Origin of the sequence: Kosakonia sp. S57, assembly GCF_016516575.1 — a bacterium.
Lineage (GTDB): Bacteria > Pseudomonadota > Gammaproteobacteria > Enterobacterales > Enterobacteriaceae > Kosakonia > Kosakonia cowanii.
Genome location: NZ_JACVUL010000015.1, coordinates 1 through 115,343, shown reverse-complemented (window position 1 = coordinate 115,343; position 115,343 = coordinate 1). Strand labels below are relative to the sequence as shown.

Genomic DNA, 115,343 nt, shown 5'->3' with positions numbered 1-115,343 from the left:
AGCCGGAAGAGGCCGCGCGCCAGCTCGCGCCCGCCGTCAGCTATGTGCATGTCAAAGCCGTTGAGCGCGCAGGCGATAAACACCGCGCAACACCACCGAATGCCGAAAACCCACGCTGGCTGGCGCTGCTCGATGCACTGCCTGGCGATGTACCGCGCGGCATCGAGTTTCCGCTTGAAGGCGACGATTTGACCACCGTCACCCGCCACTATGTCTCTCTGCTGCGTAAGGAGTTCAGCCATGCATAACGCGCTGGATGTCATCACCCTTGGCGAAGCGATGGCGATGTTTGTCGCCACCGAAACCGGCGATCTCGCCGAGGCCGGGCACTTTATTAAACGTGCGGCCGGTGCCGAGTTAAATGTCGCTACCGGTCTTGCGCGTCTGGGATTGAAAGTGAGTTGGGTCAGCCGCGTTGGCGATGACAGCTTTGGCCGCTTTATCCTCAACACGCTGCGCAAAGAGGGGATTGATACCTCCGGCGTGACGCTGGATACCCGCTACCCGACCGGCTTTCAGCTGAAATCGAAATGTGATGATGGAACCGATCCCATTGTGGAGTATTTCCGCAAGGGCTCCGCTGCCAGCCACCTTTCGCCAGAGGATTTTAACGCCGCGCTGTTCAGCGATGCGCGCCATCTACACATGAGCGGCGTGGCGGCGGCGATCTCCACCACCTCTTACGCCCTGCTGGAGCATGCGGCGAAGGCGATGAAATCGCAGGGCAAAACCCTGTCGTTTGATCCCAACCTGCGCCCGGTGCTGTGGAAAAGTGAAGCAGAGATGGTCGAGAAGCTCAACGCGCTCGCCTTCCAGGCAGACTGGGTGCTGCCGGGGCTGAAAGAGGGCGTGATTCTTACTGGTCAGCAGACGCCGGAAGGGATTGCTGATTTCTATCTGCAACGCGGCGTGAAGGCGGTAATTATCAAAACCGGCCCTGACGGCGCGTGGTTTAAAACCGCCGATGGCGAACAGGGGGCGGTTGCGCCGGTTATTGTCGAGAACGTCGTCGATACCGTTGGCGCAGGCGATGGTTTTGCCGTCGGGGTGATCAGCGCCCTGCTGGAAGGAAAAACGCTGCACGATGCGGTGCGCCGGGGCAATGCCATCGGTGCGCGGGCGATTCAGGTGCCTGGCGACAGCGAAGGATTGCCAACCCGCGCGGAGCTGGGCGCGCTGTAGCGCCCGTTTCGCCGATACTCAAACCGCCTGTACCCTACATGACAGGTGGAAAATAACCTCAACCATAGAGGCAACCTTATGAGCAACGCCACCAACTCAGCCAAACGCTGGCTCTATATCATGCCGATTGTGTTTATCACCTACAGTCTGGCCTACCTCGATCGCGCGAACTTCAGCTTCGCCTCCGCGGCCGGGATTAACGACGATCTCGGCATCACCAAAGGCGTCTCTTCGCTGCTGGGCGCGCTCTTCTTCCTCGGCTACTTCTTCTTCCAGATCCCCGGCGCGGTCTACGCCGAACGGCGCAGCGTGCGCAAGCTGATCTTTATCTGCCTGATTTTGTGGGGTGCCTGCGCATCGCTGACCGGCGTGGTGAGCAATATCCCAATGCTGGCCGCCATCCGCTTTATCCTCGGCGTGGTGGAAGCGGCGGTAATGCCAGCGATGCTGATTTACATCAGTAACTGGTTTACCAAATCGGAGCGTTCGCGGGCGAACACCTTTTTAATCCTCGGTAACCCGGTCACGGTGCTGTGGATGTCGGTGGTCTCCGGCTACCTGATCCAGTCTTTCGGCTGGCGTGAGATGTTTATCATCGAAGGCGTGCCGGCGGTGATCTGGGCCTTCTGCTGGTGGGTGCTGGTAAAAGATAAACCGAGCCAGGCGAAGTGGCTGAGCGAAGATGAGAAACGCGCGCTGCAAACGCAGCTTGATAAAGAGCAGCAGGGCATTAAAGCGGTTCGTAACTACAGCGAAGCCTTCCGCTCGCGCAATGTAGTGCTGCTCTGCCTGCAATATTTCGCCTGGAGCATCGGCGTGTATGGCTTTGTGCTGTGGCTGCCGTCAATTATTCGCAGCGGCGGCGACAACCTTGGCATGGTGGAAGTGGGCTGGCTCTCTTCCGTACCTTACCTGGCGGCGACCATTGCCATGATCCTCGCCTCCTGGGCCTCCGATAAGCTGCAAAACCGCAAACTCTTTGTCTGGCCGCTGCTGCTGATTGGCGCGTTCGCCTTTATCGGCTCGTGGGCCGTGGGCGCGAACCACTTCTGGATCTCCTACACCCTGCTGGTGATTGCCGGGGCGGCGATGTACGCGCCGTATGGCCCCTTCTTCGCGATTATCCCGGAGATGCTGCCGCGTAATGTGGCGGGTGGCGCAATGGCGTTAATCAACAGCATGGGCGCGCTCGGCTCGTTCTGCGGCTCGTGGTTTGTCGGCTATCTTAACGGCGCGACCGGCAGCCCGTCCGCTTCGTACATATTTATGGGGGTGGCGCTTTTCGCCTCTGTATGGCTTACTTTAATTGTTAAGCCTGCTAACAATAAGCAGATTCCGGCAGGCGCACCGTCACAAGGGAGAACCGCATGAAGCCATCTATCATCCTGTACAAAGCCTTGCCCGATGATCTGCTCGCACGACTGGAGACGCACTTTACCGTGACCCAGGTTGCTAACCTGAAACCTGAAACGGTGCAGCAACACGCCGAGGCGTTTGCCAACGCGCAGGGGCTGTTAGGCTCCAGCCAGACGGTGGACAGCGCGCTGCTGGAGAAGATGCCGCAGTTGCGTGCCACCTCGACCATCTCGGTGGGCTATGACAATTTTGATGTGGATGCGCTGAACGCGCGCAAGATTGCCCTGATGCACACGCCAACCGTGCTGACCGAAACCGTGGCTGACACCATTATGGCGCTGGTGCTGAGCAGCGCCCGCCGGGTGGTGGATGTGGCTGAGCGGGTCAAAGCGGGCGAATGGACCAAAAGCATTGGGCCGGACTGGTTCGGCATTGATGTACACCATAAAACGATGGGCATTGTCGGTATGGGGCGCATTGGCCTGGCACTGGCGCAGCGCGCACACTGTGGCTTCGGCATGCCGATCCTTTACCACGCCCGCCGCCAACACGCCGAAGCGGAAGAGCGCTTTCAGGCGCGCCATTGCGATCTGGAAACGCTGTTGCAGGAGTCCGATTTTGTCTGTGTCGTACTGCCACTCACTGAAGAGACGCAGCATCTGATCGGCAAAGCGCAGTTCGCGATGATGAAAAAATCCGCCATCTTTATTAATGCCGGGCGCGGCCCGGTAGTGGATGAGTCGGCGCTGATCGAGGCGCTGCAAAACGGCGAAATCCACGCCGCCGGTCTGGATGTGTTTGAGCAGGAGCCGCTGCCTGCGGATTCACCGCTGCTGTCGCTGCCCAACGTCGTGGCACTGCCGCATATCGGTTCTGCAACCCATGAGACGCGCTACAACATGGCGGCCTGCGCGGTCGATAACCTGATTGATGCGCTCAATGGCAAGGTGGAGCAGAACTGCGTTAACCCGCAGGTCGTCCGCTAAGGTCAATTCAGCAATAAAAAAGAGGCGATCGTATCGCCTCTTTTTTTATGCCTGCATCCGCTGAATGCCAGGTTGCGACAGGAGATATCAGGGTAACTCAACGTGGTGCTGCCCTTCAGGATCGACAATGTATTCAACGGCAGTTTTTTTGGGCTGAAGACTGTATTTTACGACGACCGATGCGCCATTTTTTATCAGCTTCGCTTGCGATACAGGTATAACGCCCGCGGCTTTCAATACCATTTTCTTCCCGCCGATATTGCTCTCCAGGGTGAAGAGGTAGAAGTAGTCAAAGTTACGCATGACATTTAACTGTTTCCAGTCAATGATGGATGCAGCAGTCACTTCACCTTGCCATTTGTCTTTGGTATTCCATTCTCTAATTAGCGTGTTCTCTTCTTTATTCACTTTTATTCCTTTAAGTGAAGAAACGACTATTAACACAACAAGTATCCATGGAATGAAATGTAAATATTTGGTTATTTCCATTTAAAAGTACCTTTAAATAAACATATGAAGTGCGCTTAATGCGACATTTTGAAGTGAATCTTCGATCTTTGTTAAAGATCTTGTATAGTTCATTGGTGCTGTAACTACGCTGGTCAATGCAGTTGAAAAAGACATCGTAGCCCAGGACACACTTGCTGCATTCACAGAAGCGCTTGCGCCATATGCGGAAAAAGAAACAATTTTGAATGTTGCATGGTCTACGACGAAATCAGTAACTTTGTCTGACCATTTCGTTTTGTTGGAGTCAATCTGCTCTATATGAGGAGCGTCGAGGGTTATTTTAGTCGTACTTTTAATTTTTATATCAGCGCCTGAGATTACATCAACTTTCCCACTGACGTTTTGTTCGTAAAAACCACCGGTTATAGTGAAAACGACATCGCCCTTAACGGTATCCGTCCTTCCGCCAGCTTTAATTGTCGTATCCTGCCCGCTATCATAATTTTCAGTGAGCCTTCCGGTAACGTGATGAACCTCTGTTCCGTCAACAGTAGTATTTCGTTCTCCCTTGATGGTAACCGTGTCGCCACCGCTGGTTATATCCAGTGTACGTCCATTTGTAATGGTTTCCGTCTGGCCGTTATTGAAAGTAGTAGTCTCTGCTTTTTCGACAGTCGTGGTGCGGACATCCTTATAATGGAACGTGGCAGCGCCGGTAATTGCGTCTTTCTGTTCGCCTTTTATCGTAGTCGTTCGTGAACCATCAATCCCAACCGTTTTATTATTCTCCACGGTGATATGCATATCTTTTTCAGCATGAAGGTCGACTTTTTCCGCACCCGCTTTATCTTCAAACAACAGATGGTTAGCGTTATCACGGTTCCCGTCTTTTGAGCGGCTCATAAAGCCCATTACCGTTGCAGCAGCAGGAAGCTCCCAAGGAGGCATGCTGGATTCGTTGTAGACGCGTCCGGTGATAATCGGCCTGTCCGGATCACCGTTGATAAAATCCACCACGACTTCATCGCCAACCCTGGGGATCTGTACGCCCCCAAATCCCTGCCCGGCCCAGGCGCTGGAAACTCGTATCCAGCATGAGCTGGCGTCATCCCCTTTTGACTCTCTGTCCCAGTGAAATTTCACTTTCACCCGACCATAACGGTCTGTCCATATACTCTCTCCGTCTGGCCCTACGACCCTGGCTGTCTGTGGTCCGTAGGTTCTTGGCCATGGGGTTTTCTGCTCTGGTCTGTAAGGTGTGGAGGCTGGAATAACAATAAAATCTGTTCGATGCACGCTTTCGCTGCTGTCGGAGGTGGAGTAGGGGTTTTCCTCAAACTGATAAACAGCCCGGATGATTGTGTAGCTGCTGTTCCCGTCAGGGAAAGGGGCATTTTCAAGCTGGAATATATGTCCGGGTGTGATAGCGCTGGCGGTTGATGTACCGGATGTCTGCTGATGCTCAACCTGCCACCGCTCCTGATGAATTTTGGCGTATTTATCACCATGGTTGTGGTCCACAAAACGGCCAGGCCAGTCATAGACGCTTACGGTTCCCGGCTGGGGAGCAACATTGTTTTGACGGGCCTGAAACAGCCAGGCGTTCGGTTTGCGGAAGTCATAGTCATCCAGACTGTATAATCCTGGGGTAATGCTGTCCTGCACGGACCACTGGCTAATACCTTCCTCACCTGTGACACCCCCTGATGTAGTTTGGTGATAGGGAATAACCTCGTAGCCAGGGAAGGGCTGTAATTCAGAACCTGCATCAGTCAGCACCAGTGTGTGGCTGTCGGTATCATGGCGGAAATAGAAAGCTATCCCTTCTTGTTCCATCAGACGCCTGATGAAATCAAGAGAGCTTTCCTGATACTGAACACAGTACTCCCAGGTGCGGTACTCTTCTGTCAGTTTGTCATCAGTCTTGACGTTGTGCTCACTGAGGATCTTTTTGACAATTTCAGGCACTGTTTGCCCCTGAAAAATCCGCATGTCCCGATTACGCTTCAGGGGCCAGAGGTCAGATTCAACTGTCAGTGTATAAGCCGTGTAGCGAGTGCCGTCATGTTCAATCGGGGTGGCGGCGGCAGAGGTTACTTTGCCGTTGAGATAACGAGGGGCTAACGCATTCTGCGTCGGAATGGTAATTGTGACGGGCTGGCTCAGGAGTTTACTGCGGTTAATTTGCGAATCTTCACTGAGCAATGTCAGTGTCCAGACAAAAGGCTCTGATATGGCTTCCTCTCCTCCCAGCCGCCAGAAGTGAAGCGTCTCACCTTCTTTAACAGTAACGGTTATCCGGTTAGTCATATCGCATTGCCTCTCGTCGTTCGCTCTGTTTTTACAAGAGTAGCCTAATGCTCCCTGTGGCAGGTACATCAGAACAAACGGGGAGCGGAACGCCCCGTATCCGGTCGTTCCTTTCAGGCCCTGATTTTGTAGATGAAGCGCCAGCCATTAGCAACCGCGCTTCACCGTAGCCTTATTACTTATTTCATTCCTGAGACGGTTGCCGTCCAGGCCTGGGTAAAGGCCTGATGTTGCGCCGCCAGCGGCCCAATCAGCGCGTTATACTGGCTGGCCTGCTCGGAGGTCGGGAACTGAATGCCGTTCGCCGTAAAGCTCACCTGCGTGCCCTGCTGCGCGATAAAGTCGCCCACCTGCACCAGCTGCTGGGTGAAGACCTGCGCCGCCGGGATCAGCGGTTGCAGCGCGTTAGCCGGGTTGGTCACCACTTTGGTGTAAACCTGGTCATAGACCGGTTTCAGATCGTCTGCCTGCTTGAGCGCGGCATGGGAGGCATCGGCCTGCATTTTTGCGTTTTGCAACTGCTGGCTCAGCACGCCGAGCGAACCGTTGGCCTGGCGAAGCGGCTCGCGCTGCGTCATATAATCCTGCGGCACGCGGATGGCGTTAACGCTATCAACGACCGGGCGCAGACCGGAATCCATCGCCTGGTTCACCTGCTGGGAATAGCCATAGATAACCGCATAATCAGAGACAAACGGGCCGAACTGTTTTTTCTGATCCGCCGTCAGCGCTGGCAGACGTTCGCTGCTGCGCATTGCCGTATTCTGCAGGAAATCGATAAACGCTTTACGTTGATCGCCTTCTTTATCAAAACACCCACTCAGGCTTACCACCATTAATAGCGCCGCAAGAGACGCAAACCAGCGAGAGCAGGACTGTCCTGTCGCCATTTTATTACTCCTTTCACCCATAAAACCGCTTCTCGGCACACGCGTGCCCAACGGCCTACAAGGATAGTCCAGGTCAGCCTCGCAAGATACCCCTTCATTACACACAAAAGCGTGCGGATCCGTTTTGGCACGATATTTTCCGTGATCGCGGTCAGATTATTCTTAATCCAAATTTTTGCTGACGATTTACAAATTTATACCGAGCAAAATCGCTCTCTTATTAATCAATCAATTAAACAAAACTTAAGCGGCAGAAGGTGCATTTTGAGCACATCTACCCCGCTTACAACGTAAATAATCACTGGCGAAATCATACGCCAGGTTTTTTTCCGACTACTCTTATCAGGCTGTATCACGATATCCGCTGTGTGATTTTATGAGGAGTGCTCAATGGAGTACAAAGACCCGATGTTTGAACTGATGAGCAGTCTCGAACAGATCGTATTTAAGAAAGATGTTGCGCAGACGGGAACCCTGAGCAAGAAGCCGAATTCCTTTAGTGACTTTGAACAATTGCGACGTGGAACCGGTCTGAAGATTGATGACTTCGCTCGTGCGATGGGAGTCTCTGTCTCAATGGTGCATGAGTGGGAATCACAACGTATAACACCCACCGCCACCGAGATGAAACTGATGCGCCTGATTCATTCGAATCCGATGCTCAGCAAGCAGCTTATTGACTAAGCTGCAACGGTCAGAGCCCCCGCCACGCCGGGGGTTTATGTTTTTCCCGCCTTAACGAGACTTCAACCGCAACGTCCTCGCCACTCTAGTCAGACGCGCTGTTCGACAGTAGAGCGCAAACACCACAACCCCTTCGCCATTAAGCAACCGCCGACACCCGACTAATGCCGCCAATGCAATCAGCAACGGTATCGCCGCGCCGCCGCCCGTCAGCAGATTAATCACCAACTGCGCCACGGTGACCAGCAGCAAGCCGCTAAAGAGATACGCGAAACCGGCAAGCCCGGCGCTAAAGCCGCGCGCCAGCATAAACATGCTGCTAATGGTGGTCGCCAGCACCACCAGCGCAGGGGCAAAAAAGGCGAGTGCGTGCAGCGGCGGCGTCAGCCCCGGCAAGAGGCGCAGCAGAGAAAGCAGATTGAGCGCAAACGCCACCAGCAGCAGCAGCATCACAAATGCCACCGGGAAGCCGTTCTGGCGCGGCTGCTCGACGGCGGTTTTGTCAAAATGGCGCTCCAGCTCGGGCGTGGAGCGCGACAGGACGCGTTCATCTTTGCGCGCGATCAGCGGCTCGATTTCACGCCCGTGCTGCCATAAATCGTAGAACACCGATCCTGTCAGCCAGCTCAACAACGACATCAGATCACCGCCAGCGACTGAATGGTCCCGACGATATAGCGCCCGGTGCGCGGCACGTTGCCCGGTGCGGCAATAACGCCACTCACCGCGCTGCCTGCCAGTGCCGCTGCGCTGGTCACCACCTGGCCCAACTGGCGGGTCAGCTCAACCTGAACCGGCTCGACGGGGAAGCGTTTCGGATAGAGCCCGGCGCGGATGGCGGCCTTGATGCCTTTATTGCTGATACCGGGGTTCTGCGCGCGGATAATCAGCTCCGTCAGACGGGCGCGATCCTGGCGCGGATACTCTTTCAGCCACTGCGTCGCTTTCAGCGAGGAGACCGACTTCATCGCTTTCCAGGTTGCCAGCGCCTCTTTCAGCGCGCCACCGGCGCTCGCCAGTGAGACAAGATCCAGCGAGGTTGAAGTGGCGACATACCACTCCTGGGAATCAAGCCAGGCGACGTTTTCACCGCCGTTCTCTACCAGATCGTACACGCGGTAGATGCCGTTAAGGCACTGCAAACCGGTCGCCGCCGTGCCCGCATAGCCAATCGCCACCAGCACGGTGCTGCCGCCCGCGGTGAGCGGTGTGGCGACGGTACCGGCGGCCATCACGCCCGCGGTGATAAGCATCGCCCCGCAGGAGAGCACCGTCGAGGCGATCTCAGTGCCCATCGACGTTGCAGAGACCGCTTCCGTCAGCGCTTTACCGTTGCTGGAGTTGGTCGGCTGGGCGGCGGCTTTGGTGACGATAACGTGAGTGACGATGCCGCTCTGCCCGTTGGGATGGCGTTTACTCGGACGCACCAGGTAACGCTCGGGGCCATCGGCATAGATGATGCCTGCGTCGGCAAATTCACGGGTACAATCCATTGCGGCGCCGAGGGCTTTAAAATCAAAATCACTCGCTCCTGCACCGGTCATACGGGCAAATTCATACCCCGGCAGATTTCTTTCGGGGTTCATTCCTGGCAGATTCATCATCGTTTCCTTGTGGCGGAGGCATAGCAGAAGCTGTCGAGCCCGGGCTAAACAGCGTGAGCATATCTATCGCTTTCACTTATGTTACTTCTTATTAACAGCAGGCCACCGTATCGCGTTTATTTTCATCACTCAAGTTTAGAGCAGGATTGACTACGAGAATTGGTTGCCCGCTCACGCTTGCTGCCAGCACCATCCGCTGGCCTGCCACGTCAGGCTGTGCGTCAGCCCAAGCCCGGCAAGAAACGCCTCATCATGCGACACCACCAGCATCGCGCCGGGAAAATCCGCCAGCGCCGCTTCAATCGCGCGGGTGGAGGCGAGATCGAGATGGTTGGTCGGCTCGTCGAGCAGTAACAGCTGCGTGGCATCGCGCTGCCAGAGCACGCAGGCAAGCGCCGCCTTCAACCGCTCGCCGCCGCTCAGGGCCGCCAGCGGCAACATCACCTTCTCCGCGCCCAGCTGTAACTGCGCCAGACGGCTGCGCAGCACCCCCTCCTCCAGCAGTGAGTTGCCTCGCTGAAGGTGCTCAAGCACCGATAACGAGAGATCAAACCGCGAGAGATGCTGATCAAGCCAGGCGCAGCTGACCGAGCGGTGGCATTCGCCTGCCAGCGGCGCTAACTCACCGAGGATCGCCTTTAGCAGCGTCGACTTACCGCAGCCATTTGGCCCACGAATGGCGACGCGCAGCGGGCCGTCGATGCGCAGGCTCAGGGGAGAAAGCGCGATGTGCGGCAGCACCACCTCGTCGAGCACCAGCACCTGTTTGCCCGGCGGCACCTGGCTGCCGGGTAGCGTAAACAGCACCGGCATCTCCTCCTCTACTCGCTCACGCGCCTCGGTGACCGCAGCATTAAGTACCTCATTTTGTTGTTGATGCTGCTTGCGCCAGCTCGCCGGGCGCTCTTTGGCGAGGTTTTTATATTTCACCCGCTCAAAGGAGGCGATGTTGAGGGTATCGACGGTGCGCAGCGTTTTCGCCGAACGCCGCAGGCTGGCGTCGTGCTCCTTCTGCATTCGGCTGCGCGCTCGCCGACGCTCAACGGCGGCATGATCCAGCATCGCGCGGGCGGCCTGCTGCTGCGCGTCGCGCTGCTGCTCATAATCAGCGTAATTGCCGCCGTAGCTGCGAAGCCCGGCGGGCGTCAGTTCAACAATGCGCGACATCTCGCCGAGCAATTGCCGGTCGTGAGTGGCGATCAGCGCCCCGCCTTTATGCTGCCGGAGCTGGTCGCTAAACCATGCCCGCCCTTCGCCATCAAGGTGATTAGTCGGTTCATCCAGTAACAGGTAATCCGCGCCGGTCATAAACGCGCCGCAGAGCAGCGCCCGAACGCGCTCGCCGCCGCTTAAAGCCGCCGCGGGATTGTCCGGCGCGAACGGTGGCAGGTTGGCCTGCGAAAAGGCGGCCTCAAGCCGCTCAGGCAGATCCCACTGACCGTCGAGTAACTCCAGATCCGCGGGCTGATAGCGCCCCTGCAACACGCGCTCCAGCGCGGCAAAGATTTCGCCATAACCGAGCAGTTGCGCCAGGGTGGTGTGCGCAGAGAGGGTGTGTTGCTGCGCGACATACGCCCAGCCCACTGCGGATTCGATATGCCCGAATGCGGGCTGGCTTTGCCCAGCAAGCAGGCGTAAAAGCTGGGTTTTGCCGACGCCGTTACGCCCGACCAGCCCGCACAGCGAGGCGTCGAGGGTTAAATTCAGCGGGCCGAAAAGGGTCTCGCCCGTCGCAAACTGACAGGTGACCTGATGCAAAATAAAGGCGGGTGACTGCGCACAATGAGCCATAAGCACTCCTGAATGAGATCGTTAACGGCCTTGCCAACGCGCGAGCGTTTAACAAGGTAGTGGATTCATCAGTCGTGTTTGTTCATTTTCCGGGTGCGCTCCAGTGAGACGAGAAGTTCGTCGCCGCACAGGATAGCCAGAGAGCCAGGCCAGTTTCAAGGTCAAATTTTCATCTTTACGTCGCAGCGCGCAAAATTGAGGGCTAATTGTTTGCGCAATATTGCCGATGAATAAGGTGACTTAACTGAAAGTAGCAGGCCATGCGTGCAATCCAGGATCGCCATTTCAGAAAGGAGACGATAAAACCGCGCGTTACCCAAAACGCATAACGGTGGCATATCGTTCAGTAGTGCTCAGGGAGGAGGTCCGGAAGTAAAGCATTGTTCTGGTTTCAGGCCCTGAATCCTAAAATGAGAATGAATGATGTCCAGATATATTCTGATTGTCGATGACAGCCGCCTGTCACGCATGATTTCCCGCCAGTATGTTCTTAACTTGCACAGCGACTGGAGCATTGATGAAGCCGGTACGGGCGAAGAGGCGATTGCCCACGCCGCGGCGAACACTCCCTATTTGATTCTGCTTGATGTGAACATGCCCGGCATTGGCGGCATTGAAGCGGCGTCACGCCTGCGTCAGACCCACCCGCAGACCCACATTGTGCTGCTCACCGCAAACGTGCAGAACTCCGTGCAGGCTGCCGCCGAAGAGATGGGCCTTGGCTTTCTGCCAAAACCGCTGAAAGAGCCGCAGCTGCACGCCATGCTGAAGAGCCTGGAGAGCCAGCCATGACCGAGTTGCCCGATATCAGCGAGATTGAAGCGGACAGCCTGATGGAGATCTTCAACATCGGCGTCGGCCACGCAGCGGCGGCGATGAGCAATATCGTCAACGAAGAGGTGCGCATGTCGGTGCCGACCATCCGCTTTACGCCGCGCTCGAAAGCGGCCGACGAGATGGGGGCTGGCGTATCGCTGTTCGGCATTAGCCAGCATTACGAAGGGGCCTATGCTACCGAAGCGATTCTGATGTTTCCGGAAGCCGCCAGTTTCGAAATCGTGCGCATGATGGTCGGCGATCTGATCCCGGCGCATGAACTGGGCGAGATGGAGCGCGAAGCGATGAGCGAGATCGGCAATATCGTGCTCAACGCCTGCGTCGGCACGCTGGCAAATATGTTCCAGAAAGAGCTACAAGGGTCGCTGCCGGTGGTGCGGGTTGGCAGCAGCGAAGAGATCCTCAACCCGGAAAAAGATGAGAACGATCCGCTGGTGATGATGCTGCGCATTGATTTTGCGCTCGAGCGTCAGCAGATCCAAGGCTATCTCGCGTTTATCCTCGATATGTCCGCTCTGTGCGACTTACGCGAGCAGGTTCGGCTTTATATCAGCCGTTTAGAATCCGGTAGTGTTCCCAGCGGAATGCATTAATCATGAAAGATAAGTTGTTATTGGATGCGTTTTCAGCCCTCAGCCTCGGTGTCATCCTCGTGGATGCGCAGTACCGTATCGCGCTGTGGAATGCGTGGTTAGAGACGCATACCGGGCGGGCGGCCAGCGACACCGTTGGCGAAGACTTTTTTTCCGTCTTCCCGGACCTGACCTATCACCGCGTTGGCGATGCGATCCGTCAGGCCATTGGTCACAATTTATCTTCCCTGCTTTCACAATCGCTACACCGCTCCCCTTTTCCGCTCTATGCGGAACCGGCGCGGCCAACCGCCCGTCTGAGCCAGGCGGTGACCATTGTTCCACTCGGCGATGCCGAGCGTTACTGCCTGATTCAGATTGTCGATGTCACTGCGGCAGTACGCCGTGAGTCGCTGCTGCGCGATCAGGCCCATGAATTGTTGTCGCAATCCCTGTCGGATGGCCTGACGGGCGTCGGCAACCGCCGCTATTTCGATCTCTGCATTGAGCGCGAGTGGCGCGCCAGCAAGCGTAATAACAAACCGCTGTCGCTGCTGTTGATCGATGTGGACTACTTCAAGTCCTACAACGACAGCTATGGCCACCAGCACGGCGACGAGTGCCTGCAGCAGATTGCGTCGGCGATGCGCAGCACGCTCTGCAACCCGAATGAGATCTTGTTTCGCTACGGCGGCGAGGAGTTTTGCGCTCTGTTGCCGGAAACGCGCTCGGCAGCGGCGGTGGAGCTGGCAGAGAAGCTGCGCACCAGCGTGCAGCGCCTTGAGCTTCCCCACGCCAGTTCACCGGATGGCTGCGTCAGCGTCAGTATCGGCGTCGCCAGCCTGTGTCAGCAGAACCATACCGAATATGGGCAGCTGATCCAGAGCGCCGATAACGCCCTTTACGAGGCGAAACGCGCCGGGCGCAACACCGTCCGCGTCAGTAATGCCTTTCGCCGATTCACCCACGCGCCACGCCGCTGAGTTGGGTGCTGTTGCCGGATGGCAGTTCCGAACCGTCTGCTTTGCCGGATGGCGGCTACGCCTTATCCGGCCTACGATTTAGCGCGGCTAATGGCCCCATGCGGCACCACGCTCCCCGGCAACATCGGGGCATAAAAAAACCCGCCGTAGCGGGTTTTTTATCGACTGAACGATTACTGCAGCAGCGAGATATCTGCCACCTGCAGGAAGAGTTCACGCAGTTTCGCCAGCAGCGTCAGGCGGTTGATGCGCACCTCTTTATCGTCGGCGTTCACCATCACGTTCTCAAAGAACTCATCCACCGGCTCGCGCAGCTGCGCCAGCTCGATCAACGCTTCCTGATAGCGCCCTTCGGCAAAGAACGGCTGCAGGGTATCGCGCAGAACCACCACGTTGCCTGCCAGCTTAATCTCTGCGGCCTCTTTCAGCACCGCCGCCTGCACGTTCTCATTCAGCGTTTCGTCAGATTTCGCCAGGATGTTGGAGACGCGCTTGTTGGCTGCCGCCAGCGCCGCCGCTTCCTCCAGCGTACGGAAGTGGGAAACCGCCTTCATACGCGCGTCGAAATCGGCCGGTTTGGTCGGACGGCGCGCCAGCACCGCCTGAATGGTATCTACGCTGTAGCCTTCGTCCTGATACCAGGCGCGGAAGCGGCCCAGCATAAAGTCGATCACATCGTCGACCACTTTGGCGTTCGTCAGCTTATCGCCGTAGAGACGCACCGCCTCTTCGGTCAGGGTTTGCAGATCCAGCGCCAGGTTCTTCTCAACGATAATACGCAGCACGCCCAGCGCGGCACGACGCAGCGCGAACGGGTCTTTATCGCCTTTCGGATGCTGGCCGATACCGAAGATCCCCGCGAGGGTATCCATCTTATCGGCAATCGCCACGGCGCAAGCCACCGGGTTAGACGGCAGCTCGTCACCGGCAAAGCGCGGCTGATACTGCTCGTTCAGCGCGACGGCAACGTCTTCCGCTTCGCCGTCGTGACGCGCATAGTGCATGCCCATCACGCCCTGGGTGTCGGTAAACTCAAACACCATGTTGGTCATCAGGTCGCACTTGGAGAGCAAACCCGCGCGCGTGGCGTGGTTCACATCTGCGCCAATCTGACCGGCAATCCAGCCCGCCAGCGCCTGAATACGATCGGTCTTGTCGCGCAGCGTGCCGAGCTGCTGCTGGAACAGCACGGTTTGCAGACGCGGCAGGTGATCTTCCAGGCGTTTTTTACGGTCGGTATTGAAGAAGAACTCGGCATCCGCCAGACGCGGGCGCACCACTTTTTCATTACCGGAGATAATCTGTTGCGGATCTTTCGACTCGATATTGGCGACGAAGATGAAATTTGGCAGCAGTTTGCCGTCGTTGCCATACACCGGGAAGTACTTCTGGTCACCCTTCATGGTGTAGACCAGGGCTTCTGCCGGAACGGCGAGGAATTTCTCTTCGAACTTCGCGGTCAACACCACCGGCCACTCAACCAGAGAGGTGACCTCTTCCAGCAGGCTGTCGCTCAGATCGGCAGTACCGCCAATCTTACGCGCCGCATCTTCAGCGTCCGCTTTGATTTTGGCTTTACGCTCGGCGTAATCCGCCATCACTTTGCCGCGCTCCAGCAGGATCTGCGGGTACTGATCGGCGTTGTCGATGGTGAACTCCGGCTCGCCCATAAAGCGGTGGCCGCGAATGACGCGATCGGACTGAATGCCAAGGATCGTTGCCGGAACCAGCTGATCGCCCAGCAGCAGGGTAACGGTGTGAACCGGACGCACAAAGTGCACGTCCGACGCGCCCCAGCGCATCAGTTTCGGGATTGGCAGTTTGCTAAGCGAGGTGGCGATCATGTTCGGCAGCAGCGTTTCGATGCTTTCGCCTTTCACATGGGCGCGATAGAGCAGCCATTCGCCTTTGTCGGTGGTCAGACGCTCGGCCTGATCGACGGTGATACCGCAGCCGCGCGCCCAGCCTTCAGCCGCTTTGCTCGGTTTGCCTTCCGCGTCGAACGCCTGGGCGATGGCCGGGCCGCGTTTTTCAACTTCGCGATCCGGCTGCGCAGCGGCAAGATTCGCCACTTTCAGCGCCAGACGGCGCGGCGCGGCGAACCACTTAACCTCGCCGTGGGCAACGCCTGCCGCATCCAGTTCAGCGGTAAAGTTGGCAGCGAAGGACTCAGCCAGGCTGCGCAGGGCTTTTGGTGGCAGCTCTTCGGTGCCGATTTCCACCAGGAATGTTTTCTCTGACATGGCCGCCTCTTATTTATTTCTGTTGCACATCGGGAAGCCAAGGGCTTCACGGGAAGCGTAATAGGCTTCAGCGACTGCTTTGGTCAGCGTACGGATGCGCAGAATGTAGCGCTGGCGTTCGGTGACGGAGATGGCTTTACGCGCATCAAGCAGGTTGAAGCTGTGGGCGGCTTTCAGAATGCGTTCGTAAGCCGGCAGCGGCAGCGGGTTTTCCAGCGCCAGCAGCTGCTGAGCCTCTTTCTCATACTGCTCGAAGCAGGTGAAGAGGAAGTCGACATCGGCGTATTCGAAGTTGTAAGTGGACTGCTCCACTTCGTTTTGATGGAACACGTCGCCGTAAGTGGTTTTACCCAGCGGGCCGTCGCTCCAGACCAGATCGTAGACGCTGTCTACGCCCTGAATGTACATCGCCAGACGTTCCAGACCGTAGGTGATCTCGCCGGTGATCGGCTTGCACTCAAGGCCGCCAACCTGCTGGAAGTAGGTGAACTGCGTCACTTCCATGCCGTTAAGCCACACTTCCCAACCAAGTCCCCAGGCGCCCAGCGTCGGGTTCTCCCAGTTATCTTCCACGAAACGAATATCGTGAATGGTCGGGTCCATACCCAGCTCTTTCAGTGACCCGAGGTACAGTTCCTGAATATTGTCCGGAGAGGGTTTAATCACCACCTGGAACTGGTAGTAGTGCTGTAAGCGGTTCGGGTTTTCGCCGTAGCGACCATCGGTCGGGCGACGGGAAGGCTGAACGTAGGCGGTTGCCATCGGCTCCGGGCCCAGCGCGCGCAGGCTGGTCATCGGGTGCGAAGTACCGGCACCCACTTCCATGTCCAGAGGTTGAACGATGGTGCAGCCCTGACGAGCCCAATAATCCTGTAAGGTCAGGATCAGACCCTGAAAGGTCCTGGTATCAAACTTTTGCATATTATTTCGTGCTGGATACGTGTGGATTTAAAGGAAGCGACCAGTATACCCGCTGACTGCAAGATATACAGTACGAAACGGGGTTGTTTACGGAAAATTGGGAAATAGCGGCGGCATTGGCGCGTATTATGGGGCTTAACGCATCGAAAGATGCAAAAACTGCCCTTCAGCGTCAAAAGTGCAGACAAACGCTTCATGACGCGGCGTAACGCCACGCATCTCGTAACTGCCCTGATACTGTTCAAAGCCGGTAACGTTCACTTTTTCCGCCCCGGTGTTGTAGCGGTGCGCAGCGTTTTCCCGGCAGAGTTGCTCCATATCGAGGGAGCGTGTCGGGCCAGGCCGTGCCGTTTGCGCCTTCTGCTCCGGCATTTTCTCGGGCGCGCTGCAACTTGTCAGCAGCAACATCAGCAACGGCAGAGTAAACTTCATCATTTTCTTACGCATTTCCTTGCGGGCTGATAGGGTAAACGGCCAAAAACGCCATTGTGCAGCACTGCGCTTAGTGCACAACCACGCGTGGGAAAACTCAGAATTATCCAAAGAGATACGCAGGTAAATTACCAGTCTTAGGATATTTGTCGACAATAAGAAATTGAGGAAGTGATGCCGTCAAAAATTCACTGGATAGATAATTTACGCGGGATAGCCTGTTTAATGGTGGTCATGATCCACACCACCACCTGGTACATTACTAATCCAGCCGCCGTTACCAGCTTCGACTGGAATGTTGCCAATCTGCTCAACTCTGCCTCGCGCGTCAGCGTTCCCCTCTTTTTTATGATTTCAGGCTATCTCTTTTATGGCGAACGCAGCGCCCAGCCGCGCCACTTTTTGCGTATCGGCCTCTGCCTGCTGTTTTATAGCCTCATCGCCCTGCTCTATATCGTGCTGTTTACTTCGATCAACAGCGACCTGTCGCTGAAGAACATCCTGCAAAAGCCGATTTTTTACCATCTGTGGTTCTTCTTCGCCGTCATCGTTATCTACCTGCTCTCGCCCCTGATTCAGGTCAAAGCCCTGAGCGGCAAGATGCTGCTGGCGCTAATTGCGGTGATTGGCGTTGTCGCTAACCCCAATCTGGTGACGCTAAAAAGCGACGGCGTTGAGTGGCTGCCGATCAATCTCTATATCAACGGCGACACCTTTTACTACGTGCTCTACGCCATCCTCGGGCGCGCCATCGGCATGATGGAGACGCAAAAACGGGCGCTGAACTGGCTGAGCGCCGCAGTAGTGGTGCTGGCGGTAGTGGCGATTTCACGCGGTACGCTGCATGAGCTGAGATGGCGCGGCAACTTCGCCGATACCTGGTATCTCTACTGCGGCCCGATGGTCTTTCTCTGCGCCATCGCGCTGTTTACGCTGGTAAAAAACACGCTTAACAGCCGCACTCTGCCTGGGCTGGCGCTGATTTCGCGCCACTCACTCGGTATTTACGGTTTTCACGCGCTGATTATTCATGCGCTGCGCACGCGCGGCGTTGAGGTGCAAAACTGGCCGCTGCTCGACATTGTGTGGGTCTTCAGCGCGGCGCTGGCGGCAAGCCTGGCGCTCTCGATGCTGGTGCAGCGCATCGACCGGCGGCGGTTTGTCAGCTAGCAATACGCGCCCGCGCCCGGTGCAGCTGGCGCGGGGAGGAGAAACCGGCGGCCAGCGCCGCCTGCTCCGCCCCCTGGCCCTGTAACAGCGCCTGCTCGGCAATCACCAGCCGCAGCTGCTCCAGATAGTCCCGCACGCTGATCCCCAGGTGCTGCTGAAAAAGACGGGTGAGATGCCGGGCGCTGACGTGAGCCTGCGCGGCAATCTCCGCCAGTTGCCAGGCTTTTTGCGGCTCGGCGGTCAGCGCATCCTGCGCCCGGTGCACCGCCGGATGGAGATGGTTACGATAGCGCAGCCACGGTGAAAGCTGCGGATCGTCGCCGGAGCGGCGAAACCAGACCACCATTTCACGCGCCACCGCCAGCGCACGCGCCGGCCCGCATAAACGGTTGATAATGTGCAGGGCAAGATCGATGCCTGAGGTGATGCCCGCACTGGTCCAGATGCCGCGATCCTCAATAAAAATCCGGTTCTCTTTGACCAGCGCTGCCGGTTCCAGCGCCTGCAAGCGGGCAATCACATTGTGATGCGTCGTGCACTGCACCCCGTTAAGCAGCCCGGCTTTCGCCGCCAGCATTGCGCCGGAGCAGACGCACATCAGCGTAATCGCCCGGCGGTGGAGCAGCGGTTGCAGGCGCATCAGCCAGTTGCGCACCTGCGTTGCCTGCGGCGTGTCGAATAACTGCGACGAATTGCTGACGCCGGGCAGCACCAGCAGGCTCCCCTCCGGTAACGTCTCCGGCAGCGGCGCGATGTTGCCCATCGTTAAGCCAAGGGAGGTTGCCACCTCCGCTTGCGGGCCGATGTAGTGCAGGCGAAAGGCCTCCTGCGCCTGGGCAAAGGTCTCCGCCGGACCGGCCATATCGAGCGCCAGCACGCCGGGCAGCATCACAAACCAGACATCACACATTTATTGTTCCAGCGTCTCCTGGACGGTTTTAATGGCGGCAAAGCGCCCGACGAGCACGGTTTCCGTACGGTGGCGCAGCGTGTGGCTATCCAGCGTCACGCCATTGTGCGTCATCGGGAAGGTGAGCGTCGCTTCGCTGACGAAGGTCACGCGATAGCCCAGATCCGATGCCACCCTGGCGGTCGTTTCACAGCACTGCTCCGTACGAATACCACAAATGATCAGATGATTGATATCGCGCTGACGCAGCCAGCGATCGAGGCCGGTATCGGTAAAGGCATTGTGGACATGCTTATGGAAGGTGACATCCGCCTGGTGCTGCAAAAAGGGCATCGGTTTCACGAAGCCGCTCTCCAGCGAGAAGGGGCCGCTGTCGGCGACGTGAAAAATATCCACCAGCGGAATGCCGCGCGCCTGGCAACCGGCAATCAGCGTCAACATTGCCTGCTGGAAAGCGGGAAAGTCGTTATCCTGCCAGAAGTCACGGTGGAAAAAGGATTGCTGGGTGTCGATGTTAATCAGGGCGGTACGGGTCATTTCAGGACTCCTTGCTCAGTGGGGTTAACGCTATTCTGGCAAGGCTTTACGCTGCTGCTAAGACCAAAAAAGGACAACATCAGGGTGATTACGGCCCACCGTTGCCAGCGGGCCGGAAAGGTTATGACATCAGCGGCAACAGCTGCTGATAGATGCGGCGGAAGGTGTCGCGCTTCGCGGCATAGTGCGCGTGACGCTGCGCGTCCGGCTGATGTTGCTGCTCCACCGGCAGTTGCGGCAATAGCGTTGCCAGCGGTACGCCGGGATTAACGGCGATTTGTGCCAGCCGCGCCGCGCCGAGCGCCGGGCCAACATCCCCGCCGGTGCGGTAATCGAGCTGCAAACCGCTGATATCCGCCAGCATCTGCCGCCACCAGTCGCTGCGCGCGCCGCCGCCGATAAGGGTAATGCTTTGCGGCGTCACACCGCAGGCGTGCACCACATCCATCCCGTCTGCCAGCGCATACCCCACCCCTTCCAGCACCGCACGCGCCAGCTCCGCCGGGCCGTGTTGATGGGTCAGACCAAAGAAGACGCCTTTTGCCTGCGGGTTGTTGTGCGGCGTGCGTTCGCCGGAGAGATAGGGCAGAAACCAGATATCGCCCGCGTTCTCATCCGCCTGCTGCGCGGCGCTAATCAGTGCCTGCACCGATTCCATGCCGGTCAGTTTCGCCGCCCAGTCCAGACAGGAGGCCGCGCTCAGCATCACCGACATCAGATGCCAGCGCCCCGGCAGCGCGTGGCAGAAGCTGTGCACCGCGCTTTCCGGCTTGCTGAGGAACCCTTCGCTGACGGCAAAGTAGACGCCGGATGTGCCGAGCGAGAGCATCGCCTGCCCCGCATCCGCCATGCCGACACCGACCGCGCCAGCGGCGTTGTCGCCGCCGCCTGCAACAATCGGCACTACCGGCATCGCCCAGCGCCGGGCAACTTCCGGCAGCAGTTCGCCGGTGATCTCACTGCCTTCAAACAGCGTTGGCATATGGCTGCGTGACAGCGAGCAGGCGGCGAGCATCTCGTCACTCCAGTCGCGCTTCGCCACATCGAGCCACATGGTGCCTGCGGCATCGGACATATCGCTGGCAAAGACGCCAGACATCTTCAGCCGCAGATAATCTTTCGGCAGCAGCACCTTCGCCACCTTTGCGAAGATTTCCGGCTCATGCCTCTGCACCCACAGCAGCTTCGGCGCGGTAAAGCCCGGCATCATCAGGTTACCGGTGATCGCACGGGCGTTAGCCACCCGCGCCTCCAGCAGCCCGCACTCCTCACCACAGCGACCATCGTTCCAGAGGATCGCCGGGCGCAGAACGCGGTTTTCGCTATCGAGCAGCGTCGCGCCGTGCATCTGCCCGGCAAGGCCGATGGCCTTTACCTGCTGCAACGAATGCGCCGCACCGAGCGCCTGGATGGCGTGATCCGTCGCCTGCCACCAGCTTTCGGGATCCTGCTCCGACCATAGCGGGTGTGGGCGAGAGACGCTGAGTTTCTCCGTATGGGAGGCCAGCACCTCGCCCTGCTCACCGAGCAGAATCGCCTTCACGCCCGAGGTACCGAGATCGATCCCGATATACATAGTGACTACTCCTTGTTGAGTGTGCCGCGCAGAGGCCGGTTACTTATCGAAGAGATACGCGTTGACCAGGTTCTCCAGTTGCTCCTGATGACCGCTCTGGTGACGCGGCGCCAGGTTCTGCTCTTCAGCGTACTTCGCCAGCTCCGCAAGACTAAGCTGCCCCTGCAAAATTTGCTGGCCCAGCTCACCATTCCAGCCCGCGTAACGTTTAGCGACGCGTTTATCCAGCTCGCCCTCTTCGACCATGCGGGCGGCGATTTTCAGCGCCAGCGCCATGGTGTCCATCGCCCCGATATGGCCGTAGAAGAGATCGTACTTATCGGTGCTCTGGCGACGGACTTTGGCGTCAAAGTTGAGGCCGCCGGTGGTGAAGCCGCCCGCTTTGATAATTTCATACATCACCAGCGCGTTCTCTTCGACGCTGTTCGGGAACTGGTCGGTATCCCAGCCGAGCTGCGGATCGCCGCGGTTGGCGTCGACGGAGCCAAACAGCCCCAGCGCAATGGCGGTGGCGATTTCATGATGGAAGGAGTGGCCCGCGAGGGTGGCGTGGTTGGCTTCGATATTGAGTTTGATCTCTTTTTCCAGCCCGAACTGTTTCAGGAAGCCATAGACCGTCGCGGCGTCATAATCATACTGGTGCTTGGTCGGCTCCTGCGGTTTTGGCTCAATCAGCAGCGTGCCGCGGAAACCGATTTTGTGCTTATGCTCGACCACCATGTTCATAAAGCGGCCAATCTGCTCGCGCTCCTGGCGCAGGTCGGTGTTGAGCAGGGTTTCGTACCCTTCGCGTCCGCCCCACAGCACGTAGTTTTCGCCGCCGAGTTTATGGGTGGCGTTCATCGCGCTTACCACCTGGGTTGCCGCCCAGCTGAAGACTTCCGGATCCGGGTTAGTGGCCGCGCCCGCGCCGTAACGTGGGTTGGTAAAGCAGTTTGCCGTGCCCCACAGCAGCTTGACGCCGCTCTGCTGCTGTTTTTCCCCCAGCACATCAACCATTTCGGCGAAGTTGCTCAGGTACTCTTTCAGCGAGGCGCCTTCCGGGGAGACATCGACATCATGGAAGCAGTAGTAGGGCACATTGAGCTTATGGAAGAATTCGAAGGCGACATCGGCTTTGCGTTTTGCCAGCGCTATCGCCTCGCCCGGCTGCTGCCACGGGCGATCGAAGGAGCCGACGCCAAACATATCCGCGCCGTTCCAGCAGAAGGTGTGCCAGTAGCAGGCGGCGAAACGCAGGTGATCTTCCATGCGTTTCCCGAGCACCAGCTCATCCGGGTTGTAGTGACGAAACGCGAGCGGATTCGTACTCTTTGAACCTTCAAAACGAACCCGATCCAGCTGGTCAAAATAAGCGTGCATAATGAGCTCCATTGGCGAGTGAACATATCTGAGTTAATACTGGATTCTCTCTGCGCCTTGCTCAATTACGTTATTTCACACTGCCATTGAGAGAATACGCAAACGTGCGCTGGCTCGCAAAATAACCGCAAAAGTTGCTGCGAGGTGCTTTCCTGTTTTTTATGCAACGCCAGTTTTATTTTTTTTAAAATAAGATCGGGGTCATAAATCAGCAAATAAACCAAAAAACGTAACCCGCCTATTAAAATCTGTAATTGCCACTATTCCATTCTGCGTTAAGAATTTGCTCGTTCTAAGCAGTGCACGTTTCTTTTATCTCGCACACCACCCTACGAAAGGTATTCCTATTATGAAGATAAAGAATCTCTGCCTTACACTCTGCGCTACCCTGCTGCTTGCCAGCACGTTCAGCCATGCCAAAACGATAAAAATCGGCATGGCGATTGACGATCTGCGTCTTGAACGCTGGCAAAAAGATCGCGACATTTTTGTGAAGAAAGCCGAATCCCTCGGCGCCGATGTTTTCGTCCAGTCGGCGAACGGTAATGAAGAGACCCAGATGTCGCAAATTGAAAATATGATCAACCGCGGCGTCGACGTGCTGGTTATTATTCCCTACAACGGTCAGGTATTAAGTAACGTTGTGAAAGAAGCTAAACAGGAAGGAATTAAAGTTCTGGCCTATGACCGCATGATTAATAATGCGGATATCGATTTCTATATCTCCTTCGACAATGAAAAAGTCGGGGAATTACAGGCGCAAAGCCTGGTCAACAAGGTGCCGCAGGGTAATTATTTCTTAATGGGCGGCTCACCGGTGGATAATAACGCCAAGCTGTTCCGCGCCGGGCAGATGAAGGTGTTAAAGCCCTATATCGACAGCGGGAAAATTAAAATTGTCGGCGACCAGTGGGTCGATGGCTGGCTGCCGGAAAACGCGCTGAAAATAATGGAGAACGCGCTGACCGCCAACAACAATAAAATCGATGCCGTGGTTGCCTCGAATGACGCAACCGCTGGCGGCGCTATTCAGGCATTGAGCGCGCAGGGGCTGGCGGGCAAAGTTGCCATCTCCGGCCAGGATGCGGATCTCGCCGGGGTCAAACGCCTGATGAACGGCAGCCAGACAATGACCGTCTATAAACCTATCACCCAGCTTGCCAACACCGCGGCGGAGATCGCCGTCGAGCTTGGCAATGGTAAGCAGCCGAAGGCCGATGCCTCCCTCAATAATGGCCTGAAAGATGTGCCTGCCCGTCTGCTGACGCCGATTGAAGTCACCAAGGAGAATATTGACGCCACGGTGATCAAAGACGGCTTCCACCAGAAGAATCAGCTCTGAAAACGACGGCGCGCCTGAGTTCTGAATCAGGCGCGCCGCCGCCCTCACCTCAGGCGCTGTCTGATAAGCGATCGACGTGGAGCAGCCATGCCTTACTTACTCGAAATGAAGAACATCACCAAAGCCTTCGGCGTCGTGAAGGCGATTGATAACGTCAGCCTGCAACTTAACGCGGGTGAAGTGCTCTCCCTGTGCGGCGAAAACGGCTCGGGTAAATCGACCCTGATGAAAGTGCTGTGCGGCATCTACCCGACCGGCAGCTATGAAGGCGAAATCTACTTTGCAGGGGAGCTTCTGCAAGCGAGCCATATCCGCGATACCGAGCGCAAAGGGATCGCCATCATTCACCAGGAGCTGGCGCTGGTGAAGCATCTCACGGTGCTGGAGAACATCTTCCTTGGCGCGGAGATCACCCGCCACGGCGTGATGGATTACGACCAGATGACGCTGCGCTGCGAGAAGCTGCTCAAACAGGTGAGCCTCGCCATCTCGCCCGATACCCGCGTCGGTGACTTAGGGCTGGGCCAGCAGCAGTTGGTGGAGATCGCCAAGGCGCTGAACAAACAGGTGCGGTTGCTGATTTTAGATGAGCCGACCGCCTCGCTGACCGAGCAGGAGACGGCGGTGCTGCTCGATATCATCCGCGACCTGCGCAACCACGATATCGCCTGCGTTTACATCTCCCATAAGCTCAATGAAGTGAAAGCCATCTCCGACGTTATCTGCGTTATCCGCGACGGGAAGCACATCGGCACCCGCGATGCGGCGGGGATGAGTGAAGATGACATCATCACCATGATGGTGGGCCGCGAGCTGACCGCGCTCTACCCCAATGAACCCCACACCCACGGCGAGGAGATCCTGCGCGTCGAGCACCTTACCGCCTGGCATCCGGTTAACCGCCATATCAAACGCGTCAACGACGTCTCCTTTAGCCTCAAGCGCGGTGAGATCCTCGGCATTGCCGGGCTGGTCGGGGCCGGGCGCACCGAAGCCGTGCAGTGCCTGTTTGGCGTCTGGCCAGGGCGCTGGGAGGGAAAAATTTTTCTGGATGGCAAAGAGGTTGAGATCCGCAACTGCCAGCAGGCGATTGGTCACGGCATCGCCATGGTGCCGGAGGATCGCAAGCGCGACGGCATTGTGCCGGTGATGGCGGTGGGTAAAAACATCACGCTGGCGGCGCTAAACCAGTTTACCGGCAGCCTGAGCAGCCTCGATGACGCCGCCGAGCAGGCGTGCATTTTGCAGTCCATCCAGCGGCTGAAGGTGAAAACCTCGTCGCCGGAGCTGGCGATTGGCCGGCTGAGCGGCGGCAATCAGCAGAAAGCGATTCTCGCCCGCTGCCTGCTGCTCAACCCGCGCATTTTGATCCTTGATGAGCCGACGCGCGGCATCGATATCGGCGCGAAGTATGAAATCTACAAACTGATTAACCAACTGGTGCAGCAGGGGATCGCGGTGATTGTGATCTCCTCCGAGCTGCCCGAAGTGCTGGGCCTGAGCGACCGCGTGCTGGTGATGCACGAAGGGAAGCTGAAAGCCGATCTTATCAACCGTCATTTGACCCAGGAGCAGGTTATGGAAGCGGCGCTGAGGAGCGAACATCATGTCGAAAAGCAACCCGTCTGAAAGTCAGTTATCCACCGCGTCGCCGGGCCCCTTCTCCGGGCTGAAATCACTCAACCTGCAGGTGTTTGTGATGCTTGCGGCCATCGTTGTGATCATGCTTTTTTTCACCGGCATGACCGACGGTGCCTACCTGAGCGCGCGTAATATCTCTAACCTGCTGCGCCAGACCGCCATCACCGGCATCCTCGCGGTGGGGATGGTGTTTGTCATTATCTCGGCAGAGATTGACCTCTCGGTAGGCTCGATGATGGGCCTGCTGGGCGGTGCGGCAGCCATTTTCGACGTCTGGCTCGGCTGGCCGCTGCCGCTCACCGTGGTGGTGACGCTGCTGCTTGGCCTGCTGCTCGGCGCATGGAACGGTTGGTGGGTGGCCTATCGTAAAGTGCCGTCGTTTATCGTCACCCTCGCCGGGATGCTGGCGTTTCGCGGCGTGTTAATCGGCATTACTAATGGCACTACCGTTTCCCCTACCAGCGCGGCGATGTCGCAAATCGGCCAGAGCTATCTGCCGGACGGTGTTGGCTTCGGCGTGGGCGCGCTGGGGCTGGTGGCATTTGTGCTCTGGCAGTGGCGCGGGCGCATGCGCCGCCAGTCGCTGGGCTTAGCCACCTCCTCTTCCGGCCATGCGGTGGGGCGCCAGGCGCTGATCGCAGTGATTGTGCTCGGTGCCATCTGGCTGCTGAATGATTACCGCGGCGTGCCAACGCCGGTGCTGCTGCTGGTCTTTCTGCTGCTGGCAGGTCTGTTTATGGCAACGCGCACCGCTTTTGGCCGCCGCATTTACGCCATTGGCGGCAACCTTGAAGCGGCGCGGCTCTCCGGCATTAACGTTGAGCGCACCAAACTGGCGGTCTTCGCAATCAATGGCCTGATGGTGGCGATTGCCGGGCTTATCCTCAGCTCGCGTCTCGGCGCCGGTTCGCCGTCGGCCGGGAACATTGCCGAGCTGGATGCGATTGCCGCCTGCGTGATTGGCGGCACCAGCCTCGCGGGCGGCATCGGCAGCGTGGCGGGCGCGGTAATGGGGGCGTTTATTATGGCCTCGCTGGATAACGGCATGAGCATGATGGATGTCCCCACCTTCTGGCAGTACATCGTCAAGGGAGCCATTTTACTGCTGGCGGTGTGGATGGACTCCGCCACCAAACGTCGTGCCTGAGCCAGGCGAACCGAGGCGCGATCACACTGCCGGATTATTTTTGTCCGGCAGTGTGTTGAATATGGTAATCAGAACTGATGAATAGTCAGGAAGCGAACCACTATGTTTGAAAAGCGCCATCGCATCACGCTGTTATTTAACGCGAATAAAGCCTATGACCGCCAGGTGGTCGAAGGCGTTGGGGAGTATCTTCAGGCGTCGCAATCGGAGTGGGATATCTTTATCGAGGAGGATTTCCGCGCCCGTATTGAGAACATTAAGGAGTGGCTCGGCGACGGCGTGATCGCCGACTACGATGACCGCGAGATTGAGCGGCTGCTGGCGGATGTCGATGTACCGATTGTTGGCGTCGGCGGCTCTTACCACACGCCGGAGCACTACCCGCCGGTGCACTATATCGCCACCGACAACCACGCGCTGGTCGAGAGCGCCTTTTTGCATCTCAAAGAGAAAGGGGTGCACCGCTTCGCCTTTTACGGCCTGCCCGCCTCAAGCGGCAAGCGCTGGGCCGCCGAGCGGGAGTATGCTTTTTGCCAGCTGGTAGCGCAGGAGAAGTATCGCGGCGTGGTTTACCAGGGGCTGACCACCGCGCCGGAAAACTGGCAGCATGCGCAAAATCGCCTTGCCGACTGGCTGCAAACGCTGCCGCCGCAAACGGGGATTATCGCCGTTACCGACGCGCGGGCGCGCCATGTTTTGCAGGTCTGCGACCATCTGCATATTCCGGTGCCGGAGAAGCTGTGCGTGATAGGCATCGATAACGAAGAGCTGACCCGCTACCTCTCCCGCGTCGCGCTCTCTTCGGTAGCGCAGGGCACGCGCCAGATGGGTTACCAGGCCGCGAAGCTGCTGCACCGGCTGCTCGATAACGAAGCAATGCCGTTGCAGCGCCTGCTGGTGCCGCCGATGCGGGTGGTTGCCCGCCGTTCCACGGATTACCGTTCGCTGAACGATCCGGCGGTGATTCAGGCGATGCACTATATCCGCAACCACGCCTGCAAAGGCATTAAGGTCGATCAGGTGCTGGATGCGGTCGGTATTTCGCGCTCCAATCTGGAGAAGCGCTTCAAGGAGGAGGTGGGCGAAACCATTCACGCGGTGATCCACGCCGAGAAGCTGGAGAAGGCGCGCAGCCTGCTGATCTCCACCTCGCTCTCTATCAATGAGATTTCGCAGATGTGCGGCTACCCGTCATTGCAGTACTTCTACTCGGTCTTCCGCAAGGCCTACGACAGCACGCCGAAGGATTATCGCGACCGCTACAGCGAAATTCTGATTTAGGCGCAAAGAAAAACGCCTTCCGGATGGAAGGCGTTTCAGCAAGCGGGGTTACATGTGGGCGGCAATTAACTGCTGATTGTCCTGATACATGGCAAACAGATAGTTGTTGTAGCTCGCGCCGCGGGTGGAGTAGCCCTTCAGCTTGTGGATCATCGCCGTTGCCGTCACTTCCTGATCCGCTTTACGCAGCTGCGCACGGGATTTACGGAATGAAGCATACGCCGCGTGCGTGTTCAGGTTGGTGACGTAAGCGTCGACCGACTCCTGCACCGAGCCGAACTGCGAGTAACCTTTCACTCTGCCCGAGCCGCTTTTACAGGCGCCTTTCGCGCACTTCATGCCGAACAGGTTGTTGTTACTGCGCGCCAGCTTAGAGGTGCCCCAGCCACTCTCTGCTGCGGCCATGGTGGCGACCATGCTGTCCGGAATAATGTCAACGCGCTCCAGCAGCGTGTTCCACGGAATACGGCGCGTATTCCCGGACCAGCTTACCTTGTAGCGTTTGGCAATATCCTTCATCCGCGTGCGCTCAGAGGGCGACCACTGGCTGTCATACTGTTTTCTGAGCAGCCAGTTACGCTCCGCGGTGATCGCAGCGTTTTTGCTGGTGATGTAAGGCATTACGGTCCGGAGAAACGCTCTCTTTCGTGGTGTCCCGGAAGGGTATTTTCGCAAATCAGGAAGTGAACGGCTTTTTACACTATTGCGAGAATACTCTTTCTTACTGCTTGCCTGTTTTTTTACGCTTGCCTTAGTGACGTGGGCTTTGTGACTCGCTGTTTCTGTGTGCGTTTTTGCCAGCACTCCACCTGAAAACATCAAGGTGAAAAACATGAGTATCGTCGCCCCACTTCGTCGCATGGGTATCGATATCATTAGGTCTCCTGGTCGGATATAAGCATTCCAACGCCTTCTTTTATGCATGATTTTGCGGGCTGAATCGCAAATCATACCAAAATTAACCTTATCGGGCACGTACAGAAATAATCCAATTCTGAAACTATGTCACCGGTAAACTGCATATAAAGCGCACAAGTTCTTAAAAATGCGGCGATTATCGCAATTTCGAAAACCGCACGTTTTACGCATTTTCTCAACCCTTGTTCTCCTCCCTGGCGAACCGGCGATGGGGAGGAGTTACCCGTGCCAGCAGACGGGCACACTAAGGAAAATCGCTATCACGGGGCTTATTGATGAAACACGCTGCCTTACTTCTGCTGTTACTGCCCGGCGTCGCCTGCGCCGACTGGACGGCTGCCGGTTTTCCCGCGTTAACCGACGACGGCACCGGCGTCTGGCGCAGCCAGGCAACGCTGAAAAAGGGTGAGATGCCCGTTACCGTGCAGCAAGACGACGCGTGCTGGCAGCCTGCCGGTGCCATCAAGCTCAATCAGATGCTGTCGCTGGTGCCGTGCAGCGCCAGCGCGCCGCAGTGGCGCATCTTCCGCGACGGCGACTATCAGCTCCAGCTTGATACCCGCTCCGGCACGCCGACGCTGTTAATCAGCGTGAAAGCCCCGGCAGAGAAGCAAGCGGTGGTGGCGCGCCAGTGCCCGGTGCGCAGCGATAAACCGTTGACCATTCCGGTTGGCGACACCTTCCCGGAAGGCAGCGAAGTGCGGGATTTCTACAGCCAGCAAACCGCGACGGTGCGCGAGGGCAAAATCACGCTGCTCCCGGCGAAAGAGAGCAACGGCCTGCTGCTGCTTGAGCCAGCGCAGACGCGCGGCGCGGCACCGTTTCAGTGGCATAACGCCACGGTCTACTTCGTGCTGACCGACCGCTATGTCAACGGCGATCCCGCCAATGACAACAGCTACGGGCGGCACAAAGATGGCATGCAGGAGATTGGCACCTTTCACGGCGGCGACCTGAAGGGGCTGACCAGCAAGCTCGACTATTTGCAGCAGCTCGGCGTAAATGCCCTGTGGATCAGCTCGCCGCTGGAGCAGATCCACGGCTGGGTTGGTGGCGGCACCAAAGGGGATTTCCCCCACTACGCCTACCACGGTTACTACACGCTCGACTGGACGCGCCTCGACGCCAATATGGGCGATGAAAACGATCTGCGCACGCTGGTTGATGAAGCGCACCGCCGCGGCATCCGCGTGCTGTTTGATGTGGTGATGAACCACGCCGGTTATGCAACGCTTGCGGATATGCAGACCTACCAGTTCGGCGCGCTCTACCTGAAAGAGGAGGAGCGCAAAAAAATCCTCGGCGAGCACTGGACCGACTGGAAACCTGACGCCGGGCAAACCTGGCACAGCTTCAATGATTACATTAACTTCAGCGATAAAACCGCCTGGCAAAACTGGTGGGGCAAAAAGTGGATCCGCACCGATATTGGCGATTACGACAACCCCGGTTTCGACGATTTGACGATGTCGCTGGCCTTCCTGCCGGATCTGAAAACCGAATCGAAAGAGGCTTCCGGGCTGCCGCTCTTTTATCGCCATAAACCGGACACCGCCGCGCGCGAGATGGCTGGTTACACGCCACGCGACTATTTGACCCACTGGCTGAGCCAGTGGGTGCGCGACTACGGCATTGATGGTTTTCGCGTTGATACCGCCAAACACGTGGAGCTGGAGGCCTGGCAGCAGTTGAAAACCCAGGCAACGGCGGCGCTGGCAGAGTGGAAACAGGCCAACCCACAGAAGAAAATCGACGATGCGCCCTTCTGGATGACCGGCGAGTCCTGGGGGCACGGCGTGATGCAGAGCGCTTACTACCAGCACGGTTTTGACGCGATGATCAACTTCGACTACCAGCAGCAGGCCTCAGATGCCGCCAGCTGCCTGGCGAATATGGACAGCGTCTGGCAAGAGATGGCGGAGAAGCTGCAAAGCTTTAATGTGCTGAGCTACCTCTCCTCACACGATACCCGCCTGTTCCGCGAAGGCGGTACGCAGTCAGCAGAGCTGTTGCTGCTCGCCCCCGGTGCGGTGCAGATCTTCTATGGCGACGAATCCGGGCGCCCCTTTGGCCCGACGGGTTCAGATCCGCTACAGGGGACGCGATCGCAGATGAACTGGCAGGATCTTGACGGTAAAGCCGCCGCCAGCCTGCGCCACTGGCAGACGCTCGGGCAGTTCCGCGCGCGCCATCCGGCGCTGGGTAGCGGCAAGCAAACATCGCTTACGTTGCCGCAGGGTTACGGCTTTGTGCGCACCCAGGGCGAGGATAAAGTGATGGTCGTCTGGGCCGGGCGGGCGCAGCAGAATTAATACCAGAATATTGTGCTGATAAAGCACACTTGTTAAGAGCAAACGTCGATAAACTGCGGCGAAGGGAGATTTGCACCTCGCGGGTGAGAGCGTTATGGTTAGCCACTTTCACCCGCAGCCCGACAGAGCAGTAGCGATGACATTTTCACTTTTCGGCGACAAATTTACCCGACATTCAGGCATTACGCGTCTGATGGAGGATCTTAACGACGGTTTACGCACCCCAGGCGCTATCATGCTGGGCGGTGGCAACCCGGCAAAAATCCCGGCGATGACCGACTACTTCCAGCAGCTGCTTTCACAGATGCTGGAGAGCGGCAGCGCCACGGATGCCCTGTGTAATTACGATGGTCCGCAGGGTAAAACCGAGCTTCTGACGGCGCTGGCCGCGATGCTGCGTGAAGAGTTAGGTTGGGATATTGAACCGCAGAACATTGCACTGACAAACGGCAGCCAGAGCGCATTTTTCTACTTGTTTAACCTCTTTGCCGGCCGCCGCGCCGACGGCAGCACGCGCAAAGTACTCTTCCCGCTGGCGCCCGAGTATATCGGCTACGCCGACGCCGGGCTGGAAGAGGATCTCTTCGTCTCCACGCGACCCAATATTGAGCTGCTGCCGGAAGGGCAGTTTAAGTACCACGTCGATTTCGAGCACCTGCATATCGGTGAAGAGACGGGGATGATCTGCGTTTCGCGCCCGACCAACCCGACCGGCAACGTCATCACCGATGAGGAGTTAATGAAGCTGGACGTGCTGGCCAATCAGCACAATATCCCGCTGGTGATTGATAACGCCTACGGCGTCCCCTTCCCCGGCATTATCTTCAGCGAAGCGCGCCCGCTGTGGAACCCGAATATCATTCTCTGCATGAGCCTGTCGAAGCTGGGCCTGCCGGGCAGCCGCTGCGGCATCATTATCGCCAATGACAAAGTGATCTCTGCCATTCGCAATATGAACGGCATTATCAGCCTCTCACCGGGCGGCATTGGTCCGGCGATGATGTGCGAGATGATTAAGCGCAAAGATCTGCTGCGCCTCTCAAATGAGGTGATTAAGCCGTTTTACTACCAGCGCGTGCAGGAGACCATCGCCACGCTGCGCCGTTATCTGCCGCCGGAGCGCTGCCTGATCCACAAACCGGAAGGGGCGATTTTCCTCTGGCTGTGGTTTAAAGATCTGCCGATCAGCACTGAGCTTTTGTACCAGCGCCTGAAAAAACGCGGCGTGTTGATGGTGCCGGGCGATTACTTCTTCCCCGGCCTCGATAAGCCGTGGCCGCACACCCATCAATGCATGCGCATGAACTATGTGCCGGAGCCAGAGCTTATCGAAGCGGGCGTTAAAATCCTCGCCGAAGAGGTGGAGCGCGCCTGGCAGGAGCACAGCGCCTGACAGCGGTTTACGCGGGCAGGCTTTTTAGCCGCGCTTCGCGTAACCGCGCCGGATCGACACAACTCAGCGCACTCGTCGGGCAGGCCTCAACGCAGGCAGGCCCGCCATCGCGGTGCTGACAGAAATCGCACTTCAGCGCCTGTAACGGCGCTGAAGTTACCTCCATCGCGCCAAACGGGCAGGCGATCATGCAGCTTTTGCAGCCGATACAGCGCGACTGCTCCACCAGCACTGCACCTTGCGCTCGGTAAATGGCACCGACCGGGCAGGCTCTGGCACAGGGCGCCTCTTCACAGTGATGGCAGGTAACTGCCGTGGAGAAGTCGCCGGTTTTGACCACGCGAATGCGTGAAGAGAAACGGGCGGGGTTAAGGCCCGAGCAATCCTGATCCTGCTGGTGTGATACCGCGCAGGCCACTTCGCAGGTGCGGCAGCCGATGCATTTTGCCGCATCGGCGATGATAAATCGGTTCACGCGTCCTCCCGCCTGAGGCTGAAAAGAGCGAGAGTGCCAGAAAAAACCGCCTGCGCGCTTTGATCGCACCCGGTAGATCGGCACATTTCTCCCCAAGCGAAGTGCCTTACCCCTTTTCGTTAATAAAGAGCGCCTTGTCGCGCAGAATATGGTCGTTGCCACGGCGGCGGGTAAATCCAATGCGATCGAAGTACTCGAGGATCTGAATCGCCAACTTGCGCCCGACATTGAGCTGGTCGCGAAAATCCGCCGCGCTGGTGGAGCCGCGCCCCTGATCGAGATCGCGGATCATGCTGGCGAAGGTGACAATGCGATCGTTGCGGTAGTAGCGATCTTTGACGATGGCGGTGATCAGCCCCTGCTGCGCCGCCTGGCGCAATACGCCGCGCATCACCTGCTCATCAACCCCCGTTTCGCGCGCTAAATCACGCACCCACCAGGGCTCATCACCGAAGAGCGGCGCGGCTTTCTGCCACAGCTGCGCCTGCTCATCGTTAAAACCGGCTTTATGCTCCGGCAGATGCAGCCAGCCGTGATGGCTCTGGATATCGCCGCTCTCGCGCATACGCTCAATCAGCGTTAAGACCAGCGCTTCATCCTCCATCGGCAGCGCCATGCGGCGCAAACGCTCGCGGCCGGGGCCGGGTTCGTCATGATGTTGCTGATGGTAGGTTGCCAGCGTCTCCAGCAGCTTGCGCTGCCAGCGGGCGGCTATCGGCGCATCGAGCAGGTTATTACCGGCACGGATAAAACAGGGATTTTCCAGCAGCAGATTCAGGCCGCTGGTGCTGAGCTGACGCGCCCAGCCAAAGGCGATGAGATCCACCGCGCCGCGCGACAGGTGCGCGCTGAGCGCCTGCGCATCATCTCCAGCACGCGCAAGGTCGGCGATCCACGCCAGGTAATCTGCTTTGCGTTTGCCCCGCCGCGGCGAGTTCAGCGTCACCACGCGAGCGCCCGCAAGCGTAGTGCGCGCGGAGATATCGCGCAGCACCAGCCGGTCGTTATCTGCCAGCCACAGCGGCGTATCCAGCACCAGCTCGGCTAAGCCATCCTCCAGCAGCGAAACGCGACCGGTAACATGGCTGGCGGCGTGATGGATATGCAGCGGCTGCCACTGGTTGAGCGGCGTATGGCTATGGAGGGCAACGATCGCCCGCTCCGTTGGCGCAGGCGGCTGTTGCGACAGCAGCCAGTCGCCGCGACTGAGCGCCTCTTTTTCCGCATCACCGGCAATGTTCAGCGCAATGCGCTGCCCGGCGTGGGCATGTTCAACAGGTTGATTCTGCGCATGCAGACCGCGCACGCGCATCGGCTTATTAACGCCGGTGAGCCACAGCGTATCGCCTACACGGACATCGCCGGAGAGCGCCGTGCCGGTGACCACCAGCCCTGCCCCCTTCACCGTAAAGGCGCGATCCAGCGCCAGCCGGAAGCGCTGATGCGCCGGGTGCGCCCGCTCCGGCAGCTGCAACAGGTGCGCGCGCAGCGCATCAATGCCGCGCATCTCGGCGGCAGCGGTGACAAACAGCGTCGCCTGCGGGTAGCCAAACTCCCGTAAGGTCTGCTCCACCTCTTCGCGCACCTCGGCGATGCGCGTGTCATCGACGCGATCGGCTTTAGTGAGCGCGACGGTGAGCGCCGGGTTGCCGGTCAGTTGCAAAATCGCCAGATGTTCACGGGTCTGCGCCATCACGCCATCGTCGCAGGCCACCACCAGCAGGGCGTGATCGATGCCGCCGACGCCCGCCAGCATATTACTGAGGAATTTTTCATGCCCCGGCACATCAATAAAGCCCGGCACGCGGCCATCCGGCTGCGGCCAGTAGGCGTAGCCCAGATCGATGGTCATGCCGCGCCGCTTCTCTTCCGGCAAGCGGTCGGCATTGACGCCGGTAATGGCTTCGATCAGGGTGGTTTTGCCGTGGTCGACATGCCCGGCAGTGGCAATAATCATTTCAGCAATATCTCCAGCAAGCGGGATTCATCATCAAGACAGCGGCAATCGAGCCACAGACGGCCCTCATAGATACGGCCAATCACCGGCTGCGGCAGCGTGCGCCACTCGCTTGCCAGCGCTTCCAGACGACGGCCGCTGCCGTCATGCGGGGTAAAGGTTAGCGCCGCGCCCGGCAGCCGCTCGACGGGCAGCGATCCGCTGCCAATTTGCGACAGACAGGGCTCGACGCGCAGCGCAAACTCGCTGTAGCGGGCGGTAAGCGCGTCGCATAAGCGCTGGGCCTGGTCACGGATCTCCGCCTGTGGGCGGGTGAGATAGCGCAGCGTCGGCAGATTTTGCGTCAGTTTTTCCGGGTGCAGATAGAGCCGCAACGTCGCTTCCAGCGCCGCGAGGGTCATTTTATCCGCCCGCAGCGCGCGTTTTAGCGGGTGGTGCTGAAGCTGCTCAATCAATGCCTTTTTACCGACGATAATCCCTGCCTGCGGCCCGCCGAGCAGCTTATCGCCAGAGAAGCTCACCAGGCTGACGCCCGCGGCAATCAGCGCCTGCGGCATCGGCTCTTTCGGTAAACCGTAGAGGCTTAAATCGACCAGCGAGCCGCTGCCAAGATCGACAATCACTGGCAGCCCGGCTTCCTGCGCCAGTTCAACCAGCTCGGCTTCCTCTACTGCTTTGGTAAAGCCTGCAATGTGGTAGTTACTGGTGTGGACTTTCATCAGCGACGCGGTATTGGCATTGATTGCCTGGCGGTAATCTTTGGCGTGGGTGCGGTTGGTGGTGCCCACTTCATGCAGAATGCAGCCCGCCTGGCGCATCACATCGGGAATACGAAACGCGCCGCCGATCTCCACCAACTCGCCGCGCGATACCACCACTTCACCGCCGGCTGACGTTGCCGCCAGCATCAGCAGCACCGCTGCGGCATTGTTGTTAACGATGCAGGCATCTTCCGCGCCCGTTAACTGGCAGAGCAGCGCCGCAATGGCGCGATCGCGATGACCGCGCCCGGCACCGTCAAGATCGTACTCCAGCGTTACCGCCGAGCCCATCGCCGTTGTCACCGCATCAATGGCGGCCTGCGACTGCACCGCCCGCCCGAGGTTAGTGTGCAGCACCGTGCCGCTAAGGTTAAATACCGACCGTAGCGCGTGGCTGCTCTCCTGCTCCAGGCGCTGTAAGGCAGCCTGCGCCCAGTTTTCACACCATGCAGGCAAGCGCTGGGCGTCGCGGATCGCTGCGCGCGCCTCATCCTGCAACTGACGCAGGGTTTGCGTAACGCGGCTATGGCCATACGTGGTTAACAGCGACGCGAACGCCTCATCACGTAACAGGCGATCGGTCGAGGGAATCTGGCTGTAAAGAGTTGTCATGAAAAGGCCCGGCTGTGGAGTTACCCCTCCCGTCAGGGGTGTTGACGTGAGAGGGATTGTACAGCGATTTTCTCAGGCGGGCATAACACGGATCACGCCTTGGGCGGTTCCGTGCGGGCAAAGCTTTCACGCTGGAAGAGATTTTCCACCAGCTTCACCAGCAGCGGGCGATCGACGTTCCAGCCCGGCGAGACGCGGCGGAAGTTGAGGTAGCTGATGGCACAGGCAATGGCGATGGTGGCCAGGTTGAGCGTGTCGACATCGAGTTCGCCCTCTTGCAGGCACTTTTCCAGCGCATCCAGCCCGCGTGAGACTTTTTCCCGCTGGCGCAGCAGTTCCGCCTGCGACTGCTGCTCTACCGGGCGGGCTAATTCACGCACCGAGACCAGCGCAGCGTCCATAATGCCGTCGGCCAGCGCTTCCAGCTGGCGGATTTTCAGCGCCGCCTTAGGATCGTCCGGCAGCATCGGCGGTTCGGCACCCAGCAGGTCAATGTATTGCGCAATGATCGGCGAGTCGTACCACACCTCTCCCTCATCGGTGACCAGCGCCGGCACTTTGCCGAGCGGATTGTAGTGACCGACGCCGCTGTCGGCGTTGTAGGGCTGCTCGTTGATAAATTCGAAGGTGATGCCTTTTTCCAGCAGTATGACGGAGATTTTGCGTACAAACGGGCTGGTATAGCTGCCGATCAGTTTCATTGCCGTGTCCTTTTGAAATTTGCCGCAGGGATAAAAAAGAGTGTACGTCACGTGCCGGGGTTGTACAGCGAACCTCCTTACATTGCCTTAGTTAACAAAATAGTCCTTTTCACCCAGGCTGGAACGGCAAGGGGCTAAAACCAGGAATCTCATCCAGAAAAAAAGAGCCTCTCTTAAAGCGTAGAAAGCGCGCGTTGCGTTCATCACGCTGTCAATTTCTTACCCCAGCATAAATACCCGGCTGATGGGTGAAAGGGAGTTACATCGTTGGTCTTTCGAAAAGGCGCACTTTGCGGTCAATCACGTTCGGAATTTTCCGAGGAAAATATCTTGTGATTTACGTCACAAATAACTAACAAACTTCCGACAAATAAATGTGATTTGAATCACATTTATTCGCCAATGCCGGGTAAATTCTGCGCACTGTTCTTTTTTTACACTCATTTTTTGTGACGTAAGTCACTATGAATGGTGGATAACCCCCAACACCAGCGTGATCAAGATCACATAAAAGTGTGTCATCTGGACAGGCTAACGATTCGGTGCCAGATTCCGCATCACAGACAATTCAGGTCCGGCTACCTCTGCCGCCACATTAACAATAAACCTCGGGCTTCCGGCCTGTGCGCTAGCAAACATAAGAAGGGGTGTTTTATGTCATCCGATATCAAGATCAAGGTGCAAAGCTTTGGTCGTTTCCTGAGCAATATGGTGATGCCGAATATCGGCGCCTTTATCGCGTGGGGGATTATCACCGCCCTGTTTATTCCGACAGGATGGTTACCTAACGAGACGCTGGCGAAACTCGTCGGCCCGATGATTACCTATCTGCTGCCACTGCTGATCGGCTTTACCGGTGGTCGCCTGGTAGGCGGCGATCGCGGCGGCGTGGTTGGTGCTATCACCACCATGGGCGTGATCGTAGGCGCGGATATGCCGATGTTCCTCGGCGCGATGATTGCAGGCCCGCTGGGCGGCTTCTGCATCAAGAAATTTGACGCGGCCGTCGACGGTAAGATCAAGTCCGGTTTCGAAATGCTGGTGAACAACTTCTCCGCTGGCATCATCGGGATGATCCTCGCCATTCTGGCGTTCATGGCGATTGGTCCGGCGGTGGAAGTGCTCTCGAAAGCGCTCGCCGCAGGCGTGAACTTTATGGTGGTTCACGACATGCTGCCGCTGGCCTCTATCTTCGTTGAGCCGGCGAAAATCCTCTTCCTTAACAACGCCATCAACCACGGCATCTTCTCGCCGCTGGGTATTCAGCAGTCCCATGAGATCGGCAAGTCAATCTTCTTCCTGATTGAAGCAAACCCGGGTCCGGGTATGGGTATCCTGCTGGCCTATATGTTCTTCGGTCGCGGCAGCGCGAAGCAGTCTGCGGGCGGCGCGGCGATTATCCACTTCCTCGGCGGGATCCATGAGATTTACTTCCCGTACGTGCTGATGAACCCGCGTCTGCTGATTGCGGTGATCCTCGGCGGTATGACCGGCGTCTTTACCCTGAGCGTGCTGAACGGCGGCCTGGTCTCTCCGGCTTCTCCGGGCTCTATCCTCGCGGTACTGGCGATGACGCCAAAAGGCGCTTACTTCGCTAACCTCGCGGCGATTTTCGCAGCCATGATTGTCTCCTTCGTTATCGCGGCAATCCTGCTGAAAACCAGCAAAGTGAAAGAGGACGAGGACGATATCGAAGCGGCAACCCGCCGTATGCACGATATGAAAGCCGAATCCAAAGGCGCTGCGGCTGCGCAGGGCACAAAAGATGTCACTAACGATCTGAGCCACGTGCGCAAAATCATCGTCGCATGTGATGCCGGGATGGGCTCCAGCGCCATGGGCGCAGGTGTGCTGCGTAAGAAAGTGCAGGATGCGGGTCTGACCAACATCTCTGTTACCAACAGCGCGATTAACAGCCTGCCGTCCGATGTTGATCTGGTGATTACGCACCGCGACCTGACCGAGCGCGCCATGCGCCAGGCACCGCAAGCGCAGCATATCTCACTGACCAACTTCCTCGACAGCGGCCTTTACACCGGCCTGACCGAGCGTCTGGTGGCTGCCCAACGCCACACGACTAACGAAGCGAAGGTTAACAGCAGCCTGCAGGACAGCTTTGATACTTCCAACACCCATCTGTTTAAGCTGGGCGCGGAGAATATCTTCCTCGGCTGTAGCGCCACGCAGAAAGAAGAGGCGATTCGCTTTGCCGGTGAGCAGCTGGTCAAAGGCGGCTATGTACAGCCAGAATATATTGACGCGATGCTGGAACGTGAAAAACTGACGCCAACCTATCTGGGCCAGTCTATTGCGGTTCCGCACGGCACGGTGGAAGCGAAAGATCGCGTCCTGAAAACCGGCGTGGTCTTCTGCCAGTATCCGCAGGGCGTGCGCTTCGGTGAAGAAGAGGATGAGATTGCGCATCTGGTGATCGGCATTGCCGCGCGCAATAACGAACATATTCAGGTCATTACTAGCCTGACTAACGCGCTGGATGATGAGACGATTGTCGAACGTCTCTCGCATACCACAAGCGTTGAGGAAGTGCTGGCATTGCTCAACCAGTAATCCGCTCCACGTTCTCTCCTCTTCGGAGGAGAGGGCTTGGGTGAGGAGAACCCGCTGACATTCCTCACCCCAGCCCTCTCGGGTAAAAACATTGATAAAGGGTCATTCTATGAAAGCATTACATTTTGGCGCAGGTAATATCGGACGTGGCTTTATCGGCAAGCTGTTGGCCGACGCGGGGATTGAACTGACGTTCGCCGATGTTAATCAGGTGGTTCTGGACGCCCTCAACGCCCGTCATAGCTATCAGGTTCACGTAGTCGGTGAACAAGAGCAGGTGGATACCGTCTCTGGCGTCAATGCGGTGAGCAGCATCGGTGATGAGGTTGTCGATCTGATTGCGCAGGTCGATTTAGTTACTACCGCCGTTGGCCCGGTAGTGCTGGAGCGTATCGCCCCGGCGGTTGCCAAAGGGCTGGTAAAACGTAAGGCGCAGGGCATCGATACGCCGCTGAACATTATCGCCTGTGAAAATATGGTGCGCGGCACCAGTCAGTTGAAAGGGCACGTTTTCGCCCAGCTTGCGGAGGAGGATAAAGCCTGGGTTGAGGCGCATGTCGGCTTCGTCGACTCTGCCGTCGACCGCATTGTCCCGCCTTCCGCCTCTGCCAATAACGATCCGCTGGAAGTGACGGTTGAGACCTTCAGCGAGTGGATTGTCGATAAAACCCAGTTTAAGGGCGCGCTGCCGACTATTCCGGGAATGGAGCTGACCGACAATTTGATGGCCTTTGTTGAGCGTAAGCTCTTCACGCTGAATACCGGGCATGCTATAACCGCCTACCTTGGAAAACAGACCGGCCATCAAACCATTCGCGACGCGATCCTTGATGAGAAAATTCGTGCCGTAGTGAAAGGCGCGATGGAAGAGAGCGGCGCGGTGCTGATCAAGCGTTATGGCTTCGATGCTGACAAACACGCAGCCTATATTCAGAAAATCCTGGGTCGTTTTGAGAACCCCTATCTGAAAGACGATGTTGAACGCGTAGGGCGTCAACCGCTGCGTAAACTGAGCGCGGGTGACCGTCTGATTAAACCGCTGCTCGGCACGCTGGAGTACAACCTGCCGCACGCCAACCTGGTGCAAGGGATCGCCGCCGCGATGCACTATCGCAGCGAAGAGGATCCGCAGGCGCAGGAGCTGGCTCAGCTTATTGCTGAGAAAGGCCCGCAGGCGGCACTGGCACAGGTTTCCGGTCTCGACGCCGACAGCCCGGTGGTACAGGAAGCCGTCAACGCTTATCAATCCCAGGCATGATGCCGATATTGGCGCGGGAGATCCCGCGCCAGCTAACGAAGTTGTCAGATATGCAGGCAATAATGGAACACACCCAGGCTTTCGAAAACCGTGTACTCGAGCGTCTGAATGCGGGAAAAACCGTGCGCAGTTTTTTGATTGCCGCCGTTGAGTTGCTAAACGAAGCGATCAATATCCTCGTGCTGCAGGTGTTTCGCAAAGATGACTACGCGGTGAAATATGCCGTCGAGCCGCTGCTGGACGGCGATGGTCCGCTGGGCAATTTGTCTGTGCGTTTAAAGCTGATTTACGGCCTCGGGGTTATCTCGCGGGCCGAGTATGAAGATGCCGAGCTGCTGATGGCGCTGCGCGAAGAGCTGAACCATGATGGCACCGAGTACGCCTTCACCGATGATGAGATCCTCGGGCCGTTTGGCGAGCTGCACTGCGTCGCCGCCCTGCCGCCTCAGCCTGTGTTCGATACCAGCGATGCAGATTTTTTCGCCATGCAAAAACAGCGTTATCAGCAGGTGGTGCGCTCCACCATGGTGCTTTCGCTGACCGAGCTGATCTCACGGATCAGCTTAAAAAAAGCATTCCAGAAGTAATCCCCTCCTGTAGTGTTGTATCCTTGCACTTTGTTCCTGAAGAAAATGCCTATCATGAAAGAAGTCGAAAAAAACGAAATTAAACGTCTGAGCGACCGTCTCGACGCGATCCGCCACCAGCAGGCGGAGCTCTCTCTGGTTGATGCGGCTGAGAAGTACGCCGAACTGGAAAAAGAGAAGACCACGCTGGAAACCGAAATCGCCCGTCTGCGCGACCAGTACAGCCAGAAGCTGAGTAAAGAGGCGCAGAAGCTGACGCAAATGCGCTACAGCCGCCCGATTACCAAGAAAGAGCAGGCTGACCTCGGCAAGCTGAAAAAAAGCGTGCGCGGGATTGTCGTGGTTCACCCGATGACAGCGCTGGGCCGTGAAATGGGCCTCGACGCGATGACCGGTTTCGCCAACACCGAGTTCTGATAGCTTCTCTCCGCCCCGCCTCCCTTGAGCGCGCGGGCGGCCTTAATTGGCCCTACCAATTCCACCCGCTTTTTCTCCGCGCTTCACAGTTCCACTAAATGCCTTCACAGCCTGATTGCCACACCGCAACATTTGGATAACCATTCGTTATCACAAACCCTACACAACCCCATTGGCAGGACCACTTTTACAAAACCTGTGAGACAGAGCTAAGCAGAGACTTATCGCTCGCGGTTTTGCCGTGGTTCTCAGGAGACCTGCATGACGCTCTGGCAACAGAACTATGACCCGGCTGGCAATCTCTGGCTTTCCAGCCTCATCGCATCGCTTCCGATCCTGTTCTTCTTTTTCGCGCTGATAAAACTGAAGCTGAAAGGCTACGTTGCCGCAAGCTGGACCGTCGCCATCGCCCTTGCCGTTGCGCTGCTGTTCTACAAAATGCCGGTAGATCGCGCGCTGGCATCGGTGGTGTACGGCTTTTTCTATGGCCTGTGGCCCATTGCGTGGATCATTATCGCCGCCGTCTTTGTCTATAAGATCTCCGTCAAAACCGGCCAGTTCGACATTATTCGCTCGTCGATTCTCTCCATTACGCCAGACCAGCGTTTGCAGATGCTGATTGTCGGCTTCTCGTTTGGCGCGTTTCTCGAAGGGGCCGCCGGGTTTGGCGCGCCGGTGGCGATCACCGCCGCCCTGCTGGTGGGGCTGGGCTTTAACCCGCTCTATGCCGCCGGGCTGTGCCTGATTGTGAATACCGCGCCGGTGGCCTTCGGTGCGATGGGGATTCCGATTCTGGTTGCCGGCCAGGTGACCGGACTGGACAGCTTCGAAATCGGCCAGATGGTGGGCCGCCAGCTCCCCTTCCTGACCATTATTGTGCTCTTCTGGATCATGGCGATTATGGATGGCTGGCGCGGGGTGAAAGAGACCTGGCCTGCGGTAGTGGTTGCCGGGGGGTCGTTTGCCATTGCGCAGTATCTCAGTTCTAACTTTATCGGCCCGGAGTTGCCGGACATCATCTCCTCGCTGGTGTCGCTGGTCTGCCTGACGCTGTTCCTCAAACGCTGGAAGCCGGTGCGCATTTTCCGCTTTGGTGATATGGGCGCGTCGCAGGTCGATCTCGATCTCTCCCGCACGAAATACAGCGCCGGGCAGATCCTGCGCGCCTGGTCGCCGTTCCTGCTCCTGACCGCAACCGTGACGCTGTGGAGTGTTCCGCCCTTTAAAGCGCTCTTTGCGCCGGGTGGCGCGCTCTACGACTGGGTGTTTAATATCTCCGTGCCGCACCTTGATAAGCTGGTGGCGCGCATGCCGCCGGTGGTGAACGCCGCCACGCCGTATGCGGCGGTCTATAAGTTTGACTGGTTCTCTGCCACCGGCACCGCCATTCTCTTTGCGGCAATCCTCTCGATTGTGTGGCTGAAGATGAAACCGAAGGATGCCATCACCACCTTTGCCGGTACGCTGAAAGAGCTGGCGCTGCCCATCTACTCTATCGGTATGGTGCTGGCCTTCGCCTTTATCTCTAACTACTCCGGCCTGTCGTCGACGCTGGCATTAGCGCTGGCGCACACCGGCAGTGCGTTTACCTTTTTCTCGCCGTTCCTCGGTTGGCTGGGGGTCTTTTTGACCGGCTCCGACACCTCATCAAACGCGCTGTTTGCCGCGCTGCAAGCCACCGCCGCGCAGCAGATTGGCGTCTCGGATGTGCTGATGGTGGCGGCTAACACCACCGGCGGCGTCACCGGGAAGATGATCTCGCCGCAGTCCATCGCTATCGCCTGTGCGGCGGTGGGTCTGGTGGGTAAAGAGTCCGATCTCTTCCGCTTTACCGTTAAACACAGCCTGATATTCACCTGTATGGTCGGCGTGATCACCACCCTGCAGGCTTATGTGCTGACCTGGATGATCCCATGAACCTATTACCCAGACGCCTGGCTGACGAGGTCGCTGACCGCGTACGGGCGTTAATTGCAGAACAACAGCTGGAAGCGGGCATGAAGTTGCCCGCCGAGCGCCAGCTTGCCGTGCAGCTTGGCGTGTCGCGCAACTCCTTACGCGAAGCGCTGGCAATGCTGGTCAGCGAAGGCGTGCTGTTAAGCCGCCGCGGGGGTGGAACCTTTGTGCGCTGGCAGCATGAGGCTTGGTCGGAGCAGAATATCGTCCAGCCGCTGAAAACGCTGCTCAATGATGACCCCGATTACAGCTTTGATATTCTCGAAGCCCGCCACGCCATCGAGGCAAGCACCGCCTGGCATGCAGCGATGCGCGCGACCGATGCCGATAAAGAGAAAATCGTGCTCTGCTTTGAGGCCTCGCAATCCGATGACCCGGATCTCGCCTCGCAGGCGGATGTGCGTTTCCATCTGGCCATCGCCGAAGCCTCACACAATGTGGTGCTGCTGCAAACCATGCGCGGTTTCTTCGACCTGCTGCAATCCTCGGTCAAGCAGAGCCGCCAGCGCATGTACCTTGTTCCGCCGGTTTTCGCCCGGCTTACGGAGCAACACCGCACGGTGATGAATGCCATTCTTGCGGGCGATGCGGAGGGTGCGCGTCAGGCGATGATGGCGCACCTCGCTTTCGTCCACACCACGATTCGCCAGTTTGACGAAGACCGGGCCCGCCAGGCGCGCATTACCCGCCTGCCCGACGAGCAACTGATTCATTTAAGGGAGAAAAAAGCATGATTATTTCCGCAGCCAGCGACTATCGCGCCGCGGCAAAACGCGTTCTGCCGCCGTTCCTGTTTCACTATATCGACGGTGGCGCTTACGCCGAATACACCCTGCGCCGCAACGTCGAGGATTTATCACAGGTCGCGCTCCGCCAGCGAGTGCTGAAGAATATGTCCGACCTGAGCCTTGAGACCACGCTGTTCAAGGAACAGCTTTCAATGCCGGTCGCACTGGCACCCGTCGGGCTATGCGGGATGTATGCCCGTCGCGGCGAAGTGCAGGCCGCAGGCGCAGCAGATGCCAAAGGCATCCCCTTTACCCTGTCGACCGTCTCCGTCTGCCCGATTGAAGAGGTGGCACCAACCATTAAGCGCCCGATGTGGTTCCAGCTTTACGTGCTGCGCGATCGCGGCTTTATGCGTAATGCGCTGGAGCGGGCAAAGGCAGCGGGCTGTTCCACGCTGGTCTTTACCGTCGATATGCCAACGCCCGGCGCGCGTTATCGCGATGCGCACTCCGGGATGAGCGGGCCAAACGCCGCACTGCGCCGCTACTGGCAGTCAGTGATGCATCCGCAGTGGGCATGGGATGTGGGCGTCAATGGTCGTCCTCACGACCTGGGCAATATCTCTGCGTACCTCGGGAAGCCAACCGGGCTGGAGGATTATATTGGCTGGCTGGCAAACAACTTCGATCCCTCTATCTCGTGGAAGGACCTGGAGTGGATCCGCGAATTCTGGGATGGCCCAATGGTGATCAAAGGGATCCTCGATCCGGAAGATGCCCGCGACGCGGTGCGTTTTGGCGCGGATGGGATTGTCGTCTCTAACCACGGCGGTCGCCAGCTGGATGGCGTGCTCTCTTCGGCGCGCGCGCTGCCAGCGATTGCCGACGCGGTGAAGGGCGATATTGCCATTCTTGCGGATAGCGGGATTCGTAACGGCCTTGATGTGGTGCGGATGATTGCGCTCGGCGCAGACACCGTGCTGCTTGGCCGCGCCTATCTCTATGCGCTGGCGACACATGGCCGACAGGGGGTGGCTAACCTGCTGGATCTGATTGAAAAAGAGATGCGCGTGGCGATGACGCTGACCGGCGCGAAATCGATTCGCGAAATTAGCAAGGACTCGTTAGTGCAGGCGCAGAGCGAGATCCCCGCCGCGCTGGCACCGCTGTCGCACGGCGATGCGGCGTAGTAAAAAATGCTCTCCCCGCCCTGGGGAGAGTGCTATCCTGCCCCCGCTATTAAGGGGGCTGCATGCTGAACATTGTCTTATTTGAACCTGAGATCCCGCCCAATACCGGGAACATTATCCGCCTGTGCGCTAACACCGGCTTTCGTCTGCATATCATCGAGCCGATGGGCTTTACCTGGGACGATAAGCGCCTGCGCCGTGCAGGGCTGGATTACCATGAATTCACCGCCGTGCAGCGCCACGCTGATTACGACGCCTTTATGGCCGCCGCTCAGCCTCAGCGCCTGTTTGCGCTGACCACCAAAGGGACGCCCGCGCACAGCGCCGTGTCGTTTGCCGATGGGGATTATTTAATGTTCGGCCCGGAAACCCGCGGCCTGCCCGCTACCATTCTTGATGCGCTGCCGCCGGAGCAGAAGATCCGTATTCCGATGATGCCGGACAGCCGCAGCATGAACCTTTCCAATGCGGTATCGGTAGTGGTGTATGAAGCCTGGCGCCAGCTCGGATATCCCGGCGCGGTGTTGCGCAGCTGATGTGAGGTTTGGGATTGAATTGCCGGATGGCGGCTACGCCTTATCCGGCCTACGGGTAGCGGGTAGCGGGTAGCGCGCATCAACCTACCGCACTTCTGGCGTTATTGGCGAAGGCAGGCTGGAGACGGACAGCGCGGAAAAACCGGAGCGTACACGTAGTACGTGAGGATTTTGAGCACTGCCCGGGTTCAGGCTGGCGAGTAAAATAGCCAGAAATTAGATACCGTCGCCGTACTCAAACCCGTGATTGGCTCCATTAAAATGCTGATCCATATCCATCGCCGGCTTGTCGCTCTCTGGCTTGCCGACAATGCGCGCCGGAACGCCTGCGGCGGTGGTGTGCGGCGGTACGGGCTGCAACACCACGGAGCCGGCACCGATTTTCGCGCCGCGCCCCACTTCGATATTGCCGAGGATCTTCGCCCCTGCGCCAATCATCACCCCTTCACGGATCTTCGGATGGCGATCGCCGCTGGTTTTGCCGGTCCCGCCGAGGGTAACCGACTGCAGAATCGACACGTCATCTTCGATAACCGCCGTTTCACCCACCACAATGCCGGTGGCGTGGTCGAGCATGATGCCGCGACCGATGGTCGCTGCCGGGTGAATATCAACCTGGAAGCTCACTGAGACCTGGTTTTGCAGGAAAATCGCCAGCGCCTGGCGGCCCTGCGTCCACAGCCAGTGACCAATACGGTGCGCCTGCAGGGCGTGGAACCCTTTCAGGTAGAGCAGCGGCGTTGAGTATTTATCCACCGCCGGGTCGCGGGTGCGCACGGCCTGAATATCACAGGCGGCAGAAGCGATCATCTCCGGGTCTGCGGCGTAGGCCTCTTCCACCACTTCGCGGATGGCGATGGCGGGCATAATCGGCGACGCCAGCTTGTTCGCCAGCATATAGCTCAGGGCACTGCCGAGGTTTTCATGCTTGAGTAGGGTTGCGTGATAAAAACTGGCCAGCATCGGTTCACAGTCCGCCAGCGCGCGGGCTTCGGCTTTGATATTTTTCCAGACCAGATCCAGTTCTTCACACGGCATTGCTTACTCCAGACGAAATAAAAGCAAGGCCGGACTCAGCCAGCCTTGACGTGATAGTGATGAGAATCCCTGCGATTAGCCGCTTATTGCTCATCCTTGCGGGCGCGGCCCAACAGCGTTAATGCTGCCTCGCGCGCATTTTTTCCGCAATACAATACCTGATAAATTTCCTCGGTTATTGGCATTTCGACGCCGAACCGGTGCGCCAGCGCGCGCACTTCTTTGGTATTGCGATAGCCCTCAACCACCTGGCCTATCTTCTCCTGCGCGCCTTCGACATCCATGCCCTGACCGAGCATCATGCCAAAACGGCGGTTACGCGACTGATTGTCGGTACAGGTCAGCACCAGATCGCCCAGCCCCGCCATGCCCATAAAGGTAGCAGGATCGGCACCCAGCGCCGCGCCAAGCCGCGACATCTCCGTCAGACCGCGTGTGATGAGCGCCGTGCGCGCATTCGCGCCAAAGCCGATGCCATCAGACATGCCTGCGCCAATCGCAATCACGTTCTTCACCGCGCCGCCAAGCTGCACGCCAATGAAGTCCGGGTTGCTGTAGACGCGAAGGCTCTTGCCGCAGTGCAGCAGTTGCTGAAGATCGTCGGCAAACTGCGGGTCGGTGGAGGCTAAAGAGATTGCCGTCGGCATTCCCGCCGCCAGCTCTTTAGCGAAGGTCGGGCCGGAGATCACCGCCAGCGGAATAGAGGAGCCTAAGACTTCACGCGCCACGTCCTGTAACAGACGCCCGGTTTCCGCCTCCAGCCCTTTTGTCGCCCAGACAATGCGCGCATCGCTGCGCATCAGCGGTTTGATCTGTGCCAGCACCTCGCCAAAGACGTGGCTTGGCACAACCACCAGAATGTCACGGCTGGCGGCCAGCGCGCGGGCAAGGTCGCTCTCAAGCTCAAGGGTGTCGGGGAAAGGTACATCGGGCAGGAACGCCACGTTGCAACGGTCGCGTTGCAGCGTCGCGATATGTTTCGGGTCATGGCCCCACAGCACAACCTGGTGGCCATTTCTTGCCAGCGTGATGGCAAGAGCGGTGCCGTAAGAGCCGGCACCGATCACAGTCATTGCAGCATTAAGTGCGTTCATCAGGCATCCTGATGTTGTTCGGCACCTTCGCCAGTCTGCTGTTGCAGGTAGTTCATGAACAGCGCATCAAAGTTGACTGGTGCAAGGTTCAGCTGTGGGAATGTACCGCGGGAAACCAGGCTGGTGATGCATTCACGGGCATACGGGAACAGGATGTTCGGGCAGTATGCGCCCAGGCAGTGCGCCATCTGGGTGCCTTCGATACCGTCGATAGAGAAGATGCCGCCCTGCTGTACTTCGCACAGGAAGCCGGTCTCTTCGCCCAGTGAGGCGGTTACGGTTACGCGCAGAACCACTTCATACACGCCGTCCGCCAGCTGCGTTGACGCGGTGTCGAGGTCCAGTTTGACTTCCGGCTGCCACTCTTTCTGAAAGATGTGCGGCGCATTCGGCGCTTCGAAAGAGATATCTTTCGTGTAGATACGCTGAATCTGGAAAGTCATTTCGGTGTTGTTTAGCTCAGACATGAATAAGTAACCCTTAAGTGTTGTAGTGCTTAGAAAGCATTAACCTAACAGCGGATCCAATCCGCCACGCGCATCCAGCGCAAATAAATCGTCGCAGCCGCCGATATGCTGTGCATCAATAAAGATCTGCGGAACCGTGGTACGGCCACTACGTTGAATCATCTCTTCACGTTTTACCATGTCGCCGTCAATCGGCAGCTCGGCAAAATCAACGCCTTTGCTGTTCAGCAGCGCTTTTGCGCGGTGGCAAAACGGGCAGGTTGCTTTAGTGTAGATCTCAATATTGGCCATATCTCTTCTCCTGGTTTTACCCGTGAGCCGAAGCTCACCGGATAAATTATTTACCGCGTACTAACGGCAGATTTTCGCCGACCCAGCCGGATACACCGTCTTTAAGCACAAAGACTTTCTCGAAACCGGCTTTTACCAGCTCGTTTGCCGGGGTCTGCGCCTGCAGGCCGGTACCGTCTACAACAATAATCGGCGTGCTTTTACGTTTTTCAAGCTCACCTACATTATTGGCTTTGATCTCGCCTGGCAGCAAATTCACCGCGCCAGCGATATGACCTTTACGGAAATCATCGCGCTGACGTAAGTCCACAACCACCGCATCTTCTTTGTTGATGAGGCGCGTGGCTTCGCCACGGGAAATCACTTTCACTTTCGACGCGACGCCTTTGAAGGTCGTGTATAACACCGCGGCGAACAACGCAAGCCAGCCGATACAGAGTATCGGGTTGCGTCCAATAAATTGCATAATTTCTTGCATCTGGGGTAACAGCTCCCGACTAAGTGATTAAAAACCAGCAAGGAGTATACCTGCGCAGTTAGGCAAATACAGCCAGCGAGCGCGATGGATTGCATTTTCTGCGGCGTGTTACGAAAAAAATAAACAAAGCGATGTAAAACACCCCCTCAGGTGACCCCTTTCTTTGATCTTCTGCGGCTATTTGATCGATTCAGCTGTAGTAAAATTACGCAAATTTTTATCTTCAGAGCATGAGGTTGTCGCAATGTCGGTTTCAAAAAAACCTATGGTACTGGTGATTCTCGATGGCTACGGCTATCGCGAAGATCAGCAAGATAACGCCATTTTCAACGCTAAAACCCCGGTGATGGATAGCCTATGGGCTAATCGTCCGCACACCCTGATCGACGCCTCCGGGCTGGAAGTGGGTCTGCCGGATCGCCAGATGGGCAACTCCGAGGTCGGGCACGTCAACCTCGGTGCCGGGCGAATCGTCTACCAGGACTTAACCCGCCTGGACGTTGAAATTAAAGAGCGCACCTTCTTTACTAACCCGGTGCTGCGCGGCGCGGTGGATAAGGCAGTCAGCGCCGGCAAAGCGGTGCACATTATGGGCCTGCTCTCCGCAGGCGGCGTGCACAGCCATGAAGATCACATTATGGCGATGGTCGAACTGGCCGCTGAACGTGGCGCAGAAAAAATCTACCTGCACGCCTTCCTCGATGGCCGCGATACGCCGCCGCGCAGCGCGGAATCCTCGCTGAAAAAATTTGAAGAGAAATTCGCCGCCCTTGGTAAAGGCCGCGTGGCGTCCATTATTGGTCGTTACTTCGCCATGGATCGCGACAACCGCTGGGATCGCGTCGAACAGGCTTACGACCTGATGACACAGGCCAAAGGCGCGTTCACCTTCGACAGCGCCGTTGCCGGGCTGCAAGCCGCTTACGCCCGCGACGAAAACGACGAGTTTGTGAAGGCGACGGTTATTCGCGCCGCTGGCCAGCCCGATGCGGCGATGGAAGATGGCGACGCGCTGATTTTCATGAACTTCCGCGCCGACCGCGCCCGTGAAATCACTCGTGCCTTTGTTAACACCGATTTTGACGGCTTCCCGCGTAAGAAAGTCGTGAAGCTCGATTTCGTGATGCTGACCGAATACGCCGCCGACATCAAAACCGCCGTGGCCTACCCGCCGACCTCGCTTGCTAACACCCTCGGCGAGTGGATGGCGAAGAAAAACCGCACCCAGCTGCGCATCTCCGAAACGGAGAAGTATGCCCATGTCACCTTCTTCTTTAACGGTGGCGTTGAAGAGCCGTTCCCGGGCGAAGACCGCATCCTGATCAACTCACCCAAAGTTGCTACTTACGATCTGCAACCGGAGATGAGCTCCGCCGAACTGACGGAAAAACTGGTCGCCGCCATTACCAGCGGCAAATATGACACCATCATCTGTAACTACCCGAATGGCGATATGGTTGGCCATACCGGTGTGTTTGATGCGGCGGTCGCCGCCGTGGAAGCGCTGGATAACTGCATTGCGCAGGTCACCCGCGCCGTTGAATCGGTGGGCGGGCAGTTGCTGATCACCGCCGACCACGGCAACGCCGAGCAGATGCGCGATCCCTCAACCGGCCAGGCGCATACGGCACACACCAATCTGCCGGTTCCGCTGATTTATGTGGGTGAGAAAACGGTGAAAGCGCTCTCCGGTGGCAAACTTTCCGACATCGCGCCGACCATGCTGTCGCTGATGGGTGAGGAAATCCCGCAAGAGATGACTGGTAAGCCGCTGTTCATCGTGGAATAATCGCTCCCCATGAGGGGAAAGGCGATTTTTTCAATTACATGGGTCGGGCTCCGACCTCTGCTCTGCGCCAGCGCACTCAGCGCTGGCGCTTTGCTGTGCGCCGTTCCCGCCCACGCGGATGACCGCGATCAGCTCAAATCCATCCAGGCCGATATCGCCGCCAAAGAGCGCGCGGTTCGCCAACAGCAGCAGCAGCGCGCAGGCCTGCTCGCACAGCTGAAAGCGCAGGAGGAGGCCATCTCCGCTGCCGCCCGCCAGCTGCACGAAACCGAAAACACGCTGGCAGAACTCAATAAACAGATTGATGAGATGAACGCCTCCATCGCCAAACTGGAGCGTCAGCGCGCGTCGCAGGAGCGCAATCTTGCCGCGCAGCTGGATGCCGCGTTTCGCCAGGGCGAGCACAGCGGTATCCAGCTTCTGCTGAGTGGTGAAGAGAGCCAGCGCGGTCAGCGTTTGCAGGCTTATTTCGGTTATCTCAACCAGGCGCGCCAGGAGACCATCGCGCAGCTCAAGCAGACACGTGAAGAGGTCACCTCGCAGAAAGCCGAGCTGGAAGAGAAGCAGAGCCAGCAGCAGACCCTGCTCTATGAGCAGAAAGCGCAGCAGGCGAAGCTGGAGCAGGCACGAAACGAGCGTAAAAAGACCCTTGCCGGGCTTGAATCCTCAATTCAGGAAGGCCAGCAACAGCTTAGCGAGATGCGCGCTAACGAATCACGTCTGCGCGATCGCCTTGCCCGCGCGGAGGCGGCAGCAAAAGCCCGCGCCGAGCGCGAAGCCCGTGAAGCGCAGGCGGTGCGTGAGCGGCAGAGCGAGGCCAGCCGCAAAGGCACCACCTATAAGCCAACCGAGAGCGAACGCTCACTGATGTCCCGCACCGGCGGCTTAGGCTCGCCAGCAGGCCGCGCGATATGGCCCGTTCGCGGCCCGTTGCTCCACCGTTATGGCGAACAGTTGCAGGGTGAGCTACGGTGGAAAGGGATTGTTATCGGTGCGTCTGAAGGCAGCGAAGTTAAAGCCATCGCCGACGGACGCGTGATCCTCGCCGACTGGCTGCAGGGCTATGGCCTGGTGGTCGTCGTTGAGCACGGCAAAGGTGATATGAGCCTTTATGGTTATAACCAAAGCGCCCTCGTTAGCGTTGGCGCGCAGGTGCGCGCAGGCCAGCCGATAGCTCTCGTTGGGAGCAGTGGTGGTCAGGGCCGGCCTTCACTCTATTTTGAAATTCGCCGTCAGGGCCAGGCGGTCAATCCACAGCCGTGGTTGGGAAGATAGGTTTGCTTCAACTTCGCCGCATCGTGATTACTCTTGCCAGCGTGCTGGCGCTCTCCTCGCCGGTGTTTGCCGGCAAACTGGCCATCGTTATCGACGATTTTGGCTACCGTCCCCAGACAGAAAACCAGGTGCTGGCCATGCCGCAGGCGGTCTCCGTCGCGGTGCTGCCCAATGCCACCCACGCCCGCGACATGGCGACCAAAGCGCATAATAGTGGCCACGAAGTGCTGATCCATCTGCCGATGGCACCGCTCAGCAAACAGCCGCTGGAAAAAGATACCCTGCGCCCGGAGATGGGCAGCGCAGAGATTGAGCGCATTATCAGTGACGCCGTGAATAAGGTGCCCTATGCCGTCGGGTTGAATAACCATATGGGCAGCGCCATGACCTCCAGCCTGTTTGGCATGCAGAAAGTAATGCAGGCGCTGGAGCGCTATAACCTCTACTTCCTCGACAGCATGACCATCGGCAATAGCCAGTCGATGCGCGCAGCTTCCGGCACCGGGGTGAAGGTGATTAAGCGCAAAGTGTTCCTCGATGATACGCAGAATGAGGGTGATATTCGCCGTCAGTTCGACCGTGCCGTCGCGCTGGCGCGCCGTAACGGCTCGGCTATCGCCATTGGACACCCGCATCCGGCGACCGTACGCGTGTTGCAGCAGGCGCTGGCAAACTTACCCTCTGACATAACTTTGGTGCGACCGAGCGATCTGCTTCATGAGCCGCAGGTCGACAACTCAACGCCTGCCAAACCTGACGCACAGCCGCAGTCGCCACGTAATCCGTTCCGCGTGGCGAAGGTGTGTAAAGCGAAGCAGAAGCCAGAGCCGGTGAATGCCAGCCGCTTCTTTAGCGTGGTGGGAGAGAGCATCAGCGAAAGTACGCTGGTACAGTACTTCCAGCACCAGTGGCAGGGCTGGGGCCGGAAGTAAGCAGCGCTCTAGTAGATTTTCACCGCTTTACGGGCAAGACGATGGTGTGACGTCGTCTTGTCCCGCCATTTGTACAGACGAAGTGACCACAGCAGCGCCTGATAAGCGAGCTTAGGGCTGCGCACATTAGTGACCAGACGTTTAAACATTCCTGATGCATATATTTCGGCAATCATGCGCTTGCGAATTATTTCATCCGGCTCTTTTCGCACGGCATGGCATACGCGGAGTGCTTCATAAGTAATTTGTTGGTGGAATTCGGGATATATCGTAATGCGGTCAGCGTAATCGCGATTCAATTTCTCCAGCAGGCGCGTAATTTTCATGTAATGACGCTGATAGGCGAGGTTCTTTAATCCCTGGCGCTTCAGACGGCTGACCGAACAGCCATGGAGAAAATATTTATATAACGATTGTTCGGTATAACGCACGCGTTTGGCGTTATACATAAATTCGGTGCTCCAGATAATATCCTGGTGATGCAGCCCGGGAATAAATTCAATACGATTTTGCTTAATGACATCGTGGCGATAAACACCCATCCAGACCACGTGCGTCCAGCGGCGGCTTGCCAGCGCCACTCTTAACCAGTCAGGCCCGCTGAGTACGCCGGTAGAACGAATACGATCCAGCGGAATGGATTGCCAGGTGCTGCCGTTCTGCCGATCGCACCAGTCCGAGTTACACTGCGCGACATCCAGATCGTCTTCCAGCGCCATTTTCATCAGCGTTTCATACATTTGAGGATAGACAATATCATCGGCATCGACGAAAGCGATGTATTCACCTGTGGCATACGTTAAGCCACGATTACGTGCCACCGAGGCACCGGCGTTACACTGATGAATAAGCTGGATATGCGAATACTTCTTTGCGTAACGCTCTGCTATTTCAGCAGAATTATCAGTCGAACCATCATTAACAATGATGATTTCAAGCGCCGTCCAGGTTTGCGCTAACAGGGATTCCATGCAAGGTACAAAGTCATCGCCCGCATTGTAGAGGGGGATAATAACGCTAAGCTTACCAGGGCTATTCATCATTAATTACCTGATTCATTGTCATTACAGTGACTATTTTTAAATTGTTTTAATTAAGAAAAAATTAAGGTCGGTCAGATTGAGTAGGTAAATTCTCAGACACAGCGGTTGCGATTAAGTTTCATCGACGATGTGATCTAAGAATATTCAGAGTAGCCGGGGGAGTTAAAGGGCGTAATAAGAGTATTGCGGAATTGCGAAGAATTTATGACACTGACAAAAGTTTACATTTAATAAATGTGTTTTGAGATTTATCGCAGAAAAAAGGGCCATTATCTGGCCCTTACTCTTTTAATCCCAGCTCAGCACGACTTTGCCGGATTGACCCGAACGCATCGCGTCAAACCCCTGCTGGAATTCATCGATCCCGAAGCGGTGGGTAATGATGGGTGAGAGGTCGAGACCGGACTGGATCAGCGCGGCCATTTTGTACCAGGTTTCGAACATCTCACGGCCATAAATCCCTTTGATAAACAGCCCTTTGAAGATGACTTTGTTCCAGTCGATCGACATCTCCGAAGGCGGAATACCGAGCATGGCAATGCGTCCGCCGTGGTTCATGGTATCGAGCATGGTACGGAACGCCGCAGGCGCGCCGGACATCTCCAGACCCACGTCGAACCCTTCCGTCATCCCCAGCTCCGCCATCACCTCAGTGAGATTCTCTTTAGCGACGTTTACCGCGCGCGTGACGCCCATTTTGCGTGCCAGCTCAAGACGGTATTCGTTCACATCGGTGATCACCACATGGCGCGCGCCAACGTGTTTGGCGACCGCGGCCGCCATAATGCCGATGGGGCCTGCGCCAGAGACCAGCACATCTTCCCCCACCAGATCGAAGGAGAGCGCCGTATGGACTGCGTTACCGAACGGGTCGAAAATCGATGCCAGCTCGTCAGGGATATTGTCCGGGATTTTGAAGGCGTTGAAGGCCGGGATCACCAGATATTCCGCAAAACAGCCCGGGCGATTGACGCCTACGCCGACGGTATTACGGCATAAATGGGTGCGGCCCGCGCGGCAGTTACGGCAGTGTCCGCAGGTGATATGCCCTTCGCCCGAGACGCGATCGCCGATCTTAAAGCCTTTCACTTCCTGACCGATGCCAACCACTTCACCCACGTATTCATGACCGACCACCATCGGTACCGGAATGGTTTTTTGCGACCACTCATCCCAGTTGTAGATATGCACGTCGGTGCCGCAAATCGCGGTTTTGCGGATCTTAATCAGCAGATCGTTGTGCCCAACTTCCGGTTCCGGCACATCGGTCATCCAGATGCCCTCTTCCGCTTTCAGTTTGGATAACGCTTTCATTTCACGTCCTCAGATCACACCCAGTTGTTTACCAATGCGGGTAAAGGCTGCTACCGCGCGTTCAATTTGTTCTGGCGTATGGGCCGCCGACATCTGTGTACGAATACGCGCCTGGCCTTTCGGCACCACCGGGAAGAAGAAGCCCGTGACGTAAATGCCCTCTTTTTGCAGCTCGCGGGCAAAGTTTTGCGCCACCACGGCATCGCCCAGCATCACCGGAATAATGGCGTGATCGGCACCCGCCAGGGTAAAGCCCGCAGCGCTCATCTGTTCGCGGAACAGTCGGGCGTTGGCCCACAGACGGTCGCGCAACTCGCCGCCGGACTCCAGCATCTCCAGCACTTTGATCGAGGCGCTGACAATCGCTGGCGCCAGCGAGTTGGAGAAGAGATAAGGGCGCGAACGCTGACGCAGCCACTCCACCACCTCTTTACGCGCAGCGGTATAACCGCCCGATGCGCCGCCGAGCGCTTTACCAAGCGTCCCGGTAATGATGTCGACCCGGCCCATCACCTCGCAATATTCGTGCGTTCCGCGGCCGTTGGCACCGACAAAACCGACGGCGTGGGAGTCATCAACCATCACCAGCGCATCATATTTATCTGCCAGGTCGCAGACGCCCTGCAGGTTGGCGATCACGCCATCCATTGAGAAGACGCCGTCGGTGGCGATCAGCACGTGGCGGGCACCCGCTTCGCGCGCTTCTTGCAGACGCACTTCCAGTTCCTGCATGTCGTTGTTCGCGTAGCGGTAACGCTTCGCTTTACACAGACGCACGCCGTCAATGATCGACGCGTGATTGAGGGCATCAGAAATAATGGCATCTTCCGCGCCGAGCAGCGTCTCAAACAGCCCGCCGTTTGCATCGAAGCAGGAGGAGTAAAGGATGGAGTCTTCCATGCCGAGGAAATCGGCCAGCTTCTTCTCCAGCGCTTTGTGGCTATCCTGCGTACCGCAGATAAAGCGCACCGAGGCCATGCCGAAACCATGGCTATCCATACCGGCTTTCGCAGCGGCGATCAGCTCCGGGTGGTTGGCAAGGCCAAGGTAGTTGTTGGCGCAGAAGTTGATGACGTGGCTACCATTCGCCACGGTGATATCAGCCTGCTGCGCTGACGTGATAATGCGTTCCTCTTTGAACAACCCTTCCGCACGTGCGGTTTGCAGATCGTTCGTTAACTGTTGATAAAAATCCCCACGCATCGCAATTCTCCAGACTGGGCAAATTTCGGCACATATTACCCAAAGCTATACGTTGATACGAGATGACGCTTCACTGCTTATCCGTTTTGCAGCATAAATCACGCATAGCCCTCCCCTTTCCCGGGGAATGGCTGAAGGGGCAGCAATGTGATGGTATGATAAAGTTATTCGTGTCTGAGATTGTCTCAACGCTTCATTTTGCAAAGGTACAGTTATGATCATCGTCACTGGCGGCGCGGGTTTTATCGGCAGCAATATCGTTAAAGCCCTGAATGACAAAGGCATCACCGATATCCTGGTGGTGGACAACCTGAAAGACGGCACTAAGTTTGTCAATCTGGTCGACTTGCATATCGCCGACTATATGGATAAAGAGGATTTTCTGATCCAGATTATGTCTGGCGAAGAGTTCGGCGAGATTGAAGCGGTGTTCCATGAAGGTGCGTGCTCCTCTACCACCGAGTGGGATGGCAAGTACATGATGGAGAACAACTATCAGTACTCCAAAGAGCTGCTGCACTACTGCCTGGAGCGCGAAATCCCCTTCCTGTACGCCTCATCAGCAGCCACTTACGGTGGCCGCACCTCGGACTTTATTGAATCGCGCGAATATGAAAAGCCGCTTAACGTTTACGGCTACTCAAAAATGTTGTTCGACGAGTATGTGCGCAGCATTCTGCCGGAAGCGAACTCGCCGATTGTCGGCTTCCGCTATTTCAACGTCTATGGCCCGCGCGAAGGGCACAAAGGCAGCATGGCGAGCGTTGCTTTCCATCTCAATACCCAGCTGAACAATGGCGAGAGCCCGAAACTGTTTGAAGGCAGCGACAACTTCAAGCGCGATTTCGTCTACGTTGGCGATGTGGCGGCGGTCAATCTGTGGTTCTGGGAAAACGGTGTCTCCGGCATCTTTAACCTCGGCACCGGACGCGCGGAGTCCTTCCAGGCCGTGGCGGATGCCACGCTTGCCTTCCATCAAAAAGGCAGCATTGAGTACATCCCGTTCCCGGACAAGCTGAAAGGCCGCTATCAGGCGTTTACGCAGGCCGATCTCACCAACCTGCGCGCGGCGGGCTACGACAAGCCGTTTAAAACCGTGGCTGAAGGCGTGAGCGAATATATGGCCTGGCTGAACCGCGACGCGTAAGTATGAAAATTCTGGTCATTGGACCCTCCTGGGTAGGCGACATGATGATGTCGCAGAGTCTCTACCGCACGCTGAAGGCGCGCTTTCCCCAGGCGATAATCGATGTGATGGCACCCGCGTGGTGCCGTCCGCTTTTATCGCGCATGCCGGAAGTTAACGAGGCGATCCCGATGCCGCTCGGCCACGGCGCGCTGGAGATTGGCGCGCGCCGTAAGCTGGGGCACAGCCTGCGTGAACGGCGTTACGATCGCGCCTACGTGCTGCCGAACTCCTTTAAATCTGCGCTGGTACCCTTCTTTGCCGGCATTCCACACCGTACCGGCTGGCGCGGCGAAATGCGCTATGGCGTGCTTAACGATGCACGAGTGCTGGATAAGCAAGCCTGGCCGCTGATGGTCGAGCGCTATGTTGCGCTGGCCTATGACAAAGGCGTAATGCACTCGGCGAAAGATCTGCCGCAGCCGCTGTTATGGCCGCAGTTGCAGGTCAATGAGAGTGAGAAGCTGCAGGTTTGTGCCACCTTCGACCTCGCGGCTGAACGCCCGATGATCGGTTTTTGCCCCGGCGCCGAGTTTGGCCCGGCAAAACGCTGGCCGCACTATCACTACGCTGAGCTGGCGAAGCAGCTTATTGATGAAGGTTATCAGGTGCTGCTGTTCGGTTCGGCAAAAGATCACGACGCGGGTAATCAGATTCTGACCGCGCTGAGCATTGAGCAACAGGCGTGGTGCCGCAATCTGGCGGGAGAGACGCAGCTGGAGCAAGCCGTGGTGCTGATTGCCACCTGTAAAGCGGTGGTGAGCAATGATTCAGGTTTGATGCACGTTGCCGCCGCGCTCGATCGCCCGCTGGTGGCGCTTTATGGCCCCAGCAGCCCCGATTTCACGCCGCCGCTCTCCCACAAAGCGCGTGTGATCCGCTTAATCACCGGCTACCACAAGGTACGCAAAGGCGATGCCGCAGAGGGGTATCACCAGAGCCTGATCGATATTACGCCGCAGCGCGTGCTGGATGAGTTGAATGGTTTGTTGCTGGCAGCAGAAGGATAAGCGATGCGGGTCTTGATTGTGAAAACCTCGTCAATGGGCGATGTGCTGCACACGCTGCCTGCGCTGACCGATGCCGCGCAGGCCATTCCGGGCATCCGTTTTGATTGGGTAGTGGAAGAGGGATTTGCCCAGATTCCTTCATGGCACCCAGCGGTCGACCGGGTTATCCCGGTGGCGATCCGCCGCTGGCGCAAAGCGTGGTTTTCCGCGCCTGTTACGGCAGAGCGCCAGGCTTTTCGCAACGCGGTGAAGGAGAGGCAGTACGACGCCATAATCGACGCGCAAGGTCTGGTAAAGAGCGCCGCGCTGGTCACCCGGCTGGCGCATGGTGTGAAACATGGGATGGACTGGCACTCCGCACGCGAACCGCTGGCGAGCCTGTTCTATAGACGCCGTCACGCCATTGCGAAACAGCAACATGCCGTTGAGCGGACGCGCGAACTCTTTGCGAAGAGTCTGGGCTATGCCAAACCGCAGGCGCAGGGTGACTACGCCATTGCGCAGCATTTCACCTCCAGCGCTGCGCCAGCTTCCTCCTACGCCGTCTTTTTACATGCCACCACGCGAGATGATAAACACTGGCCGGAGAGTCACTGGCGCACATTGATTGGCCTGCTTAACGGCAGCGGTTTGCAGATAAAGCTCCCCTGGGGAGCCGCTCATGAAGAGGCGCGTGCGAAGCGGTTAGCGGAAGGGTTTGATTACGTTGATGTGCTGCCGAAGATGAGTCTTGAGAAGGTCGCACAGACACTGGCTGGCGCAAAGTTCGTGGTGTCGGTGGATACGGGCCTCAGTCATTTGACGGCGGCGCTGGATCGACCAAATGTCACGTTATATGGCCCAACCGATCCTGGGCTTATTGGCGGGTATGGAAAAAACCAGCATATATGCCGCGCGAGTGATGGCGACTTAGCCCATCTCAGCGCAGATACCGTTTTTAATGAGATAGCCTGTTTAGCATAAAGGAAAGTGAATGCCAGTCTCTATGAATGCGCAAACCTGGAAGGGGCGAAGTGAAAAAGCCGCCTTTATTATGGAATATGGTACGTTTATTTTTAGCGCCGTTACGCTTCTGGTAGCGATGGTAAATAATAATTTGAGTATGAAGTTACTAAATATTTGCGGCATTCTCGCGATATTAACTCTTATTCTCAAAGGAAGATCGTCAAATATAAGCTGGAAAGGTTTCGCGTTGCCAGCGTCTATTCTGTTTATTGGTATTATCGATCTTATCTGGTACAAGCTTTTCAAAGTTAATAACTCGCCCTTCCAGGCGACGTATCATAACTACATCAATACCGTGCGGGTTTTTATTTTCGGCTTCTTCATGGTATTGCTGGCCGCAACGACAAAAATTAAGTACAAAAGCAGCGCGCTGCTTTATCTTCTCTATTCCGTTTCGTTTATTATTCTGGGCTACGCTCTTTTCCAGAAACATTCTCTTGGCATGGATAGAATCGATTTTGGCATTGGTTCATCAACGGGCGCCGCTTACTCCATTATGCTAGTTGGTTTGATCAGCGCGGTATCTATTCTGTATACACCTAAAAGCCATCCGCTTTTATTTGTGCTGAATACAGTAATGGTTTTTGCTGCTCTGGTGATGACGCAGACCCGCTCATCCATTTTGATTTTTCCGGTCATCTGCTGCATAACGATCGTCACTTATTACCTTAAGAATCCGAAAAAACTCTTTCTGGGAATTTGTGGTTTCTTAACATTTATGATTGTTCTTGGCCTTGTTTTCAGCCAGTCAATTGCCACACGATACGATGCAGCCGTTAATGACATAAACTTATATCAGCAGGGTAACGGTGACACCTCTCTCGGTGCGCGGTTTGCGATGTACGAATCCGGCATGACGCTCTTTAAAGAAGCTCCGTTAAAATGGCGCTCAGCAGAAGAGCGTTCACAGGAGGTTGAAAGTTTAATCGCAAAAAATAAAACATTAAGTTCTGCGATGATATATATCAACGTCCACCTGCATAACGAAATTATAGAAAATGCCTCGCTCAAAGGTATTGTCGGCGTAATATCTGTTCTCTGTTTTTATGCCGCGCTGATGTTTTCTGCCTACTACTATCGTGCGCTGGGGCTATTTGCTTTCAGCCTTGCAATAATTGGGACTGGGTTAAGCGATGTGCTTATCTGGGCGAGAAGCGTGCCGATTATCATTATCTGCGGCCTGACGCTGCTTCTACTTTTCAATAAGATCCGCAACTCGCAATAGCATGATGAATTAATGGCCACTACGTGTGGCCATTTTACTGCGTTGCGTTCATCCTGCCCGCCATCAGGCTTTCCAGCCCGTTAACTAACGTGCGCGCATCGATATCAGAGACGAAATGCGTGGGCGAGATAATTTGCTGCGCATACTCATTATTTGGCGCCCAAATCAGCGGCGAGGGATACTCAACGGTACGGGCCTGAGGGTAGAGCGCCAGCATCGGTCGGTTAAAGGCTGAAGCGATATGCACCAGCGCGGTATCGACGGAGACAACGTATTTGCTGAGCTTCGTTAAGGCTACGGTGTAGATAAAATCAGGGTAAGGCAGCGTTTCGATATTGTTTACAGGGATGGACGATAAGTCATCCGGATGTCCAGTATAGATAATTCTCAGACCAGGATGGTGCTGTGCAAACCAACTGTGGATAAGCATCATCTGTTCAGATGAAAGACGGCAAATCTTCTTGGCACCCAGTGGATTGATAACCACAACGTCAGACGATCCTACGAACGCGCTTACCGCCTCTTCGACATCGGCCGGAATAGCGATATCGTAACGATAATCATCGTCGGCATCGCAGCCGAAAAGCTGTCGCACAATGACGTTCGTGCGCGAAGACATATGCTCGTGTAACTGCTCATCATGGGGGTTATAACGCGAATAGTAGCGCTTGTACCATTTATCAAATCCCAGCACGAACGAATCCCGCAAGCCCGAGAGCAGCAGCGCGTGACCAAAGCAGGGAAACGTTTCAAAGGGATCGAGAACAACATCGAACTGCCGCTCTCGTAACTGGCGGCGTAGTTTAAGTGTTTCCGTCAGGCTGTTTGATTTTTTTATGAACAGCTGCTCGATATGCGGGTGCGCTTTAAGAAAAGCGTGCCCTGTGCCACAGGAGAGTATCGATAACGTGATACCTTTTTTGGCCAGTATTCTGTAAAGCGCGCTGAGAACAATCAGGTCGCCAATCTTACTGTTGTCATGAATTAACAGGCAGCTCTTGATGCTATTGCCATCAATATCAGCTCCTCTTCTGTTTTTAAGGAACAAGGAGAGAAAATTGATTTTTACTTTATTGATTAAATGCTTTTTCTTCTTGTGGAAAGTTCCAAGGCGCATTTTTCTTACCAAAAGATGTCAGTCATTAGTTAGCAAAGGTGTTTGCTTTGCGTTCGAAATCAATTTTTTCATGCAACTCTTGACTGTTTTTATAATGATTTGTTTCAAGTTCATCGGGTTGAATGAAAGGAATGATGTCGTAACTAATTGCGGTATCATCTGAAAGATTATAGATATTAATATCAGGAATATTAGCCCGCATAAAAATAAAGAAAGGTAAAATCTTGGGTAAATCTTTACTTAATTCAGATGGCATTGGGTTACTGCTTTCGTCATAAAATCGGCGGCAGGTGTTCGTCAGATCAAGGCCTGAGCAAATAATTGCGCTGTATTGCAACGAATAGGCAATTTGAATCGCAGTGTAAGCCACCGTATGGCATGAACAATATCCCAAAGCGATATCTTTACTGAAGCCAACGAGGCGCCCTTTCTTCGACCATGGGATATTAATGAGCAAATTTTTATGCAGGCGGCTTTTCATCAGGAATTTTACCTTTTTAACCGCACCACCTTTTTCTCGTTTGTAGAAGGCGCGCAGTATCAGGCAATTTTCGCGCAGATAACGCTTATCCTCTTCTGCTGCCGCCTCGTACACATCCGCATTAACAATGGTAAAACGGCTGCTGCGGCTAAACTGATAAAAATCATCACGACGCTGCAGCAAAAAGCGGGCGTCCGTTAAAACATAAATTAACGGTGTAATATCATTCTCGATTAAATAGGCGGCAGATCCGTTGACCGCAATAATATCCCGATTGCGAAGAATCGACAGAGGCGTCTTCTTTGACGTAGGCCCAGAGAGAAAGATAACAATGTCATCTGAAGACTTGTGTCTTTTCAATCGTTCAACACATGCATGTGTAATATATTTAATATTTTTCATAATAAACCTGTTGGGATTAATACATATTACCGTTTCAGACTAACAATATGCTTATCTTTAGTAATGCAGGCTAACCATATAATTTTCAGCGAACTGGCTTACCTTTTATCCGACGAATAAAATTACGTATCTTTTTCTTATAAATAAACTGGTAGTAGCCAAGATCTTTCACGTTATTAACAATACCGTAATGTCGCTCCAGGTCGATGCGATCTTTGGCTTTTCGTATGCGGGAGGGTGATTTACCTGACAAATCGATAATCCTGACCTCACCGTTTTGAATAATAAAATTGCCTTTATGCGGATCGCCTGAAACCATACCATTTTGATGCAGCTCATCTATCGATAGTTTTATTTTTTGTTTTAGCTCATCATCAATAGAAGTAAAGTCTGCTAACTCAATGCCATCAATATATTCAATCAACATGATATAGGAGTGGGCAAAGCGAAAAGTCTTCTTAGCCGCCAGCAGATAAAAATCATTTATTGCACCAGCGCCATTTTTCCTGATGCGTTCTGTCTGATGAAACAAGGCTTCATAGTAATCGCCCTTGAAAATAGACTTCAGAAAACGCTCAGCTTTTTTCTGCTTAGGTGCGAAGACTTTTAAAATATACTTTCCATATTCCGTATTGATTAGTACGACTTTTGTATCATCAATACTGCGAAAAACTTTTATCACATCGAGATTATAATCCATGAAATATTTAAAAATTTTCAGGTATTTTTCACCACCACTTTTGGTGAAAACAACATAATCCCCAACTTGATATTTGTCACTCATAAATTAGACCAGCTATTATTTTATTTTGAATGTAAAGAATATTTTCTCAGAAGATATAAAAAACCTGCTTTGATACCTGCCATATATTTATGCTGCACCAAAAGATGCTTGTATCGCTTCTTAAACTCAATAAATGTCCTTGCGTCACGCGGCGGTTGATCATTCCAGGGTGAAGCAGCTAACGCAGTTTGGTAATAAATAGTAGATGGATACGTCGCCCATTTATGCCAGGGTTTTGTGGCACCGGTATAATGTATTAATACGGTTTCATCTGAAATAATATTCTTGAAGTTTTGGTGAGTACGATCTTTTAACTCACTTTTAATGGTATAGATTGTATTAAATTTCCCGGGCAGAAAATGGACTTTATCTTTTAATAATACATTAAGCACATCCTGATCCGGGTACTTAAATTGTATGCCGCGGTTATTTTTATCAAGCAGGATCGAGAATGCCTGATTAGTGAGATCGTTTTTCACCCACTCTTTAAGATTGGCAAACACCACGCCAGAGTTAAAATAATTGTTGCGGATTTCGGGATCTTTTAATCTTTCGATAGCTTTACTTTGCATCGAATCAACATCCCTGACCACTGCGGCAGCAACGTTTTCAAGATTACACGCAGCCAGTTCATCAAGCTTACCTTTACAAAAGACGTCGGCGTCGAGATAGAGCAATTTATCGAAGCTATCGCTAAAGTACTCGAAGGCAAATAACCTGAAATACATAGCACGCGACCATATTTTAGTGCTCGGAAGATCGCTCAGGCATTCAGCATTAATCAAGTATAAGCTGATCTTGATTGCATACTTCTCAGCCAGAAGGGCAATTCTCTTCAGGAAACAGTCATCATACTCATCGGAAATGATGTGATAACTAATGTTGATGCTGTTATTAATTACAATCGACGTTATTGATACGCCAACCCAATCAAGATAGTTGCGATCAATTCCATAGGCGATGTTTAGAGCGTTGGTTGTTTTCTCTTTGCTATGATCAAAAACTTCGAATTCAGAAATTTTAATACCTGGAAATGAGTCCACTGCATCACCTATGTATTTTTTAGTTTGCGATTTTCTTTTGAAAATAGAACAAATAACTAATCAACCCTTTAACGAACTTCTTCTGATGCAGCATGTGTTTGGCACAATATCGATACTGATTTGCATTAGTTGGTTTCAGTAAGCGATCGTTTTTCCACGGCGACTCTCTTTTAGCCCGCAGAAAACCTTGTGAAACAGGATAATCTGACCAATCATGCCATGGTTTTGTTGGCCCAATATAATGGATAAATACCGTACTTTCATTTACCGGATTTACTACACCCGTCTTTAATTCATAATTAATGCTGTACTGTGTATTGAACTTTTTATCAATAAACTTCGCTTTATCCACCAGCAGCATATTTAATACATCTTGATCGAGATGCGTAATTTTGCCAGCCACAACCGGATCGCGTAACATTTCAATCGCATTGCGCGAGATATCATTCGCCGTCCAGCACGGAATATTAATCAGCAAAAAGCCGGCATTAAAATAACCGTTAACTAACCCAGGCGAGTCCAGGCTTATCGCTCGCTTTTGCCACCAGGTGATATCACCTTCCGCGACCACTGCGGCGATCTCATCCTCGCTAAACTCAAGATCAATCAGCTCCTGAACGCTACCCTGGCAGGCGATATCCGCATCGAGATAGAGGACGCGGTCGGCTTTTTCCGTAAAGTAATCGGCAATAATGAAGCGGAAATAAGTCGCATAGGTCCAGTTTTTGGTGCTGGGAAGCGATTTTAATTTATCGCAGTTGACCAGATAAACCGTAATTCGTGACTGGTACTGCTCAGCGAGTGAAGAGAACTTTTTGTTATCTTCTTCGGTTATATAATCGGTAAAGACATGGAAGGATAAACGCTTATCTTTGTTATTTAAAAGAATTGATGCTATCGAAATCCCACATCCATAGAGAAAGTTTTTATCAATGCCGTAGGCGATATTGAACGTACTGATGTCAGCATCAGACAGATAGTTGTAATCCTTTATCGAAAGAATCACTTCTTTCTCATCAAAATAAGTTTGGCTCATTTAATGCTCGTTGTCAGTGCAGCGAGGACAGAGCGAATCGCCTCTCGCATATTTCGATTATATGTTTCAGTGTAAAACGCGTTGATTGACTGCTTAATCGTATCCGGCTCGAACGCCGTACGACGATCAACGACCTGCTGTAGCAATGTCACAAATTCAGCCATATCGCCCGGCGGATAGAGGTAACCATTCACGCCCTGGCGAATAATATCCTCCGGACCGGCCATACAGTTTGCGCTGATACAGGGAATGCCCCATGACATTGCTTCCAGCAACACCATGCCGAAGCCTTCAAAGGATGAGGTCAGCAGCAATGCAGATACTTTTTTGATCTTGTCCCGGACCACCACCCAGGGCTGGGCCTGCCAGCCATGCCAGGTGATGTTGCTGTCGATATTGAGTTTGCGCGCGTAGGCTTTGCACTTATCAAAATCGGAGCCATCGCCAATCGCATGCAGATGCCAGTCGCCTTTGACCTGCGCGAGGCCATCAAGCAGATCTTTAACCCGCTTCTGCCCCTCAAACTTCATCCGGCCAACGTATAAGAACGTTGTTGTCTCGTCCGCCTTCGGGGCGGGAATCGTTTCAGTCTGCGGTTCAACCGGGTTATAGATGACGTGAATCATCTCTGGCGCAATGTGCCGCGCCTCCATCTGCGTTTTGATGCCGCTGCTTATCGCGAGGTGATAATCAGCCCAGGCTACAGCGTCGCCGTGCTTTTTGTGATCCAGCGAGAAATGCGGCCAGGACAAAACGGTAAAACGATGTTTGCTTTTACGCCGCGCTCTGTTTGCCAGAAAGCAGGAGGGCGTATCAATGCAGATAACGAGGTCGGGCTTATGCTCATCTACCCAGCGCTTGAAATTGCGGATATGTATCGCGCGCCTGAGAAAGCTGAGTTTGATGTTCGAGAAGGAGTAAGCGGCGTTAATCCCCGCCAGCCATCCTTTATCCATTTTGTCGTTACGGCAAAAAAAGAACATTTCGCACTGCGCAAAGGCATCTTGCTGAAAAGAGTGAATGACGGCTTTGATGACCGTTTCCATACCACCAAAACCCGATACCGCTTCACCAACAAATGCAATTTTCATTGAGTGACCACTTCTCATTTTAGAGAGACTTACGTTCTGTTCTTTCGCGGATCTTCTCAGCCCGGGCCTGCGCTTTCGCTAATAAGCCCGCTTCTTGCTGAACAATCTTTCGCGGCGATGCGGCAAAGTAGACGGTAAGAAAACGCCAGATATCCCGCTGGGTAAGACCAATATTGAGTGAAGAGAAGTAGAGCCCAATCAGATCTTTATCGCGCCAGCGCGTTGGCACATGCGCGCGCATCTGTGCACGATGAAGATCGATCACCGAGATTTTCAGGCGCTGTTCATCGCCGTCAAAAGGCAGGTGAAGCAGAAAATGGCAGATATAGCAGTCGCGATGGTTTACGCCAGCCTGATGCATCTTGCGCACCATGGTCGCAACACGATGAATTATCATCCGTTTAACGCGCGGTTGCGGCGGCGTTGTCAGCCAGTCGGCGCAATAATCTTCCAGGCTAATGGTTGGCGTCAGATCTTCAGTGATAATAAAGGACGTTTTATTGATAGGGTTGGCACCCTTTTCGCCAAACCCAACGCCGTGCATGGTATCAACACCCGCATCATGCAGGCGATGAATGGCTTTCCACTCGCGATCGGCACCCAGCACCGGCAAGCGCAGCGAAAGCAGATTTTTCACCACCTCTTTAAACGCGGTGCCCTGATGCCATTTCAGGAAATAGCTTTTACCGGCAAGTTCAAAACGCAGGGTGCGGCGCGTTTCGAGCTGGCGAAACACCTCTCCCTGTAGCTTTTCAACCTCGGCAAACGCATCTTTACCCCGCCAGAGTGTCGCCAGCGGCTCTTTCAATTCAACCATTCACTTCACCCGTAATGATGTCCGCCGCTCTCTCCGGCAGGCTATAAAGATCTTCTGTGTCTGCAAAGTGGCGCGCTCGCGCAGCCCACGCTTCGCGCAAGGCAGGCTCTTGCAGCGCACGCTGTAGCGCCTCGTTCAACGCGGCCTGAGACCATGGTTCTTCAATCACCACGCCGCACTGCGCGCGGACAATGTAGTGCGCATATCCACAAACGCCACTGACAATCACCGGCAGGCCAGCTGTTATCGCTTCGAGCAGCACAATCCCCGCGGCTTCCTGGTAGGCAGGATGCATCAGCAGATCGGCACCCGCCATCAGTTCAGCCACATCGCTGCGCCCGGAAAAGAAGTGCACATTCTCTTTAATGCCAGCCTTCGCCGCCTGGGCGGCAAATCGCCCGGGTTTGTCCTGGCCGACCACAAACAGTGTCGTCTTCTTTCTTAATGCTTCTGGCAGGGCGGCAACAGCGGCAAGCGTTCGATCAACGCCTTTCCTGCTGAAATCGGATCCAACCTGTAACAGCCAGAACTGATCCTCCGCGATACCACTCTTTTCACGGTAGATCTGGCGGGCATTGGCGATCTGCTGGCTGTATTTACGATCCGGATAGATCCCCGGAGGCAGAATGTGAAACCTGTCGCTTTCGGTATGGTAGTGCCGTTGAAAATCGCCAATCTGCTTATCCGTTAGCATCAGCAGCTGCGTCGCTTTCCCTTGTTCAAAGGTCGCTTTCTCAAAGGCGGCATAATGGCGATAGCGAGACGTCAGGCGGTAAAAGAAGCCCTTCTCCTGCGCCACTTTTTCGGCGTAGCAAACATCGGCCGCATAGTAGACATCAAGACCCGGCATTTTATTAAAGCCGACCACGCGATCGGCGGGATGCTGCGCCAGATGCGCCACTACCCAGGCGTGATATTCAGCGTTGCGACCGTGGTTGGTGCGCGAGGTGACCGGGACACGGAGCAGCTCAAACCCGGCTGGCACATCGCCTTCCCAGGACTGGACATAAACCCTGACATGATGCCCGCGCCCGGCAACGGTTTGCGCAATACGCATAAAGTCGCGCTGCAGGCCGCCGAACGGAAAGTATTTGTATAAACAGAAAGCGACAATCATCAGGAAGCGCCTTCTAAAGAGGGCAGCATTTTCTCCGTTGCCGCGATGACATCTTCTGCCGGAATGACGGAGAGATATTTCTTGTTTCTGTCCAACTGGCTGCGCGCTGGCATCGGCTGATAATTACCGGCCCAGAACTGAATAATGTTGTCGCTCCACGGGCGCCAGAAAACGTGGTCGGTCGCGCCAAAGAGACAGATAATCGGTGTCTTCACCGCGGCGGCGATATGGCCTGGCGCGGAATCCACGCCAATAAATAGCGCGGCGTGCGCAATTAAGGCACCGAGTTCAGGAAAACGCGTTTTACCCGCCAGCGAAGTGACGGGCCTGCGCGCGCATCCGTGGGCAATCTCCTCAACGCAGGCGAGATCGTCCGCGCCAGGGCCGGAGGTCAGCACAACGTCATAGCCCCGGGCTTGCAGGGCATCAATCACCTGCGAGAATTTTTCATTGTCCCAGCATTTAAACAGCTGTCGGGCAGTCGGCTGCACAACAACATAGTGCTCGCCAACGCCCGCCTCATTAAGCGCGCTGCGCATACGTTCCCAGTGTTCGGGCGCGTAGCTCATGGTGGTATCACGGCAGAAGTCGGTGATACCCAGCGGAACAAGGGTCGATAAGTTACGTTCTACCGCGTGCTCACCGGCAAACGGTGCAAGATGGGTAAAACTCTTTTTCCAGAAAGCGGACTGGCGATGGGCGTAATCCTGCGAAATTTTCACTTTTGCCGGCAGAGAGCGTACCAGCGGCGCCACGATATGCTGATCCGTCAGGTTGACGATGAGATCGTAATTATTTTTGCGTAATTGACTCACCAGAGAGAAGAAGTTCTGTATCTTCTCCTTTAAAGGCGCCCCTTTATTGCTCATGCCATAAAGAGCATGAATTTCAGGGTTTTCGGATAAGATTGGCATTGTGTCTTTGTAGAGCAGCATATCAATGCGCGCATCAGGATAGTTGCGTTTTAACGTGCTCACGACCGGCGTGGTCAGCAGCATGTCTCCATGAAAACGCATTTTAATAACCAGAATTCGGTGAAATCGCTTTTCCACAATCGGCTCTTCTTGATGTGATATCCGTGAAAAAATTACAGGCACGCTACCGCCCCAGGCTCGACAGCTACCTGAACACTGATATTGCGCACTTATAGATCTTTTATTGTACCACTTCTTTACCACCAATCCGATCTGAAGCACTTTTCAACAAAGCCATTAAAAAGATCATAAAAATCATGTCCATAGATAAAATTTATTGCTTCATGGCCATAATGGGTTCGCGCTGAAACATTCAATAAACTAGATAAAAATGAAAAAAAATTGATAAGACTGATACAAATAACGTGATAAGAGGTGAATTTGACCGATTTCAGCAAAAGTAATAGCAATGGCGGTACTAAATACATAAAATCCCCAGCACATTCCTAAGCCTGCAACGTACTATGCTCCAATTGCTCTACACCACACTTCTGTACATCATTCAGCCGCTGATTTGGGTGCGGTTGTGGGTGCGTGGTGCAAAAGCTCCGGCTTACCGCAAACGCTGGGGCGAGCGCTATGGCTTCTACAATAAGCCGTTAAAAGCAGGCGGCATCATGCTGCACTCCGTCTCGGTCGGCGAAACACTGGCGGCGATTCCGCTGGTGCGGGCCTTACGTCACCGTTATCCCGATTTACCTATTACCGTTACAACCATGACGCCAACTGGCTCCGAGCGCGTGATGTCAGCATTCGGCGGCGACGTTCAGCATGTCTATCTGCCTTACGATCTGCCCGGCGCGCTAAACCGTTTCCTTGATAAGGTCGACCCCAAGCTGGTGTTGATTATGGAAACCGAGCTGTGGCCCAACCTGATTAGCGCGCTGCATAAACGAAACATTCCGCTGGTGATTGCCAACGCCCGCCTCTCGGCGCGCTCCGCCGCTGGCTATGCGAAGCTGGGCAAATTTATTCAGAAGCTGCTGCGCAAAATTACGCTGATTGCCGCGCAAAACAGCGAAGATGGCGACCGTTTTATCGCACTTGGCGCCAAACGCAATCAGCTTACCGTAACCGGTAGCCTGAAGTTTGATATCTCTGTCACACCGCAGCTTGCCTCCCGCGCTGTCGCCCTGCGTCGTCAATGGGCGCCGCATCGTCCGGTGTGGATTGCTACCAGCACCCACGAAGGCGAAGAGAGCATCATGCTGCTCGCGCATCAGGCCTTGCTAAAACAGTTTCCTGATTTACTCTTGATTCTGGTTCCGCGTCATCCTGAACGCTTCCCTGATGCCGTGAATATGGTGCGGGAAGTGGGTTTAAGTTTCATCACGCGCTCTTCCGGCGAGATCCCTTCAGCCAGCACGCAGGTGGTGGTTGGCGATACGATGGGCGAGCTGATGCTGCTTTACGGCATTGCCGATTTGGCCTTTGTCGGCGGGTCGCTGGTAGAGCGAGGCGGTCATAATCCTCTTGAAGCCGCCGCGCATGCGATCCCGGTGTTGATGGGGCCGCATACGTTCAACTTCAAAGATATCTGCGCGCGGTTGACGCAGGCTGATGGGTTGATCACCGTAAACGATGTCGATGCGCTCATCAAAGAGATCACCTCTTTGTTGACCGATGAAGATTACCGGAATTTTTACGGTCGCCACGCAGTGGAAGTGCTCTACCAGAACCAGGGCGCTCTGCAGCTTCTGTTGCAACTGCTGGAACCCTATCTGCCACCTAAAGCGCAATAAGGTTGATTATGCAAAAGCGGGCGATCTACCCTGGTACGTTTGATCCCATCACTAACGGGCATATCGATATTGTGACCCGTGCCGCCGCGATGTTTGATGAACTGATACTGGCGATTGCCGCCAGCCCAAGCAAAAAGCCGATGTTCAGCCTTGATGAGCGCGTTGCGCTGGCGAAGCAGGCAACGGCGCATCTGCAAAATGTCACGGTAGTGGGCTTTAGCGATCTGATGGCTAACTTCGCGCGTGACCAGCAGGCCACGATTTTGATCCGCGGTCTGCGCGCGGTAGCGGATTTTGAGTATGAGATGCAGCTGGCGCATATGAACCGGCATCTGATGCCGAATCTGGAAAGCGTCTATTTAATGCCGTCGAAAGAGTGGTCGTTTATCTCCTCTTCGCTGGTCAAAGAGGTGGCGCGCCATCAGGGCGACGTCGCGCATTTCCTGCCGCAGCCGGTTCACCAGGCGCTGCTTGATAAGCTGAAGTAAGCTTCGATGCCGGATAGCTTATCCGGCTTTACTCCACACCTATTTCTGGCACTGACGACAGTAGAACGTCGAGCGCTGCGCATGTTTTGCCGCCACGATTGGCGTGCCGCAGATACGACAAGGCTGCCCTTCCCGCCCGTAAACCTGCAACTCCTGCGCGAAGTAACCCGGTTTGCCATCGCTTTGCAGGAAGTCTTTCAGCGTCGTCCCGCCCTGCTCAATGGAGCGTAACAGCACCGCTTTGATCACGCGTACCAGCAGTTCGTAATCCTGCTGCGAGAGGGATGACGCGAGCCGATCGGGATGGATCCCGGCGGCAAACAGCGATTCGCTGGCATAAATATTCCCGACGCCCACCACCAGCTTGTTATCCATCAGCCAGGGTTTGATCGCCGTTTTCTTCTTCGCGCACTTCTCCCGCAGATAGTCGGCATTAAACGCATCGCTCAGCGGCTCCGGGCCGAGATGCGCCAGCACGTTATGCCCTTCCAGCTCTTTGGTCCACAGCCAGGCGCCGAAACGACGCGGATCGGTGTAACGCAGCACTTTGCCGTTGCTCATCACCAGATCGACATGGTCATGTTTTTGGGCGGGGAGTTCGTGGGGAAGAATACGCAGACTGCCGGACATGCCGAGGTGAATGATGATCCAGCCATCCGGCAGCTCGAGCAGCAGGTATTTAGCGCGTCGCTGCACGCTGAGCACCGGTTTGTCGCTCAGGCTATGGATCTCTTCGGAAACAGGCCAGCGTAAGCGGCCGTTACGTACCACCGCATGCAGGATGGTTTCACCGACCAGGTGCGGTTCAATGCCTCTGCGGCTGGTTTCAACTTCAGGTAATTCAGGCATCTCGTCTCCGGCTTTTTGCGGGCTATCAGAAATGCAAAAACCCCGACAGTGCGGGGTTTTTGTTCAAGAAAACTAAAATTATTTAATTTTAGCTTCTTTGTACAGCACGTGCTGACGGACAACTGGATCGAACTTTTTCAGTTCCAGTTTTTCCGGCTTAGTACGTTTGTTCTTCGTGGTGGTGTAGAAGTGACCAGTACCAGCGGAAGAAACCAGCTTGATTTTCTCACGAATACCTTTAGCCATGATTTATATCCTTTAAGTACTTAGTACTTTTCGCCACGGGCACGCAGTTCAGACAGAACTGTATCGATGCCTTTCTTATCAATTACACGCATACCTTTAGCAGATACACGCAGGGTGACAAAACGCTTTTCGCTCTCAACCCAAAAACGGTGAGAGTGCAGGTTCGGCAGGAAACGGCGTTTAGTCGCGTTCAGTGCGTGGGAACGGTTATTACCGGTCACCGGACGCTTGCCAGTAACTTGGCAGACTCGGGACATGTCTATTCTCCAAAAATCAAATTAGCTCGAGCTTCGTATGGGGTATTGGCGCCTCGTCAGGCTTTACAGCCCGGTCATCGCAGTTCTATGTGAACTCTCGATTGCCAGGCCCAAATGCCAAACCCGAGATTCTCAAAGGTGGCGTAGTATACGCTGACTCGGCGGTGTGCTCAAGTCCCGAACAGACAAAGATCCCGATGGATCGCGCAAAGTGGTCTAAATCCAACCGCGTTCCGCAAAAGAAACGCACTCGCCGCGACCAATGACCAGATGATCAATAACGCGAATGTCCATGAGTTGGCAGCATTTTATCACTCGTTCGGTGATGGCCTTATCTGCTCTGCTGGGCTCAGCATTACCCGAGGGGTGATTATGCGCGAGGATCACGCCGACCGCATTGAATTTTATCGCTTCGCGTAAAATTTCTCGCGGATGCACCTCAACGTGGTTAATCGTGCCGGAAAAAAGCCGGGCATGTTTGATGATGCGGTTGCGGTTATCAAGCAGGATCACCATAAAGACCTCCCGCTCTTCGTTCGCCAGCTGGCTCTGCAAAAACTCCCGCACCATCTCCGGGCTGAGCAGAGAGCTCTCCTCGGCAATACGCGCGTTGTAGGAGCGCCTCGCCAGCTCGCCGATGCCCCTGAGCTGCGCATATTTGGCGACACCAATGCCCGAGATAAACCGGAACTCATCATAGTCGGCACAGAGCAGAGAGTGGAGCGAGCTGAAGTGGTTTAGCATCTCCCGCGCTACCGTAAGTACGCTTTTCCCGCACGCGCCGGTGCGTAAAAATAGCGCCAGTAACTCAACGTCCGTAAGGGACTCAACGCCCAGCTGCATCATTTTTTCGCGCGGCTTTTGAGGAATTAACACAATCGCCATATCCACACCTCCCTGTCAGAAACTCATGCTGCCACAACCGGGAATGCTCATCGAATGGCACTTTTCAACGTTGCGTAGCGCCTCGCAAAGTGGTTTACGGGCATAGGCACGACGACATCAGGATTGTGATAAAATCCCCAACCTCTGGCGAATCCAACGGGAAAGAATCATGACAACTCTGGCGGGTAAAAAAATTGTCCTCGGCGTAAGCGGCGGTATCGCGGCCTATAAAGCGCCTGAGCTGGTGCGTCGCTTGCGCGATCGTGGCGCGGAAGTCCGCGTGGCGCTGACCGAGGCCGCCAAAGCCTTTATCACACCGCTGAGTCTGCAGGCCGTTTCCGGTTACCCGGTCTCCGACAGCCTGCTTGACCCCGCTGCGGAAGCGGCAATGGGGCATATCGAGTTGGGTAAATGGGCCGATCTGGTGATTCTGGCACCCGCCACCGCTGATTTAATCGCCCGTGTTGCGGCGGGTATGGCAAACGATCTGGTCTCAACCATCTGCCTGGCCACGCCGTCACCGGTTGCGGTTGTTCCGGCGATGAATCAGCAGATGTACCGCAACGCCGCTACCCAGCACAATTTACAGGTGCTCGCTTCGCGCGGCCTGCTGTTGTGGGGGCCAGACAGCGGCAGCCAGGCGTGCGGTGATGTCGGCCCGGGCCGCATGCTCGATCCGCTGACCATCGTTGATATGGCCGCGGCTCACTTCTCGCCGGTCAAGGATTTGCAACATCTGAACATTATGATTACCGCCGGTCCGACCCGCGAACCGCTGGATCCGGTGCGCTACATCACCAACCTCAGCTCCGGCAAAATGGGCTTCGCCATTGCTGAAGCGGCCGCGAAACGCGGCGCGAATGTGACGCTGGTTTCAGGCCCGGTGTCGCTGCCTACGCCCGCCTTTGTTCAGCGCGTGGATGTGAACACTGCCCTTGAGATGGAGGCGGCGGTTCAGCAGCGCGCCCAGCAGCAGCATATTTTTATCGGCTGCGCGGCGGTCGCGGATTATCGCGCCAGCGAGATCGCGCCGGAGAAAATTAAAAAGCAAGGCGATGAAATCACAATAAAAATGGTGAAAAATCCCGATATCGTCGCTGGCGTTGCGGCGCTCACCAGCCATCGACCTTATGTTGTTGGGTTTGCCGCGGAAACGAATAATGTGGAAGAATACGCCCGGCAGAAACGCGCCCGCAAAAACCTCGACCTGATTTGCGCCAACGATGTTTCGCAATCTAATCAAGGCTTTAATAGCGACAACAACGCATTACATCTGTTCTGGCAAGATGGCGATAAGCGCTTGCCGCTGGAGCGCAAAGCGCTGCTGGGACACCTATTACTGGACGAGATTGTTACCCGTTATGATGAAAAAAATCGACGTTAAGATTCTGGACCCGCGCGTGGGTGAGCAGTTCCCGCTGCCGACCTATGCCACCTCCGGCTCCGCCGGTCTTGACCTGCGCGCCTGTCTGGATGACGCCGTAGAGCTGGCGCCAGGCGACACCACGCTGCTGCCGACTGGTCTGGCGATTCACATTGCCGACCCAACGCTTGCCGCCGTGATTCTGCCGCGCTCGGGCCTCGGTCATAAACATGGCGTGGTATTGGGCAACCTGGTTGGGCTGATTGATTCCGATTACCAGGGGCAGCTGATGGTCTCCGTCTGGAACCGTGGAAAAGAGAGCTTCACCATTGTGCCTGGCGAGCGTATCGCGCAGATGGTCTTTGTACCGGTGGTGCAGGCTGAATTTAACCTGGTGGAAGAGTTCGATGCCACCGTGCGTGGCGAAGGCGGCTTTGGCCACTCCGGGCGTCAATAATCCGCGCTATTTAACGCATTACACAACACTATAACGCGATAAGATGACCGCAAATGCCAGGCATTTGCGGCCGTTGTGTGGTTGCTCGCCTGACAAGTGATTATTTTCTGGGGTTTTTTAGAACATGGCAGAAAAACAGACTGCGAAAAAGAATCGCCGTGAGGAAATACTTCAATCTCTGGCGTTAATGCTGGAATCCAGCGATGGAAGCCAACGTATTACCACGGCGAAACTGGCGGCATCGGTCGGCGTCTCTGAAGCCGCGCTATATCGTCACTTTCCCAGCAAAACACGCATGTTCGATAGCCTGATCGAGTTTATCGAAGATAGCCTGATTACCCGCATCAACTTGATTTTAAAAGATGAAAAAGACACGACTGCGCGTTTACGTCTGATTGTCTTACTGATTCTGGGCTTCGGCGAACGCAATCCCGGCTTAACCCGCATCATGACCGGTCATGCGCTGATGTTTGAGCAGGATCGCCTGCAAGGGCGCATTAACCAGCTGTTTGAGCGTATCGAAGCGCAGCTGCGCCAGGTGCTGCGCGAACGCAAAATGCGTGAAGGCGAAGGGTATGCAACCGACGAAACGCTGCTGGCAAGCCAGTTGCTGGCCTTCTGTGAAGGGATGCTGTCACGCTATGTGCGCAGCGAGTTCAAATATAGCCCGACCGACGATTTTGACGCGCGCTGGCCGCTGTTACTTCTGCAATTACAGTAATCACCCTATGCAGCCTCTGTGGCTGCATTCGCATTTCCCGCCATTCTGTGTAAAAGCCCAACGTAATTCGTAACAATGCCAGATGTGGCACCCTTCGCGATTCTCTACGCTCCTTCAGGCATCTGGTTATTCCTGAAACAAACCACCGCTTCGATACCCTACAAAAGCAAGAAGGAGAGACCGGATGGCAACATCTCGTCGGGAACTGTTAAAGCTGAGCGGTATCGCTACCGCTTCCCTGTTACTGAGTCAAAAGAGCTTCGCTGCCTGGACACCTGCGCCGCGCTACCCCGATCCGCGCGTGGTCGCGCTCGATGATGCATTTCGCGGGTACATGGTCTCCAGTGCAAAAGTAGAGCAAATCGCCACTGGCTGTCGCTGGGCGGAAGGTCCGGTATGGTTTGGTGATATGCGCATGCTGCTCTGGAGCGACATCCCCAACAATGCGGTGATGCGCTGGGATGAGCAGACCGGCGAGACCGCTGTTTTTCGCAAACCGGCGAATAACGCCAATGGACATGCCCGCGATCGCCAGGGGCGATTGATTAGCTGTGAGCACGATACGCGGCGCATTACGCGCACAGAGTACGACGGCACCATCACGGTGCTGGCGGATAGCTTCGACGGTAAGCCGCTCAACTCGCCAAACGATATCGCGGTCAAATCAGATGATTCAATCTGGTTTACCGACCCGCCATTTGGCATTACCGGTTTTTATGAAGGACACAAAGCCGAGCCGCAGCTGCCGCAGAATGTTTATCGTCTCGATCCGCAAACCCGCAAGCTGGAAGTGGTGCTGGGCGATGTTCGCGGGCCGAATGGCATCTGCTTCTCGCCGGACGAGAAAATCCTCTATGTGGTGGAGAGCCGCGCTACGCCTAATCGTTTAATACTGGCGTGGGACATTGTCGGCGGGCAGTTACAAAATAAGCGGGTGCATATTGATTGCGGCAACGGCACCGCGGACGGTATCGCCTGCGATGTTGACGGCAATTTATGGTGCGGATGGGGGATGGGCAGCGACGAGCTGGATGGTGTCCGGGTGTTTAACCCGCAGGGCAAAGCGATTGGTATGATTCATCTGCCCGAGCGCTGCGCCAATCTCTGCTTCGGCGGTGAGCAGCGAAACCGGCTTTTTATGGCCGCCAGCACCTCGATTTACGCCCTGTATGTCAACACGCAGGGCGCACAGCTTCTGTAAGGCGAAACCCGGCAGGCCTGCTGCCGGGTAGCAACTTAGACGCCGTACTCTTCGCGATACGCACGCACGGAGGCGACCAGATCGGCCAACTCTGGCTTCTCTTCCAGATAATCCACCAGGTCATTCAGCGTAATGATGGAAATAACCTTGCAGCCGTAATCACGCTCAACTTCCTGAATTGCAGAGATCTCTGCGCGGCCGCGCTCCTGACGGTCGAGCGAGATCAGCACGCCAGCAAGGGTCGCGCCGTTAGCCTGAATAATCTCCATCGACTCGCGGATCGCTGTCCCGGCGGTGATCACATCATCCACCAGCATCACACGGCCCTGCAGCGCGCTGCCGACCAGGTTACCGCCTTCGCCATGATCTTTGGCTTCTTTACGGTTAAAGCAGTAAGGCACATCGCGCTCGTGATGCTCTGCCAGCGCTACCGCGGTGGTGGTCGCAATCGGGATGCCTTTATAAGCCGGGCCAAACAGCAGATCGAAATCAATCCCGGAATCCATTAACGCTTCAGCGTAAAAACGGCCCAACAGCGCCAGATCGCGCCCGGTATTAAAGAGCCCGGCATTAAAGAAATAGGGGCTTTTGCGCCCGGATTTCAGCGTGAACTCGCCGAACTTCAGTACCTGTTTGTTAAGCGCAAATTCAATAAACTGACGCTGGTACGCTTTCATGGATCCGCTCCTCTTCCTGTTTTGATGATTTAAAAATTTAGCAAAGTGCGTTGCGCAGACACCAGGGTTGAAGCCCGAATGTTGCGCAAAAAAAAGGGCGACTCATCGTCGCCCTCAAAATCAATTTTCTAACGCCGCTTTTTGCGCCGCGACAATGGACTCAATGCCCCCTCGGGCTAGCGCCAGCATCGCGAGCAATTCGTCGTGGGTGAAGGGCTCGCCCTCTGCGGTGCCCTGCACTTCGATCATGCGGCCATCTTCGGTCATCACGACGTTCATGTCGGTCTCAGCCGCTGAGTCTTCAACATACTCCAGATCGCACACCGCTTCGCCATTGACGATGCCCACAGAGACGGCCGCGACCATACCTTTCATCGGGTTGGTCTTCAGCTTGCCTGCGGCAATGAGCTTGTTCAGCGCATCGGCCAGCGCCACGCACGCACCGGTGATCGACGCAGTACGGGTACCGCCATCGGCCTGCAGAACATCGCAATCGAGGGTGATAGTAAATTCGCCAAGCGCTTTCAGATCGACCGCCGCGCGCAGTGCACGCGCGATCAGGCGCTGGATCTCCATGGTACGTCCGCCCTGCTTGCCCTTCGCCGCTTCACGGGCGTTACGGGTGTGGGTCGAACGCGGCAACATGCCATATTCGGCAGTGATCCACCCCTGGCCCTGGCCTTTAAGGAAGCGTGGAACACCTTCGTCGATGGAGGCGGTGCAGAGCACTTTGGTGTCGCCAAATTCCACCAGCACGGAACCTTCTGCGTGTTTTGTGTAGTTACGGGTCAGGGTGACGGGGCGCACTTGAGTGGCGCTTCGGCCTGCTGGACGCATGATGATTTCTCCGGCTGTTACGAATGTGGCTGCGCATTATACTGGCTAACCCTGGTTATTCCTATCCTGATAAGGCCACCAAAGCTATAATCCCCCGCATCTCTCCTTCAAAACGGGAACGACTATGATCCGCAGTATGACCGCCTACGCCCGGCGTGAAATCAAGGGTGCATGGGGCTCCGCCTCCTGGGAACTGCGCTCGGTTAACCAGCGTTATCTGGAAACTTACTTCCGCCTGCCGGAACAATTCCGCAGCCTTGAACCGGTTGTCCGCGAGCGTCTGCGTACCCGTCTGACCCGCGGTAAAGTGGAATGCACCTTACGCTTTGAGCCGGACGCCAGCGCGCAGGGCGAACTGATTCTGAATGAAAAGCTGGCTAAGCAGCTGGTCACCGCCGCGAACTGGGTAAAAATGCAGAGCGACGAGGGTGAAATTAATCCGGTCGATATTCTGCGCTGGCCTGGCGTGATGGCGGCTCAGGAGCAGGATCTCGATGCGATTACCGCTGAAATCCTCGCCGCGCTGGATGGCGCGCTGGACGACTTTATCGTCGCCCGTGAAACCGAAGGCCAGGCGCTGAAAGCGCTGATCGAGCAGCGTCTGCAAGGCGTCAGCACCGAAGTCAACAACGTGCGCGCCCATATGCCGCAAATCCTGCAATGGCAGCGTGAGCGCCTGGTCAGCAAGCTGGAAGAGGCGCAGGTACAGCTGGAAAACAACCGCGTCGAGCAAGAGCTGGTAATGATGGCGCAGCGTATCGACGTTGCCGAAGAGCTGGACAGGCTCGAAGCGCATGTGAAAGAGACCTACAACATCCTGAAGAAGAAGGAAGCGGTGGGTCGCCGCCTCGACTTTATGATGCAGGAGTTCAACCGCGAGTCGAACACGCTGGCCTCTAAATCAATCAATGCGGAAGTGACCAACTCTGCTATTGAGTTGAAAGTGCTTATTGAGCAGATGCGCGAGCAAATTCAAAATATCGAGTAAATTCTTTCAAAGTCTACTCACATCCATAAGCCCATGTTAAATGGGCTTTTTTATTTAAATGATAGTCTATTAAAGACCACTTGGGTACATTAAAAACCAGTAATAAATGGGGAGTAAAACGGGGAGTGCTTTTGCTTTACTAGTCTCATCTGACAGTTTATAACCATATACCCCCCCACAACGATTTTTCATCAGGATAGGTATATGGCTTCACTCACTGTCAGGACGGTTCAGGCTCTCATCAAAGCAGGAGAACCGGGGAAGTTTGGAGATGGGCGAGGCTTGTACCTGAAAGTCCCACAAAAAGGTGAGGCGTATTGGATGCTTCGATACACAATCGGCTCTAAGAGACGAGAACTCACACTTGGCAAGGTATCCCATCTATCTCTGTCTGAGGTACGTAGCCTCGCTGAGGATACTCGAAGAAAAGTTGCCACCGGAGATGATCCTATTGCTGAACGGAAACTTAACCGACCGAAGCAAATCACAACGGTAGATGGATTGTTTGAAGACTGGCACAAAGACCTGGTTAAGCGGTTGAAGCATCCACAAATCCCAGAAAGGGTATACAGGAAAGATATTGCTCCTACGATTGGTCAACTTTCTTTGGCGAAGATAACCCCCATTGATGTCCGGGTCATTCTCCAAAAAATTACAGAAAGTGGAAGACCAACCATCTCAAATGATGCCCTGCTCTACATGAAACAACTCTTCGATCATGCAATCAAGCTTGGATTATTGTTAAACAATCCAGCTTCTGCGTTTAAGGTCAATGATGCAGGTGGAATCGAAAAAAGCAGAGAAAGGGCATTGAGTCTGGATGAGATTACTCATGTTTTTAAAGTGTTCAGGGAACACTCTGACAGCTTCTCTCGTGATAACTACCTTGCATGTGCCCTGCTACTACTCCTTGCTGTTCGCAAAAGTGAACTAACGGAAGCACCTTGGTCAGAATTCAATTTAGACGAGAAAAAATGGTGCCTGCCAAAAGAAAGAAGTAAGTCTGGTGTTGGCATAGTCATCCCACTTCCCCCGCTCGCTATCAAGATTCTGGAAGAGCTAAAGGTCAGAGCATGGGATTCGCCTTATGTCTTCCCAAACCGCCGCGTGAGCAAATCTCAGCACATGGGTAAAGACACTCTAAACAGAGCAATTGCCAAGTTGTTTGGAGCTGAACCAGGCAAGAAGAAGCAACCACCTAATGTCATGGGACACATTGATTACTTCACTGTCCATGACCTGAGAAGAACCAGTAGAAGCCTACTTGCCTCACTGTCCGTTCCTCCACATGTGGCAGAACGGTGTCTGAACCACAAACTCAAAGGTGTTGAAGGCATCTATGACAGATATGATTATTTTGATGAAAGAAAAGAAGTCTTGCAAAAAGTTGCAGAGAAAATAAGTTTTATTATTGAGAGTCAGGTTTAATCAACTTTGCTTGTTAGCGATTGCCTACCTTAACAGGCACAGCGACATAAACCGCATTCGAAGGAACATCCTGTATGACTTTTTGAAAAGATGTTAAGAAAAGTCCTAATTGCAGTGCAAAAGTATAGTTGTATAGTGGGTGTACATTTGACTGTAAGGGATTTATTTCGAATGAACGCAATCGATAGTAGACTGATAATCTTCTCAACCCAAAAAAAATTCAATGACAGAAATGCTGATGATATGCAAAGCGGCGACATTGATGTTGATACACTAATAAAGCATTACCATCTTGGGCAAGTATCAACTTTCATTGACTGGACAACTTTTGGTCCTTCCTATAAACATCCTTATCTGAATTCAATACAGCCAGCAAGTAAAGAAAAAGCCATTGCAATGCTATATGATGAGTTAAGATCGCAGTCGTATGTATTTTCTTTTCAGGGACCCTATCAGGGCCTAATCAAAGATCTTTTCAATCATATGCAACGAAATAATGGAAGAGATTATCAAAATCCAGCAATGAATAATGCATACAGAAACTTAATTCTGGCTGATAATTCCCCGAACAGCACCAGAGCCATAATAAAAAGAGCAATCGAGCAGTTTGATTTTAGCAAATCGAAACTGACCAAAGAAAATTTCACCAATGATCTATATAAAAGTCATTTACCAAAATATACCAGATGGAAAGACTGGGTTAATGGTATGGGTATTACCGTTCATGACGTGAACAGTACAGAGATTTCAATTGAGAGTCTCGTACTTGAAGGAAATAAATATACTGCGGTTATCAAATACAGAGCACAGGACCATTTTGGATTAGACAGAGAAGATATACTGAAACCTAAATTTAATTCGATTTCCTTTTTTAGGATATGGTTTGTACTTCAGCGTGCAAAGCATTTGGCTCAAAAACCATTCTTCACTAATTTTGAAGCCACAATAACACTTACAGGAGAAGCCAATGTTCAAATATAAAAGGACTGTAGCAACTGTAATTTTTTTAATCATTGCATACTGCATATGGATTGCGGTAAGACCAGCGAAGATAATCAGAGTCGATAAAGGTGCTGTTTTTGTAGAACATTTACCAATGACAACAGAAGGAAAACTAAAGTGGTGGATGAATAACAAAGAATTATTACAGCAAAAATATCACGTCATCAATAAGCAGTATAACTTTACAGTTACCATCATGAATTTTAATGGTTATGAAGAACTACCTAAAGGGGTAAGGGACGGGTCTATCGATGACTATACCTGCTTCGATGATACTAATCAAAAGCATGAAAAATGCGTGTATAACAATATAGCAATAATTATTAGAGGCAACCTTGATGGAAAACAATTTATAAATATTGATGGCAAAACATATACCCAGACACAAGATGGAAAAGTTGAGTTAAAATGAAGATCGAAGGCCGGACTCAAACATCGCAACTATTCTTATGATCTTAAGACATTAAAAATTACCACAATGGATATGATACCATCATTGATACCATCACGCGCACCTATTCACTATAATCCACCAGGTTCAAACCAAGTATCAAGGTCAATGTTCACAAGTATGCACTTTTTGCAACTCTTCGACCATGCAATCAAGCTTAGATTATTGTTAAACAATCCAGCTTCTGCGTTTAAGGTCAATGATGCAGGTGGAATCGAAAAAAGCAGAGTAAGAGCATTGAGTCTGGAAGAAATTGGTCAGGTATTTAGAGTTTTCAGAGAACACTCTGACAGCTTCTCTTGTGATAACTACCTTGCCTGTGCCCTACTACTACTCCTTTCTGTTCGCAAAAGTGAGCTAACCGAGTCTCCTTGGGCAGAATTCGATTTGGATGAGAAAAAGTGGTCTTTACCAAAAGAAAGGAGTAAGTCAGGAGTGGGCATTGTGATTCCGCTACCACCACTGGCAATTGAAATGTTAAAAGAGCTAAAGGTCAGAGCTTTTGGTTCTGATTATATCTTCCCTAACCGCAGGATGAGTAAGTCGAGGCATATGGGAAAAGATACCCTCAACAGGGCGATAGCCAAGCTATTCGGGGTAGAACCAGGTAAGAAGAAGCAACCACCTAATGTAATGGAAAATATTGAATATTCCACAGTCCATGACTTACGAAGGACTTGCAGAAGTTTACTTGCATCGCTGTCTGTTCCCCCCCACATGTCGCAGAAAGATGTCTGAACCACAAGCTGAAAGGTGTAGAAGTTATTTATGACAGGTATTATTATTGTGAAGAAAGAAGAAAAGCCCATCTTTTATTAAACGACGAGCTAAAACAAATAATTTTACTTTCAAGTTATTTTCTTTTTACCCATTCACTTTTAGAAAAAGTCATAGAAGACTTACAGGCAAAACCTATAGAAATACAAAATGAAAAAGATAATGCTAGGATGGTTATACAATACCAATTAGGATTATCATAAAGTTTCAACTTAATCACTTCCCTAAATAAAATCGATATCCATATAAATAACACATAATAGCTTATTGTTTGATTAATTTTTGAAACAGAGTATGGTTTTGAACTTAAAAATAATTTATTTATGACACTACTCTCATTTTCTCCCAAATGAGAATTGGCTACAACTTTATATAATGGGCCTGTAATATCATCTTCTAACATATCAACATGTTTTCCCAATTTTGCTGCCAAAACTTACTTCCTTTATTAACGCAAACCCAAGCGAATGAAAAGACAGCTCCTAAACATCCAACTAATAAAGTAAGCTCTCCCCTATACTCGGCTAATAAACTATTAGATGATTGAATAGCAATGAATGCAACCAAACTTGCCCCAATGAAAGTCCAAAAATAAGTGGCCCTTTTCCAATATAATTCTATTTCGAACTTTCGTATTTCAAGAGCATAAGTTAAAGCTTTGTCTCTCTTACATGAGTTTGACAGAAAAGCCTCTTCATAATCCAATTCATTGAAATCATTACTTTTTTGCATGAAATCCTCCTGATATTTTTGTATGAATATTAAGTTGTACTAAGGTGTAAGTAGTATATATAATTGAGACCACTCTCATTACCAAAGGGTTAATACATGTATAATCAACAACTTAGCACTCTTGTAGTATCTTTGGTTGATACTGATACCAACCGTATAATGGCAAATCCTGGTGAAGATGCTGGTAAAGGTAGCCAATACATATGGCTGAGTAAAGATACTCTTGATTTTTTCCCTCCGTTAGATCAAAAAAATGATCGGGAAAAAGTTGCAGAGTATACTCTTATCAATTTAAATTATGTTGACCTGAATGAAATACGCGAAGAAAGAGTTACTTACGAAGCCGATAATAACATGGATGTCAGGCTTGGTACTGGGAGACTACGATATAGCAAAATAGCACAGCCTGGGGATTTAGCCTGTATAACAAGAACCGGAGTTAAAGAATATCAACTAAGAATAATACAACAAGGCTCTGCCTCATATGATCTATTAAAATCCAAAGCAACTACTTCTATCGGTCATAAAGGTAAGAAATTTGGTTTCTTGGATAACGAAACATTTTTCCAAATTATATAATTATTCAGGGCCGATCAGGCCCTGTGTTTCTTCAAAATAATCAATCTTTCAGAGTCAATTGAGTTTGACTTATGAAGGTCATATCTTTTATAAACCTCTAAGGTAATATCCTCAAATAACTCCCAACCAATTGATTTTGCGATTTCAATAAGATATGAAGGCGTGTCTAATTTAAATACTCTACCACTAAGCGTAGTTGTGTTATGACCAACAACTAAGGCAAATTTTGCATTGGCCTTCATCATAGAATAAACATTCTCAAACATTTTTTGCATGTCAGCGAAGTATCTATATACAATAAAAGGCATTGCCTGTCTTCTGAATCCATCTTTTTCAGTTAAGCTATTGGACATGTCAAGACAAAGTTTATGTAGGCTGTCTGGAATCTTAAAAAAGTTTTCGTTTAAAGAATTCATTAGTTCTTTTTTAAGCGAGGGTGATAATTCACGAGACCCTATTAACTCACGATCTAATTTTTTAACCTCATCAGGCGAAGCCAGACCTAGCCATACAATGCTAAGCCTCTGAGTATCAATATAAGGCAAAGCAGTAGCATAAGGTGGGCTGGTAATTGCACAATCAAATTCTCGAAATCCTTTTAGAGATTTACTATCTCTTATATCAATATTGATAGCTTCGGAATTAACAGAATAATCCACTTCAATATTGCATATTGAATTGATGTTAGCACAAAACGAACTCACTTTTATTTTGACAGCATCCCAAAAATCAGTGGTCGGCATTTCGGATGTTCGTCTCCGAATTCTTAAATCGGCAGGCTCCTGTAAAGAATATTCTCTAACTAAATCACTCACAAGGGCTAAAAATAGATTTATAAACTTAATATTAGCACTTTCATAAATAATAGTTCGAAGAGTTTCTAATTTTTTAAGAGTTTCGATTTGAAACCATTTTTTAAGATAAATTGTACGAACGTCATCTGCAATGATAAACTTAGGAGATAACTCTATTGCTTTATCGATACAGTGGTGAGCAAATAATGTAAATTTACTTACATCCATACTAAGAGTAGAGATTTTGGCATTACTGATAAAACAGGCCAATGGGTTATAATCGAAACCCACCCCCTCTAAATTATTCAATGCAGATTCATATAAGGTTGTCCCGCTACCGCAGAAAGGCTCTAGAATTTTAGACTTTTCATTAACATCTAAAATATTTAAAATAGAAGATACTATCTGAGGATTGAACTTACCTTTATATTCATGTAGTCCATGTGCCCCGTATCGTGTTGACTGCCTCTTTGTATGCCCACTTTTGACACAGGAATTCTCTTTAAACTCTTGTAATGACGATACTGAATTCTCGTCATCACTTATCAACCTCAGGAAGGTTAGCCTTCTGATTTTTTCCTTCTCATCATTACTTAAACCATTTTTTTGAACATGATAACCGGTATCAGAATCAAGAATTAAATCTGATGGGAAAATCAAAGACAGCTCTTTTTTTGCAAGCAATTTTTCATATTCAAAAAGCTTGTAATTTGGAAATTTAAAATTCAGCATTATTTTTTCCTAAGAACCACAATTGTTTCCTCTTTAATCTTTGCGTAGGAAAGATTAAATGATTTTCTATTTGAATTCATGGATCTATTGAACCTTTCAATAACTTCAAAGCCGAGATTTTCTGCTGCCTCAACAATAAGGTCAGCATTATCAACATTTTTACCATGAATTATGGATCTACCAACTACAAAAGCAGCGTGTCCATGCGATATAAGAACAGAATCTATAAGCTGTAAAGTTCCATACATTTGGTGGTAAAAATCTCTCTCAGTATGATGATTTTTTTTGAAAAAATGTGCTCTTGCTCCAATTTCTTTTTCTTTAATTTCTTTTGGATCAAAGCCCAACCACCACATTCTATATTTATGATATAGCCAATATTCATATGCATTAGGATATGGAGGTGAAGTTACAACGAGTCCCACAGTCGAATTAATGTCAGATGGTTGAACAGCTAATACATCTTTATTAATAATTTGACATGGAAATTCACTACTATTGTATAATAATGAAGAGTTCAGTTTCTCACATGAAACGAGGAACAATCTAAATACATCTTCTGCTGCTAAATTTTTATTTATAGCAGCATAACGTGTGTCGCTTTCCTGATTCGATGCTTTTACAATGATGGAAGAGAAAGCAACACATAACGCGTCAAAAGTATCGTGCCCCAAATAATCATGTATACTTTTCTTCAATTTCAACAAATTAACTTGTATATCAAGCTTGAACCAATGATTTATATTTGGAATACTTTTCAACTCATCAATATCAACCTTTCTTGATTTTGCATCAGCCACAACGTCATTAAAAACCGTGCCAAAGTTAGGAGGAATTTTAGTTGTTTTGACTTTAGAAATTAAACAAGCTATAGGATTAAGATCAATTCCAACGCATGGTAAACCTAATGATTGGGCTACTTTTAGAGTTGTTCCAGAACCGCAGAATGGATCAAGAACTGAAGTGTTTTTATCACAGCCTAAATAATTAATTAACTGGAAAGGGATCTCAGGTATGAATTTCGCAGGGTAAGGGTGGATTCCATGAATAGAATCGCTAATAATCTTTTCTTTAAAATCCCAATCCAACTCAGTAATAAGCTCTGCCATCTGAAATCACACCATTATTAAAAACAACCTCTTAAAATAACATAAATTGCAGGCAAATACAACAAAAAAATAAATAAACAATCACGGGAAATCAAGCATTTTAATAAATAACCTGCAAAAACTCAACATTACTGATATTATTATTTCAAATTTTTAACTACCATTAAGTTTAGCAATAAACAATTTTATTGACCTTGAACTTAATCTTAGCTTAGGAAGCCTAATTAAAGCTGACTCATGCAACAAAGAATCATAAAACTTATTTAAGCCATTAAATATAAAAGAAAAAATTAATGCCATCATGAGTTTTGATGGGTTTAAATTTTTTTTAATTTAAGCAAGGGCTAACTCATCGAAGCGCTACGCTGCTTCTTCGAGTTCCCCTTGTTTTTTTCGCCCTTCGGTTGAAAAAAATTAAAAGCAAAATCAACACACTGCATTGACATTACTTACTTCTGCAATATAAATAAATTAAGCATAAGGAATATGCTTTTATTAAATTATATGAAAGGAGTTCATATGGTCGTAAATAATACTTTTAATAAGATCGTTGTGAGTAAACATTCCCGTAATGGAAGCGTTAACGAAGCGAAGCTCTCACACAACCAGCTTCGTTCTCATTGCGTCAGTGTCAGATTAAATAACACTGAACTGCAACTTCTCAACACAAAACGAGGCTCTATGAGAAAAGGAGAGTGGCTTCGTATGGCTTCCCTTCGAAAATTGCCTCCAGTTATACCAGCTATTAATACCAAAGCTTGGATAGCTTTAACTGACATATCGCAAAAGCTAAATCGAATTGCGATCCATATCGATGATAAGAGCAAAGACAGCAAGCTTACTCATACAGAGCTTTTCGCAGTGAAACGACAACTTGAAGAGCTTCGCCAGCACCTGCTAAATGCTGACATATGGAGCAAACCCGATGAAGGGTATGCAGAAGATCAAAAGGGGTAAGAGCTTCGCTGGTGTGGTCCGGTATGCATTAAAGCCAGGTTCACATCATAAAAGTGATCCAGTCGTAATCGGGGGCAATATGCTGGGTGGCTCCGCTCTTGAACTAATTGCTGAATTTGATGGCACCAAACAGCTTCGCCCTGATGTAGCTAAAGCAGTGTGGCACAATTCGCTTCGTTTGCCGAAGAACGAAGCGTTAACAAATTCAGAATGGGCAATCATCGCTGATGACTACATGAAGCGTATGGGCTTCTCTGAGACGCATCTACGAGCTTATATCCTTCATGACGATAAGGCCGGTCAGCACATCCATATCATCGCCAGTCGCATCGAACTCAGTTCGGGAAAGCTCTACCTTGGAAAAAATGAAAATCTCATCAGCACCCGCATCATCCAGCAGCTAGAACTCGACTATTCACTGACCAGAACCAAGGGTCTGGAATTCTTAGCATCACCATCCACAGCTTCGCCCTATCCTAAACCCAAACGCAAAAAATCACGTAGTGAAGCGATGGTGGAGAAAAGGACTGGTGAGCTATGCCCTAAAACCATCATCCAAAACGCTCTGGAAGTACTCCTTGCCGATAAACCGTCAACCACTGAGTTTGTGCATCAGCTTGCCGCACAAAACATCAGAGCAATCCCGAACATCGCTTCTACCGGACGCATGAACGGCTTCTCATTCGAATACAACGGGATTGCTTTCAAAGCATCTCAATTGGGAAAAGGGTATTCCTGGTCTGCCTTGCAAAGCAGAATCGACTACCAACAAGAACGTGATAGTGCTTACCTGTTTAAACTGAAATCATCTGTCAGAGAAACATCTGTTAGTGCAACTCATGATATGGCCATAACTACAGATGCTCCTGAAATCATGACAGAATACGTTAACCGCCCCATAGAAGCACTTATCCTCAATAACCGAGCTGCTGGTCAGGACGAATTCACTAACGCTTCCGTCAAACAGCTTCACTTAGAAGCAGGTGCTGGTGCTCAAGAAGCGTTTGCAACCGAAGCAGTAAAAGAAGCCTCCAAGCGAAGCTATATGGTTTCAACATTCAGATGGTTAGAGACCATCCCCTATATCAATACCATTATTACCATCTTCAAAAACCTCAAAATCCCAACCCTTAAACGCCCAAGAAAACACAAAACTATCACTGGTGTGAAGACGATAGAGATAACACGTCTCTCCCAAAAAAATCCTACCGAATCAGTATCTCTACCCAGAAGAGCGTCGCTTTCGATGTAAGGCTGGCAAGCCTTTTTAGATAAGTACAGGTCAATAAATTGATCGTTTATACCGATCGATATTCTAGTGTTGATAGTTACTATCTATCATTAATCTTTGATCGATCGGTACAAGTGATTTGCCTTTCCTGTAAACCCAGTCAAAATGAGATTTCACACCAAATAATATAACAAACTGATTTAACTAGATTTTTCACACATTCAACTAACGCGCAGGTTTTGAAATGGCAGATACCATCTTATCTGTAGTCCCTGATTTCTTCATACATCGAATATGAATTTCACATCTAACACAAAGGAACTTGTATGAGTATCTCCACCACGAAACGCCGCAATGAAGAAGTCAACGTTGGTCTCTCTGAACGTCGGAAAGCAGAGATTACAGCCCCCAAGTTTGATCTGTTTGGTGAAACTTACACATTTGTTGAGACTTTCTCTGGCACTGTCATTGATTCCAACCCAAGCAAAAACCAGATCTGGGTAAAAACAGATGATGGCGATGAAAAGCAGATTTCAGCCTATGGAATCGCGTTCAGAAACTCACACAGGATTCGTCTATATGAGCTTCGAAAGTATAGTAACGATAACTTGTGTGTCGTATATGCCGATGCGCTCATTGTTAATTTAAACACTGGTGAATATAAATTAAACTTAAACAAAAAAACCGTCATTATTCCAGCCTTTCTGACAATGCTGTTCCATAATGCTTCTACAGCATCGTATTACAGAGCAGTGCCTGTTTCGAAACTATTCTCTATTATTTTCATTTTACTTTGTTCTGCTGCACTTATTTCATTTCTCACACTGCCTTGGGGATTTAAAGACGGCTACATGTGGAGCGACCACAAATACATTTGGTTTACATATCTTTTTTCAAGAATTGGAAGTTTTATTTGTATCAAGTTGATGAAAAGAAGAAGTCAGCGATTTGAAAATGAACTTAGAAACCTTATTGAGTCAGTAAAACGCTAAAATTTAAAAATAAAAAAGGGAAATGTTGTATGAAAAAAATCATCACCTTAGGATTCGTTTTTCTGACCTTGGTAGGTTGTTCTTCAGTGGGCAACCAGTCATTGAAAAATGAGACACAGGAAAGTGTGAAAACCAAAATTGTTAAAGGCAAAACTACAAAACAGGACGTGTTAGTATCGTTTGGTGAACCTGACAGCCGTTCCTTGATCGATGGTGAAGAGCAATGGTCATACACTATGTATAACAGCCAGTCCAAAGTAACCTCTTTCATCCCCGTTGTGGGACTGCTTGCAGGCGGCGCAGACTCACAAACTAAATCTCTGACAGTTTCTTTCAAAGGCGAAAAAGTCAGCACATACATCTTTAATGCTGGAACAAGCAACGTGAAGACTGGCATTTTTAGGTAAATGACTAAGCCAGCACCAGGGGAAAATTTAGCCCGCAGTTGAAACCTACGGGCTTTTTTACAGAAAACATAAATCACTTTTTGAAAAAAGTGATTATCTTTTTCAGCCTCCTCCAAACTTTACTCTTCATTTCTACAGTCTCAGTATTTTCCTTTAAAGAGGATTTTATTGGCTCTGGCTCTGGCTCTGGCAAAGGAGAACTAAAATCTAATGAAGTTTCAATATTATATTCATGATTTTTATGGTCTATATCAGATAATGAAATGGGTTGTTCATTCAATGATGATACAGACAGATCATTTTCGATGTAATAATTACTATCATTATATGAGCGTTCAAATTTACCCAAGAAAGCCACATATACTAATTTAAAATGGTTTGTCTTAAATAGAAACTTATCATTTTCATCTGGCATCCCAAAAAAGAAAACCGTCAGGTATTTTTTAGCATTCCTTTTATCTTTAAGTCCCTTATAATACCTATCAGCTTCCTCCCTTTGCTTTTCATATTCCTTCCAAAACACATCCTTCTGACTTTTATTCCAGCCGGAAACATCAATTTCAAGCGTAAATGGTTTTTGGGTCTTCTTATCCCTTGCGAGGAAAGTAAGACAATGTTTTTCTGAATCTTCATGCAGACGAATATTAGACTGGACTACACCATAATAAATAGCAGGTTTGTAATAACGTATGTTGTTTTTGTAAAAAATAAGTTGAAATGTATCTTTATAAGATCGCGTGCCATATGGAGGGATTGATAGCTGTTCATTATGATTGCTATTATTTATGTAATAGTCAACGACTGGCTTAATACTTGATGAAGATACAGGATGTTCATTACCTTTTTTTTCATCCTTGTGATTTTCATTTTTACTATTTCTGGCATTTTCAACACCACCTCTTGGTTTCACATCAATTTTTAAAAGTGATATAACCGGAGCAGGTGGCGAATTATGTTTTCTTTCGTCATTTGAAGTATGATTGTTTTTATATCTTGGATCATGAATACCACATCCATCCTTATGTTTATCACCATATCTAAAATATGATTGATTAACATGTTTCATAGTAAAACTACAAGGTGTGGCTTTAATTTTACATAGCTCGTATGGGCATTCGAAATAAGTTTCGTTAATGTAAGAATCATCCATTCCACGGAGATCATTTCCATGAATGATTTCATCAGTCGTACTATCCCTCGCAATCGTCATATCTTAGCCCTATGAAAATCAATGCACTCTGAGGAGTCTAGCTTTTTCTTATTGACGATCCAATCAAAAAATTGTACTCAATTGCCAAAATGCGCTATCAAGTAGAAGTTATTAACTTGAGAGGTAGGATTGGTATTTTTCAAATAAATTAGATGGTTGACAGAACGATGCTGAAGCAGCTCGCTAATCTTAACGGGGTCAGGGGGTTGTTATACACACCCCCTCTATTATCGTTTGCTAAAAGTTCTTGGTATGTAAAATTTTTAAGCATTAATTTGATTTATGGAATTATGAATTTATTATTAAAATTCATACGGTATGATTAAGTAAGTTCAATGAAAACCATACAAACACTATAACCCATATCTTTTCCTTTTATCCTTTTTCAATAACTCACTTTTTAGGGTAGAAGCCTCATATTTCCTTTTCTCATTAGTATAGACTTTCTCTGTTCGGCTACGATTACTGACTATAAAGTTAATCAATGAAGAACATACATGCTTCATACGCTCTTTGTTGATCAAATTATCATCCAGTTTATTTATATGACTATAATATGAAAGTAGCAGAAAAGTTAAAACAACCTCCCTGTTTGAAAACGTTAGCTTTTCAATTTTAGACTGGTATTTAATGTAAAAACCAGCACAAAAACGATATGATTGCTCGATAATTTGTTGCTCTGAGAAGCCTGATTCAGAGAGTTTATCAACGAATCGATCAAGTAGAAGAAGATACCTTTCCATTAAATGAATATTTATTTTTTCCATAATATGCATCCTTGCAATTTATTTTGTCATCCTGACATTCAATAAATACCAGCATTAGATTAAAAATCAATAGTACAGTAAAAATATATTTACAGAATGTAATATTAAATTTACTTAATTATCATTTTTTGCACGCAATGGTTCATTTAGCTGATGTGGCTTAAGTCCATATTTATATGAATTGTACTGCCAAAGTGTAAACTGTTCTTTATATCTGGTATTTTGCTTCTTCAGAATTTCATTTTCCGCTTCCAGATTTTTTATCCTCTGTGCAGCAATTATCAGATTAGCAGGTTTTTTTAGAGAATTTTCATCGTGTTTTAATTTTTCCTTTTTCAATAGATATGCATTCACTATATCTTTGTGCATACTCAATGACTGTCGAGTGGGTTTCTTTCCAATATGCGGTTTTACAGATTCACACAATGAATCCCATGTTAACTTACCATTCCATGTCTGGATAGTGCTTTTAATTCTATTTATATCTTTTCTTGTTAAATGTTTTGCCATATCACCACCTATTTACTTTATTAATTTTTATAAGTTATTTTTAATTTTTCGGGATCTTTTTGTCTAAAATGGACAACACTTTTTCGTAGTGAGCAACCCATCTATCGGCACCATAATGATCATCATCCACAGCATCTTTAGCCATTTGCCAGAGTGAACGGATTTTTTTGATGCTTTGTTCTCTTTGCTGTTCACTCATTTTGCTAAGCCCTACCCATCCATAATGGGCGGTTTCAGATAATTTCCTGCAAGGGGGGATGACGTAATCGTGAATACAATAGCCATGAGGTGTTAAGTGAATAGCCCCACTCTCTGAATCATTAAACACTCCAGTCCCGACAGGCAGAATCTCACCAGGCTTGGGCTGGTAGCAATAACGATGATTCCCCAGCTTCAGTGTCCCGACTTTTTCAAGCATCTCTTCCTGCGAAGTATGGTTGTAGTCTCGGTTTTGCATCACACTGACTCTACCCGACCATTTTGCGATATCTAACTCTGATAATTCACCGAGATGAGCAAGTGTGTTTAGCAAATGCCTTGGCTGATGAGAGCGCAGATATAACGCTTTGCCTGAATCATCCAGATAGTCGTAACGCGCAAAGATATTTTTCATTACCTGTCTGTTTTTTCTTGCCTTCTCTATATCCTGCGTAAAGAAGTCATAGGTCGGCCTGTATAATACGTAATCAACTGTCATTTTCAGCTCATGGCACTGATGCAGATTCAAAAGACACAATGCATTGCTGTATTTCACTGATTTCTCTTTATCAAACCAGGGAAAATCCGCAGGTAATAATCCAGTTATCATTTTCCATAGTGTTCTCAGTGTGTAATGCCCGTCTGTTGGATTCAGGGACGAAGTGCCCCCGTCGAGACTCGTGCGCTTCAGTTTTTCAATACATTGCTTCTTATCATTTAGTGGATAACCAAGCGCGTGGCAAACCTGAATAACATCAAGGGGGTTATCTTCACTTACTTCAGGGCAAAGCGAGTGTCTATAAAATTTGTCCGGCGAGGATTCATACCACCCTGCAAGAGTGCGTGCGTTTTCAGACAGTCTGCGCAGTCTGCTAATGGCTTTTCTGGCAACGGGCACGATTACGTCAGGTATCCACTTGATAGTAGCACCATAGCCTTTTACGGAATAAAAACGCAGCCCATATCGCTCTACCCCGCTTTTATCATTTTGGGTAATTTCACAGTCAGCACGCAAGGCCAGTATTTCTGAGGCACGACTTGGTGAACACATCAGTAGCGCAAAAGCTGAGGCTGTAAACAGATCTCTCTCACTGAGTTCTTCATCCGGTCGGGAAAAAATTTCGGCTATAGCGAGTAAAGCTCGCTCATCCGGTAATTTATTTTTTCTGTCTTCATTTTCTTTCTCAGGAAGATAATTATTTTTAGTATGGGGTTTGACCGGATTGACCCACCCAAGGAAGCCACACTTCACAAAATGATATTCAGATAAAAACTTAGCCAGTTTTTCAATCTCATAGCCACATTTATACAGGAAATTTTTTCCATAATGCTGACCTGCAATCTGCAAAGCTTCATCAAGAACAATGACCGAGGTATTATAAACATAAGTATTCTGATGAACCTGTAAAAGTGCTTTTTCCAGGCACTTCAACACCGTTATTGCCGTACCAGGCTTTTTAACTGGGTTCAGTGCCTGCTGATATCGAATATAGCTTTTTGCAAAATCTACAAAGTTTTTATCTAACAGGTACTCATCTTTAAATGCGCCACAGCCAGTGTCCAATTTTCTAAAAATGGCAATACCTTTCCAGACAGGCGAATCCCATTTCAGCTCTGCTCCGAACACGGTTAATTTACCACGGCAAAAGCTGATAAATTCCTGAACATTTCTTTCTGCATCTAAATCGGAGTGAGATTTGAATACAATGACATTATTCATATATCACCTCTTTGTTATCAGCATTATTGTGTAATGGTCTGAAATAAATACAGCTATGACATGGTATTGTTGAAGTATCGACGCAGGATGAACATGTTTTTTTCGTCAATAAACCATGATTTCCATTGGCTCTATCCCCCTCCACTTTCCCAAGAAAAACATCAGCAAGAAAGGCCAGTTTCTTAGAGACTGCCTGACTAATTTTTTCGGCATTATCGGGTAGGTTTTCAATATAAATTCCTGCACTGGCGATTGAAGAGTGATCTAACAGTTCGGCAATAACCTGTACGCTACATCCTTCACGGGCCAGTCTTGTCCCAATGGTATAACGAAGCCTGCGCGCACTCATTTTCATGGGCTGTGCCGTTTTTTCCGAAATCACATTTTCTTTTTTAATGATTTTCTTCAGGATAATATCAACAGTATGTTTTGATGCATGAAGTCTGTCAGAAACTAGTAAGTCTAAGATTTTCTCTCTTCCGACCAGCATCTTACAATGGGTTCTGTCAAGGAAAACGGGAACCTCATCTTTTTCTGCTGGCTTAAGTGCCCTGCCAATTTGAGATTCAATAAGTGCAACAGAGGCGCTGGCTTGTTGGTTGAGGATATCAAACATAGATTTATTAATATTCAATGACCTGAAAGACTGCCTGAACCCAAGACCTTGCTTAACTCTGGGAATATTTATAAGAAACCTCACTTCGCCATTGCGTGTCCTTTCTTTTACTATATCTTTCAATTTTAATGAAATGATTTGCAATGGTCTTCGCCCTGAAAAACTCGCTAACAATGCCGCAGAAAACTCATGCAGTGCTATTTTTTTATTTCTGTAAGCACTGTATATAGCTTGATTCAGAGTCTCATGCTCATTATCAGTCAATGTACCTTTATCCGGGTTGTCCTGTCTTATGATATTCCCTGCTTCTTTAACTTTTAACCTTGTTGCTTTCAGAAGTGTTATTACTTTTTCATCAATGCCATAGTAGCCCAGAGAATGCCATCTGATGAAAAAACATCTCAAACTCACTAAATTCTGCATTTTCCATTTAGGCAGTGAAGCTCTGTAGTTTAAGATAACCGATTCATCAATATATTCAGGGGATACCTTACTAATAAAATCATGCATGGCATTATTTATTTTCGATACATAGCTGGGGCTATATCGGCAGGCATAAAAAGCAAGCGTATTCAGATATCCATCAATTAATTTTGATTCAAGGAGAAGAGATACTGCCTCAACATTAACAAGGCTATTTCTGTTTAATCTCCACTTTCCATCATTGATACAAAATGAATAGTCAGACTGTTTTGCTTTTAAAAATACTCTATCTTCCTGACATTTTAAATCATTCATTAATGTATCCCTCCATCAGTTGGTTCTGCATGGCAAGAGAAGTTTTGTGAGCCTCTTCAACTAAATGCCTTCTGTTATAAATTTGCGCCGTTCCAGAACCCGTTTTCCATCCCATAAGATACGATCTGATTTGTTCTTCCTTTTCCTCCGAAAAAGTCTCATCCATCCCATCTACCAGTGAGGAAAACTCATAATTCCATGTATGTCTTAATTTATGTCCTGTTAGTTCGGCCAGTTCAGGTGAAGTCTCGCTTATCATATTAATAATTTTATGATATGCAGAAAAAGACAATGGTTTTCCCTGTGAATATCCTTTTTTATATGTAATAAAGAGAAAATCGTTACCTTTTGAATTATTCACATGACGCCTATCCTGCATAATATAATTAAATAACTCAGCCATTAATGTATTGCCCACAGAAAACATTCTCTCACAAGTCTTCACAAGTGGTTGATTAACTCTTGGATCAAACTTATCATTGGGTCGTCTTTTTATTACAATCATTCCTGAAGAAAAATCGATATCCCTGATGCGAAGATTTAACAACTCTCCTGCCCTGATCCCAAAAGAAAAAAGCAGTAATATAATCAATCGGTTTCTTGACTGAACTTCATCAGCAAAAGGATTAAGTTCAGAGCCAGGTCTGACTATCTCAAATAAAATATCAAGCTGTTCTCTGCTTAATGTTTTCTCATGGATTTGATTTTTATATCCTTTTTCATTTGATGGTCTTTTATTTTTTAGCTTATCAATAAAACTGTCCATTATTTTTTGATTATCTTTACTCTTAGTTCCGATTGTGTGAACTTCACACAGCCATTCAAGATAATTAATAATAACGGTCAACCTGAAATATTTTGTCGGTTCTTTAACAACACTACGCTCATGCAAAAATGTTGTTCTTTTGTCTTTGAAGTTTTTCGAAGCGAAATCAGACAAATCATCAATTTCATTAAGATCCAGAAATTGTAATGTAGCTATTCTCTCTCTGATATCTATTCCCCTGAGAGAAAAAAATCGATATAGTAATGCCAGATTTCCGCCAATAGCCTCCATCGTGTTGATCGACTTTGATCTGTTCCTGACTTGTGTAGTTAAATAGAGGTTTGGATAATATAAAGGTTCTCCTGATACTTTATCTATCACATGGCAAAACCTTTCTCCACTTTCAAAAACAAAAGAATTAACGCTGTATTTTTTCACATCATCTCCTTTAAAATTTACATTAATATATAGGTGATATATATTTATAAATAACACTATTGTTTTTTACAAAAATAATAGTTGTTAATTTGTTTATTTTTGTTTCAAATCAATAATGTGAGTGCGGAAATTTTCGCACCTTATATAAGGTGTATCTAGTTAATATTATGTATACCTAATACTTCGAAAACTATCTCACTGCCTTGCTAATAAATGAAAACCAAAATAATGTAAGTAAATTTGTAAATTTTTAAGCTAAAATATGGGAACAAACTTTACATTTTTACAAAAGAGTTCTCAGCCCAATGTGGTATTGAATTATTCGCTTTGAGAGATTTTTCATTTCGACGGGACATTTAATTAGCGAGAACCATGTCTCATAAACATAAAACTGATTGAAAATATTAAGCTCAGAGATCGCATCTAGCGGTTCCCTCAGATTCCCAACTAAATACTGGCTTAACCAGTAAACAATCTTTCTGTTAAATTCATTATCAGGTAAATCATAAATCGCTCCGGGTTCTAAGATCTTGTAAAAAAGATCATCGCCTAAATTGCACATATGGTTATCTTCACTCACAAAGTCTTCGATATTCATAAAATCTCTCCCAGGTTTATTTAAGCAACATTATTTCTGCTTGTTTCGATAACAGACTGAATCCACTCGTCAACTTCACTCTCGACAAAAGCAACGGCACGAACTCCGATCTTAACGGGTGCCGGAAACCGACCTTCACTGATCAGACGATAGATCCAGGCCTTGCCGAAACCAGTTCGTTTCAAGACTTCTGGTAAGCGTATGAGGCGGAGTACTTGATTGCTCATTTTGTTTCCCTTGTCGTTGCGGTGAAGCCACTATAGGAATAGTTGGGAAAAGAAAGGAGCGAAGTTCCTGAAGCGGAGGTTCTTTGTCGCTATGCAGGATGGTTTTCTAGGAATTGGTGCTGTCCAGAGATGGGGAGTTTCAGGTTGCCTGAATTTCACCTATTTTGTGGCAGGAGGTATACCAATAGTAATAACTTTCACATGAGTGGAGGGGAGCCTATGTGCAAAAATTAGATGATAATTCTCAATGAGTTAATTTAGGATAATGCTTACAAAAAAAGAAATATTATTCATGTTCATACTAATACTCAACTGTTACACGAAATTGCAAAAGTCATAGATATTCTCATAAATGCGTAATTATTAAATATGCCTTAGCTCAAAGGCGAGCTAAAGCGCATCACTAATCATCCATCATTCCTAAGGATAATATGGGTGAATTAATAAATAGTTTATCTTCATTTCAATTAATTTATTATTGAATATAAACATATTCCATTAATCTTAGTATTAATAGTCCCTGAAATTATAATCCATATACAATAACAAATAGGCTCGCCCTTACTATTGTTTTGAAAATAAGCTACTAGAATGACGGCTTTTGATACTTCTTAAGTTTTCTAGAATAGAATCTCAACTTTAGCTTGTGTCCACCAAATGTATTATTATTCTTGATTTCAGTTTTCGCCTCGTTAATAGCACGCAATGTTTTTTTAGTCCTTTTATTTAGCGAGCCTCTTATAGTATGTTTTAAATCCCATTTTGTTGCAAGCCATTCGACATTTAAAAAGGCTCTTTTGTTTTTATCTTTTCTGCATTCTATGAGCGGCAGTAATGCTTTATAAGTCATTACTAATGTAGTCCCTTGTGCGCTATATATAAACTCTTCGTCGTAGACTTTATGCCTTATAGCGTTAGCACAACGCTCCCATGAATTCAATATATAAAGTATGCTATTGTATATATCTTTAATTTCCTTATCCGGTATCAGGGATAATTCAGTAGAGCCACTTTGCACTTCTTTTTTATATCCTTTTCTTGAATTTCGATAATAAACATCTAAATATGGAGCTAATATAGTCGCTCTAATATCCTCATCAATGACTAAATCATCATTAATCATTGGCATTATTATTTTCTTTACTTTATCCCAATTAGCTATAAAGCTTGGATTCGTCTGGCAGAAAAGTTCAAATTCTAAAGCATTTTTTTCACGTGCTGTTTTTCTAGTTTTGCTTATAGTTATGATTGCCACTAGCGCAGCCAATGAAGCAGTTAAAAAAGTACATACTGATGTAATCAGCGGGGGAAGATAATTAAGTGGTAAAATTTCCTCAGGACCAAATAAATAAATCAATAACTCTTTCATATAATTATCCTTATTTTATACTAAAAAAGCGCCCGAAGGCGCTTTTCATGGTTCTATAATCTTAAAAAAGACCCCAGTCTTCTTCTCTGTATGCAATATTACTCATTTTGCTCTCCTTCATCTACTGGAATTGTACTTTATATAGCTCAATCCCATCACAATGTCAAGATATTTTTAGTATCTGGTATTCCGTTTGAAAACTTAAGAACAAAAAAAATTTTCATATCTAAATTATAGCAAATATTACAACTTTAGATCTCGAATGCTTTCACTTTCTTTCCATCATCAATAGCAATAGACTTGGAAGTTCGACATTACCCGGCCCAAGTTTTTTTACCACCATCCAAATAATATACTTTATAAATTTTTTGTATTCTAAATCCCTTGGGTAACGAAATAAATTCTTAATCCGACAGTTTCATTACATCAGAGACTTTCATTTGCTTCAAATGGCTATTCTTGTTGATGAAGTAATGGAATTGTCGAATAAAGTCAGTTGTGCAGGATTTAAGAGCCAAAGGCCTGTCGGTATCTTTTATTTGGCTGGAATGCCTCATTTCACTTTCTTCGTCATCGTCTGTATATAATAATCTGGATAATCTATCGTCAGAGACACGGATTTTTTTAATGTAGGCCCATACTAAGATATCCAACATAGGTATTACACGATAACTGATGAGTTTCTTGATCGTTCCATACCCAAAGCGAACGAAATCCAGAGGATTTTCCTTTATTTCCAAATATTTACGCCACTGAGGTAAAGCCGCTTTGAGTGATTCCGAAATTTCGTCGTCTGTGCCACTTGAGAGATCAACTTCTAACATGACCGTTCTTTGGAATTGGTCGGGTAAACTTTCGTAGAGAGTTTCTTCCTGTAGCTCACCGTTGATTGAATACCTATCATCGCCATGCCACACAAAAGTGCCACGTTGCATAGAGATGATGCTCAGTTCGGCAAGCCGTTCAAGTGTAGTTAGAAAGAAATGAGGTGGTTGAAAAAATCGGTTGTCCGGTGCCATATAGCCAAGTTGCTTTTCCTCAATCAAGAATGGATTTCCGCTGAAAATTTTTTCGAAGTATCCCATTAGGGCTTTTGCCTCAAAATCCTCCCTGTAGCTTTTGAAGAACAGTGTTCTGGCCCACAGCTCGTGGTATAACTGTAGAAGGGTGAGATCTTCGAACTTACGATATGTGTCGATATCTAACCATTTCTTGATTTCTTTGGTATGTTCAGTTGTCCAGTTTTTCACTCATCCTCTCCGTCTATAACTCAATATTTAAGTAAACTATACGGGGGGTGATTCGGGGAGTAAATATCGATTTAAAGATCTCTAGTTGTTATCAACTCTCTGATTATTAAAGAAAATAACAATGAAATCGATATTCAGATTCAAAATATCGAATAAGCCTCTCGTCTCATTAAAAGGTCCGTAAGGGCCTTTTTTTGTATCCATTCATCCACATATTATTTATCGATAACTGCTTTATTATTCTGGCGCACATTACAGATACGCCCGATTAAATCAATTTAAAATCAATAAGATAAATAATACAACCTATCACATCAGGCATTAACCTAACTAATCCGAAACACCGCTCGTTAGAAAATCTCAATAGCCCTCTTCCTGCTTAATCATTACCCTGCCCGCACTGAATTTATGGGGGCGGCATGCTGTTACACATTCTCTATCTGATCGGCATCACTGCCGAAGCCATGACCGGCGCGCTGGCCGCCGGGCGACGTCGAATGGACACCTTTGGCGTCATTATTATTGCCACTGCGACCGCGCTCGGCGGCGGTTCGGTGCGCGATATCCTGCTTGGCCACTACCCGCTTGGCTGGGTGAAGCACCCGGAGTATGTGATCATTGTTGCTGTCGCAGCGGTACTGACCACAATCTTTGCCCCGGTGATGCCCCATCTGCGCCGCCTGTTTCTGGTGCTGGACGCACTCGGGCTGGTAGTATTTTCCATTATCGGGGCGCAAATCGCGCTCGATATGGGCGAAGGCCCCATCATTGCCGTGATTGCGGCCGTCATCACCGGCGTTTTTGGCGGCGTGCTACGCGATATGTTCTGCAAGCGCATCCCTCTAGTCTTCCAGAAAGAACTCTATGCCGGGATCGCATTTGCTGCCGCCGTGTTCTATATCGCGCTAAGCCATGTCGTCACCAACCATGACATCGTGGTGATTACCACCCTGCTGTTTGGCTTTACCAGCCGCCTGCTGGCGATACGCTGGAAACTGGGCCTGCCGGTGTTTCACTACAAGCATAATGCTCACTGAAAGGCCTTTACGCCCTGCTTCGCCAGCCACGCCGTGAGTTGCTCAACCGCCGGCTCGCGGATAAAAGCGACAACCTGACGCGCTTTCTGTGCGCCGATGGCGGGTAGTTGTTGCCAGGCCAGTTCATCCCGGCTTCGCATCTGCCGCCATGAAACATCGCCCGCGGCATTGATCGCCGATTGTGGCAGCGGCGTACCGAGTGCGTGAAGCCAGCGGTTTAGCGGCCTCTCACGCGTTAAGGAAAAACGGTGCCAGAGTTGCAGTCCGCGCGCGGGCGACATTCCGGGTGTCGTCTGCAACTGCTCTTTGGTCAACACCAGCCAAGAGAAAAGATGTTCAAAATGGTGAGCCTGATGCAGAGTCCGCCAGCCGCTCTCGCTCAATCCGGCTATCTCCAGCGCCTTATCAGAACTAAGCCAGGAGAGGCGGGCAATAAACTGTTGCTGGCAATCCGGCGTGGCATAAAAACAGCTAAGCGGCGTAAAGCGAGCTTGTGGCGGCGTGGGCGGCTGTCGAACCAGGTTGCGCCAGACCACGCGCTCCACGCGAGGGATCCCCTGCCCGGCAAGGGTAACGGCAATATGGTCGCCCGGTGCGATATCTAACGCCTGCCAGCGCTGAATGGACCCAATATTTACGCGCTGCACGCGCTTATCATCCAGTTTTACCGGCTCCAGCAGCGCGACAACGGAGATTTTCCCGGTCCGCCCGATGGCAAACTGAATATCCTCTACCGCTGCCACCTCTTCTACCGGTTCATACTTCCAGGCTACCACCCAGTCGCTTTGACCAGGCAACCACGCTTTGCCCGCAGGCTCTGCACTGGTGCGCACCACCACGCCATCCGTGACGAAGGGCAGCGGCGAGGTGAACCAGTGCTGGCGAAGACGCTCCACCTCCTGCACGCTGTTGACCGGCGCGCTGTAGTAGTGCGCCTCTTCAAAGCCCGCCTTTTTCAGTGCCACCAACCGCTGCGCTAAAGTGGCAGGGCCATCGGGCCAGGCCCAGACAAAAAAAGCGAGGTCATTAAGCAGCTCCGGGTTGCCGTGCCGCATCATCGCGCCGGCGACTTTTGCTCGGGCATTTAGACCCCCGGCCTGTTTTTGGATATGCCCCTTGCGGCGTAAATAGAGTTCACCCTGCAAGACACTATTCGCCAGCGCACCGGTGACAGTTTTCGGGATCGCAGGAATAGCCTGCGCCTTTGCTGTCCACTCCTCGCCCGCAAGGCCATTACCCCGGCTGATAGCCTGTGCCAGCCTGCCGTTGCGATAGACCAGCGTGACCGCAACGCCATCCACTTTCGGCTGCACCCACAGATCCTGCTTTCCCCTCATCCACTGCTGCAACGCCCATTTATCCGCCAGTTTGCGCACCCCGGTATGGGCAACCGGATGATTGAGATTTCCGCCCGGCAAAGCAGGCGCAATGTCTGCGGATGTCATGTTGAAACAGCGCTGCCAGTTCGCCAGGCGCGCGCTCATCCGATCGTAAACATCATCGCTCACCGCGCTTGCGCCTCTGGACCAGTAATCGTCGTTCCATCTGCTGAGCTGCTGTTTCAGGCGCTTTACCTCCTCCTGCGCCCGTGAGGGCGACCAGACCGGACAAGCCGCGAAGCTAAACGCACTCCATAGCAGTAGAAAAATGGTGCCCCCAACTCTTCTCCACATCATCCCTTCTCCCTTGTGATTGCGGAGTGGTTATAGCGCTGCGGTTGAGCGCTTTCGAGCGGGAAAAGAGCAGGATGCGAGCGGGCTTCCGGGAAACTTACATGGCGATGAAAACGTGCATAAAAATCAGGAAAGCAGTACGCAAAATCGAATCATTGATGGGAAAACGGGTGACAAAAGCTACGTCACGTAGCGGCGATGTGTATAATAGGCACGTATGTAAGTTCCTATCGCATTCACATACAAAAGACTCTCATGGCTCAAGGCACGCTCTATATTGTTTCCGCCCCCAGCGGCGCGGGTAAATCAAGCCTCATCCAGGCTTTGCTGAAAACCCAACCGTTATACGACACGCAAGTTTCTGTTTCGCACACCACGCGCGCGCCGCGTCCGGGTGAAGTGCACGGTGAACACTACTTCTTCGTTAATCACGATGAGTTCAAAGCGATGATTAGTGAGGATGCGTTTCTTGAGCATGCCGAAGTGTTTGGCAACTATTACGGCACCTCACGCGCGACGATTGAGCAAGTGCTCTCAACGGGCGTTGATGTGTTTCTTGATATCGACTGGCAGGGCGCGCAGCAAATTCGCACCCGCATGCCGCAGGCGCGCAGCATCTTTATTCTGCCGCCGTCGAAGCTGGAACTGGATCGCCGCCTGCGTGGCCGCGGCCAGGATAGCGAAGAGGTGATCGCGAAACGTATGGCGCAGGCGGTTGCCGAAATGAGCCATTACGCCGAGTATGATTACCTGATTGTGAATGATGATTTCGATACCGCCCTGGGCGATCTGAAAACCATTATCCGCGCTGAACGTCTGCGCATGAGCCGCCAAAAGCAGCGACATGACGCTTTAATCAGCAAACTATTGGCAGACTGAGCCTGGTTTCAGTATCATGCCCAGTCATTTCTTCACCTGTGGAGCATTTTAAGTATGGCACGCGTAACTGTTCAGGACGCTGTAGAGAAAGTTGGTAACCGTTTTGACCTGGTGCTGGTCGCCGCGCGTCGCGCTCGTCAGATGCAGGTTGGCGGTAAAGATCCGTTAGTACCGGAAGAAAACGATAAAACCACCGTTATCGCGCTGCGCGAAATCGAAGAAGGTCTGATTAACAACCAGATCCTTGATGTACGTGAGCGCCAGGAACAGCAAGAGCAGGAAGCCGCAGAACTGCAGGCTGTTACCGCCATTGCTGAAGGTCGTCGTTAATTAACCTGCAGGTCACCCTTGTATCTGTTTGAAAGCCTGAATCAGCTGATTCAAAACTATCTGCCTGAAGACCAGATCAAACGTCTCAGGCAGGCGTATCTCGTTGCACGTGACGCTCACGAGGGTCAGACACGTTCAAGCGGTGAACCTTATATCACGCACCCGGTAGCGGTGGCCTGTATTCTGGCCGAGATGAAACTCGACTACGAAACGCTGATGGCCGCGCTGCTGCATGACGTGATTGAAGATACCCCCGCCACCTACCAGGATATGGAGCAGCTCTTTGGCAAAAGCGTTGCCGAACTGGTGGAGGGTGTCTCCAAGCTGGATAAGCTCAAATTCCAGGATAAAAAAGAGGCGCAGGCGGAAAACTTTCGCAAGATGATCATGGCGATGGTGCAGGATATCCGCGTCATCCTTATCAAGCTTGCTGACCGCACCCACAACATGCGCACGCTGGGCTCCCTTCGCCCGGACAAGCGTCGCCGCATCGCCCGTGAAACCCTCGAAATCTACAGTCCGCTGGCGCACCGTTTAGGTATCCATCACATCAAAACTGAGCTGGAAGAGCTGGGCTTTGAGGCGCTCTACCCGAACCGCTATCGCGTGATCAAAGAAGTGGTAAAAGCCGCGCGCGGCAACCGCAAAGAGATGATTCAAAAAATCCTCTCGGAAATCGAAGGGCGTTTACAGGAAGCGGGGATCCCCTGCCGCGTCAGCGGGCGGGAGAAACATCTTTACTCCATCTACTGCAAGATGGTGCTGAAAGAGCAGCGTTTTCACTCGATCATGGATATTTACGCCTTCCGCGTCATTGTTCACGATCTTGATACCTGCTATCGCGTACTCGGTCAGATGCACAGCCTCTACAAGCCGCGTCCCGGTCGCGTAAAAGACTATATCGCCATCCCCAAGGCGAACGGCTATCAATCCCTCCATACCTCAATGATTGGCCCGCACGGCGTACCGGTCGAGGTGCAGATCCGTACTGAAGATATGGATCAAATGGCGGAGATGGGGGTTGCCGCGCACTGGGCTTATAAAGAGCACGGCGAAAGCAGCACCACCGCACAAATCCGCGCCCAGCGCTGGATGCAGAGCCTGCTGGAGCTGCAACAGAGCGCCGGTAGCTCGTTTGAATTTATCGAAAGCGTTAAATCTGATCTCTTCCCCGATGAGATTTATGTTTTCACCCCCGAAGGCCGCATTGTCGAACTGCCTGCTGGCGCCACGCCGGTGGATTTCGCCTATGCGGTGCACACGGATATCGGTCACGCCTGCGTTGGCGCGCGCGTCGATCGTCAGCCCTACCCGCTGTCGCAGTCGCTCTCCAGTGGCCAGACGGTGGAGATTATCACCGCGCCGGGCGCCCGCCCGAATGCCGCCTGGCTGAACTTTGTCGTCAGCTCGAAAGCGCGCGCGAAGATCCGCCAGATGCTGAAGAACCTCAAGCGCGACGACTCCGTAAGCCTGGGCCGTCGCCTGCTGAATCACGCGCTGGGCGGAAGCCGCAAGCTGGCGGAAATTCCGCAGGAGCATATTCAGCACGAGCTGGAGCGTATGCGGCTGGCATCACTTGACGATCTGCTGGCAGAGATAGGCCTTGGCAACGCGATGAGCGTTGTGGTGGCGAAAAATCTGCAGCAGGGGGAAGCCACGCCGGGCACCGCCGCACCGACTGGCGCAAACACCGCGCACCTGCCGATTAAAGGCGCAGACGGCGTGCTGATCACCTTTGCCAAATGCTGCCGTCCGATCCCTGGCGACCCGATTGTCGCCCACGTCAGCCCCGGTAAAGGGCTGGTTATCCACCATGAGTCCTGCCGTAATATTCGTGGCTACCAGAAAGAGCCAGAGAAGTTTATGGCCGTGGAGTGGGATAAAGAGACGGCGCAGGAGTTTATCACCGAGATCAAGGTGGATATGTTTAACCACCAGGGCGCGCTGGCGAACCTGACGGCGGCCATTAACACCGCCACTTCCAATATTCAGAGCCTGAATACGGAAGAGAAAGATGGCCGCGTTTATAGCGCGTTCATCCGCCTGACGGCGCGCGATCGCGTTCATCTGGCGAATATCATGCGTAAAATCCGCGTGATGCCGGATGTGATTAAAGTCACCCGTAACCGAAACTGATTGTATGAATGCTCAGCGTTATGCGCGAATCCGCGAGATGCTCGCCAGGCGTCAGCCGGATCTGACGGTCTGCATGGAGCAGGTCCACAAACCTCATAACGTCTCTGCCATTATCCGTACTGCGGACGCCGTCGGCGTGCATGAAGTGCACGCTGTCTGGCCGGGGAACCGCATGCGCACCATGGCCTCTTCCGCCGCGGGCAGCAACAGCTGGGTGGATGTTAAAACTCACCGCACCATTGAAGATGCCGTCGGCGTGCTCAAGCAGCACGGCATGCAGATCCTTGCCACCCATCTGTCGGACAAAGCCGTCGACTTCCGTGAAATCGACTATACCCGCCCGACCTGTATTTTGATGGGGCAGGAGAAAACCGGGATCACCCGGCAAGCGCTGGATCTTGCGGATCGGGATATCATCATCCCGATGATCGGTATGGTGCAGTCACTCAATGTCTCCGTAGCCTCGGCGCTCATTCTCTACGAAGCGCAGCGCCAGCGGCAAAACGCCGGTATGTATAAGCGTGAAAACAGCATGCTGCCGGACGCCGAGCAGCAGCGCCTGCTGTTCGAAGGCGGCTACCCTGTGCTCGCCCGCGTCGCGAAACAAAAAGGCCTGCCTTACCCTCATGTCAATAATGAGGGGCAGATTGAAGCCGACCCGACGTGGTGGGCTACCATGCAGGCTTCGAGGTAACCGATGAAAGGGAAGCTGCTCGATGCGGTGCCACTGAGTTCATTGACCGGCGTTGGCGCGGCGCAGAGCAGCAAGCTGGCGAAAATTGGCCTGCACACCGTTCAGGATCTGCTGTTACACCTTCCCCTGCGTTACGAAGATCGAACCCAACTCTACCCCATTGCCGACCTGCTGCCGGGCATTTATGCCACGGTGGAGGGCGAAGTGCTGAACTGTAACGTCACGTTCGGCGGTCGCCGGATGATGACCTGCCAGATAAGCGACGGCTCCGGCATGCTGACCATGCGCTTTTTCAACTTCAACGCGGCGATGAAAAACAGCCTTGCGGTTGGCCGCCGCGTGCTGGCTTATGGCGAAGCGAAACGCGGAAAGTATGGCGCGGAGATGATCCACCCGGAGTATAAGGTGCAGGGCGATCTCAGCACTCCGGAGCTTCAGGAGACGCTGACGCCGGTCTACCCAACGACCGAAGGCGTTAAGCAGGCCACGCTGCGTAAATTAACCGATCAGGCGCTGGAGCTGCTGGCAACCTGCGCCATCAGTGAACTGCTACCGCCGGAGCTGGCGCAGGGTTTGATGAGCCTGCCGGAGGCGCTGCATACGCTGCATCGCCCGCCGCCATCGCTGCAATTGAGCGAACTGGAGAGCGGGCAGCATCCCGCTCAACGCCGACTGATTCTCGAAGAGCTACTGGCCCATAACCTGAGCATGCTGGCGCTACGCGCCGGTGCGCAGCGTTACCATGCGCAGTCGCTCGCCGCTAACGATACGTTAAAAGATCAACTGCTCGCCTCCCTGCCCTTTAAACCAACCGGCGCACAGGCGCGGGTGGTGGCGGAAATTGAACGCGATATGGCGCTGGATATGCCGATGATGCGCCTGGTCCAGGGCGACGTCGGCTCCGGTAAAACGCTGGTGGCCGCGCTCGCGGCGCTACGCGCAATCGCCAATGGCAAGCAGGTGGCGATGATGGCACCGACCGAACTGCTGGCGGAGCAGCATGCCAATAACTTCCGCGCGTGGTTTGCGCCGCTCGGTATCGAAGTTGGCTGGCTGGCGGGTAAGCAGAAAGGCAAAGCCCGCCAGGCGCAGCAAGAGGCGATTGCCAGCGGTCAGGTGCAGATGATCGTCGGCACCCACGCTATTTTCCAGGAGCAGGTGCAGTTTAACGGCCTGGCGCTGGTGATCATTGATGAGCAGCACCGCTTTGGCGTCCACCAGCGGCTGGCGCTGTGGGAAAAGGGGCAGCAGCAGGGCTTTCATCCCCATCAGTTGATTATGACCGCCACGCCAATCCCGCGAACGCTGGCGATGACGGCCTATGCCGATCTCGATACCTCGGTGATTGATGAACTACCGCCGGGCCGTACGCCGGTGACAACGGTCGCCATTCCCGATACGCGTCGCAGCGAGATTATCGATCGCGTCCGCAGCGCCTGCACCGGTGAAGGTCGCCAGGCCTACTGGGTCTGTACGCTGATTGAAGAGTCGGATCTGCTGGAAGCCCAGGCGGCGGAAGCGACCTGGGAAGAGTTAAAGCTGGCCCTGCCGGAGCTGAACGTTGGGCTGGTGCATGGCCGCATGAAGCCGACCGAGAAACAGGCAGTGATGCAGGCCTTTAAACAGGGCGAGCTGCATCTGCTGGTCGCCACCACGGTGATTGAAGTTGGCGTGGATGTGCCGAACTCCAGCCTGATGATTATTGAAAACCCCGAACGTCTCGGTCTTGCGCAACTCCACCAGCTGCGCGGGCGCGTCGGACGTGGCGCGGTGGCCTCACACTGTGTGCTGCTCTACAAATCCCCGCTGTCGAAAACCGCGCAAAAGCGCCTGCAGGTGCTGCGCGACAGCAACGACGGGTTTGTGATTGCGCAAAAAGATCTCGAGATCCGCGGCCCGGGCGAGCTGCTGGGCACCCGCCAGACCGGCAATGCCGAATTCAAAGTCGCCGATCTGCTGCGCGACCAGGCAATGATCCCCGAAGTTCAGCGCGTTGCGCGCCATATTCACGAACGTTACCCGCAGCTGGCAGAAGCGCTGATTGACCGCTGGATGCCGGAAACAGAACGCTACTCCAACGCCTGATTTTTAGAACCTGATGGTGTGAGATCAACCTCCGTTAGAAAAGTATGCTTCCAGCCGAAGCAACCGTTTGCTTTTACCATTCAGTCCGATAAAATCAGCGCTTTTCCATCAGGGGATAGCTTGAGATGTCCGTAAACACCATCGAGTCGGAAAATGCGCAACCGGTTGCGAAGACTCAACCCAGCGAATTGATCTACCGCCTTGAAGATCGTCCCCCGCTGCCGCAAACGCTGTTTGCTGCGCTGCAACACCTGCTGGCAATGTTCGTTGGCGTGATCACGCCCGCGCTGCTGATCTGCCAGGCGCTGGGTTTACCGGCTCAGGACACTCAACATATTCTCAGCATGTCGCTCTTCGCTTCCGGCGTCGCGTCGTTGATTCAAATTAAAGCCTGGGGCCCGGTCGGCTCCGGGCTGCTCTCAATTCAGGGCACCAGCTTTAACTTCGTGGCACCGCTGATTATGGGCGGCACGGCGCTGAAAACCGGCGGTGCCGATGTGCCGACGATGATGGCGGCGCTGTTTGGCACCTTGATGCTGGCAAGCTGCACCGAGATGGTTATCTCGCGTATTCTGCCGCTGGCGCGCCGCATTATCACCCCGCTGGTTTCCGGTGTGGTGGTGATGATTATCGGCCTGTCGCTGATTCAGGTTGGGCTGACCTCCGTCGGTGGCGGCTTCGCGGCAATGGGCAATCACACCTTCGGCGCGCCGAAAAACCTGCTGCTGGCAGGCGTGGTGCTCGGGCTGATTATCCTGCTTAACCGCCAGCGCAACCCCTATCTGCGCATTGCCTCACTGGTGATAGCGATGGCGGTCGGTTATGTGCTGGCGATGTTTATGGGCATGCTGCCGGAGTACAACGCGCCGGAGAGTACCTTTATGGTACCGACGCCGCTCTATTACGGCCTGAGCATTGACTGGAGCTTGCTGCTGCCGCTGATGCTGGTCTTTATGATCACCTCCCTGGAGACCATCGGCGATATCACTGCCACTTCCGACGTCTCTGAACAGCCTGTTACCGGCCCGCTCTACATGAAGCGGCTGAAGGGTGGCGTGCTGGCGAATGGTCTTAACTCCTTTGTCTCTGCGGTGTTCAATACCTTTCCCAACTCCTGCTTTGGCCAGAATAACGGCGTGATCCAGCTGACCGGCGTCGCCAGCCGTTATATCGGCTTCTTTATCGCGGTGATGCTGATGGTGCTCGGCCTCTTCCCGGCGGTAAGCGCGTTTGTGCAGCAGTTACCGGAGCCGGTACTCGGCGGCGCCACGCTGGTGATGTTCGGTACTATCGCCGCCTCCGGCGTGCGCATCGTCTCCCGCGAACCGCTCAACCGCCGCGCGATCCTGATTATCGCGCTGTCGCTGGCGGTGGGTTTAGGCGTATCGCAGCAGCCGCAGATCCTGCAATTTGCGCCGGACTGGCTGAAAAACCTGCTCTCCTCCGGCATCGCAGCAGGCGGGATCACCGCTATCGTCCTGAACCTCATCTTCCCACCGGAAAAAGAGTAAATTGCCTTGCGCGGCAACAGAGCATCCTCTGCTGCCGCCGCAATTTCCTTTCATCATTCCTCCCTTGAGCATCGCGCACAATTCGTGCATAACTCCCTTACGGTCACGTGAGGGAGGAAGATGATGAAATTTCTTGGGAAGCTGCTGTTAGCGGTCGTTATTATCCTGTTTGTGCTGCTGCTGGCGGCCTACTTCCTGCTGCAAACCCGCTGGGGCGCAACGCAAGCGAGCCAGTGGATCAGCGACAACAGCGATTATCACCTCACCTTTGACGCCATTGACCACCGCTTCTCTTCCCCTTCTCATCTGGTATTGAAAGGCGTCAGCTTCGGCCGCAAAGGCCAGCCAGCAACGCTGGTGGCGAAAATGGTCGATATTGGCCTCAGCAGCCGACAACTCACTGATCCGCTGCATGCCGATACCATTCTGTTACAGGACGGTACGCTTAACCTCTCCCCAACCGCCGCGCCGCTGCCTTTCCAGGCCGATCGCCTGCAACTGCGCAACATGGCCTTTAACAGCCCGGCAACCGGCTGGGAGTTAAGCGCGCAGCGCGTTACCGGCGGTATCTCACCCTGGCAGCCAGCGGCAGGTAATGTGATCGGCAGTAAAGCCCAGTTGCAGATGAGCGCCGGTTCGCTGACGTTAAATGGCGTTCCCGCCAGTAACGTGCTGATTCAGGGCAGTATCGATAAAGATGTGGTGACCTTAACCACTATCGGTGCTGATATGGCGCGCGGCTCGCTCACGGGTGATGCAAAGCGCAGCGCCGATGGCAGTTGGGTAGTGAATAATCTGCGTCTTAACGATATTCGTCTGCAAAGCGATAAGTCGCTGCAGGATTTCTTTGCCCCGCTCACCACCCTGCCTTCGCTGAAAATCGGCCGTGTGGAAGTGACCGACGCCACCTTGCAGGGGCCTGAGTGGGCAGTGACCGACCTCGATCTTAGCCTGCGCAACCTGACCTTCAGGAAGGGCGACTGGGAGAGCGAAGAGGGCAAACTGTCGATGAATGCCAGCGAGTTTATCTACGGTTCGCTGCACTTTTTCGACCCGATTCTGAATGCCAGCTTCTCCCCGCAGGGCATCGCGTTGCAGCAGTTCACCTCCCGCTGGGAAAACGGCATGGTGCGCACCTCCGGTAACTGGTACCGCACAGGTAAGGCGCTAGTGCTGGATGATGCGGCGTTTGCCGGGCTGGAATACACGCTGCCGGCGAACTGGAAACAGCTGTGGATGGACGATCTGCCCCCATGGCTGAACAGCCTGGTGCTGAAAAAATTCAGCGCCAGCCGCAACCTGGTGATTGATATCGATCCGACATTCCCGTGGCAGCTCACCGCGCTGGATGGCTATGGCAACAATTTGCAGTTAGTACGCGAACGGAAATGGGGTGTCTGGAGTGGGAATGCAAAGCTGAACGCTGCCGCAGGCACCTTTAACCGCGTCGATGTCCGCCGCCCGTCGCTGGCGCTGAATGCCAATAGCAACACGGTCAATATCACCGAACTTAGCGCCTTCACCGGCCAGGGGCTGCTGGAAGCAAGAGCAGTTGTTGCGCAAACGCCGGACCGCAGCGTCAATGTCAGCCTCAACGGGCGCGGCGTGCCGGTCAATGTATTGCAGGCGTGGGGCTGGCCCGCATTGCCGATTGATGGCGAAGGCAATTTGCAGTTAACCGCCAGCGGCCAGGTGCGCGCAGAAGCACCGTTAAAACCCTCCGTCAACGGCGAGTTACAGGCGGTCAACGCGCAAAAACAGCAGATCAAGCAGAGCATGCACGGCGGCACGGTGAGCAGCGCGGGTGCCGTTGCGCCAGCCGCCGCGCCGCAGGCGACGCCGTAAACCCGTGCCGGATGGCGCTGCGCTTATCCGGCCTACTTTTGACCTTCCCTTTGTAG

The 115,343-nt window shown here is 52.4% G+C and carries 109 protein-coding genes and 1 pseudogene (1 of these 110 running past the window's edge); 54 read left to right on the top strand and 56 right to left on the bottom strand.

The features are described from left to right. The 4 genes from IAE48_RS15655 to ghrB all read left to right on the top strand — a co-directional run. On the top strand, positions 1–248 hold the 3' portion of the coding sequence (locus tag IAE48_RS15655) for a sugar phosphate isomerase/epimerase (RefSeq protein ID WP_200134913.1). Its footprint begins 514 nt before the window's first position; only the last 248 of its 762 coding nucleotides appear in the window; its start codon lies beyond the left edge, outside the window; it ends in the stop codon at positions 246–248. After that, positions 241–1,182 carry a sugar kinase gene (locus IAE48_RS15650; RefSeq protein ID WP_094418953.1) on the top strand — a complete coding sequence of 314 codons (942 nt, stop codon included), beginning with the start codon at positions 241–243 and terminating at the stop codon, positions 1,180–1,182. The genes IAE48_RS15655 and IAE48_RS15650 overlap by 8 nt, the downstream gene beginning before the upstream one ends. A gap of 78 nt (positions 1,183–1,260) precedes the next feature. Next, positions 1,261–2,553 carry an MFS transporter gene (locus IAE48_RS15645; RefSeq protein ID WP_042718604.1) on the top strand — a complete coding sequence of 431 codons (1,293 nt, stop codon included), beginning with the start codon at positions 1,261–1,263 and terminating at the stop codon, positions 2,551–2,553. Further along, positions 2,550–3,524 carry a glyoxylate/hydroxypyruvate reductase GhrB gene (gene ghrB / locus IAE48_RS15640; RefSeq protein ID WP_200134912.1) on the top strand — a complete coding sequence of 325 codons (975 nt, stop codon included), beginning with the start codon at positions 2,550–2,552 and terminating at the stop codon, positions 3,522–3,524. The genes IAE48_RS15645 and ghrB overlap by 4 nt, the downstream gene beginning before the upstream one ends. Before the next feature lie 87 nt (positions 3,525–3,611). Here the strand turns inward: ghrB and IAE48_RS15635 are convergent, their stop codons facing one another. From IAE48_RS15635 to IAE48_RS15625, 3 genes are all read right to left on the bottom strand, one after another. Continuing rightward, complete coding sequence (locus IAE48_RS15635; protein ID WP_200134911.1) at positions 3,612–4,013, bottom strand: hypothetical protein; 402 nt, start codon at positions 4,011–4,013, stop codon at positions 3,612–3,614. A 12-nt stretch (positions 4,014–4,025) separates the two neighbouring features. Beyond that, complete coding sequence (locus IAE48_RS15630) at positions 4,026–6,284, bottom strand: type VI secretion system Vgr family protein (protein WP_200134910.1); 2,259 nt, start codon at positions 6,282–6,284, stop codon at positions 4,026–4,028. Between the two features lie 179 nt (positions 6,285–6,463). Further along, positions 6,464–7,174 carry a DUF3053 domain-containing protein gene (locus tag IAE48_RS15625; protein WP_042718608.1) on the bottom strand — a complete coding sequence of 237 codons (711 nt, stop codon included), beginning with the start codon at positions 7,172–7,174 and terminating at the stop codon, positions 6,464–6,466. Positions 7,175–7,564: 390 nt separating this feature from the next. Here IAE48_RS15625 and IAE48_RS15620 point away from each other — a divergent pair, with 390 nt between their 5' ends. Then, positions 7,565–7,858, top strand: coding sequence for an HTH-type transcriptional regulator (locus IAE48_RS15620; protein ID WP_042718609.1), 294 nt, complete (start codon positions 7,565–7,567; stop codon positions 7,856–7,858). Positions 7,859–7,909: 51 nt separating this feature from the next. On the opposite strand, the gene IAE48_RS15615 is transcribed toward IAE48_RS15620, so the two are convergent. The 3 genes from IAE48_RS15615 to IAE48_RS15605 all read right to left on the bottom strand — a co-directional run bounded on the left by IAE48_RS15615 (position 7,910) and on the right by IAE48_RS15605 (position 11,253). Further along, positions 7,910–8,497 carry a hypothetical protein gene (locus IAE48_RS15615; protein WP_200134909.1) on the bottom strand — a complete coding sequence of 196 codons (588 nt, stop codon included), beginning with the start codon at positions 8,495–8,497 and terminating at the stop codon, positions 7,910–7,912. Then, positions 8,497–9,459 carry a hypothetical protein gene (locus IAE48_RS15610; RefSeq protein ID WP_042718613.1) on the bottom strand — a complete coding sequence of 321 codons (963 nt, stop codon included), beginning with the start codon at positions 9,457–9,459 and terminating at the stop codon, positions 8,497–8,499. Before IAE48_RS15610 ends, IAE48_RS15615 begins: the two co-directional genes overlap by 1 nt. A 174-nt stretch (positions 9,460–9,633) precedes the next feature. Then, positions 9,634–11,253, bottom strand: coding sequence for an ABC-F family ATP-binding cassette domain-containing protein (locus IAE48_RS15605; protein WP_200134908.1), 1,620 nt, complete (start codon positions 11,251–11,253; stop codon positions 9,634–9,636). Between the two features lie 420 nt (positions 11,254–11,673). Between IAE48_RS15605 and IAE48_RS15600 the strand changes: the two genes are divergently transcribed. From IAE48_RS15600 to IAE48_RS15590, 3 genes are read left to right on the top strand one after another with little or no spacing between them, the layout of a single operon-like run. Further along, positions 11,674–12,045: a response regulator gene (locus IAE48_RS15600; protein ID WP_054802698.1), complete on the top strand. Its 372-nt coding sequence runs from the start codon at positions 11,674–11,676 to the stop codon at positions 12,043–12,045. Beyond that, positions 12,042–12,683 (top strand): chemotaxis protein CheC, encoded by a 642-nt coding sequence (locus IAE48_RS15595; RefSeq protein ID WP_042718620.1) that lies wholly within the window; start codon positions 12,042–12,044, stop codon positions 12,681–12,683. The genes IAE48_RS15600 and IAE48_RS15595 overlap by 4 nt, the downstream gene beginning before the upstream one ends. A gap of 2 nt (positions 12,684–12,685) precedes the next feature. Next, a complete protein-coding gene (locus IAE48_RS15590; protein ID WP_200134907.1) occupies positions 12,686–13,645 on the top strand; it encodes a GGDEF domain-containing protein in 960 nt (319 codons plus the stop codon). A 173-nt stretch (positions 13,646–13,818) separates the two neighbouring features. Here IAE48_RS15590 and glyS read toward each other — a convergent pair whose 3' ends face one another. The 3 genes from glyS to IAE48_RS15575 form a co-directional block, all read right to left on the bottom strand. Next, on the bottom strand, positions 13,819–15,888 hold the full coding sequence (gene glyS, locus IAE48_RS15585; protein ID WP_200134906.1) for a glycine--tRNA ligase subunit beta: 2,070 nt from the start codon (positions 15,886–15,888) through the stop codon (positions 13,819–13,821). A gap of 9 nt (positions 15,889–15,897) precedes the next feature. Next, positions 15,898–16,809, bottom strand: a complete 912-nt coding sequence (gene glyQ, locus IAE48_RS15580; protein WP_042718627.1) for a glycine--tRNA ligase subunit alpha — start codon at positions 16,807–16,809, stop codon at positions 15,898–15,900. Between the two features lie 135 nt (positions 16,810–16,944). Then, positions 16,945–17,244, bottom strand: coding sequence for a YsaB family lipoprotein (locus IAE48_RS15575; RefSeq protein ID WP_200134905.1), 300 nt, complete (start codon positions 17,242–17,244; stop codon positions 16,945–16,947). Positions 17,245–17,415: 171 nt separating this feature from the next. Here IAE48_RS15575 and IAE48_RS15570 point away from each other — a divergent pair, with 171 nt between their 5' ends. Next, positions 17,416–18,411 (top strand): acyltransferase, encoded by a 996-nt coding sequence (locus IAE48_RS15570; protein ID WP_200134904.1) that lies wholly within the window; start codon positions 17,416–17,418, stop codon positions 18,409–18,411. Here IAE48_RS15570 and IAE48_RS15565 read toward each other — a convergent pair. From IAE48_RS15565 to xylA, 4 genes are all read right to left on the bottom strand, one after another. Then, positions 18,404–19,321, bottom strand: coding sequence for a GlxA family transcriptional regulator (locus IAE48_RS15565; RefSeq protein ID WP_233631606.1), 918 nt, complete (start codon positions 19,319–19,321; stop codon positions 18,404–18,406). The genes IAE48_RS15570 and IAE48_RS15565 overlap by 8 nt on opposite strands. After that, the gene (locus tag IAE48_RS15560) at positions 19,322–19,858 is read right to left on the bottom strand and encodes an isochorismatase family protein (RefSeq protein WP_200134903.1); all 537 of its coding nucleotides are present in this window, start codon (positions 19,856–19,858) and stop codon (positions 19,322–19,324) included. Positions 19,859–19,979: 121 nt separating this feature from the next. Beyond that, on the bottom strand, positions 19,980–21,434 hold the full coding sequence (xylB, locus tag IAE48_RS15555; RefSeq protein ID WP_200134902.1) for a xylulokinase: 1,455 nt from the start codon (positions 21,432–21,434) through the stop codon (positions 19,980–19,982). A gap of 39 nt (positions 21,435–21,473) precedes the next feature. Next, complete coding sequence (xylA, locus tag IAE48_RS15550; RefSeq protein WP_200134901.1) at positions 21,474–22,796, bottom strand: xylose isomerase; 1,323 nt, start codon at positions 22,794–22,796, stop codon at positions 21,474–21,476. A gap of 349 nt (positions 22,797–23,145) precedes the next feature. Here xylA and xylF point away from each other — a divergent pair, with 349 nt between their 5' ends. The 4 genes from xylF to xylR all read left to right on the top strand — a co-directional run bounded on the left by xylF (position 23,146) and on the right by xylR (position 28,207). Beyond that, positions 23,146–24,138 (top strand): D-xylose ABC transporter substrate-binding protein, encoded by a 993-nt coding sequence (xylF, locus tag IAE48_RS15545; protein ID WP_124967016.1) that lies wholly within the window; start codon positions 23,146–23,148, stop codon positions 24,136–24,138. Between the two features lie 87 nt (positions 24,139–24,225). Beyond that, positions 24,226–25,767 carry a xylose ABC transporter ATP-binding protein gene (locus tag IAE48_RS15540; protein ID WP_076769335.1) on the top strand — a complete coding sequence of 514 codons (1,542 nt, stop codon included), beginning with the start codon at positions 24,226–24,228 and terminating at the stop codon, positions 25,765–25,767. After that, positions 25,745–26,926 (top strand): xylose ABC transporter permease XylH, encoded by a 1,182-nt coding sequence (gene xylH, locus IAE48_RS15535; protein ID WP_042718639.1) that lies wholly within the window; start codon positions 25,745–25,747, stop codon positions 26,924–26,926. Before IAE48_RS15540 ends, xylH begins: the two co-directional genes overlap by 23 nt. A 102-nt stretch (positions 26,927–27,028) precedes the next feature. Beyond that, a complete protein-coding gene (xylR, locus tag IAE48_RS15530) occupies positions 27,029–28,207 on the top strand; it encodes a D-xylose utilization transcriptional activator XylR (protein ID WP_042718640.1) in 1,179 nt (392 codons plus the stop codon). Between the two features lie 48 nt (positions 28,208–28,255). Here the strand turns inward: xylR and IAE48_RS15525 are convergent, their stop codons facing one another. Beyond that, positions 28,256–29,083 (bottom strand): protein bax, encoded by an 828-nt coding sequence (locus tag IAE48_RS15525; protein ID WP_076769334.1) that lies wholly within the window; start codon positions 29,081–29,083, stop codon positions 28,256–28,258. A gap of 317 nt (positions 29,084–29,400) precedes the next feature. Here IAE48_RS15525 and IAE48_RS15520 point away from each other — a divergent pair, with 317 nt between their 5' ends. Together IAE48_RS15520 and avtA are read left to right on the top strand one after the other, a co-directional pair. Next, a complete protein-coding gene (locus IAE48_RS15520; RefSeq protein WP_200134900.1) occupies positions 29,401–31,437 on the top strand; it encodes an alpha-amylase in 2,037 nt (678 codons plus the stop codon). Positions 31,438–31,573: 136 nt separating this feature from the next. Beyond that, positions 31,574–32,830 (top strand): valine--pyruvate transaminase, encoded by a 1,257-nt coding sequence (gene avtA, locus IAE48_RS15515; RefSeq protein ID WP_187291293.1) that lies wholly within the window; start codon positions 31,574–31,576, stop codon positions 32,828–32,830. Between the two features lie 7 nt (positions 32,831–32,837). Here avtA and IAE48_RS15510 read toward each other — a convergent pair whose 3' ends face one another. The 4 genes from IAE48_RS15510 to IAE48_RS15495 form a co-directional block, all read right to left on the bottom strand. After that, the gene (locus IAE48_RS15510; RefSeq protein WP_200134899.1) at positions 32,838–33,305 is read right to left on the bottom strand and encodes a 4Fe-4S dicluster domain-containing protein; all 468 of its coding nucleotides are present in this window, start codon (positions 33,303–33,305) and stop codon (positions 32,838–32,840) included. A 106-nt stretch (positions 33,306–33,411) separates the two neighbouring features. Then, positions 33,412–35,262: a selenocysteine-specific translation elongation factor gene (gene selB / locus IAE48_RS15505; protein ID WP_200134898.1), complete on the bottom strand. Its 1,851-nt coding sequence runs from the start codon at positions 35,260–35,262 to the stop codon at positions 33,412–33,414. After that, positions 35,259–36,635 carry an L-seryl-tRNA(Sec) selenium transferase gene (selA, locus tag IAE48_RS15500; RefSeq protein WP_200134897.1) on the bottom strand — a complete coding sequence of 459 codons (1,377 nt, stop codon included), beginning with the start codon at positions 36,633–36,635 and terminating at the stop codon, positions 35,259–35,261. The genes selB and selA overlap by 4 nt, the downstream gene beginning before the upstream one ends. A gap of 92 nt (positions 36,636–36,727) precedes the next feature. Beyond that, positions 36,728–37,336: a glutathione S-transferase gene (locus IAE48_RS15495; protein WP_094418937.1), complete on the bottom strand. Its 609-nt coding sequence runs from the start codon at positions 37,334–37,336 to the stop codon at positions 36,728–36,730. Between the two features lie 654 nt (positions 37,337–37,990). Between IAE48_RS15495 and IAE48_RS15490 the strand changes: the two genes are divergently transcribed. From IAE48_RS15490 to trmL, 8 genes are all read left to right on the top strand, one after another. After that, positions 37,991–39,904, top strand: coding sequence for a PTS mannitol transporter subunit IICBA (locus tag IAE48_RS15490; RefSeq protein WP_200134896.1), 1,914 nt, complete (start codon positions 37,991–37,993; stop codon positions 39,902–39,904). A gap of 94 nt (positions 39,905–39,998) precedes the next feature. Continuing rightward, entirely contained in the window at positions 39,999–41,162 is a 1,164-nt protein-coding gene (gene mtlD, locus IAE48_RS15485; protein ID WP_083699459.1) for a mannitol-1-phosphate 5-dehydrogenase, read from the top strand. Continuing rightward, positions 41,162–41,749, top strand: a complete 588-nt coding sequence (mtlR, locus tag IAE48_RS15480) for a mannitol operon repressor MtlR (RefSeq protein WP_076770295.1) — start codon at positions 41,162–41,164, stop codon at positions 41,747–41,749. The genes mtlD and mtlR overlap by 1 nt, the downstream gene beginning before the upstream one ends. Positions 41,750–41,803: 54 nt before the next feature. Further along, the gene (locus IAE48_RS15475) at positions 41,804–42,166 is read left to right on the top strand and encodes a YibL family ribosome-associated protein (RefSeq protein WP_042718723.1); all 363 of its coding nucleotides are present in this window, start codon (positions 41,804–41,806) and stop codon (positions 42,164–42,166) included. A 261-nt stretch (positions 42,167–42,427) separates the two neighbouring features. After that, a complete protein-coding gene (gene lldP, locus IAE48_RS15470; RefSeq protein ID WP_200134895.1) occupies positions 42,428–44,083 on the top strand; it encodes an L-lactate permease in 1,656 nt (551 codons plus the stop codon). Continuing rightward, positions 44,080–44,856 carry a transcriptional regulator LldR gene (gene lldR, locus IAE48_RS15465; RefSeq protein ID WP_200134894.1) on the top strand — a complete coding sequence of 259 codons (777 nt, stop codon included), beginning with the start codon at positions 44,080–44,082 and terminating at the stop codon, positions 44,854–44,856. Before lldP ends, lldR begins: the two co-directional genes overlap by 4 nt. Next, a complete protein-coding gene (gene lldD, locus IAE48_RS15460) occupies positions 44,853–46,040 on the top strand; it encodes an FMN-dependent L-lactate dehydrogenase LldD (RefSeq protein ID WP_042718664.1) in 1,188 nt (395 codons plus the stop codon). The genes lldR and lldD overlap by 4 nt, the downstream gene beginning before the upstream one ends. Before the next feature lie 62 nt (positions 46,041–46,102). Continuing rightward, positions 46,103–46,576 (top strand): tRNA (uridine(34)/cytosine(34)/5-carboxymethylaminomethyluridine(34)-2'-O)-methyltransferase TrmL, encoded by a 474-nt coding sequence (trmL, locus tag IAE48_RS15455; RefSeq protein WP_042718666.1) that lies wholly within the window; start codon positions 46,103–46,105, stop codon positions 46,574–46,576. A 216-nt stretch (positions 46,577–46,792) separates the two neighbouring features. On the opposite strand, the gene cysE is transcribed toward trmL, so the two are convergent. From cysE to IAE48_RS15430, 5 genes are all read right to left on the bottom strand, one after another. Next, on the bottom strand, positions 46,793–47,614 hold the full coding sequence (cysE, locus tag IAE48_RS15450; protein ID WP_042718667.1) for a serine O-acetyltransferase: 822 nt from the start codon (positions 47,612–47,614) through the stop codon (positions 46,793–46,795). A gap of 83 nt (positions 47,615–47,697) precedes the next feature. Further along, the gene (gpsA, locus tag IAE48_RS15445; protein WP_042718668.1) at positions 47,698–48,708 is read right to left on the bottom strand and encodes an NAD(P)H-dependent glycerol-3-phosphate dehydrogenase; all 1,011 of its coding nucleotides are present in this window, start codon (positions 48,706–48,708) and stop codon (positions 47,698–47,700) included. Further along, positions 48,708–49,175 (bottom strand): protein-export chaperone SecB, encoded by a 468-nt coding sequence (secB, locus tag IAE48_RS15440; RefSeq protein ID WP_042718670.1) that lies wholly within the window; start codon positions 49,173–49,175, stop codon positions 48,708–48,710. Before secB ends, gpsA begins: the two co-directional genes overlap by 1 nt. A gap of 39 nt (positions 49,176–49,214) precedes the next feature. Further along, positions 49,215–49,466: a glutaredoxin 3 gene (gene grxC / locus IAE48_RS15435; protein ID WP_042718672.1), complete on the bottom strand. Its 252-nt coding sequence runs from the start codon at positions 49,464–49,466 to the stop codon at positions 49,215–49,217. A 46-nt stretch (positions 49,467–49,512) separates the two neighbouring features. Next, positions 49,513–49,944 carry a rhodanese-like domain-containing protein gene (locus tag IAE48_RS15430; RefSeq protein WP_042718673.1) on the bottom strand — a complete coding sequence of 144 codons (432 nt, stop codon included), beginning with the start codon at positions 49,942–49,944 and terminating at the stop codon, positions 49,513–49,515. Between the two features lie 244 nt (positions 49,945–50,188). Here IAE48_RS15430 and gpmM point away from each other — a divergent pair, with 244 nt between their 5' ends. Genes gpmM through IAE48_RS15415 form a run of 3 tightly spaced genes read left to right on the top strand, consistent with a single transcriptional unit; the run spans position 50,189 to position 53,940 of the window. After that, positions 50,189–51,733, top strand: coding sequence for a 2,3-bisphosphoglycerate-independent phosphoglycerate mutase (gene gpmM / locus IAE48_RS15425; RefSeq protein ID WP_200134893.1), 1,545 nt, complete (start codon positions 50,189–50,191; stop codon positions 51,731–51,733). 9 nt (positions 51,734–51,742) lie between these two features. Then, complete coding sequence (envC, locus tag IAE48_RS15420; protein ID WP_054802705.1) at positions 51,743–53,008, top strand: murein hydrolase activator EnvC; 1,266 nt, start codon at positions 51,743–51,745, stop codon at positions 53,006–53,008. 2 nt (positions 53,009–53,010) lie between these two features. Next, entirely contained in the window at positions 53,011–53,940 is a 930-nt protein-coding gene (locus IAE48_RS15415; RefSeq protein WP_200134892.1) for a divergent polysaccharide deacetylase family protein, read from the top strand. Positions 53,941–53,948: 8 nt separating this feature from the next. Here IAE48_RS15415 and IAE48_RS15410 read toward each other — a convergent pair whose 3' ends face one another. From IAE48_RS15410 to kbl, 3 genes are all read right to left on the bottom strand, one after another. Then, entirely contained in the window at positions 53,949–54,983 is a 1,035-nt protein-coding gene (locus tag IAE48_RS15410) for a glycosyltransferase (protein ID WP_200134891.1), read from the bottom strand. 288 nt (positions 54,984–55,271) lie between these two features. Continuing rightward, complete coding sequence (gene tdh / locus IAE48_RS15405) at positions 55,272–56,297, bottom strand: L-threonine 3-dehydrogenase (protein ID WP_042718684.1); 1,026 nt, start codon at positions 56,295–56,297, stop codon at positions 55,272–55,274. Between the two features lie 9 nt (positions 56,298–56,306). Next, positions 56,307–57,500, bottom strand: coding sequence for a glycine C-acetyltransferase (gene kbl / locus IAE48_RS15400; RefSeq protein WP_200134890.1), 1,194 nt, complete (start codon positions 57,498–57,500; stop codon positions 56,307–56,309). A gap of 214 nt (positions 57,501–57,714) precedes the next feature. Here kbl and rfaD point away from each other — a divergent pair, with 214 nt between their 5' ends. Genes rfaD through IAE48_RS15380 form a run of 4 tightly spaced genes read left to right on the top strand, consistent with a single transcriptional unit; the run spans position 57,715 to position 61,926 of the window. Continuing rightward, a complete protein-coding gene (rfaD, locus tag IAE48_RS15395) occupies positions 57,715–58,647 on the top strand; it encodes an ADP-glyceromanno-heptose 6-epimerase (protein WP_200134889.1) in 933 nt (310 codons plus the stop codon). A 2-nt stretch (positions 58,648–58,649) separates the two neighbouring features. Further along, positions 58,650–59,696 (top strand): ADP-heptose--LPS heptosyltransferase RfaF, encoded by a 1,047-nt coding sequence (gene rfaF, locus IAE48_RS15390; RefSeq protein WP_200134888.1) that lies wholly within the window; start codon positions 58,650–58,652, stop codon positions 59,694–59,696. Positions 59,697–59,699: 3 nt separating this feature from the next. After that, entirely contained in the window at positions 59,700–60,659 is a 960-nt protein-coding gene (gene rfaC / locus IAE48_RS15385; protein ID WP_200134887.1) for a lipopolysaccharide heptosyltransferase RfaC, read from the top strand. A 10-nt stretch (positions 60,660–60,669) separates the two neighbouring features. Then, complete coding sequence (locus IAE48_RS15380) at positions 60,670–61,926, top strand: O-antigen ligase (RefSeq protein ID WP_200134886.1); 1,257 nt, start codon at positions 60,670–60,672, stop codon at positions 61,924–61,926. A gap of 34 nt (positions 61,927–61,960) precedes the next feature. On the opposite strand, the gene IAE48_RS15375 is transcribed toward IAE48_RS15380, so the two are convergent. The 9 genes from IAE48_RS15375 to rfaQ form a co-directional block, all read right to left on the bottom strand. Continuing rightward, positions 61,961–63,043: a glycosyltransferase family 9 protein gene (locus tag IAE48_RS15375; protein WP_200134885.1), complete on the bottom strand. Its 1,083-nt coding sequence runs from the start codon at positions 63,041–63,043 to the stop codon at positions 61,961–61,963. Between the two features lie 25 nt (positions 63,044–63,068). Then, positions 63,069–63,926 (bottom strand): 3-deoxy-D-manno-oct-2-ulosonate III transferase WaaZ, encoded by an 858-nt coding sequence (gene waaZ / locus IAE48_RS15370; RefSeq protein WP_200134884.1) that lies wholly within the window; start codon positions 63,924–63,926, stop codon positions 63,069–63,071. A gap of 85 nt (positions 63,927–64,011) precedes the next feature. Then, entirely contained in the window at positions 64,012–64,710 is a 699-nt protein-coding gene (gene rfaY, locus IAE48_RS15365) for a lipopolysaccharide core heptose(II) kinase RfaY (RefSeq protein WP_200134883.1), read from the bottom strand. A 20-nt stretch (positions 64,711–64,730) separates the two neighbouring features. Continuing rightward, positions 64,731–65,753: a glycosyltransferase gene (locus IAE48_RS15360; RefSeq protein WP_200134882.1), complete on the bottom strand. Its 1,023-nt coding sequence runs from the start codon at positions 65,751–65,753 to the stop codon at positions 64,731–64,733. A gap of 19 nt (positions 65,754–65,772) precedes the next feature. Continuing rightward, positions 65,773–66,789 carry a lipopolysaccharide 3-alpha-galactosyltransferase gene (waaO, locus tag IAE48_RS15355; RefSeq protein WP_200134881.1) on the bottom strand — a complete coding sequence of 339 codons (1,017 nt, stop codon included), beginning with the start codon at positions 66,787–66,789 and terminating at the stop codon, positions 65,773–65,775. Next, positions 66,786–67,880 carry a lipopolysaccharide 1,6-galactosyltransferase gene (gene waaB / locus IAE48_RS15350; RefSeq protein WP_200134880.1) on the bottom strand — a complete coding sequence of 365 codons (1,095 nt, stop codon included), beginning with the start codon at positions 67,878–67,880 and terminating at the stop codon, positions 66,786–66,788. Before waaB ends, waaO begins: the two co-directional genes overlap by 4 nt. A gap of 19 nt (positions 67,881–67,899) precedes the next feature. Further along, a complete protein-coding gene (gene rfaP / locus IAE48_RS15345) occupies positions 67,900–68,697 on the bottom strand; it encodes a lipopolysaccharide core heptose(I) kinase RfaP (protein WP_200134879.1) in 798 nt (265 codons plus the stop codon). Beyond that, complete coding sequence (locus tag IAE48_RS15340) at positions 68,690–69,814, bottom strand: glycosyltransferase family 4 protein (RefSeq protein WP_200134878.1); 1,125 nt, start codon at positions 69,812–69,814, stop codon at positions 68,690–68,692. Before IAE48_RS15340 ends, rfaP begins: the two co-directional genes overlap by 8 nt. Continuing rightward, positions 69,814–70,866, bottom strand: coding sequence for a lipopolysaccharide core heptosyltransferase RfaQ (gene rfaQ / locus IAE48_RS15335; protein WP_094418921.1), 1,053 nt, complete (start codon positions 70,864–70,866; stop codon positions 69,814–69,816). The genes IAE48_RS15340 and rfaQ overlap by 1 nt, the downstream gene beginning before the upstream one ends. Before the next feature lie 386 nt (positions 70,867–71,252). On the opposite strand from rfaQ, the gene waaA reads away from it, so the two are divergent. Together waaA and coaD are read left to right on the top strand one after the other, a co-directional pair. Then, the gene (gene waaA / locus IAE48_RS15330; protein WP_200134877.1) at positions 71,253–72,530 is read left to right on the top strand and encodes a lipid IV(A) 3-deoxy-D-manno-octulosonic acid transferase; all 1,278 of its coding nucleotides are present in this window, start codon (positions 71,253–71,255) and stop codon (positions 72,528–72,530) included. Positions 72,531–72,538: 8 nt separating this feature from the next. Beyond that, complete coding sequence (gene coaD / locus IAE48_RS15325) at positions 72,539–73,018, top strand: pantetheine-phosphate adenylyltransferase (RefSeq protein ID WP_042714983.1); 480 nt, start codon at positions 72,539–72,541, stop codon at positions 73,016–73,018. A 39-nt stretch (positions 73,019–73,057) separates the two neighbouring features. Here coaD and mutM read toward each other — a convergent pair whose 3' ends face one another. The 4 genes from mutM to radC form a co-directional block, all read right to left on the bottom strand. After that, positions 73,058–73,867 (bottom strand): bifunctional DNA-formamidopyrimidine glycosylase/DNA-(apurinic or apyrimidinic site) lyase, encoded by an 810-nt coding sequence (gene mutM, locus IAE48_RS15320; protein WP_094418920.1) that lies wholly within the window; start codon positions 73,865–73,867, stop codon positions 73,058–73,060. Between the two features lie 78 nt (positions 73,868–73,945). Next, entirely contained in the window at positions 73,946–74,113 is a 168-nt protein-coding gene (gene rpmG / locus IAE48_RS15315; RefSeq protein WP_003024094.1) for a 50S ribosomal protein L33, read from the bottom strand. A gap of 20 nt (positions 74,114–74,133) precedes the next feature. Then, positions 74,134–74,370: a 50S ribosomal protein L28 gene (gene rpmB, locus IAE48_RS15310; protein ID WP_002436699.1), complete on the bottom strand. Its 237-nt coding sequence runs from the start codon at positions 74,368–74,370 to the stop codon at positions 74,134–74,136. Between the two features lie 216 nt (positions 74,371–74,586). Continuing rightward, positions 74,587–75,255 (bottom strand): DNA repair protein RadC, encoded by a 669-nt coding sequence (gene radC, locus IAE48_RS15305; protein WP_042714990.1) that lies wholly within the window; start codon positions 75,253–75,255, stop codon positions 74,587–74,589. Between the two features lie 169 nt (positions 75,256–75,424). Between radC and coaBC the strand changes: the two genes are divergently transcribed. From coaBC to IAE48_RS15285, 4 genes are all read left to right on the top strand, one after another. Next, entirely contained in the window at positions 75,425–76,639 is a 1,215-nt protein-coding gene (gene coaBC / locus IAE48_RS15300; protein WP_200134876.1) for a bifunctional phosphopantothenoylcysteine decarboxylase/phosphopantothenate--cysteine ligase CoaBC, read from the top strand. Further along, positions 76,617–77,075 carry a dUTP diphosphatase gene (gene dut / locus IAE48_RS15295; protein ID WP_042714993.1) on the top strand — a complete coding sequence of 153 codons (459 nt, stop codon included), beginning with the start codon at positions 76,617–76,619 and terminating at the stop codon, positions 77,073–77,075. The genes coaBC and dut overlap by 23 nt, the downstream gene beginning before the upstream one ends. Positions 77,076–77,199: 124 nt before the next feature. Next, positions 77,200–77,796 carry a nucleoid occlusion factor SlmA gene (slmA, locus tag IAE48_RS15290; protein ID WP_042714996.1) on the top strand — a complete coding sequence of 199 codons (597 nt, stop codon included), beginning with the start codon at positions 77,200–77,202 and terminating at the stop codon, positions 77,794–77,796. 184 nt (positions 77,797–77,980) lie between these two features. Further along, the gene (locus IAE48_RS15285) at positions 77,981–78,997 is read left to right on the top strand and encodes an SMP-30/gluconolactonase/LRE family protein (RefSeq protein ID WP_200134875.1); all 1,017 of its coding nucleotides are present in this window, start codon (positions 77,981–77,983) and stop codon (positions 78,995–78,997) included. Positions 78,998–79,032: 35 nt separating this feature from the next. On the opposite strand, the gene pyrE is transcribed toward IAE48_RS15285, so the two are convergent. Both pyrE and rph read right to left on the bottom strand, forming a co-directional pair. Beyond that, positions 79,033–79,674 carry an orotate phosphoribosyltransferase gene (gene pyrE / locus IAE48_RS15280; RefSeq protein WP_094418916.1) on the bottom strand — a complete coding sequence of 214 codons (642 nt, stop codon included), beginning with the start codon at positions 79,672–79,674 and terminating at the stop codon, positions 79,033–79,035. 120 nt (positions 79,675–79,794) lie between these two features. Beyond that, positions 79,795–80,511, bottom strand: coding sequence for a ribonuclease PH (gene rph / locus IAE48_RS15275; RefSeq protein ID WP_128481882.1), 717 nt, complete (start codon positions 80,509–80,511; stop codon positions 79,795–79,797). Positions 80,512–80,635: 124 nt separating this feature from the next. On the opposite strand from rph, the gene IAE48_RS15270 reads away from it, so the two are divergent. The 5 genes and pseudogenes from IAE48_RS15270 to IAE48_RS15250 form a co-directional block, all read left to right on the top strand. Further along, positions 80,636–81,499 carry a YicC/YloC family endoribonuclease gene (locus IAE48_RS15270; RefSeq protein WP_042715002.1) on the top strand — a complete coding sequence of 288 codons (864 nt, stop codon included), beginning with the start codon at positions 80,636–80,638 and terminating at the stop codon, positions 81,497–81,499. Positions 81,500–81,703: 204 nt separating this feature from the next. After that, positions 81,704–82,927 carry a site-specific integrase gene (locus tag IAE48_RS15265; protein ID WP_200134874.1) on the top strand — a complete coding sequence of 408 codons (1,224 nt, stop codon included), beginning with the start codon at positions 81,704–81,706 and terminating at the stop codon, positions 82,925–82,927. A gap of 171 nt (positions 82,928–83,098) precedes the next feature. Beyond that, positions 83,099–83,908 carry a DUF3289 family protein gene (locus tag IAE48_RS15260; protein WP_200134873.1) on the top strand — a complete coding sequence of 270 codons (810 nt, stop codon included), beginning with the start codon at positions 83,099–83,101 and terminating at the stop codon, positions 83,906–83,908. Continuing rightward, positions 83,895–84,341 (top strand): DUF943 family protein, encoded by a 447-nt coding sequence (locus IAE48_RS15255; protein ID WP_143444511.1) that lies wholly within the window; start codon positions 83,895–83,897, stop codon positions 84,339–84,341. Before IAE48_RS15260 ends, IAE48_RS15255 begins: the two co-directional genes overlap by 14 nt. A gap of 159 nt (positions 84,342–84,500) precedes the next feature. Further along, positions 84,501–85,234: pseudogene (locus IAE48_RS15250) on the top strand (tyrosine-type recombinase/integrase); the annotation flags it as partial. Here IAE48_RS15250 and IAE48_RS15245 read toward each other — a convergent pair. Both IAE48_RS15245 and IAE48_RS15240 read right to left on the bottom strand, forming a co-directional pair. Further along, positions 85,234–85,590, bottom strand: coding sequence for a hypothetical protein (locus IAE48_RS15245; protein WP_200134925.1), 357 nt, complete (start codon positions 85,588–85,590; stop codon positions 85,234–85,236). The pseudogene IAE48_RS15250 and the gene IAE48_RS15245 overlap by 1 nt on opposite strands. After that, positions 85,554–85,889 carry a hypothetical protein gene (locus IAE48_RS15240; protein WP_200134872.1) on the bottom strand — a complete coding sequence of 112 codons (336 nt, stop codon included), beginning with the start codon at positions 85,887–85,889 and terminating at the stop codon, positions 85,554–85,556. Before IAE48_RS15240 ends, IAE48_RS15245 begins: the two co-directional genes overlap by 37 nt. 96 nt (positions 85,890–85,985) lie before the next feature. Between IAE48_RS15240 and IAE48_RS15235 the strand changes: the two genes are divergently transcribed. After that, positions 85,986–86,468, top strand: coding sequence for a hypothetical protein (locus tag IAE48_RS15235; RefSeq protein WP_200134871.1), 483 nt, complete (start codon positions 85,986–85,988; stop codon positions 86,466–86,468). 14 nt (positions 86,469–86,482) lie between these two features. Here the strand turns inward: IAE48_RS15235 and IAE48_RS15230 are convergent, their stop codons facing one another. After that, complete coding sequence (locus tag IAE48_RS15230) at positions 86,483–87,994, bottom strand: DNA methylase (RefSeq protein WP_200134870.1); 1,512 nt, start codon at positions 87,992–87,994, stop codon at positions 86,483–86,485. Then, positions 87,994–89,103 (bottom strand): DNA methyltransferase, encoded by a 1,110-nt coding sequence (locus IAE48_RS15225; protein ID WP_200134869.1) that lies wholly within the window; start codon positions 89,101–89,103, stop codon positions 87,994–87,996. Before IAE48_RS15225 ends, IAE48_RS15230 begins: the two co-directional genes overlap by 1 nt. 519 nt (positions 89,104–89,622) lie before the next feature. Here IAE48_RS15225 and IAE48_RS15220 point away from each other — a divergent pair. The 4 genes from IAE48_RS15220 (at position 89,623) to bamE (ending at position 92,690) form a co-directional block, all read left to right on the top strand. Continuing rightward, positions 89,623–90,060 carry a hypothetical protein gene (locus tag IAE48_RS15220; protein WP_200134868.1) on the top strand — a complete coding sequence of 146 codons (438 nt, stop codon included), beginning with the start codon at positions 89,623–89,625 and terminating at the stop codon, positions 90,058–90,060. Continuing rightward, positions 90,029–91,312, top strand: a complete 1,284-nt coding sequence (locus IAE48_RS15215; protein ID WP_200134867.1) for a relaxase/mobilization nuclease domain-containing protein — start codon at positions 90,029–90,031, stop codon at positions 91,310–91,312. Before IAE48_RS15220 ends, IAE48_RS15215 begins: the two co-directional genes overlap by 32 nt. Positions 91,313–91,617: 305 nt before the next feature. Then, the gene (locus IAE48_RS15210; RefSeq protein WP_200134866.1) at positions 91,618–92,283 is read left to right on the top strand and encodes a hypothetical protein; all 666 of its coding nucleotides are present in this window, start codon (positions 91,618–91,620) and stop codon (positions 92,281–92,283) included. A 101-nt stretch (positions 92,284–92,384) separates the two neighbouring features. Continuing rightward, entirely contained in the window at positions 92,385–92,690 is a 306-nt protein-coding gene (gene bamE / locus IAE48_RS15205; protein ID WP_200134923.1) for an outer membrane protein assembly factor BamE, read from the top strand. Positions 92,691–92,763: 73 nt separating this feature from the next. Here bamE and IAE48_RS15200 read toward each other — a convergent pair whose 3' ends face one another. The 10 genes from IAE48_RS15200 to IAE48_RS15155 all read right to left on the bottom strand — a co-directional run bounded on the left by IAE48_RS15200 (position 92,764) and on the right by IAE48_RS15155 (position 103,097). After that, on the bottom strand, positions 92,764–93,900 hold the full coding sequence (locus IAE48_RS15200; protein ID WP_200134865.1) for a hypothetical protein: 1,137 nt from the start codon (positions 93,898–93,900) through the stop codon (positions 92,764–92,766). 353 nt (positions 93,901–94,253) lie between these two features. Then, on the bottom strand, positions 94,254–94,667 hold the full coding sequence (locus IAE48_RS15195; protein WP_200134864.1) for a hypothetical protein: 414 nt from the start codon (positions 94,665–94,667) through the stop codon (positions 94,254–94,256). A 114-nt stretch (positions 94,668–94,781) separates the two neighbouring features. After that, on the bottom strand, positions 94,782–95,177 hold the full coding sequence (locus IAE48_RS15190) for a hypothetical protein (protein WP_200134863.1): 396 nt from the start codon (positions 95,175–95,177) through the stop codon (positions 94,782–94,784). A gap of 40 nt (positions 95,178–95,217) precedes the next feature. Then, positions 95,218–97,095 carry a DNA-binding protein gene (locus IAE48_RS15185; RefSeq protein WP_200134862.1) on the bottom strand — a complete coding sequence of 626 codons (1,878 nt, stop codon included), beginning with the start codon at positions 97,093–97,095 and terminating at the stop codon, positions 95,218–95,220. Next, the gene (locus tag IAE48_RS15180) at positions 97,088–98,449 is read right to left on the bottom strand and encodes a site-specific integrase (RefSeq protein WP_233631604.1); all 1,362 of its coding nucleotides are present in this window, start codon (positions 98,447–98,449) and stop codon (positions 97,088–97,090) included. The genes IAE48_RS15185 and IAE48_RS15180 overlap by 8 nt, the downstream gene beginning before the upstream one ends. Continuing rightward, on the bottom strand, positions 98,442–99,653 hold the full coding sequence (locus tag IAE48_RS15175) for a site-specific integrase (RefSeq protein WP_200134861.1): 1,212 nt from the start codon (positions 99,651–99,653) through the stop codon (positions 98,442–98,444). Before IAE48_RS15175 ends, IAE48_RS15180 begins: the two co-directional genes overlap by 8 nt. A 283-nt stretch (positions 99,654–99,936) precedes the next feature. Beyond that, positions 99,937–100,251, bottom strand: coding sequence for a hypothetical protein (locus IAE48_RS15170; RefSeq protein ID WP_200134860.1), 315 nt, complete (start codon positions 100,249–100,251; stop codon positions 99,937–99,939). A 20-nt stretch (positions 100,252–100,271) separates the two neighbouring features. Next, a complete protein-coding gene (locus IAE48_RS15165; RefSeq protein WP_200134859.1) occupies positions 100,272–100,478 on the bottom strand; it encodes an AlpA family transcriptional regulator in 207 nt (68 codons plus the stop codon). Positions 100,479–101,064: 586 nt separating this feature from the next. Continuing rightward, the gene (locus tag IAE48_RS15160; RefSeq protein ID WP_200134858.1) at positions 101,065–101,847 is read right to left on the bottom strand and encodes a DUF4760 domain-containing protein; all 783 of its coding nucleotides are present in this window, start codon (positions 101,845–101,847) and stop codon (positions 101,065–101,067) included. Positions 101,848–102,251: 404 nt separating this feature from the next. Next, the gene (locus tag IAE48_RS15155; protein ID WP_200134857.1) at positions 102,252–103,097 is read right to left on the bottom strand and encodes a DUF6387 family protein; all 846 of its coding nucleotides are present in this window, start codon (positions 103,095–103,097) and stop codon (positions 102,252–102,254) included. A 419-nt stretch (positions 103,098–103,516) separates the two neighbouring features. Between IAE48_RS15155 and IAE48_RS15150 the strand changes: the two genes are divergently transcribed. Continuing rightward, positions 103,517–104,134 carry a trimeric intracellular cation channel family protein gene (locus tag IAE48_RS15150; RefSeq protein WP_042715004.1) on the top strand — a complete coding sequence of 206 codons (618 nt, stop codon included), beginning with the start codon at positions 103,517–103,519 and terminating at the stop codon, positions 104,132–104,134. Here the strand turns inward: IAE48_RS15150 and ligB are convergent. Further along, positions 104,128–105,807 carry an NAD-dependent DNA ligase LigB gene (gene ligB, locus IAE48_RS15145; RefSeq protein WP_200134921.1) on the bottom strand — a complete coding sequence of 560 codons (1,680 nt, stop codon included), beginning with the start codon at positions 105,805–105,807 and terminating at the stop codon, positions 104,128–104,130. The two genes, IAE48_RS15150 and ligB, sit on opposite strands and share 7 nt — an antisense overlap. A gap of 255 nt (positions 105,808–106,062) precedes the next feature. Here ligB and gmk point away from each other — a divergent pair, with 255 nt between their 5' ends. From gmk to IAE48_RS15110, 7 genes are all read left to right on the top strand, one after another. After that, complete coding sequence (gene gmk, locus IAE48_RS15140; protein WP_042715009.1) at positions 106,063–106,686, top strand: guanylate kinase; 624 nt, start codon at positions 106,063–106,065, stop codon at positions 106,684–106,686. Positions 106,687–106,740: 54 nt separating this feature from the next. Beyond that, complete coding sequence (rpoZ, locus tag IAE48_RS15135) at positions 106,741–107,016, top strand: DNA-directed RNA polymerase subunit omega (RefSeq protein ID WP_007369481.1); 276 nt, start codon at positions 106,741–106,743, stop codon at positions 107,014–107,016. A gap of 18 nt (positions 107,017–107,034) precedes the next feature. Continuing rightward, positions 107,035–109,152, top strand: a complete 2,118-nt coding sequence (gene spoT / locus IAE48_RS15130; protein ID WP_200134856.1) for a bifunctional GTP diphosphokinase/guanosine-3',5'-bis pyrophosphate 3'-pyrophosphohydrolase — start codon at positions 107,035–107,037, stop codon at positions 109,150–109,152. Between the two features lie 4 nt (positions 109,153–109,156). Then, a complete protein-coding gene (gene trmH / locus IAE48_RS15125) occupies positions 109,157–109,846 on the top strand; it encodes a tRNA (guanosine(18)-2'-O)-methyltransferase TrmH (RefSeq protein WP_200134855.1) in 690 nt (229 codons plus the stop codon). Between the two features lie 3 nt (positions 109,847–109,849). Further along, positions 109,850–111,931 carry an ATP-dependent DNA helicase RecG gene (gene recG / locus IAE48_RS15120; protein ID WP_200134854.1) on the top strand — a complete coding sequence of 694 codons (2,082 nt, stop codon included), beginning with the start codon at positions 109,850–109,852 and terminating at the stop codon, positions 111,929–111,931. Positions 111,932–112,056: 125 nt separating this feature from the next. Beyond that, a complete protein-coding gene (locus IAE48_RS15115; RefSeq protein WP_200134853.1) occupies positions 112,057–113,442 on the top strand; it encodes an NCS2 family protein in 1,386 nt (461 codons plus the stop codon). 123 nt (positions 113,443–113,565) lie between these two features. Next, positions 113,566–115,287, top strand: a complete 1,722-nt coding sequence (locus IAE48_RS15110) for an AsmA family protein (protein ID WP_200134920.1) — start codon at positions 113,566–113,568, stop codon at positions 115,285–115,287. The last annotated feature ends 56 nt before the right edge of the window (positions 115,288–115,343 follow it).

Bases quoted from the DNA above. Each gene is read 5' to 3' on its own strand.
- IAE48_RS15650 (WP_094418953.1), top strand. From the start codon at position 241: ATGCATAACGCGCTGGATGTCATCACCCTTGGCGAAGCGATGGCGATG.
- IAE48_RS15645 (WP_042718604.1), top strand. From the start codon at position 1,261: ATGAGCAACGCCACCAACTCAGCCAAACGCTGGCTCTATATCATGCCG.
- ghrB (WP_200134912.1), top strand. From the start codon at position 2,550: ATGAAGCCATCTATCATCCTGTACAAAGCCTTGCCCGATGATCTGCTC.
- IAE48_RS15635 (WP_200134911.1), bottom strand. From the start codon at position 4,013: ATGGAAATAACCAAATATTTACATTTCATTCCATGGATACTTGTTGTG.
- IAE48_RS15630 (WP_200134910.1), bottom strand. From the start codon at position 6,284: ATGACTAACCGGATAACCGTTACTGTTAAAGAAGGTGAGACGCTTCAC.
- IAE48_RS15625 (WP_042718608.1), bottom strand. From the start codon at position 7,174: ATGGCGACAGGACAGTCCTGCTCTCGCTGGTTTGCGTCTCTTGCGGCG.
- IAE48_RS15620 (WP_042718609.1), top strand. From the start codon at position 7,565: ATGGAGTACAAAGACCCGATGTTTGAACTGATGAGCAGTCTCGAACAG.
- IAE48_RS15615 (WP_200134909.1), bottom strand. From the start codon at position 8,497: ATGTCGTTGTTGAGCTGGCTGACAGGATCGGTGTTCTACGATTTATGG.
- IAE48_RS15610 (WP_042718613.1), bottom strand. From the start codon at position 9,459: ATGAATCTGCCAGGAATGAACCCCGAAAGAAATCTGCCGGGGTATGAA.
- IAE48_RS15605 (WP_200134908.1), bottom strand. From the start codon at position 11,253: ATGGCTCATTGTGCGCAGTCACCCGCCTTTATTTTGCATCAGGTCACC.
- IAE48_RS15600 (WP_054802698.1), top strand. From the start codon at position 11,674: ATGATGTCCAGATATATTCTGATTGTCGATGACAGCCGCCTGTCACGC.
- IAE48_RS15595 (WP_042718620.1), top strand. From the start codon at position 12,042: ATGACCGAGTTGCCCGATATCAGCGAGATTGAAGCGGACAGCCTGATG.
- IAE48_RS15590 (WP_200134907.1), top strand. From the start codon at position 12,686: ATGAAAGATAAGTTGTTATTGGATGCGTTTTCAGCCCTCAGCCTCGGT.
- glyS (WP_200134906.1), bottom strand. From the start codon at position 15,888: ATGTCAGAGAAAACATTCCTGGTGGAAATCGGCACCGAAGAGCTGCCA.
- glyQ (WP_042718627.1), bottom strand. From the start codon at position 16,809: ATGCAAAAGTTTGATACCAGGACCTTTCAGGGTCTGATCCTGACCTTA.
- IAE48_RS15575 (WP_200134905.1), bottom strand. From the start codon at position 17,244: ATGATGAAGTTTACTCTGCCGTTGCTGATGTTGCTGCTGACAAGTTGC.
- IAE48_RS15570 (WP_200134904.1), top strand. From the start codon at position 17,416: ATGCCGTCAAAAATTCACTGGATAGATAATTTACGCGGGATAGCCTGT.
- IAE48_RS15565 (WP_233631606.1), bottom strand. From the start codon at position 19,321: ATGTGTGATGTCTGGTTTGTGATGCTGCCCGGCGTGCTGGCGCTCGAT.
- IAE48_RS15560 (WP_200134903.1), bottom strand. From the start codon at position 19,858: ATGACCCGTACCGCCCTGATTAACATCGACACCCAGCAATCCTTTTTC.
- xylB (WP_200134902.1), bottom strand. From the start codon at position 21,434: ATGTATATCGGGATCGATCTCGGTACCTCGGGCGTGAAGGCGATTCTG.
- xylA (WP_200134901.1), bottom strand. From the start codon at position 22,796: ATGCACGCTTATTTTGACCAGCTGGATCGGGTTCGTTTTGAAGGTTCA.
- xylF (WP_124967016.1), top strand. From the start codon at position 23,146: ATGAAGATAAAGAATCTCTGCCTTACACTCTGCGCTACCCTGCTGCTT.
- IAE48_RS15540 (WP_076769335.1), top strand. From the start codon at position 24,226: ATGCCTTACTTACTCGAAATGAAGAACATCACCAAAGCCTTCGGCGTC.
- xylH (WP_042718639.1), top strand. From the start codon at position 25,745: ATGTCGAAAAGCAACCCGTCTGAAAGTCAGTTATCCACCGCGTCGCCG.
- xylR (WP_042718640.1), top strand. From the start codon at position 27,029: ATGTTTGAAAAGCGCCATCGCATCACGCTGTTATTTAACGCGAATAAA.
- IAE48_RS15525 (WP_076769334.1), bottom strand. From the start codon at position 29,083: ATGATATCGATACCCATGCGACGAAGTGGGGCGACGATACTCATGTTT.
- IAE48_RS15520 (WP_200134900.1), top strand. From the start codon at position 29,401: ATGAAACACGCTGCCTTACTTCTGCTGTTACTGCCCGGCGTCGCCTGC.
- avtA (WP_187291293.1), top strand. From the start codon at position 31,574: ATGACATTTTCACTTTTCGGCGACAAATTTACCCGACATTCAGGCATT.
- selB (WP_200134898.1), bottom strand. From the start codon at position 35,262: ATGATTATTGCCACTGCCGGGCATGTCGACCACGGCAAAACCACCCTG.
- selA (WP_200134897.1), bottom strand. From the start codon at position 36,635: ATGACAACTCTTTACAGCCAGATTCCCTCGACCGATCGCCTGTTACGT.
- IAE48_RS15495 (WP_094418937.1), bottom strand. From the start codon at position 37,336: ATGAAACTGATCGGCAGCTATACCAGCCCGTTTGTACGCAAAATCTCC.
- IAE48_RS15490 (WP_200134896.1), top strand. From the start codon at position 37,991: ATGTCATCCGATATCAAGATCAAGGTGCAAAGCTTTGGTCGTTTCCTG.
- mtlR (WP_076770295.1), top strand. From the start codon at position 41,162: ATGCCGATATTGGCGCGGGAGATCCCGCGCCAGCTAACGAAGTTGTCA.
- IAE48_RS15475 (WP_042718723.1), top strand. From the start codon at position 41,804: ATGAAAGAAGTCGAAAAAAACGAAATTAAACGTCTGAGCGACCGTCTC.
- lldP (WP_200134895.1), top strand. From the start codon at position 42,428: ATGACGCTCTGGCAACAGAACTATGACCCGGCTGGCAATCTCTGGCTT.
- lldR (WP_200134894.1), top strand. From the start codon at position 44,080: ATGAACCTATTACCCAGACGCCTGGCTGACGAGGTCGCTGACCGCGTA.
- lldD (WP_042718664.1), top strand. From the start codon at position 44,853: ATGATTATTTCCGCAGCCAGCGACTATCGCGCCGCGGCAAAACGCGTT.
- trmL (WP_042718666.1), top strand. From the start codon at position 46,103: ATGCTGAACATTGTCTTATTTGAACCTGAGATCCCGCCCAATACCGGG.
- cysE (WP_042718667.1), bottom strand. From the start codon at position 47,614: ATGCCGTGTGAAGAACTGGATCTGGTCTGGAAAAATATCAAAGCCGAA.
- gpsA (WP_042718668.1), bottom strand. From the start codon at position 48,708: ATGAACGCACTTAATGCTGCAATGACTGTGATCGGTGCCGGCTCTTAC.
- secB (WP_042718670.1), bottom strand. From the start codon at position 49,175: ATGTCTGAGCTAAACAACACCGAAATGACTTTCCAGATTCAGCGTATC.
- grxC (WP_042718672.1), bottom strand. From the start codon at position 49,466: ATGGCCAATATTGAGATCTACACTAAAGCAACCTGCCCGTTTTGCCAC.
- IAE48_RS15430 (WP_042718673.1), bottom strand. From the start codon at position 49,944: ATGCAAGAAATTATGCAATTTATTGGACGCAACCCGATACTCTGTATC.
- gpmM (WP_200134893.1), top strand. From the start codon at position 50,189: ATGTCGGTTTCAAAAAAACCTATGGTACTGGTGATTCTCGATGGCTAC.
- envC (WP_054802705.1), top strand. From the start codon at position 51,743: ATGAGGGGAAAGGCGATTTTTTCAATTACATGGGTCGGGCTCCGACCT.
- IAE48_RS15410 (WP_200134891.1), bottom strand. From the start codon at position 54,983: ATGATGAATAGCCCTGGTAAGCTTAGCGTTATTATCCCCCTCTACAAT.
- tdh (WP_042718684.1), bottom strand. From the start codon at position 56,297: ATGAAAGCGTTATCCAAACTGAAAGCGGAAGAGGGCATCTGGATGACC.
- kbl (WP_200134890.1), bottom strand. From the start codon at position 57,500: ATGCGTGGGGATTTTTATCAACAGTTAACGAACGATCTGCAAACCGCA.
- rfaD (WP_200134889.1), top strand. From the start codon at position 57,715: ATGATCATCGTCACTGGCGGCGCGGGTTTTATCGGCAGCAATATCGTT.
- rfaF (WP_200134888.1), top strand. From the start codon at position 58,650: ATGAAAATTCTGGTCATTGGACCCTCCTGGGTAGGCGACATGATGATG.
- rfaC (WP_200134887.1), top strand. From the start codon at position 59,700: ATGCGGGTCTTGATTGTGAAAACCTCGTCAATGGGCGATGTGCTGCAC.
- IAE48_RS15380 (WP_200134886.1), top strand. From the start codon at position 60,670: ATGCCAGTCTCTATGAATGCGCAAACCTGGAAGGGGCGAAGTGAAAAA.
- IAE48_RS15375 (WP_200134885.1), bottom strand. From the start codon at position 63,043: ATGCGCCTTGGAACTTTCCACAAGAAGAAAAAGCATTTAATCAATAAA.
- waaZ (WP_200134884.1), bottom strand. From the start codon at position 63,926: ATGAAAAATATTAAATATATTACACATGCATGTGTTGAACGATTGAAA.
- rfaY (WP_200134883.1), bottom strand. From the start codon at position 64,710: ATGAGTGACAAATATCAAGTTGGGGATTATGTTGTTTTCACCAAAAGT.
- waaO (WP_200134881.1), bottom strand. From the start codon at position 66,789: ATGAGCCAAACTTATTTTGATGAGAAAGAAGTGATTCTTTCGATAAAG.
- waaB (WP_200134880.1), bottom strand. From the start codon at position 67,880: ATGAAAATTGCATTTGTTGGTGAAGCGGTATCGGGTTTTGGTGGTATG.
- rfaP (WP_200134879.1), bottom strand. From the start codon at position 68,697: ATGGTTGAATTGAAAGAGCCGCTGGCGACACTCTGGCGGGGTAAAGAT.
- IAE48_RS15340 (WP_200134878.1), bottom strand. From the start codon at position 69,814: ATGATTGTCGCTTTCTGTTTATACAAATACTTTCCGTTCGGCGGCCTG.
- waaA (WP_200134877.1), top strand. From the start codon at position 71,253: ATGCTCCAATTGCTCTACACCACACTTCTGTACATCATTCAGCCGCTG.
- coaD (WP_042714983.1), top strand. From the start codon at position 72,539: ATGCAAAAGCGGGCGATCTACCCTGGTACGTTTGATCCCATCACTAAC.
- mutM (WP_094418920.1), bottom strand. From the start codon at position 73,867: ATGCCTGAATTACCTGAAGTTGAAACCAGCCGCAGAGGCATTGAACCG.
- rpmG (WP_003024094.1), bottom strand. From the start codon at position 74,113: ATGGCTAAAGGTATTCGTGAGAAAATCAAGCTGGTTTCTTCCGCTGGT.
- rpmB (WP_002436699.1), bottom strand. From the start codon at position 74,370: ATGTCCCGAGTCTGCCAAGTTACTGGCAAGCGTCCGGTGACCGGTAAT.
- radC (WP_042714990.1), bottom strand. From the start codon at position 75,255: ATGGCGATTGTGTTAATTCCTCAAAAGCCGCGCGAAAAAATGATGCAG.
- coaBC (WP_200134876.1), top strand. From the start codon at position 75,425: ATGACAACTCTGGCGGGTAAAAAAATTGTCCTCGGCGTAAGCGGCGGT.
- dut (WP_042714993.1), top strand. From the start codon at position 76,617: ATGATGAAAAAAATCGACGTTAAGATTCTGGACCCGCGCGTGGGTGAG.
- slmA (WP_042714996.1), top strand. From the start codon at position 77,200: ATGGCAGAAAAACAGACTGCGAAAAAGAATCGCCGTGAGGAAATACTT.
- IAE48_RS15285 (WP_200134875.1), top strand. From the start codon at position 77,981: ATGGCAACATCTCGTCGGGAACTGTTAAAGCTGAGCGGTATCGCTACC.
- pyrE (WP_094418916.1), bottom strand. From the start codon at position 79,674: ATGAAAGCGTACCAGCGTCAGTTTATTGAATTTGCGCTTAACAAACAG.
- rph (WP_128481882.1), bottom strand. From the start codon at position 80,511: ATGCGTCCAGCAGGCCGAAGCGCCACTCAAGTGCGCCCCGTCACCCTG.
- IAE48_RS15270 (WP_042715002.1), top strand. From the start codon at position 80,636: ATGATCCGCAGTATGACCGCCTACGCCCGGCGTGAAATCAAGGGTGCA.
- IAE48_RS15265 (WP_200134874.1), top strand. From the start codon at position 81,704: ATGGCTTCACTCACTGTCAGGACGGTTCAGGCTCTCATCAAAGCAGGA.
- IAE48_RS15260 (WP_200134873.1), top strand. From the start codon at position 83,099: ATGAACGCAATCGATAGTAGACTGATAATCTTCTCAACCCAAAAAAAA.
- IAE48_RS15255 (WP_143444511.1), top strand. From the start codon at position 83,895: ATGTTCAAATATAAAAGGACTGTAGCAACTGTAATTTTTTTAATCATT.
- IAE48_RS15240 (WP_200134872.1), bottom strand. From the start codon at position 85,889: ATGCAAAAAAGTAATGATTTCAATGAATTGGATTATGAAGAGGCTTTT.
- IAE48_RS15235 (WP_200134871.1), top strand. From the start codon at position 85,986: ATGTATAATCAACAACTTAGCACTCTTGTAGTATCTTTGGTTGATACT.
- IAE48_RS15230 (WP_200134870.1), bottom strand. From the start codon at position 87,994: ATGCTGAATTTTAAATTTCCAAATTACAAGCTTTTTGAATATGAAAAA.
- IAE48_RS15225 (WP_200134869.1), bottom strand. From the start codon at position 89,103: ATGGCAGAGCTTATTACTGAGTTGGATTGGGATTTTAAAGAAAAGATT.
- IAE48_RS15220 (WP_200134868.1), top strand. From the start codon at position 89,623: ATGGTCGTAAATAATACTTTTAATAAGATCGTTGTGAGTAAACATTCC.
- IAE48_RS15215 (WP_200134867.1), top strand. From the start codon at position 90,029: ATGAAGGGTATGCAGAAGATCAAAAGGGGTAAGAGCTTCGCTGGTGTG.
- IAE48_RS15210 (WP_200134866.1), top strand. From the start codon at position 91,618: ATGAGTATCTCCACCACGAAACGCCGCAATGAAGAAGTCAACGTTGGT.
- IAE48_RS15200 (WP_200134865.1), bottom strand. From the start codon at position 93,900: ATGACGATTGCGAGGGATAGTACGACTGATGAAATCATTCATGGAAAT.
- IAE48_RS15195 (WP_200134864.1), bottom strand. From the start codon at position 94,667: ATGGAAAAAATAAATATTCATTTAATGGAAAGGTATCTTCTTCTACTT.
- IAE48_RS15190 (WP_200134863.1), bottom strand. From the start codon at position 95,177: ATGGCAAAACATTTAACAAGAAAAGATATAAATAGAATTAAAAGCACT.
- IAE48_RS15185 (WP_200134862.1), bottom strand. From the start codon at position 97,095: ATGAATAATGTCATTGTATTCAAATCTCACTCCGATTTAGATGCAGAA.
- IAE48_RS15180 (WP_233631604.1), bottom strand. From the start codon at position 98,449: ATGAATGATTTAAAATGTCAGGAAGATAGAGTATTTTTAAAAGCAAAA.
- IAE48_RS15170 (WP_200134860.1), bottom strand. From the start codon at position 100,251: ATGAATATCGAAGACTTTGTGAGTGAAGATAACCATATGTGCAATTTA.
- IAE48_RS15165 (WP_200134859.1), bottom strand. From the start codon at position 100,478: ATGAGCAATCAAGTACTCCGCCTCATACGCTTACCAGAAGTCTTGAAA.
- IAE48_RS15160 (WP_200134858.1), bottom strand. From the start codon at position 101,847: ATGAAAGAGTTATTGATTTATTTATTTGGTCCTGAGGAAATTTTACCA.
- IAE48_RS15150 (WP_042715004.1), top strand. From the start codon at position 103,517: ATGCTGTTACACATTCTCTATCTGATCGGCATCACTGCCGAAGCCATG.
- ligB (WP_200134921.1), bottom strand. From the start codon at position 105,807: ATGTGGAGAAGAGTTGGGGGCACCATTTTTCTACTGCTATGGAGTGCG.
- gmk (WP_042715009.1), top strand. From the start codon at position 106,063: ATGGCTCAAGGCACGCTCTATATTGTTTCCGCCCCCAGCGGCGCGGGT.
- rpoZ (WP_007369481.1), top strand. From the start codon at position 106,741: ATGGCACGCGTAACTGTTCAGGACGCTGTAGAGAAAGTTGGTAACCGT.
- trmH (WP_200134855.1), top strand. From the start codon at position 109,157: ATGAATGCTCAGCGTTATGCGCGAATCCGCGAGATGCTCGCCAGGCGT.
- recG (WP_200134854.1), top strand. From the start codon at position 109,850: ATGAAAGGGAAGCTGCTCGATGCGGTGCCACTGAGTTCATTGACCGGC.
- IAE48_RS15115 (WP_200134853.1), top strand. From the start codon at position 112,057: ATGTCCGTAAACACCATCGAGTCGGAAAATGCGCAACCGGTTGCGAAG.
- IAE48_RS15110 (WP_200134920.1), top strand. From the start codon at position 113,566: ATGAAATTTCTTGGGAAGCTGCTGTTAGCGGTCGTTATTATCCTGTTT.